This window comes from Actinosynnema sp. NPDC023794 (assembly GCF_040639675.1).
GTDB lineage: Bacteria > Actinomycetota > Actinomycetes > Mycobacteriales > Pseudonocardiaceae > Actinosynnema > Actinosynnema luteola.
Map to the genome: position 1 here is coordinate 111,412 of NZ_JBFAFR010000011.1, position 114,680 is coordinate 226,091.

Here is a 114,680-nt window from a genome sequence, read left to right on the forward strand (position 1 = left end):
GCGACACCACGCGATCGGCCTGCAGATCCCGCTGCCGGACGACGCGGTGCACCGCGTCGTCGTCACCTCACGACTCGACGGCATGTGGGGCACGTGGGGCGACACCATCACCGCGGAGGCGAAGCGGGTGGGCAGGGAAGCGCCCCGGACGCTTCCCGAACGTTCTACTTAACATAATGTAGATTATCGGCGTTCCGGACAGGCTGGTCGGCAGGGGTCGCGGACACCGCGAGCCGCAGGCCGGCCACACCGGCGCGACACGACGTCCACGCGTGACGCCGGTTCGCTCGCCGCCGCGCACGACTGCCGCCGTCCGTCCTCGCCGTCGCTCATGCGGACGACGTGGCCCATGGGCTCACGGGCGGAGTCCCCAGGGCCGGGAAGGTCGAGACAGTCACCGGGGCGCCAATGGAACCCTTGGAACCTGTCACCGTAGAAACGTCACAGTGACGGATCATGGGTGGTGTCAGCGGATGTCGGCCCGACGCGCGTGCCCGGCGCACGTCGGCAGTTGATCACCGAGGCGGGCCGTCGGGGTCCTCGGTGGGAACCCCCGGTCCGCTCACCAGGCTCCCCGGGCACCGGCCTCACGGTCGTGCGCGTCGCGCGCAAATGGGCGTTCCAGGGGTCGGATCGGCCGTCGGCGGAGCGTTCGAGAGGAGCATCCCCCGGTCGGGGCTCGAACCCCTTCCGGACCCGCTTCTGATGGATAATGGGGATTATCCATCAGTCACTGGATCATCCGTCGATCACCGGCAGGAGCTGCGGATCATGCCGTTCCTGCCGGTGACCGGTGACGCCCGGATCGCCACCGGTCCACTGCGCGACCGCCCGACGAGCTTCGCCACCTGGGCCGACGCACCCGTCACGCGCCCCGCCGGCAGCCCGCTCCCCCGGGAAGACGGCGTGGCCCTCCCCTGCCCCGATCCGATCACGACGACCTTCGCGCACGCCGGCGGTACTGCTGCGCGCCGTCCCGGTCCCGGACGGCGATCCCTTTCGCGCGGAGCTCGTCGAGTGCTTCTGCCGCGGCGCCGGCCTTCTTGTCGGCGAGGGCTCGGTGGCGGGTGCGGAGCAGGGTGTGCGTGGCCGGGTCGAGGTCGGGTGTGCCGTCGATCCAGCGGGTGAACTCGGTTTCGTGCGGGTCGGTAGTCCCGCGCCAGGGGTAGCCGAACCGCTCGAACGCCTCGAGCAGTGCTCCGGTCGGGAGGTCGGTGGCCCGGACGCGGGCGAGTTCGCCCGCGTCGTGGTCCAGGACGACGAGGTCTCGGCCGTCGGTGAAGACGGCGTTGGTCCGGTCGCGGGGCACGTGCAGCGCGGTGTAATCGTGGTGGACGGCGATGTGGTCGCGGCGGACGGTGACGACGGGGCTTTCCCGTCGGGCGGTGGCGGCGAGCCAGGTTCCGGTGGCGGCGCCGAGGAGGGTGAGCACGGGGACTGCCCAGGCGGTGGGTAGTTGTGCGGCGAGTCGGAGTGGGGCGGGTGCCGAGCCGGTGAGGTCGAGCAGCCAGTTCGCCAGTGGCGCGGTGGCGAAGGCGGCGGCGCAGCCGAGTCGGAGGAGCCAGAGCCAGGTGGCGGGCATCGTGATGGTGGCGGTGTGGTGGTCGGTGGTTGTCCCCATCAGGTGTCCTCCGGGTCCGGCGGTGGTGGTGTGAGGTAGTGGGTGACGGTGCGGTGGAGTGCGGGGCGGGGGTCGTGTGCGGGGTCGGCGTTGAGGAAGGCGGCGTCGACGATCGTGAGGAGCCAGCGGGCGGTGTGGGCGGGGTCGAGTGCGGGGTCGACGGTTCCGTCCTGGATGCCGCGGGTGATGAGGTGTGTGAGTCCTTCGTGGAGGATGCGGGCGTTGCGGGCGACGATGTCGACGAGTTCGGGGTCGCGGCCTGCTTGGCGGAGCAGTTCGACGAGCAGGCCGGGTGCGCTGGGGTCTTGGGCGTCGGCGGCGAGTTCGGTGACGAGTGCGGTGATGGCGGCGACGGGGTGGGGGGTGTCGGTGTGGCGGGCGACGAGGTCTCGGGATCGGGGTAGGTCGCGTTCGAACACGGACCGGAAGACCGCTTGTTTGTCGGGGAAGTAGTAGAAGACGCTGGCGGGGCTGAGCCCGGCGGCGCGGGCGATCTGGGCGACGGTGGTCTGGTCGAAGCCGTGGGCTGCGAAGAGGCGTGCGGCGGCGAGGGTGATGGCTTGTCGGCGTTGTGCGACCTGTTGGGTGTCGACGGTGCGTGCCACGGCGCGCCCTTTCGTTGACTGATCGATCAGTTGAACTATACCGGGGGCGGTCCCCCGGTTTTGTCGGTGGTGTTTGGTAGGAAGATCGACATGCTGGTGCTTGCCGCTCAGGAGTCGTTCTTCCTCGCTCGTCGGCCGCGGAAGGATTCGCCGCACACGACGGCGGCGTACCGGCGCGACCTGGCGGGTGTCACGGCGTTGTTGTCGGAGGTGACGGGCACTCCCCCGGAGGCGCTGGAGATGTCGGAGCTGACGGCGCGGAACCTGCGTGAGGCGTTCGGGGTGTTCGCGGACTCGCACGCGAAGTCGTCGGTGTTGCGGGCGTGGTCGACGTGGAACCAGTTCCTGACGTTCTGCGTGGCGGAGGAGTTGGTGGCGGGCAACCCGATGGGTGCGGTGGCGCGGCCGAAGACCCCGCCGTTGGTGCCGAAGCCGTTGCGGGGTGAGGACACGCCGGAGCGGTTGTTGGCGGCGGCGGCGGAGGGCGCGCGTCAGGGTCGTGATCCGTGGCCGGAGCGGGACGTGCTGGTGTTGGCGTTGGGGTTGGTGGCGGGGTTGCGGTCGGCGGAGATGCGGACGTTGACGCACGGGTCGGTGGTGGGTCGGCCGGGTGAGCGGCGGCTGCACGTGGCGGGCAAGGGGAATCGGGATCGGTCGGTGCCGATCGAGCCGGCGATGGACCGGATCATCGAGCAGTACGTGGTGTCGTGTCGGCGGCGTTTTCCGCAGGGGCGGTTCGATCGGGGGTCGGCGTTGTTGCGTGATCGGCACGGGGAGCCGATCGGGCGGGGTGGGTTGGAGTACTTGGTGCGGTCGTGCTTCCGGTGGGCGGGGTTGCACGACCGGGTGCCGTCGGGGGCGAACCTGCATGCGTTGCGGCACACGTTCGCGACGCGGTTGGCGGAGGACGGCGCGACGGCGTCGGAGATCATGGCGTTGTTGGGCCACGCGTCGTTGGCGACGTCGCAGAACTACATCGAGGCGACGGCGCGGGAGCGGCGGGCGGCGGTGGCGGGCAACCGGACGTACGCGTCGCTGGCGCGGTTGCCGCACCGGGAGTAGGCGTTTGGGCCTGGTGCGGTCGCGTGGTCGGCTGTCGCGAGTTCTCGGTGGTTGGTCCGTGCGGGTGACTTGGGTGAGTCGATGTTCGCACAGGTGTACGCAGGGGTTATGAGGGCTGTGTGGCGTGGTTCGGTGGCGTTCGGGTTGGTGGTGTTCCCGGTGCGGTTGTTCGGGGCCACGCGGGATCGTGGTGTGCGGTTCCACGAGGTGCACCGGCTGGACGGTGGGCGGGTGCGGCATCGGCGGGTGTGTTCGGTGTGCGGTGAGGGGGTGGAGTTGTCGGAGGTGGCGAAGGGGTTCGTGTTGCCGGACGGTCGGCTGGTGATGGTGGAGGCGGAGGATCTGGCGGGGTTGTCGGCCGGGGTGGAGCCGACGATCGAGGTGGTGCAGTTCGTGGGCGCGGACGAGGTGGATCCGGTGTTGTGGGGTCGGTCGTATTTCGTGGAGCCGGAGCGGGTGGCGGTGGGGTCGTACGTGGTGTTGCGGGATGTGTTGGTGCGGTTGTCTCGGGTGGCGGTGGTGCGGGCGGGTATGAGGGGTCGGGAGGTGTTGGGTGTGGTGCGGCCTCGGGGTGGGGGTTTGGTGTTGCAGACGTTGGTGTGGCCGGAGCGGGTGCGGGAGCCGGATTCCGATTTCTCGGGTGTGGTGTCGGGTGGTGCGGAGTTGGCGGTGGCGGAGTCGTTGGTGGAGTCGATGACGGCGCCGTTCGACGGGTCGGTGTTCTCCGACGGGTACGGGGAGCGGTTGGAGGGGTTGATCGAGGCGAAGGCGGAGGGTGCGGCGGAGGTCCCGGTGGCGCGGGCGCCGGAGGAGGCGGGTGGCGGGGTGGATCTGTTGGGCGCGTTGCGGCGGAGTGTGGAGCGGGTGCGGTCGGGGCGGTCGCGGCGGGAGGGTGGTTGAGGGTTGCGGTGTTTGGTCGCGGAGCCCGCTGATTGTTAGCCCGTTCGAGTGACGCCCTGGTGCGGATCGCGCTGTTCGCGGGTAGTCACGTGGCATGAGGTCCGTGTGGCGTGGGGCGATTTCCTTCGGGTTGGTGACGATCGGTGTCCGGTTGTACACGGCCACGGAGGAGCACGACGTCCGGTTCCATCAGGTGCACCGTGAGGACGGCGGGCGGATCCGGTACAAGCGGGTGTGCCAGGTGTGCGGCGAGGAGGTCGCCTACGCCGACATCGCGAAGGGTTACGAGCTGGACGACGGTCGGGTCGTGGTGATGGAGGCGGAGGACTTCGACAGGTTGCCGGTCAACACCGATCGGGCGATCGAGGTGTTGGAGTTCGTGCCGGTGGAGGAAGTGGATCCGATCTATTTCCAGAAGTCGTACTACCTGGAGCCGGACAAGGCGGCGACGCGCCCTTATGTGTTGTTGCGGACCGCTTTGGAGCGCAGTGGGCAGTTGGCGGTGGTGAAGATCGCGATTCGTCAGCGGGAGACGTTGGCGTTGTTGCGGGCGCGGGACGACCTGTTGGTGATGCACACGATGTTGTGGCCGGACGAGGTGCGGAAGCCGGAGTTCGAGTTCTTGGACGCGGACGTGGAGGTCCGGCCGCAGGAGTTGAAGATGGCGTCGTCGTTGGTGGAGAGCATGGCGGGGTCGTTCGATCCGGGTGATTTCTCGGATGACTACACGGCGGCGCTGGAGAAGGTGATCGAGGCGAAGGCGGAGGGTGCGGAGTTGCCGGAGCGGCCGGAGGTGGAGGAGGCCGGTGAGGTGATCGACCTGATGACGGCGTTGGAGCGGAGCGTGGAGCAGGCGAAGTCGGCGCGGGGTGGGCGGTCGGCGGCGCGGAAGCCGGCGGCGAAGAAGTCCGCGTCGGGGTCGTCCTCGTCGCGGAAGGCGCCGGCGAAGAAGAAGGCGAAGCCCGCCTGAGGGCGTGGCGGCGGGGATGGGTGGGGATCTTTCGGAGTACCGGCGGAAGCGGGATCCGGGGCGGACGCCGGAGCCGGTGCCGGGTGACGACTCGGTGGTGCCCCGTGGTGGTGACGACACGTTCGTGATCCAGGAGCACCACGCGTCGCGGCTGCACTGGGACGTGCGGTTGGAGCGGGGTGGGGTGTTGGTGTCGTGGGCGGTGCCGAAGGGGTTGCCGACGGAGCCGGGGACGATCCGGTTGGCGGTGCGGACCGAGGATCACCCGTTGGAGTACGCGTCGTTCTCGGGTGTGATCCCGAAGGGCGAGTACGGCGCGGGTGAGATGGTGATCTGGGACCGGGGTCGGTACGAGACGGTGAAGTGGTCCGACCGCGAGGTGGACGTGGTGTTGCACGGTTCGCGGGTGGAGGGCGAGTTCGTGTTCTTCCGCCGTGGGTCGGGCGGCGGGGCGGACGGGGCGGGCAAGGACTGGATGGTGCGGCGGCGGCACGGGGCGGCGCGTCCGGATTGGGCGCCGTTGCCGGAGTCGCTGTCGCCCATGTTGGCGACGCCCGCGGCGGAGTTGCCGGGGCCGGCGGCGAAGTGGGCGTTCGAGTTCAAGTGGGACGGGGTGCGGGCGATCGCCCGGGTCGAGGGTGGTCGGGTGCGGTTGACGAGCCGGTTGGGCAACGACGTGACGTCGACGTACCCGGAGTTGCAGGGGTTGGGTGCGCAGCTGGGTGTCACGCAGGTGTTGTTGGACGGCGAGATCGTGGCGTTGGAGGGTGGGCGGCCGAGTTTCGGGGTGTTGCAGCAGCGGATGCACGCCTCGGCGGCGCAGGCGCGGCGGTTGGTGGCGGGGACGCCGGTGACGTTCCTGGTGTTCGACGTGTTGCACCTGGACGGCTCCCCCACGCTGGAGCTGCCGTACGCGCGGCGTCGTGAGCTGTTGGAGGGGTTGGGGTTGGCGGGCGCTCATTGGTTGACGCCGAAGGCGTTCCCGGGTCAGGGGGCGGCGGTGTTGGCGGCGAGCCGGGAGCAGGGGTTGGAGGGGGTGGTGGCGAAGCGGCTGGATTCGCGGTACGTGCCGGGTCGGCGGTCGCCGCAGTGGGTGAAGGTGACGGCGGTGGCGACGCAGGAGGTGGTGGTCGGGGGGTGGCGGCCGGGTGAGGGCAAGCGCAAGGGCGTGGTGGGGTCGTTGCTGCTGGGTATCCCGGACGGGCAGGGCGGGTTGGTGTTCGCGGGGTCGGTGGGCACGGGGTTCGACCAGGCGGAGTTGGAGCGGTTGACGGCGCGGTTGTCGGGGTCGGAGGTGACGGGGTCGCCGTTCACCTCGGAGGTGCCGCGGGAGCGGGCCCGGGGTGCGCGGTGGGTGCGTCCGGAGTTGGTGGGTGAGGTGGCGTACCGGCAGTGGACGGCGGACGGTCGGCTGCGGTTCCCGACGTGGCGGGGGTTGCGGCCGGACCGGGCGCCCGGGGAGGTGCGGCGTGGTGACGGGTGAGGCGTTGGTGCGGGTGGAGGGTCGTCGGTTGAAGCTGACGAACCTGGACAAGGTGCTGTACCCGGAGGTGGGGTTCACCAAGGCGGAGGTGATCGACTACTACACGCGGATCGCGCCGGTGTTGTTGCCGCACGTGGCGGGTCGGCCGATGACGGTGCGGCGGTATCCGAACGGGGTGGACGGGAAGTCGTTCTTCGAGAAGAACGCGCCGTCGCACGCGCCGGAGTGGGTGCGGACGGTGCGGGTGGAGACGCCGGGGTCGTCGCGGGGTGCGGAGTACGCGGACTTCGTCGTGGTGGACGACCTGGCGACGGTGGTGTGGTTGGCGAACCTGGCGGCGTTGGAGTTGCACGTGCCGCAGTGGACGGTGGGTGCGCGGGGTGGGCGGCACTCCCCCGATCTGCTGGTGTTCGACCTGGATCCGGGTGAGCCGGCGACGGTGGTGGAGTGCTGTCGGGTGGCGTGCCGGGTGCGGGAGGTGTTGGAGGGTGACGGGTTGGTCCCGGTGGTGAAGACGTCGGGGTCGAAGGGGTTGCAGGTGTACGCGGCGGTGTCGGTGTCGTCGGCGGAGCGGACGTCGGAGTACGCGAAGGGTGTGGCGCAGCGGTTGGCGCGCGAGTGGCCGGAGGAGGTGGTGTGGCGGATGGCGAAGGCGCAGCGGACGGGGAAGGTGTTGATCGACTGGTCGCAGAACAACCCGGCGAAGACGACGGTGGCGCCGTATTCGCTGCGCGCCCGGCCGCGGCCGTCGGTGTCGACGCCGGTGTCGTGGGACGAGGTGGAGGCGTGCCGGGTGGTGGAGGACCTGGTGTTCCTGGCCGACGAGGTGCGGGAGCGGGTGGACGCGGGGGGTGATCTGTTCGCGGTGGGAGAGCCGTCGTCTCTCCCCCGGTGACGCCCGGCCCGGGGTGGGGGTGGTGTCGGGGTGAGGGAGGATTCGCGGGTGCGGTTCGGGGTGTTGGGTCCGATGGTGGTGCGGCGTGCGGACGGGACGGAGGTCCGGGTCGGTGGGCCGCGGTTGCGGGCGTTGTTGGCGTTGTTGGCGGTGGACGCGGGCCGGGTGGTGGGTGTCGACCGGGTGAGCGAGGCCCTGTACGGGCCGTGTCCGCCGGCGGGGGTGGGCAACGCGATCCAGTCGCAGGTGTCGCGGCTGCGGTCGGTGCTCGACGTGGAGGTGGAGCGGTCGGCGGCCGGGTACCGGCTGGTGGTGGATCCGGGTGAGGTGGACGCGCTGCGGTTCGAGGACCTGGTGGCGCGGGGTTTGCCGGGTGAGGCTCTGGCGTTGTGGCGTGGTCCGGCGTTGCGGGACGTGGGTGACGCGCCGTTCGCGGCGGTGTGCGCGGCGCGGTGGGAGGAGTTGCGGCTGCGTGCGGTGGAGGACCACGAGGGCGCGTCGGTGGGGTTGTTGCGGGAGTTGGTGGCGGCGCACCCGACGCGGGAGCGGTTGGTGGCGCGGTTGGTGCGGGTGCTGCACCGGGAGGGGCGGCAGGCGGAGGCGTTGGGGTTGTTCGAGCGGACGCGCCGGTTGTTGGCCGAGGAGTTGGGCGCGGACCCCTCCCCCGGGCTGCTGGCGGCGCACGGCGAGGTGGTGCGGGGCGAGGGGCCGGTGGCGCGGCGGGTGTTGCCGGCGCAGTTGACGAGTTTCGTGGGCCGTGAGGAGGAGGTGCGGCTGGTCGGGGCGGCGTTGGGGTCGTCGCGGTTGGTGACGTTGACGGGTCCGGGTGGTGCGGGCAAGACGCGGTTGGCGGTGGAGGCGGCGGCCCGGGAGTCGGGTGAGGTGTTCTTCGTGGACCTGGCGCCGTTGGCGGTGGGCGGGGACGTGCCGCGGGCGGTGGTGTCGGCGTTGGGGCTGCGGGAGGACGGGATGCGGCCGGTGACGGCGCCGGTGGCGCGGTTGGTGGCGGCGTTGCGGGACCGGCCGGTGTTGGTGGTGTTGGACAACTGCGAGCACGTGGTGGACGACGCGGCGGCGTTGGCGGCCGGGTTGTTGGCGCGGTGCGCGGGGTTGCGGGTGTTGGCGACGTCGCGGGAGGCGTTGGGGGTGACCGGGGAGGTGGTGCGCCCGGTGCCGCCGTTGGAAGCGGGCGGGGCGGGGTCGGCTGCGGTGCGGTTGTTCGCGGACCGGGCGGTGGCGGTGAACCCGTCGTTCCGGCTGGACCCGGGGACGGCGGAGCTGGTGGTGGGGATCTGCCGGGCGTTGGACGGGTTGCCGTTGGCGATCGAGCTGGCGGCGGCGCGGGTGCGGTCGTTGCCGGTGGCGGAGGTCGCGGCGCGGTTGGGTGACCCGTTCCGGTTGTTGTCGCGGGGTAGTCGGGCGGCGGTGGCGCGGCATCGGACGTTGCACGCGGTGGTGGAGTGGAGTTGGGGGTTGTTGGACGCCGACGAGCGGGTGGTGGCGCGGCGGTTGACGGTGTTCCGGGGCGGGGCGACGTTGGGCGCCGCGGCGGCGGTGTGCGGGGTGGCGGGTGTGGACGAGGTGTTGCCGTCGTTGGCGGACAAGTCGTTGGTGGAGGTGTCCGGGAACCGGTATCGGATGTCGGAGACGATCCGGGCGTTCTGCGCGGCGCGGTTGGCGGAGTCGGGTGAGGAGCAGGGGGTGTTGCGGGCGCACGCGGAGCACTTCGCGGGGGTGGCGGCCGAGGCGGCGCCGCACCTGTACGGGGCGGGGCAGCTGGTGCGGTTGGGGCGGTTGGCGGCGGAGCACGAGAACCTGACGGCGGCGGTGCGGTGGGCGGCGGAGCGTGATCACGGGCTGGCGTTGCGGTTGGCGGCGGACCTGGGGTGGCCGTGGTGGTTGCGGGGGTTGCGCGCGGAGGGCGCGGCGTTGGCGGCGGAGGTGGTGCGGGCGGTGGGTCCGACGCCGCCGGCCGGGTTGGCCGAGGAGTACCTGTTGTGCTTGGTGAACGCGTCGTCGACGGGGGCGGCGGGGTTGCCGGGGTCGCCGTCGCCGCGGGATCCGATGCCGGCGGGGCTCGCCGGTCCGCCGGCGCGGCCGTATCTGACGGTGTTGTGGGGCATGGCGCACGGGGTCCCGAAGCTGGACCTGGCGGAGATGGAGGCGTTGCGGGATCGGCTGTTGGGGTCGGATCCGTGGAGTCGGGCGTTGGGCCGGTTGGGGTCGGGGATGGGGCTGCAGTACTCGGGGCGGCTGCGGGAGGCGTGGGAGGAGCACGCGGCGGCGTTGGCGGGGTTCCGGGTGGTGGGTGAGCGGTGGGGCATGGCGTTGGCGTTGGCGCAGTTGGCCGAGTTGGCGCGGACGGCGGGTCGGCTGGCGGAGGCGATGGGGTTCCTGGACGAGGCGTTGGCGTTGTCGCGGTCGTTCGGGGCGACCGAGCACACGGCGAGCCTGCTGTGCCGCCGGTCGGAGTGGGCGTGTCAGTCCGGTGATCTGGACGGCGCGGCGGCCGACGTGGAGGAGGCGGCGGTGTTGGCGCGGTCGCAGGGCACGGTGGAGACGTTGGCGCAGGCGTGGCTGGGTGCGGCGGAGGTGGCGCGGCGGCGCGGTGATCCGGAGGGTGCGCGGCGGTGGTGCGAGGAGGCGTTGCGGGTGTGTCCGCGGGGCTGGTTCGGGCCGGAGGAGGTGCGGGCGTCGATCCTGGTGGCGGTGGGCCGGGTGGAGTCGGCGTGCGGTGACCGGGGGGCGGCGGTGCGGGCGTGGGCGTCGGCCGCGGCGTCGGCGCGGGAGTGGGGCAACCAGGTGGTGTTGGCGCGGGTGGTGGAGGCGCACGCGGCGTTGGCGGTGGCGGAGGGCGACGGGGTGCGGGCGGCGTTGCTGGCGGGCGCGGCGCGGGGGTTGCGCGGCGAGGTGGCGGTGGTGGATCCGGAGGTGCTCGCGGTGGAGGCGGCGGCGCGGGCGGTGCTGGGTGACGGGGTGTTCGGGGAGGTGTCGGCGCGGGGCGCCGGGTTGGGGTCGGACGAGGTGGCCGCCCTGCTCGACGCGTGACGTCGACTCCACCCGCGCCGGGGTGGTCGGCGGGGTGGGATCGCGAGGCCGGCGCGGGGTGTTGTTCGGCGCGGGCCGTGACGATTGCCGGCGACCGGGAGGGCAGGTCGATCCGGTCCGAGGAGGCGGTCGAGGGCGGCGTGGTGGGTGCGGGTGGTGCCCGTGGTGGGCGGTGAGGCGTGCGGTCGGGGCGCCTTCTCCTAGGCTGGTGGGCATGCCGAGAATCGCCACCGCCGACTCCGTGTCCCGTGACGAGTTGGTCGCGTTCCTGCGGCCACGCCACCGCGCCCTGCTGGTCACCGCGCGCGCCGACGGGCGTCCGCAGGTGTCGCCGGTGACCTGCGGGGTGGATGACGAGGGGCGGGTGGTGGTGTCGACCTATCCGCAGCGGGCGAAGTCGCGCAACGCGCGGCGGGACGACCGGGTGACGGTGTGCGTGCTGTCCGACGACTGGGACGGCCCCTACGTCCAGGTGGACGGGCGCGCGGAGGTGCTGGACCTGCCGGAGGCGTTGGAGCCGCTGGTGGACTACTACCGGTGCGTCGCGGGCGAGCACCCGGACTGGGACGAGTACCGGGCCGCGATGCGCCGGCAGGGCAAGTCCCTGATCCGCGTCACGATCGACCGGTGGGGTCCGATCGCGACCGGCGGGTTCCCGCCCGAACTGGCAGGCTGACCGCTCCACCCGCTCGCCGCTCCCCCGGCGTGCCCCGGGCCACCGCGTGCCCCGGGCCACCGCGTGCCCCGGGCCACCGCGTGCCCCGGGCCACCGCGCGCTCCGGGCCACCGCGCGCTCCGGTCACCGAGCGCTCGCGGGTCGCCGCAGGGGGCGGGCCCGCCACACCACCGCGAGCGCGGGGTCCCCGGTGGGGCCCGGTTCGACCCGCTGCACGGTGAAGCCCTCGCGCTCGTAGAACGCGCCCGCGCGTGCGTTGGCCGCGTAGTGCTCGATCCACAGCCGGTCGGCGTCGGCGGGCAGCCGGCGCGTGATCGCGTCGAGCAGCCGCGGTCCCAGTCCGCGACCGCGGAGGGCGGGGTGGACGTAGAGCTTGTAGACGACGTGGTCGGTTCCCAGGTGGCCGCGCTGCGCGACGCCGACCAGCTGTCCGTCGAGCTCGGCGACGACGAGCAGCCCGTCGGCCGCGGCGGCGCCGAGCCGCGCCTCGTCCCACCACAGGCGGACCTGCCCGGCCGCGGCCTCGGCGCCGATCAGCGGGGTGTAGTGGGCGGGGACGTGCTCCTCGCCGAAGCGGCGGACGGCGGCGACGTCGTCGGGCCCGGCGTCCCGCACGACCGGTTCGGTTCCCGTCACCGCACGCTCCTCGTCATCGCACGCTCCTCCTCGGCGGCCACCGCGGTGGCCGGTCCTAGGCGTGGGCCTGGTGGGCGGCGCACCAGGCGCCGCCCCAGCCGGCCGGGTTCTCCAGCAGGGCGAACACCGCGCCGGCGGGGTCGGCGACGGCCGCGACGACACCGGTGGGGACGTCCCGGGGACCGACGAGGACCGTGCCGCCCATGTCGGTGGCCTCGGCGAGGGCCGCGGCGACGTCGGGGACGGCGAAGTAGCAGGTCCAGCCGCCCTGGCCGGTGAGGCGGCCGGCGACGGCGCGGCGGTCGTCGGTGACGGCGGCGTCGTAGAGGGTGAACTCGCCGTCGGGGTCGCGGACCTGCCAGCCGAGCGCGCCGGCCCAGTGGTCGTCGTCGTCGGCGGCGTCGCCCATGATCTCCACCCAGCACGGTTCGCCGGGGCGTGGCTGCGGAGCCCACGGGCCGTGCAGGACGCGGCCGGAGTCGACGGCGGCGCCGACGCCGAGGTCGCGGGGCCCGGGGCCGGCGAACACGACGCGCCAGGCGGGGTCGCCGGGGTGCACGCGGGCGGCCAGGCGGTCGCCGACCCAGCCGGTGAACGCGCCGTCGGGTTCGGCGATGAGCACCCAGCCGAGCAGGTGGGCGTAGAACTCGGCGATCGGTTCGGGGCGGGTGGTGCTCAGCTCCACGCGGCGGACACCGCGTGCGGGGCTGTCGGGGGTACCGGGCACGGCGGTGGCTTCCCATCGGGGGCGGGGCGGCGGTGATCAGGAACGCGCCCCATCCTCCGCACCGGCCATGCGTGGCGACAATGCGCCGTTCGGCGGCTGCGGCTGGGCCGAGAGGACCTGGTCGAGCGGCTGGGGCCGGCCGAGGTGGAAGCCCTGGCCGCTCTGCACGCCCAGCCGCACGAGGGCGTCGACCTGGGCGGGGCGCTCGACCCACTCGGCGACGGCGGTCAGGCCGAGGCCCTGGGCGATCTGCACGATGCCGGCGACGAGCACGGCGTCGGTGGAGCGTTCGTCGATGCCGCGCACGAACTCGCCGTCGATCTTGATGCCGGTGATGGGCAGGTGCTTGAGGTGGACGAACGAGCCGAAGCCGGAGCCGAAGTCGTCGAGGATGATGCGGCAGCCGAACGCGCGCAGCTGCAGCGACAGGGCGCGGGCGGCGTCGAGGTTGGTCACGGCGGCGGTCTCGGTGATCTCCAGGCCGAGCCGGCCGGGCGCGACGCCCGCGGTGGCGAGCCGGTCGAGCACGAACCCGCCGAAGTCCTCGTCCTCCAGGGTGCGGCCGGAGATGTTGACGTTGAACCGCAGTCGCGGGTCGGGGTGGCCGACGAGGGCGTCGATCGCGGTGGACAGCACCCACCGGTCGATGTCGAGCACGAGGTCGGAGCGTTCGGCCTCGGGCAGGAACTCCGCCGGGCCCAGGTAGGGGTCCCGGCCGTCCTCCAGCCGCAGCAGCAGCTCGTGGCCGAGGGTGGTGCCGGTGGCCAGCTGCACCATGGGCATGGCGTGCAGGGCCAGGCCGCCGCCGTCGAGCGCGGCGCGCAGCCGGTCCAGCACGGAGACGCGTTTCGCGGTGTCGGCGTAGTGGCCGGGCTCGTAGACGGTGACGCGGTTGCGGCCGGCGGCCTTGGACGCGTAGAGGGCGAGGTCGGCGTTGGCGAGGACGAGCTCCCACGTGTCGCCGGGCCCGTACTCGGCCACGCCGGTCGAGACGGTGATGCTGCGGGCGGCGCCGACGAGCGGCAACGCCGCTACGGCATCGCGCAGTCCTTCGGCGACCCGGGCGGCGTCGGCGGGGGTCGCGCCGGGCAGCACGACGGCGAACTCGTCGCCGCCGAGCCGGCCGATCAGCTGCGACGTCGACAGCCGTGACCGCAGCGTCGAGGCCAGCGCTTTCATCAGCCGGTCGCCGACGGCGTGGCCGCGCAGGTCGTTGACGTCCTTGAAGTTGTCCAGGTCCAGCAGCAGCATCGCGCCGGGGCCGCCGCCGGCGAGCTGCCGTTCCAGCTCACGGGTCACCGCGCGCCGGTTCGCCAGCCCGGTGAGCGGGTCCTGCTCGGCCAGCGCGAGCAGTTCGTCGTGCACGCGGCGGGCGCGGGTGATGTCGTGCGCGGTGCCCAACACCCGCAGCGGCGAGCCGTCCTCGTCGGTGACGACCTCGCCGAAGCACTCGAACCACCGCTCGGTGCGGTCCTGCCCCAGCAGCATGCGGTGGGTGTAGGAGAACCCGGCGCCCGACCGCATGGCCTCCTCGAGGGTGGCCTGGATCATCGACAGGTCCTCGGGGTGCACCACGGCGGCGTAGCCGTCGAAGTCCAGCTCCGTGTCCGGGTCGAACCCGAACATCTCCAGCAGCGTGTCCGACCACACCACGCGGTCCTCGGCGATGTGCCACTCCCACGTGCCCATGCGGCCCAGCACCTGCGCGCGGCGCAGCGCGTCGGCCTCGTGGGTGGCCTCCAGCTCCCGGTCGCGCCACGCGGTGACGTCCACCACCCGGTACAGCAGCCGTTCCTCGGCGTCCGCGCCGGTCGCGGCGGGCAGGGTCTGGCAGGTGACCTCCAGCCAGCGGTGCCCCTTGCGGTAGGCGCTGGGGGTGAGCAGCGCCAGCCCGGCCCGGGGCCGTTCGGGCGCGCCGGGCAGCAGCGCCGGCAGCGACCGGCCGACCACGTGGTCGACGGGCACGCCCAGGATCTCCGCCAGCGCGGGGTTCACCCAGGCCAGCGTTCCGTTCGCGTCCGTCACACCGAAACCGACGTCGGCCCGGTCGAGCACCTCCCGGTGCAACGCGCCGTTGCCGTTCACGCGCTCCTCCTCGCCCACCCGCGGGCCATGATGGTCGAGACCACACGCGGGGGGCAAGCCGACGGAATTCAGCGCAACCGCTCCAGCCCACGCGCGGTGTCCACCAGTTCCCCCGCCAACCGCCGCAACTCCGCGCCGTCGGCGCCGTCCGCGGCGGCGGTGGCGACGTCCTCCGCGGCGCACCGCAGCTGGAACAGCCGGTCCTGCAGGTCGGCCAACTCCCCCGCCGACAGCACCACGGCGTCCTCGGGCAGCCCGCCCCGCTGCACGGCGGCGCGGCGTTCGTAGGCGCGCTGCCGGCAGGGCTGCGCGCAGTACCGGCGCGGCCGTCCGATCCGTCCGCTGTCGGGCAGGCGGCGTCCGCACCAGGCGCAGTGCCTGGCTTCCTCACGGCGTGCCGCGACGGGCTCGGTCACCAACTCCATGGCGCGCGACGCTATCCCGCTACCCACCGGTCACCGCCGCGCCACGCCGCCAGGGCAGACTCCGGGTGTGACCGCGAAGCACCCGTACCTGTCCGGACCGCACCCCCGCGCGTTCGCCCACCGGGGCTGGCACCTCGACGAGCTGTCGGGGATGGAGAACTCGCTGGCCGCGTTCCGCCGCGCCCACCAGGAGGGCTACCGGTACCTGGAGACCGACGTGCACGCCACCTCCGACGGCGTGGTGGTGGTCCACCACGACGCGACCCTGGACCGCACCACCGACGCGACCGGGCCCGTGGCCGCGCAGCCGTGGTCGGCGGTGCGGCGGGCCAACGTGGGCGGGCGCGAGCCGGTCACCAGGCTGGAGGACCTGCTGGAGGAGCTGCCGGAGGCGTGGGTGAACATCGACGTCAAGGCCGACTCCGCGGTGGTGCCGGTGCTGGAGGCGCTGCGCCGCACCGACTCGCTGCACCGGGTGTGCCTGGCGTCGTTCTCGGAGAAGCGCCTGGCCCGGCTGCGGCGCCTGGGCGGCCCGGGGTTGCTGACGTCGATGGGGCCGCGGTCGGCGGGCGCGCTGTGGGCGGCCGGGCGGGTGCCGCTGGTGGGGCTGCCGGTGCGGGGCATGGTGGCGCAGGTGCCGGTCAACCAGGGCCGGCTGCTGGTGGTGGACGGCCGGTTCGTGGCCGCAGCGCACCGCCGCGGCCTGGAGGTGCACGTGTGGACCATCGACGACGAGCCGGAGATGCGGCGGCTGCTGGACCTGGGCGTCGACGGGTTGGTCACCGACCGGCCCGACCGGCTGCGCGACGTGCTGGTCGACCGGCGCGCCTGGGCGGGTGGCTGACGCGCCGCGTGGCGGCCGGGCGGACGGTTGGCAACAGCTTGGTGGTGATCACCACGAACGGATGACGGGCGATATACAGTCCGCCCCCATGAGCGTGGCCGACAGCACCGCACCCGCCGTGGACCGCAAGCGGGAACAGCGCGGGTGGATCTGGTACGACTGGGCGAACTCGGTGTTCCCGACCTCGGTCATCACCGTGTTCCTCTCCCGCTACCTGACGGCGGTGGCCTCGGAGGCCGCCCGTGCGGACACCACACGCAACGGCCCGAACGCCTGCGCCGACAGCGCGCTGGAGCGCTGCGACATCTCGCTGTTCGGCCTGTACTTCCCCGCCGGGTCGCTGTTCGGCTACCTGGTGGCGTTCGCGACGGTCGTGCAGGTGGTGGTGCTGCCGGTGATGGGTGCGATCGCCGACCGCACGCAGAACAAGCGTCGGATGCTCGGTGTCCTGGCGTTCACCGGGTCCGTCGCCACCGCCGCCCTGGCCGCGGTGGGCGGCGACGACTGGCACCTGGGCGTGGTGCTGTTCGTGCTGGCCAACATCTGCTACGGCGCGTCGATCGTCGTCTACTACTCGTTCCTGCCCGAGATCGCCTCCCCCGACGAACGCGACGCGGTGTCCTCCCGCGGCTGGGCGTTCGGCTACCTGGGCGGAGGTCTCGCGCTGGTGGTGCAGCTGGGGCTGTTCCTGGGCCACGACGCGGTCGGGGTGAGTGAGAGCGCGGCGGTGCGGATCGGGTTCGTGATCTCGGGCCTGTGGTGGGCCGGGTTCACCCTGATCCCGCTGGCCCGGCTCAAGCGGCACCAGCCGCCGCACGGCGCGGAGTCCGGCGCGTCGGTGATCACCGCCGGGTTCTCCGAGCTGCGCCAGACCGCGCGGCAGGCCCGCATGTTCCCGCTCACCCTGGCGTTCCTGGGCACCTACCTGATCTTCGCCGACGGCATCGCGACGGTCGCCAACGTCTCCGCCCAGTACGGTCGCGAGGAGCTGCGACTGGACGAGACGGTGCTGATCACCACGATCCTGATCGTGCAGTTCGTGGCGTTCTTCGGCGGCATGCTGCACGGCTGGGTGGCCCGCTGGTGGGGCGCCAAGCGCACGATCATGGCCAGCCTGTGCGTGTGGATCGTGGTGGTCGGGGCGGCGTACTTCGTCCAGGTGGGCCAGCAGGTCCAGTTCTACGGGCTCGCGGTGGGCATCGGGCTGGTGCTGGGCGGCACGAACGCGTTGTCGCGGTCGCTGTTCAGCCAGATGATCCCGCCCGGCCGCGAGGCGCAGTACTTCTCGCTCTACGAGGTCGGCGAGCGGGCGTCGTCGCCGCTGGGGATGGCGATGTTCGCGGCAGTCGGGCAGGCGACCGGTTCGTTCCGCCTGGCGATCATCTCGCTGGTCGCGTTCTTCGTCGTCGGTCTCGTGCTGCTGATCTTCGTGCCGGTGCGCAAGGCGATCGCCGCCACCGGCAACCCGGTGCCCGCCAAGGTGTGACCGGCCCGCCCGGGGTCCGTGCGACCCCGGGCGGGTGTCCGCGCGGGTCAGGTGGCGGACACGGGCGTCCGGGCCGACCAGGGCCGGAACGCCGCCGCCACGACCGCGGCGATCAGCCACGCCGCCAGCAGCGTCCACGTCGACAGCCAGGGCGTGAACACCACCGACGCCACGCCCGCCGCCACCGCGACCGGCGCGACCGCCCACCACACCCGCGACGGGGCCGGCGCCTCCCGGTGGAACGCCGCCACCGCCACGACCGCCGTCACCAGCGCGGGCGCGTGCCAGACCGTCGTCGGCCACGCCGGGGCCCCCGACGCCACCGACCACACCACCGGCGCCAGCGACACCACGCCCGACAGCCCCGCCGCGACCCGGCCCGCGGCGCGCCGGCCCGCGACCAGCGCCGCGAACGCCACCAGGGCCGCCACGTCGTACCACCAGCCCTGCACGTCGACGGCGGGACCGAGCCGGGCGATCACCGTCCACGACTGCGCCGAGGACACCAGCTGCCCGAGCAGCCCGGTCAACGCCAGCACCCGCAGCGCGGTGCCCGCCGCGCGCCGCGCGCCCAGCCGCACCCGCACCGCCAGCGCCAGCGTCGCGCCCGCCTCGCCCCAGCCCGGCCAGCCGTGCTCCAGGTCCAGGTCGTCGACGCGGTCGGCCAGGAAGATGCCGACCATCTCCTCCTCCCGCTCGGCCCGGTACCAGGCGGGCAGCACCCGCAGCAGCGCCCGGTACCGCCGTTCCAGGTTCGACTGCCCGGCGTGGGACTTCCCGGCGTCCGATCTCACAGCGCACCCCTCGCCTTCAGCACCGACGACGCGGCGCGCACGTTGGCCGACAACCGGGCCACCTCGGCCGACAACACCCGCACCCCGGCGTCGGTCAGCCGGTAGTAGCGCCGCAGCCGGCCCTGGTGGACCTCCTCGCGGTCCCGCTCGGCCAGGCCTTCGGCGACCAGCCGGTCCAGCACCCCGTACAGCGTGCCGACCCGCAGCCGCATCCGACCCTCCGACAGCCCGTCGACCGCGCGCACGATCGCGTAGCCGTGCAACGGCTCCTCCGCCAACGCGGTGAGCACCAGGAACACCTGCTCCGACATACCTCTCACACCGCACGTTATACCGCTTCGCGATATATCTCGGCAATAAATCTGGATACGGAATATCCAGGATTCGGCTAGGCTGGCGGCCGTGAAGATGACCGAGGGCGTCGAATGGGCCCTGCACTGCTGCCTGGACCTGTCCTGGGCGGGCGACACCCCCGTCCCCGCCGCCCGCCTCGCCGCGCTGCACGGCCTGCCCGCCGCCTACCTCGTCAAGCAGCTGCAGGCCCTCGGCCGCGCCGGCATCGTGCGCTCCACCCCCGGACCGCGCGGCGGCTACCTGCTCGACCGGCCGCCGCACGCCGTGACCCTCATGGACGTCGTCGCGGCCGTCGACGGCGCCGACCCCGCTTTCCGCTGCACGGAGATCCGCGCGGGCGGCCCCCACCCCACCCGCTGCGCCATCGACTCCGCCATGACCCGCGCCGACCTGGCCTGGCGCCGCGAGCTGACCGGCCGCACCCTCGCCGACCTCGACGCCGACGTGCGCCGCGCCGACCCCGACGCCCCGGCCGCCACCCGCGCCCGACTCGCCTGACCCCGAACCACCCGACAGCCCCGACCACCGACCGACGGAAAGAGGACGACCGACCGTGCCGCACACCCTGAGCAACCCCGACGAGCTGCACGACCCCACCGGCTACGGCTACAGCCACGTCGCCGCCACCAGCGGCGACCCGGTGTTCATCGCGGGCCAGTACGGCTCCGACCCCGACGGCCGCGTCGTCTCCGACGACTTCGCCGACCAGGTCGCCCGCTCCTTCGCCAACCTCGGCGTGGCGCTGCGCGCCGCGGGCCTGGACTACCCGCACGTCGCCCGCCTGGGCACCTACGTCGTCGACCACGACGCCGACCGGCTCGCCGTGCTGCTCGAGCACGTCACCCGCATCTGGGGTGACCGGCCGCCCGCGCAGACCCTGCTCGGCGTCGCCGCCCTCGCCCTGCCGGGGATGCTGTTCGAGGTCGACGCCGTCGCCGTGCGCTGACCGCCCGGCGACGGCGCCCCCCGCGCCGCCGCCTACGGGCAGCGCGCCGCCGTCACACCCCAGTACAGCAACGTCGACGTGGACGTGGTGGTGCGCCAGTACCGCCACGTCGTGCCGAACGACGTGCGGCTGCCGACGTGGTCGTAGGAGGTGTTGCCCACCGTGAACGCCGCCGTGCCGCAACGCAGGTCGAACGACGTCAACGTCTGCTCGGGGGTGCGGGTGAGGTCCACCTGGGCGCCCGCGGTGCCGTCGGGGGCGCAGCGCACCGCGTAGGCGCCCTCGTAGACGGTGAACAACCCGCCGTCGGGCCGGTAGGTGACGTGCCAGATCCGGTAGCTGCCGACGCCGGCCATCGCCGAGCCGACGTAGCCGTGGTAGTAGGTGCCGACCGGCTCCAGGTAGCCGTTGCCGTTCTCCGCCCACTTGAGCTGCTCGATGGTGGTGGTCGACGTGCACGCCCCGGCGGGCGCGGCACCGGCGGTGCCCGGTGACAGCACGGCGAGCCCCAGCACCACCGCCAGGGGTGACGCGAGCAACGCGACGATCCTGCGCATGACTCCTCCTCGGACGTCGTCGACCGGCCCGGCGCGGACCGGCGGCCGGTGTCGGGCCGTCCCGCGCCGGGCCGGTCCCCCACCGCACGGAGGAGGTCGCGGCGGCGCCGCTGATACCGCGCACTAGGGTGGCCCGCCGTGGAACCGATCACTCCCTCCCCGGACCCGACCGACGCGCTGTCCTCCGTGCCCGCCGCCGGCGCCGGTCGCGGTCTCCCGCCCACGGGGCGGCTGCGGTTCTTCTTCGGGCCCATGGACTGCGGCAAGTCGACGCTGGCCCTGCAGATCGACCACAACCAGGCCCGGCAGGGCCGCCGCGGGCTGCTGCTCGTGCGGCACGACCGCTCCGGCACGCCCACCATCTCCAGCCGCATGGGCCTGGTCCGCCACGCGCTGGAGGTCCACGAGGGCATGGACCTGTGCGAACTGGTGCGGGAGCACTGGTCGCGCGGCAGCCGGGTCGACTACGTCATCGTCGACGAGGCCCAGTTCCTCTCCGCCGAGCAGGTCGACCAGCTCGCCGAGCTCGCCGACGACGCCCACCTGGAGGTCTACTGCTTCGGCCTGGCCACCGACTTCCGCAGCTGCCTGTTCCCGGGGTCGCAGCGGCTGTTCGAGCTGGCCGACGAGCTCAACGCGATCCAGGTCGAGGTGCTGTGCTGGTGCGGGCGGCCGGGCCGGTTCAACGCCCGCGTCCACGACGGCGACGTGGTGCGCGCCGGGGACACGGTGCTGGTCGCCGACACGGTCGCGGCGGACACCGCGGAGGTCCGCTACCAGGTGCTGTGCCGCACCCACTACCGCACCGGCGACCTCGGGCCGCACACCGTGGACGGCCGTCAGCTCAGCCTCGCCTGACCCCGCCTCACCGGACCCGGCTGGACGCCCACCCCCCGGTCGTCCCACAATGGGCAATTCGAAGTTGCCGATCCCGGGACGACCCATGAGCGACGACACCGCCGACGACCCGACCGACGAGGTGCTGGACAAGGTCGGCGAGCGGCTGCGCCACATCCGCACGAGCCGGGGCGCGACGCTGGCCGACCTGGCGGAGGCGACGGGGTCTCCAAGAGCACCCTGTCGCGCCTGGAGTCGGGGCAGCGGCGGCCGAGCCTGGAGCTGCTGCTGCCGATCGCCCGGGCGCACCGCGTGCCGCTGGACGAGCTGGTGGGCGCGCCGCCGGTCGGCGATCCGCGGATCAGGCCGGTGCCGGTCCGCCGCAACGGCATGACGGTGCTGCCGCTGACGCAGCAGCCGGGCGGCCTGCAGGCGTTCAAGATGATCATCCCGGACCGGGGCGAGCCGGATCCGCGCACGCACACCGGCTACGAGTGGCTCTACGTGCTCTCGGGGCGGCTGCGGCTGATCCTGGCCGATCACGACGTGGTGCTGGGGCCCGGCGAGGCGGCGGAGTTCGACACGCGGCTGCCGCACTGGTTCGGGCCGGCGGGTCCGGAGCCGGTGGAGATCCTGAGCCTGTTCGGCAAGCAGGGCGAGCAGATCCACATGCGCACCCGGCGCAGGACGTGACGCGCGGTGGCGGTCACACTGTGCGCATGAGGGCGGGGCGCACGTCGGCCGGGCGCGGGACGGGACGTCGGGCGTGACGGGCGGGCGCAGTGCCGGGATCCTGCTGCACCGGGTGGTCGACGGCGAGCGGCAGGTGCTGCTGGGCCACATGGGCGGCCCGTTCTGGGCGCGCAAGGACGAGGGGGCGTGGTCGATCCCCAAGGGCGAGCCGGACGGCGACGAGGACCTGGAGGCGACGGCCCGCCGGGAGTTCGCCGAGGAACTGGGGCTGCCGGTGCCCGAGGGCGAGCTCGTGCCGTTGGGCGAGGTGCGGCAGTCCGGCGGCAAGATCGTGACCGCGTGGGCCCTGGAAGGCGATCTGGACCCCGAACGGGTGGTTCCGGGGACGTTCACCCTGGAGTGGCCGCGCGGGTCCGGGACGGTGCGGGAGTTCCCCGAGGTGGACCGGGTGGCCTGGTTTTCTCTCCTCCAGGCGCGGGTAAAGCTGGTGAAGGCCCAACGGGAGCTGCTCGACCGCCTCGCCGAAAAACACTCTTTCGAGTGACACTGAAGTCATCGAACGGATAAAGCGTCCGATTGGACGTTTGGGTGCGGTCCGGACGGGTGATTCATCCTCATGTCCGCCACCGAGCACACTCGTCCGGCCACCCAGCGTGGTGACGTCCCCTGAACTTCAGGAAATAACTTTGCGTAACCGTAACCATGATGGACGTCACTACCGGCGAGTTAAACCCGCCGTAACGTCGCCCTGTGTGGTCGGTCTAAGCTGTCGCAGCCGCACGACTTCTGCCAGGACTGCTCCATCAGTGTGATGGGGTCGCCCGGTAGCTTGATAACGCGTCACGATCCGGCCGCGATTGCATCCCTTAGGAGGAAGCCTTCGTTGACGGGTGAAAGACGTCACTGTGGGCGACGATGACCGTGAAGCCGGGAACGAACGGAGCAGTCCGATCGTTGCACTCGGTGAGCAACAAGCCTGGGCCCCGGCCCTGAGCCGAGCGAAAGGACACCGCCATGGCCGACCGCGTTCTACGGGGTAGCCGGCTCGGAGCAGTCAGCTACGAGACCGACCGCAATCACGACCTCGCCCCGCGCCGGTCGGTGCGGTACGCCTGCCCCAAGGGCCACGACTTCGAGGTCCCGTTCTCCGACGACGCCGAGATCCCGCACACCTGGGAGTGCCGCCTGCACGGCCAGGAGTCGAAGATCATCGACGGCGCCGAGCCGGAGGCGAAGAAGGTCAAGCCGCCGCGCACGCACTGGGACATGCTCCTGGAGCGGCGCACGATCCCGGAGCTCGAGGAGCTGCTGGACGAGCGGCTGGAGGAGCTGAAGGGGCGGCGCACCCGCACCGCCTGACCGCGTCGACGTGCGAGGGGCCCGCCGGAATCCGTTCCGGCGGGCCCCTCGGCGTGCGCGGGTCTAGCGGTTGCTGGGGGTCTTCGCCTTCTTGGGGGCGATGAGGTCCCGCAGCTGGGTGCCGCGGCGGCGCAGGCCCCACTTGGTGACGCGGATGAGCGCTTCGCGGACGATGTCGCCGCTCATCTTGGACACGCCGATCTCACGCTCGGTGAACGTGATGGGCACTTCGACGACCCGGTAGCCGAGTTCGATCGTGCGCCAGCCGAGGTCGATCTGGAAGCAGTAGCCGGCCGAGGCGACGTTGTGCAGGTTGAGGTTGCGCAGCACGTCGGTGCGGTAGGCGCGGAAGCCCGCGGTGATGTCCTTGACCGACGCGCCCAGCGCGAGCCTGGAGTACAGGTTGGCGCCGCGGGAGAGGAACTCGCGCTTCTTGGGCCAGTTGACCACGGTGCCGCCGGGCACGTAGCGGGAGCCGATCACGAGGTCGGCGTCGTGCAGGGCGTCGAGCATGCGGGGCAGGTCCTCGGGGGCGTGGGAGCCGTCGGCGTCCATCTCCACGAGCACCTGGTAGCCGCGTTCCATGCCCCAGCCGAACCCGGCGATGTAGGCCGCGCCGAGTCCGGCCTTCTCCGTGCGGTGCAGCACGTGCACGCGGTCGTCGGCGGCGGCCAGCTCGTCGGCCAGCTGTCCTGTGCCGTCCGGGCTGCCGTCGTCGACCACGAGGGCGTGCACCTGCGGCAGCGCGGTGTGCAGCCGCTGCACGATCTTCCCGATGTTGTCCCGCTCGTTGTAGGTCGGGATCACCACCAGCACCGGCCCGAGCTCGCGGTCAGGCTGCGCCTGCTGGTCCGCCATCCGTGTCCTCCTCGCCGACTCCCGCACCAGGGGTCGGACGCGTCCGTCGTCGTGTCACTGTCAAGGCGATCGCCACGGCCATCAGGCCCAGAGCGGTCATCACCCACTCGGGCCATGCGCCGAGCCGGGTGGCCAGCGTAGCCTCCCCCCGCAGCGGGACCGTGGCCACCAGCGCGTCGGCGGTGAACAGGCCGGTCCGCTGGGTGACGGACCCGTCCGGCTGCACGATGGCGGACACGCCGCTCGTGGCGGAGACGATCACGGATTTGCCGTGTTCGACGGCGCGGACGCGGGACATGGCCAGTTGCTGGTAGGTCATCTCGGTGTAGCCGAAGGTGGCGTTGTTGGTGGGGATGGCGATGAGGTTCGCGCCTTCGGTGATGGAGTCGCGCACCACGCCGTCGAACGCGACCTCGTAGCAGGTGTCGATGGCGACCTTGGCGGGCCCCATGGTGAAGCCCTCGGGGTCGGTGCCGGGTTGGAACGTGCCGGCGCGGTCGACGGTGTCGGTGAAGATCCGGAAGAACTCGCGGTAGGGCATGGTCTCGCCGAAGGGCTGCAGCTGCCGCTTGGTGTAGGTGTCGGTGGGGCCGACGCCGGGTTCGTAGAGCACGACGGTGTTGCGGGGCAGCTTGTCGTCGGGGTCGATGACGACGGCGCCGACGGCGATGGGCGCGCCGATGGCCTCGGTGGCGCGTTGGATCCGGGTGGCGGCGTCGACGTTGCGGAAGGGGTCGATGTCGGAGGAGTTCTCCGGCCAGATGACCAGGTCGGGCTGGTCGGCGCGGCCGGCGCGGATGTCCTCGGCGAGCTGCAGGGTGCGGGCGACGTGGTTGTCGAGCACGGCGCGGCGTTGGGCGTTGAAGTCCAGGCCGGCGCGGGGCACGTTGCCCTGGATGGCGGCGACGGTCGCGGTGCCCTGGTCGGGGTCGGTGTGCACGAGGGCGGTGGCGGCGACGCCGGCGGCGAGGGGCAGCACGAGGGCGGGCACGCCGAGTTTCCAGTTCCGGAGCAGGTGGGCGGCGCCGAGGCCGGTGAGGGCGACGGCGAACCCGATCAGGGGCGCCCCGCCGAGGGAGGCCAGCGGCAGGTACCAGCCTTCGGGTTGGCCGAAGGCGATCTTGCCCCAGGGGAAGCCGCCGAAGGGCACGACGGCGCGCAGGGCCTCGTCGGCGACCCACACCAGCGCCATCCACAGGGGCGCGCCGGGCAGTCGGGACACCGCGGCCATGGCGGCCGTGCCGACGGCGACGAGGACCGCGCACAGCAGGGCCAGCGGGAGCCAGGCGATGAGGCCGACGAACTCGCCGGTCCAGCGCAGCAGGGGCGCCATGAACGCCAGCCCCCACACCAGGCCGAGGCCGAACCCGGCGCGGGCGCGGCGTCCGTGCAGGAGCAGGCCGAGGACGGCGAACCCGACGGGCGCGAGCCACCAGGTCGTGCGTGGGGGGAAGCTGAGGAACACCGCGGCTCCGCCGGCGGCGGCGAGGAGCGTGCGCAGCAGCGTGCCGCGCACGTCCCGGCGGCGGGCGGGGGGCGTGTCGGCGACGGGTTGATCCGGCGTCACGGGGGCTGCGACCACCGGATCAGCCTACGAGCCGCCGGTCACGAACCGGCAGCCCGGTCACCGACCGGCTCCCCCGCCCGCGTCACCCGACGCGGTACCGGCAGGAGACGGGCCGGAGGTCCTTCCCCGCCACCGCCCGCGGCTGCACGACCCGCATCCGGTGCCTTTGACCCCGACGTCCGGGACCCCGACGTCCGGGACGTCGTCGCGTCGGTGGTCGGACGCCGCCACGGCGCCGTGCTCGTGGCCTCGCGCCCGTGTGCCGCGGCTGCCGTCGAGCGCGGACACGGACGGGTGACGGTGGGGGTGGGGTGACGTGTGGGGGCGGCCGGGGTTGCCCGGGGGTTGGGTCGTGGCTGGTGGGGGTAGGAAATCAGGGTTCCCACCGATGTCGGCGGGACCGGGCGCGGGGAGGGTGGAGGCATGACCACGTTGACCAGGCCTCAGGACCGGAAGATCATCGCGGGTGTGTGTGCGGGGCTGGCGGCCCGGTACGGGTGGAGGGCGAGCACCGTGCGGTGGGTGTTCGTGCTGTCCTGCCTGTTGCCGGGGCCGCAGTTCCTGATCTACCTGGTGTTGTGGGTGATGATGCCGAAGCGGCCTTATTGACGGCTGTCGACGAGGGCCTGGATGCCGTCCAGGACGCGGTCCAGGCCGAAGGTGAAGGCGTGGTCGCCGTCGTAGGCGGCGCCGTGGGACTCGCCGGCGGCGGCGCCGACGCGGGCGGCGACGGGGAACCGCGCGGGGTCGAGGACCTGGGCGAGCAGCGGCGCGGCGGTCTGCCACCACTGGTCGTCGGTGAGGCCGGTGCGGTCGCGGGTGCGGTCGGCGTCGACGGTGACCTGGACGGCGGCGCGGACGTGGGCCAGGACGAGGGTGAGGACGGAGTCCATCTCCAGGTCGGTGAGGCCGATGCCGTCGACGGCGCGCAGTTCGTAGTCGTACTTGGCGACGACCTGGGGTCCGAGGACGGCGCGGTTGGCGGGGACCTGGAGCAGCCAGGGGTGGCGCAGGTGCAGGTCGCGGTTGTCGCGGGCGATGCGGGCGAGTCGGCCGCGCCACCCGCCGGGCACGTCGGCGGGGCGGGGTGTCTCGCCGTGCACGGCGTCGACCATGGCGTCGAGGAGTTCGGCTTTGCCGGGGACGTGGGTGTAGAGGGACATGGTGCCGACGCCGAGGGCGTCGGCGACGCGGCGCATGGACAGCGCGGCGAGTCCTTCGGTGTCGGCGAGGTGGACGGCGGCGGCGACGATGCGGTCCACGCCGAGGTCCTTGCGGCCGCGGTGGGCGCCGGTGCGCCACAGCACCGCGAGGGTCCGGGCGGGGTCGCCGGTGGGTTCGGTGGCCACGCGCGTCACCCTACGGGTGGTGGGTGTCGGTGAGGGCGGCGCGGACGATGTCGAGGGCTTCGTCGCCGGTGAGGCCTTGGTCGCGGGCGGTGGCGGCGTAGGCGCGGGCGGCGCGCAGGACGCGTTCGCGGCCGCGTTGGCCGGCGGCGCTGACGACGGTGCCGGCGCGGCCGCGGGTTTCGATGAGGCCGGCTTCCTCGAGTTCGCGGTAGGCGCGGGCGACGGTGTTGACGGCGAGGCCGAGGTCGGCGGCCAGGGCGCGCACGGTGGGCAGGCGGGTGCCGACGGCCAGGTCGCGGTCGGTGATCCGGCGGGCGAACTGGGACCGCACCTGCTCGTAGGGCGGCACGGGCGAGGCCGGGTCGATGCTGATCACGCGTCGATAGTGGCAGAGGTCGGGTCGGGGGCGCGTGCGGGCGTGGGGTGACGTCGGGTCGCCGGTCGGGCACGGGGCGTGGCAGGGTGGTGGTCGTGTCGCGCGGACCGCTGCTGCCGACCGTGGCCTTGGCGTTGGTCACGGGTGTGGTCGTGGCCGTGGCGTTGTTCGCGCCGGGCCGTCACGTCCCGGGCTCCCCGACGCCGCGCTGCGCGACGTTGCAGGTGTTGTTGGACACCGACGAGGAGATGCGGCGGGTGGCGGGCGAGTTGCGCGGTGACCGTCGGGTGCGCGAGGTGCTCGACGAGCGGACGCAGGCGGACAACCACGCCCGGTTGACCGCGCAGTTGCGGGCGTCGGGGCGGGACGACCTGGCGGACGCGGCGCGGGTGGAGGGGACACCGGCGTCGTTGCGGGTGGTGGAGGCGTCCGGGGTGGACGCCGCGGAGTTGGCCGAGGAGTTGCGGCTGGAGCACCGGGTGAACCTGGTGGACGTGTGCGAGGAGCCCGAGGGCGGTCACTGAGAGCGGTCGCCGGGGGTGGTCACCGGGGTTTCCCGGGGGCGACGACGGTGCCGCGGGCGCGGGTGACGACGAGGGGCGGGTCGAGGACGTCGGCGGCCGAGGGGCCGCGGTCGGGGGCGCTGCGGCAGACGACGCGGGCTTCGAAGTCGATCTCGCGGGAGCGGGTGCCGACGCGGACGAGGGTGGCGGTGGCCTCGATGACGTCGCCGGCGTGGACGGGTGCGAGGAACTCGACGGCGGAGTAGGCGGCGAAGAGCCCTTCGTCGCCGTCGGTGCGGATGAGCAGTTCGGTGGCGACGTCGCCGAACAGGCCGAGTCCGTAGGCGCCGTCGACGAGGGCGCCGCCGTAGTGGGCGTGGGAGTGGGGCACGTAGCGGCGGTGGGTGACGGTGAATCCCTCGGTGAGGCTCACGCGTTCTCCTTGCGGGGTGTGGTGGGCGCGGTCCGGGTGGTCGCGGTCCGGGTGGTGGTGGTCTGCGCGGTGGTGGTTCTGCTCCGGATGGCGTGGGTGAGGTAGCTGGCGACCTCACCGGGGGTGGTGCCGCGGCCGAACACGCGGTCCACGCCCAGTTCGGCCGCCATGAGCGGGTCGAAGCGGGGTCCGCCGGCGATGAGCAGCGGTCGCCGCTCCCCCATGGCCTCGCGGAACGCGGCGGACATCTCGCGGGTGTTGAGGATGTGCGCGTCGCGTTGGGTGACGACCTGGGAGACGAGGACGGCGTCGGCTTTCTCGGCGCGGGCGCGGCGGACGAGTTCGGGCACGGAGACCTGCGCGCCGAGGTTCACGACCTTGAGCTCGCGGTAGTACTCCAGGCCTTTCTCGCCGGCGAAGCCCTTGATGTTGAGGATGGCGTCGATGCCGACGGTGTGGGCGTCGGTGCCGATGCAGGCGCCGACGACGACGAGTTTGCGGCGCAGCAGCTTCTTGAGGGTGGTGTTGATCTCGGCGGGTGGCAGCAGCGGGTATTCGCGTTCGACGACGCGCACGTCGTCGAGGTCGACGATGTGGCGGACGGAGCCGTAGACGACGAAGAAGGTGAAGTCGTCGCCGATGGGGTGGGAGTGCACGACCATGGCGGGGTCGATGCCCATCTTGTTGGCCAGTTGCTGGGCGGCGCCGTCGGCGTGGGGGCCGGCGGGGACGGGCAGGGTGAACGAGGTCTGCACCATGCCGTCGCCGGTGGTGTCGCCGTAGGGGCGGACGTGGCGCTTCACGGGTGTGCCTCCAGCAGGTCCGCGGCGGGGTTGAGGTAGTCGTCGGCTTTCTCCACGACGCCGTCGGCGCCCTTGCCGCCGTCGGCGGGGCGTTTCATGAGGCCGAAGGTGCCGTCGGCGATGGCGTCGAGCAGGCCGTCGTCGACGATGCGGGCGAGCAGGTCGACGGCCTCGCCGAGGACGTGGTGGGCGCGTTCGACGATGAGCCCGTCGGGTGCGGGCCGGAAGTCCTCGCGCAGTCCGCCGGCGGCGTCGAGGACGTAGCGGACGTTGCGCAGGGCGAGGTCGCGGTCGGACAGGAACGGGGTGACGACGGCTTCGGTCATCATGCCGACGAGCAGGATGGACTGGCCGGTGAGCAGGCCGGCGAGGGTGAAGAACCCGTCGAGCAGGTAGCCGTGGAACACGTCGCCGGTCATGTGCTTGGTGGGCGGCATCCACTTCAGCGGCGCGTCGGGGAACAGTTCGCGGGCGAGCAGGGCGTGCGCGAGCTCGAGGCGGAACGACTCGGGCACGGCGGGGTCGATCTCGAAGGCGTGGCCGAGGCCGAGGAGGTGGTCGGGCAGGCCGGCTTCGTGGGCGAAGTGCTCGTTGAGCAGTTGGGACACGGTGACGGTGTGGGCGGCGTCGACGGCGTCGGCGGTGGTGAGGTAGTTGTCCTCGCCGGTGTTGATGACGATGCCGGCGCGGGCGTGGACCTGCCGGGAGAAGCGCTGGTCGACGAAGGTGCGGATCGGGTTGATGTCGCGGAACAGGATGCCGTACATGGAGTCGTTGAGCATCATGTCGAGGCGTTGCAGGCCGGCGAGGACGGCGATCTCGGGCATGCACAGCCCGGAGGCGTAGTTGGTGAGCCGCACGTACCGGCCGACTTCGCGGGACACCTCGTCGAGGGCCGCGCGCATGATGCGGAAGTTCTCCTGGGTGGCGTAGGTGCCGGCGAAGCCGTGGTGGGTGGCGCCTTCGGGGACGTAGTCGAGCAGGGACTGGCCGGTGGAGCGGATGACGGCGATGACGTCGGCGCCGGCGCGGGCGGCGTTGCGGGCCTGCACGACGTCCTCGTCGATGTCGCCGGTGGCGACGATGAGGTAGATCCAGGGCCGTCGGGGCGGGTCGCCGAGCCTGGCGACGAGCTTGTCGCGGTGCGCGCGGTTGCGGTCGACGGTGCGCAGGCCTCTGGTGACGGCGGCGGTGGCGGCCTTGCGCGCCCGTTCCCGGTCGCGGCCGGTGGGCAGGGTGTAGCGGACCTGTCCGGCGGCGGTGGCCTCGGCGAGGTCGGTGAGGGTGGCGAGGTCGTGCTCGCGCAGGGCGTGGAAGACGGGCAGGGCGACGCCGTGTTCGAGGCCGCAGTGCTCGCGGACGGTGTCGACGACGCGGTTGACCCAGGGGACGTCGCCGGCGCGGTGGGTGGTGTCGGCGCCGGTGATGCCGGCCAGGCGGAGCGTGGCGCGCTCGACCGCCACCGTGGTGTGGGCCTTGGCGAGGGCCACCACCGGTTCGGCGGCCTTGGCGGCGAGTTCCCTCGCCGTCGCGACCACCTTCGGGTCGAGGTCGAGCAACGCCATCGGGTTCACTCCTGTTCGTCGGGGTGGGTCTGGGCGCGGATCTCCGCCCGTGCGCGCGCCAGTCGCGGGCGCACCAGGGACGGGAGGATGCCGAGGGTCGCCGCGATCTCGGTCACGGACCGGCCTTCGATCTCCTTGAGCACGTAGACCGACCGCAGGTCGGGCCGCAGCCGGGCCAGGGCCCGGGTCTCGGCCTCCGTGGGTTCCCGGGGCGGCCCGCCGCGCACGGTCGGGGGTGGGATCGGCGTGGCGCGCCGGAGTCCGCGGGTCAGTTCGAGGATCTCGTTGAGCACGTCGCGGTCGGAGCGGACCGGCCCGTGGCCGGGTGCGGTGGCGCGGAAGTCGGCCACCGCGGCGGTGAAGTCGTCCCACTCGCGGTCGAGGAACCTGGCGAGGCGTTGCGCGGGCAGGGGCTCGGGCAGTTCGGCGTTGACCGCGTCGAGCAGGGCGAGGACGTCGGTCTTCTCCCCCGCGTCGACGGCCTGGAACTGGCTGAGCGGCCCGGTGACGTCGGTCTTGGCGAGATCCAGCAGCAGGGGGATCACCTTGGCCTGGCCGACGCTCTTGGAGATCGCGCCTGCCTCGAAGTTGATCCACGGCGAGTGCTGGCCGGCCGCGGACAGCACGACGATCCCGAAGCTGGTGCCCTCGAGCGCGCCGCCGAGTTCGGCCATGCTCAGCGAGCCCTTGGCGATGTCCTTGTCCGACATCCACGGCTTGACCGCCTGGATGACCAGGGGCAGCCATTCGCGCAGGAACAGGGCGAACTGCCGTTCGGCGTCACCGGACCAGGAGAGGAAGACCTTCACCTCACGCCTCCCGGTCGTAGACGGTGCGGCCGCGCAGGACGGTGCGCAGGCACGTCGGGGCGGGGCCGTCCAGGGCGGGCAGGGCGGGGACGCGGGAGCGCGGGTCGGTGGACCAGCGCTGCACGCGGCTGTCGGGGGCGGCGACCTCCAGCTCCCCCGCCTCCCACACGGCGTAGGTGGCGGGCGCGCCGGGTTGCAGGGTGCCGGTGACGCCGTCGTCGACGCCGGCGGCGCGCCAGCCGCCGCGGGTGTGGGCGGTGAACGCGGCACGGGCGGAGATGCCGTGGCCGTCGGTGCGGTGGTGCACGGCGGCCTTGATCGCGGCCCAGGGGTCGACGGCGGTGACGGGGGCGTCGGAGCCCAGGGCGAGGATCATGCCGGCGGCGGCGAGGCGGGAGAACGGGTTGAGCGCGGTGCCCCGCTCGACGCCGAGGCGCTGGGCGTACATGCCGTCGGCCCCGCCCCATTCGTGGTCGAACAGGGGTTGCACGGAGGCGACGACGCCCCAGGAGCCCAGGCGCGCGGCCTGCTCGGGGGTGATCATCTCCAGGTGTTCGAGGCGGTGCCTGCGGGCCGCCAGGGCGGGGACGCCGACGGTCGCGGCGGCCGTGGCGAAGCCGTCGACGACGGCGGCGACGGCGGCGTCGCCGATGACGTGGAACCCGCCCTGGAGGCCGGCGCGGGTGCAGGTGATCAGGTGCTCGGCGACGGCGTCGGCGTCGAGGTAGAGGGCGCCGGTGGTGTCGGCGTCGGCGTAGGGCTCGCACAGCGCGGCGGTGCGGGAGCCCAGCGCGCCGTCGACGAACAGGTCGCCGGCCAGGCCGCGCACGGGCAGGTCGATCGGGTCGAGGCCGCCCCAGTAGCCGGCGACGTCGAGCAGGTCGGTGGCGAGCAGGTCGGCGAGGTCGTCGCGGCCGGAGATGTCGGGTCCGGCGCATTCGTGCACCGACGCGATGCCGCGCGACGCGGCGTGCCGCAGGAACGCCTGCTGGGCGGCGCGGCGCCGGTCGACGGGGATGGCGTCCTTCGCGGCGCGGCGCACGTGGTGGTGCGCGGCGCGCGACAGGGGCCCGTCGGAGTGCCAGCCGTCGGCGTCGCGGGCGTCGGGGGCGAGGTCGAGCAGCGCGGTGGACGCCAGGGCGGAGTGCACGTCGATGCGGGACAGGTAGACCCGCGCGCCGCGGGCGGCGTCGTCGAGTTCGACGCGGGTCGGCGGCCGGTTCTCCGGCCAGCGGGTCTCGTCCCAGCCGTGTCCCCAGATCAGCGGGCCCCGCGCCGCGCGCACGGCGTCGAGCAGCTCGGTCAGCGACCGGCAGCCGGTGAGGTCCAGGCCGGTGAGCAGCAGCCCGGCGGAGGTGGCGTGCACGTGGGCGTCGACGAACGCGGGGGCGACGAACGCGCCGTCCAGGTCGACGACGTCGGCGTCGGGGTGCAGGGCGCGGCCCGCGTCGTCCTGCCCCAGCCAGACGACGGTGCCGTCGGTGATCGCCATCGCGGTGGCGTCGGGAGCGGTCGGGGAGTGGATCCGTCCACCCACGAGCAGGCGCGTCGACGGGGGCGTCGACGCCGGGGCGCCGTTCACTGTAGTCACGCCTGCCGAGTCTGCCGGTGCTCGAACAGGACCCGCACGGCAGGTTCGCCGCGCAGCAGGTCCAGGGCGAACGCGGCGTGACCGGGCACGTAGCCGTTGCCGACGAGCATCTCCACGTCGGCGGCGAGCCCTTCGGCGCCCAGCGCGGCGGCGGGGAACGACGTGGCCATGGAGAAGAACACCACGGTGCCGCCGTCGGCGGTGGCCAGGATCGCGCCGTGCTCGCAGCCGGGCACGTCCACGCACACCACGGTCACGTCCACGCGTTCGCCGACCGCCCCGGCCACCGCGACGGGGTCGCGGGCGTCGGCGACGACCACGGTGTCGGCCAGGCCCGCGGCGCGGACCGCGTCGGCCTCACGCGTGGTGGGGACGAGGGCGACGAGCCGGGACGCGCCGGCGCGGCGGGCGGCGGCCAGCGACAGCGACCCCGACTTGCCGCCGCCGCCCAGGACCAGCACCGACGGCGCGTGGCGGCGGCGCACGACCCGGTCGGTCAACGCGGGCGCGCCGCACACGTCCAGCACCGACAGGGCGAGCTGCTCGGGCAGGTCGTCGGGCAGCACGGCGGCGATGGAGCGGCCGAACAGCACCGCGGTGCCCTCGCACGGCGCCTGCTCGTCCGCGCCGTCCCACGCGGCGAGCCCGTCGGTGATGCGCAGCGGCGTGAGGGTAAGCGACACCAGCGTCGCGATCCGGTCGCCCACGTTCAGGCCCAGCGGGGAGGCGGGGCCGACCTCGCGGACGGCGCCCAGCAGCATGCCGCCCGATCCGGTGACGGGGTTCTGCATCTTGCCGCGGGCGGCGATGATGTCCAGCACGGCGCGGCGGACGCCGGCGACGCCGTGCTCCTCGCGCAGCTGCCGGTAGGAGGCGGCGTCGAGGTTGAGCCGGGAGACGTCGACCAGGACCTCGTCGGGCCCGCACACGGGGGTGGCGTCCAGCCGGTGGGCCTGCTGCGGCAGCACCCCGGTGGGTTCGAGGACGCGGTGCAGACCGTACGGCGACGTCATGGAAATCCTCCGGTCGACAGGGCTCTGGACCGGGATATCTTCACGTGAACGGGCGAGATTCCGCAAGGGACACGCTCCGGGGTGGTGGGCCGGGCACGACGGTGCCCGGCCCGGGGGAAACCCTGGGCCGGGCACGCGAGCACCGGTCAGGTCCTGCGGCGGACCCGCAGCACCACCGCCAGCACCCGTGGGCCGCCGCCGCGAACGGGCTCGTCACCAGCGCCGCCGGGTCGCCCTCGCCGATCTGCAGCGTCCGACGCACCTGCTCCTCCGCCATCGGCCCCAGGATCAGCCCGACCACCAGCGGCGCGACCGGGTAGCCGTGCCGGCGCATGAAGAACCCCGCCACGCCGATCACCAGCAGCACCACCAGGTCGTCGACCACGAAGTTCACCGCGTAGGTGCCCAACGCGGCGAACAGCAGGATCCCCGCGTACAGGCAGGGCCGCGGGATCTGCAGCACCTTCACCCAGATCCTCGCCAGCGGCAGGTTCAGCACCAGCAGCATCACGTTGCCGATGTACAGCGACGCGATCAGCGCCCACACCAGCTCCGGGTCGTCGGTGAACAGCAGCGGGCCGGGCTGGATGCCGTAGCTCTGGAACCCGGCCACGATCACCGCCGCCGTCGCCGTGGTCGGCAGGCCCAACGTCAGCAGACGTCCGCGCCGCCCGCCGGGATGGTCCCGATCGGGAACCCGATGGCGGTGCCGCGCAGCCACGGCTTCCACGACCGCCGCCAGAACCCGCCGGTCATCCACTTCCCGCCGACCGGCACCACCTCCACCGGGCCGTGCCGCATCCCGGGCCGCCACGTACAGGGCCTCCCCGACCGCGAACACCCCCACCGCGACCACCACCACGTCGACGCCGTCCGACAGCGTCGCCACACCCAGCGTGAACCGCTGCTGCCCGGTGAGGGTGTCCGTGCCGACCAGCCCGACGAACAGGCCCAGGCCCAACGACGCCAACCCGCGCACCGGCGACGCGCCCAGCAGCGCCGCCACCGTCGTGAACGCCACCACCATCAACGCCACGTAGTCCGCCGGACCCAGCGTGACCGCCACCTCGGCGATCGCCGGCGCCAACGCGGTCAGCAGGACCGTCGCGATCGTGCCCGCGACGAACGACCCGACCGCCGCCGTCACCACCGACGCCTCGCCCGGCGTGTTGAGCAGGATCGACGTGGTCGACCCGCCGTACATGCCGCCGTAGTAGATGCCCGCGAAGATGATCAACGCGGCGGTGGGTTCCAGCGAGTACGTCAACGACAGCAGCAACGCCACAGTCATCGCCGGGCCGATGCCCGGCAGCACGCCCACAGCGGTGCCGAGGTGACGCCCAGCAGGGCGTAGAGCAGGTGCTCGGCGCACCACCGCGACGACCAGCGCCCTCCACCACACCGCGCCCAACGTCCACGCCGCGCCGAAGAACAACACGGCCCCGGCCACCGGCCACCCGGCCACGTCGATCAACGCCAGGTGCGCCACCAGCACCGAGTCCTACCCCGCTACGGCATGGCCAACCGACCCGCCCACGGCTACCGGCTCACCTGACGGAACCACCGACACCCGTACGGACCCAACTCCACCGTCGCCGTCCCGTCCTTCTTCGGCGTCACCGTCCCGTCCACCAACAGATCGGTGAGCACCCCCTCCACCTTCGGCACCCGCACCGCCACCTCCCGATCGGCGAAGTTGTGCACCGCGATCACCGTCCCGCCGTCGATCTCGCACCGGTGCGCGAACACCGCCGGATCCGCCGTGTCGATCGTCGTGAACGACCCCCACGCCAACTCCGGACACTCCCGATACCGCTCCACCAACAACCGGGTCCACCCCAACAACGAATCCGGATCACGACGCTGCCCGTCCACCGCGTCCCACCACATCGGCGTCCGCACCGCCAACCTGCCCTCCAACGAGAGGTCCTCCGTCATCCCGACCTCCTCGCCGTAGAACAACACCGGAGTCCCCGGCAACGAGAACAACAAGCTGTACACCATCTTGATCCGGGCCAGATCACCTCCCAGCATCGACGGCAACCGCCGCCGCAGACCACGCCCGTACAACTGCATGTCCTCCTCCGGACCGAACGCCGCGAACACCTCCTGCCGCTCCGGCTCCGTCAACTTGTCCAACGTCAACTCGTCGTGATTGCGCACGAACGTCGCCCAATGACAATCCCGCGGCGGAGCCGGCCGCTCCTTCAACGCATGCGTCAGAGGACTCGCGTCCCCACGCGCCAACGACAAGTACATCTGCTGCATCCCGATGAAGTCGAAACACATGTGCAACTCGTCGCCCACACCGTCCGACCCGCCGAAGAACGCCATGGCCTCCGCGTACGGCAGGTTCACCTCACCCAACAGGATCGCCTCACCGTTGCGCCGCGACAGGAACGCCCGCAGATCCGCCAGGTAGTCGTGCGGATCCGGCAACGCCTCGATCGGCGCCTCCAACAGGAACGGCACCGCGTCCACCCGGAACCCCGACAACCCCAACTCCATCCAGAACCCCATCACCCGCGCGATCTCGTCCCGCACCGCCGGGTTCGCCACGTTCAGATCAGGCTGGTGCCGGTAGAACCGGTGCAAGTAGTACTGCTTCGCCTTCCGGTCATACGTCCACAGCGACTTCTCCTTGTCCGGGAACACCACCCCCTCCCCCGCGTTCGCCGGCGGCTCGTCCGCCCACACGTACCAGTCGTGGAACGGACTGTCCCGATCACGCGCCGCCTGGAACCACGGATGCCGATCCGACGTGTGGTTCACCACCAGGTCCGCGATCACCCGCATCCCCCGGTCACGCGCCGTGCGCACGAACTCCACGAAATCACCCAACGTCCCCAACCGCGGGTCCACACCGTAGAAATCCGTGATGTCGTACCCGTCATCCCGATCCGGCGTCGGGAAGAACGGCATCAACCACAAGCACGTCACACCCAACCGGTGCAGGTGGTCGATCTTGTCGATCAACCCCCGGAAATCGCCGTACCCGTCACCGTTCGAATCGTGGAACGTCTCCACGTCCAAGCAGTACACGACAGCGTTCTTCCACCACAGATCCGCGGTCCTGGTCAACTTCACGCCCGCACCTCCGGCAGCACGCGCTCACCGAACACATCCAGGAACCGCTCCTGCTCACGCCCCACGTGATGCAGGTAGACCTCCTCGAAACCCAGCTCCACGTACTCACGGATCGTCTTCGCGTGCCACCCCAGATCCGACGACACGTTCACCACCCCGGCCACCTGCTCCACCGACACGTGCTCCGACACCACGTCGAAGTGCTCCGCCGTCTCCAGGTCCCAGCACACCGGCGGCCCGAACACGTTGCTCCGCCACTGCTCGTGCGCGACCGACCGCGCCTCGTCGTCGGTCCCCGCCCAACTCAAGTGCACCTGAACGCGCAACGCCCCCCGACCACCCGCACCCCGGTACGCCCCCACGATCCGCTCCAACCGCTCCGCCGACGCGTTCACCGTGATCAACCCGTCAGCCCACCCCGCACACCACCGCGCGGTCTCCTCGCTCACCGCCGCACCGACCAACAACGGCGGCACATCAGGTCTCGTCCACAACCTCGCCCGATCCACCCTCACCAGACCGTCGTGACTGACCTCCTCACCCGCCAACAACGCGCGGATCACCTCCACGCACTCCAACAACCGCGCGTTCCGCACATCCTTGCGCGGCCAACCCCCACCCGTGATGTGCTCGTTGCTCGCCTCACCACTGCCCAACGCCGCCCAGAACCGACCCGGGTACATCGCACCCAACGTCCCGATCGCCTGCGCCACGACCGCCGGGTGATACCGCTGACCAGGCGCGTTCACCACCCCGAACGGCAACCCCGTCGCCTCCAACGCGGCACCCAACCACGACCACGCGAACCCGCTCTGCCCCTGCCGCGCACTCCACGGCGAGAAGTGGTCCGAACTCATCCCCGCGTCGAACCCCACCTCCTCCGCCCGCCGCACCGCCGACAACAACGCCGACGGGTGGACCTGCTCATGAGACGCGTGCACACCGATGACGGTCATGCCGTCTCACGTACCCAGGCCACCCCCCGACGACACCACGACCCGACCGCTCAGCCCCCGCTCAGCCCCCGCTGAGCATCCGCGCGCCCTTCACCGACCCATCCGTCGCCGTGAAGAAACCACGCACGTGCGTCTGGAACTCCTCCCGATCCAGACGCCCGTCACCATCCACGTCCATCCCCGCGAACGCGATCGCCGCCACCTGCGGATCCGTCACCCCGTTCCCCCGGTAGATCCCCGCGAACTCACTCCCGTCCAGCCGGCCGTCACCGTCACGGTCCGCCACCTCGAAATTCCGACCCGACACCACCAACCACTTCTCCAACAACCCACCCGTCGACAACCGACCCGCCTCGTGCGCGTCCCGGAACTCACCCCGGCTCACCGCGCCATCCGCATCCAGATCCGCGCCGACGATGTAGTCCCACAACCCCCGATACGCCTCCACCAGGCTCCTGACCTCGGACGACTCCACCCCCAACCCGAACTCCCGCCCCACACCCCGAGCCGCCGCCGAGAAGTCCTCCCAGCTGATCTCACCATCACCGTCCACGTCGAACACCGCGAAAGCCCGATCGACGTTGTCCATCCGCAGATCACCCGACATGACCACACCTCTCCCTAGGAACAAACCCGGGGCGAAGCGTAGGAACCGCCCAACCACCCGGCAGCCCGAAACCAGCTGCCACACCCGATCAGGTCAACTCCGGCCGATTCGACGGCGACTCCGGCCGCACATCCACCACATCACCCTCGACCACCGCACCGTCCACCACCACACCACCCGCCATCGGGTGCTGCCCGTACCGCACGTTCAACGTCATCGCCCGCTCCCGCTCCTCCGCACGCCGCGCGATCCGCCTGCTCATCAACCGCCGCGTCGGCGGGAACAACAGGAACAACCCCACCACGTCGCTCACGAACCCCGGCACGATGATCAAGAACGCCGCCGCCGCGATCAGCACACCGTCCGCGAGCTCCTGGTGCGGCGCCCGACGCGTCCGCAACGCCTCCGAGAACGCCGCCACGGTCCGCGCGCCCTCACGACGCAACAACACCGAACCCACCACCCCGCCCAGCACCAGCAGACCCAGGGTCGGCAACAGACCCCACGCCCCGAACGCCGCCACCAGAGCGGTGACCTCCACAGCCAAGCCCACCAGCAGTACCGCGAACACACGCATACCCATCCCAACGCACCAACGCCCCGAAACGCTCCCTGCCGTAATATTTACGGCCAACGGGCCATCTGGCAGCATATCTTCACGCCACTCGACCGACAGGGAGCATGGATGACTGCGCTGGACGAGGTCACCCCCACGCAGCACAGGGCTGACCTCCAGCCCTACACCTACGTGCGCCAAGAGCTGGTCGAACCCGACTGGCGCCGCTTCCCCGGCTGGCGCGACACCACCGACACCCAATGGCGCGACGCCCAGTGGCAACGCGCCAACTGCGTCAAGAACCCCAAGCAGCTGCACACCCTCATGGGCGACCTGCTCACCGACCGGTTCTACGACGACCTGGCCGCTGACCAGCAGCAATCCGCCACCATGTCCATGCTCGTGCCACCCCAGATGCTCAACACCATGGCACCCGACGCCCCACTCGACCCCGAGGCGTTCACCGAAGCCTTCTTCGCCGACCCCATCCGCCGCTACATGATCCCCGTGCGATCCGACCGCGACCCGGACTGGCCCAGCCACCCCCACTCCGCCCGCGACTCCCTCCACGAAGCCGAGATGTGGGTCGTCGAGGGCCTCACCCACCGCTACCCCACCAAAGTCCTCGCCGAACTCGTCTCCACCTGCCCCCAGTACTGCGGCCACTGCACCCGCATGGACCTCGTCGGCAACTCCACCCCCCAGGTCCAGAAGCACAAGCTCGCGCTCAAACCGGTCGACCGCCAAGAACAGATGATCGACTACCTCAAGCGCACACCCGGCGTCCGCGACGTCGTCGTCTCCGGCGGCGACGTCGCCAACGTCCCCTGGCCCCAACTCGAGTCGTTCCTCATGCGACTGCTCGACATCGACACCGTCCGCGACGTCCGACTCGCCACCAAAGCCCTCGCCGGACTACCCCAGCACTGGCTGCAACCCAAAGTCGTCGAAGGCCTCGAACGCGTCGCCCGCACCGCCGGCCGCCGCGGCGTCAACCTCGCCATCCACACCCACGTCAACCACGTGCAGACCGTCACGCCGCTCGTCGCCGAAGCCGCCCGCACCGCCCTCGAAGTCGGCGTCCGCGACGTCCGCAACCAGGGCGTGCTCATGAAGGGCGTCAACGCCACCCCGGAAGACCTGCTCGACCTCTGCTTCGCGCTCCAAGGCGAAGCGAACATCCTGCCGTACTACTTCTACATGTGCGACATGATCCCCAACGCCGAGCACTGGCGCGTCGCTGTCTGGGAAGCGCAGGAACTCCAGCACGCGATCATGGGCTACCTGCCCGGCTACGCCACCCCGCGCATCGTCTGCGACGTCCCCTACGTCGGCAAGCGGTGGGTCCACCAACTCCACGAGTACGACCGCGAACTCGGCATCTCCTACTGGACCAAGAACTACCGCACCGGCATCGAACTCGAAGACCCCGAAGCCCTCGACCGTCGTTACCCCTACTACGACCCGATCTCCACCCTCCCCGAAACCGGCCGCCGCTGGTGGTCCGAGCAGGCGTAGCAACTGCCCCTGCGGCTCATGGCTGCTTTTGGCGGTGGTGTCCACGGGCGTCGGATCGCGTGATGATCAAGTTTAGTCAACACTGAAGTTATCGAGATAACTAAGTACGAGCGACGTGGTGGCGTCCCGTGCCCGCCCACTCGGCACGGGACGCCGTCCGACTACCTCGCCGCTGCGGACGCGCCCCTCGCCACGTGGGCGCGGTCTTCGCCCTGGCGGTCCCGACCAGCGACGCCGCCGGCGCGCTGAGCCCGGACGGTGACCGGGACGTTGGTGCAGCCGGGCACGTCGGCCACGGAGTCGCAGTTGTTCGGCCGGTTGCCGGTCACCACGGTCCCGTTGGCCAACGCGACCTGCGCGTACAAGGTGTGGATGCCGCCGCCGGAGCCCGGCCAGGGTGACGAACCCGCCCCGGCCTCGCCCGCGGCGTTGTCGCTGACCCAGCTGCGGTCGAGGGCGAGGGTTTCGCGGTACACGGCGACCCCTCCCCCGCTGCCGCCGAAACCGGCCCAACCGGCGTAACCGCCGGGCCCCGCGGCGCCGGCGGCACCACCCCGGCCCGCCCGGTTGGCCGTGATCCTGACGCTGGTGACGGAAGGGCTCAACGACTGGCCCTCACGACCGCCGACGTCCACCCCACCACCGGTGCCACCACTGCCGCCGTCTCCTCCCCCACCGCCGTCTACGCCACCGGACCCGCCCACGCCACCGTCGGCGGCGGCGTTCCCCCGGACGATGCCGCCGCTGATCCGCAGCGCGGTGCCGGCGACGGTGTGCACGCCACCACCGAATCCGCCCGAGCCGCCCCGGCCGCCCGCCACCTGGCCGATGCCGTTGCCGCCCCGCCCACCGGGGCCGCTGGCGTTGCCGGTGATCGTGCTGTCGGTGATGGTCAGCGACGCCGAAGTCGTGCTGTAGGAGGAGATGGCGCCGCCCGAACCGCCGAGCCCGCCGCGACCCGCGCGCGCGGTCGTGGCGGTGGCGTCCGCACCGGGAGCACCCGCGCCGGCGACGTTGCCGGTGACCACGCTGTCGCTGATGGTCAGCGGACCCCAGTTCTGGATGGCCCCGCCCGAGTCGCCCTGGTTCCCCTCCCCGTAGGAGTCAGTGCCGACCGCATCCGGGGCGCGGCCACCGGTGAGCGTGACGTGGTCGAGGCTCAGGTCGCCCCAGTTGGAGATGAGCCGGAACTGCGGCGCGTCCGCGGCCCGGGCGATGGTGGCGCCGTTGCCGTGGATCGTGAGCTTCCCGGCGATGGCAGGCAGCCCGTCCTCTCCCCCGGCCACGGCGGGCGCGGTGAGCGTGTAGACGCAGTTCGCGGCCAGGGACAAGGTGTCCGGGACCGTCGACGCGTTGGCCGCGGCGACTGCGGCGACCAGCGCGGACGGATCGCAGGGCACGTCGGTGTCGGCGGCGTTGGCCGGTGGGGCGATCAGGACGAGCGCGCCCAGCGTGGCGACGGGAAGGGGAGAACGTCTCGATAACGGGCGGTTTCGCGGCATGAAGCAGCCTTCCTGGTGCTGGTGGGGTGGTATGAGTCGATCACGTTCCTTATATCGCGAAGCACGTGAGGGTTGCTCCTTATTATCAGTCAACACTGAAGTTATAGAGAGAGGTATGACAGAACTTGCAGCCAGGACCAGCCCGTCGTTGGCCGATGTGTTGATCACCCCTCACACTGGCGCGCATGCACAAGCCGAAGGTGTTCGTCGCGGGGCCGGTGTCGTGGAACCGACTGGTGTCGCTGGACCGGTTGCCGCAGGCCAGGCCCCACACCGTGTTCGCGACCGGCCACCGCGTGGCGGTCGGCGGCACGTCGGCGGGCAAGGCGCTGAACCTCGCCTCGCTCGGTGCGGAGGTCACGCTGCGGACCGTCGTCGGTGACGACGAGGCCGGCCGGTCGGTGCTCGACGTGCTCGACCGGGCCGGGGTCGAGGTGATCGCCGAGGTGGTCGACACCGCCACCGAGCAGCACCTCAACCTGATGGACCCGCGCGGCGGGAGGGTGTCGATCTACCTCGAACTCCCCCGGCTGCGCCAGGCCGAGCACGACGAACGCGCGCTGGCCGCGTTGGCGGCGGCCGACGCGGCGGTGGTCGACCTCGCCGACCACTCCCGTCCCCTGCTGCACGCCGCCCGTGCGACCGGCGTGCCGGTGTGGTGCGACCTGCACGACTACGACGGGGTCGCGGAGTTCCACCGCGACTTCCTCGACGCGGCCGACCACGTCTTCCTCAACGACGACGCCTTCGCCGACCGCGACGCGCTGCTCGTCTTCCTCAAGTCGCTCGACAAGCCCGCGGTCGCCACGCTCGGCCCCGAAGGCGCGGTGGCCGTGGTGGACGGCGCCGTCCACCACGTGCCCGCCGTGCCGATCGAGGAGATCGTCGACACCAACGGCGCCGGCGACGCCTTCTTCTCCGGGTTCCTGGTCGCCCACCTCGCGGGGGCCGACATCGCCGAGGCGATGGCCGCCGGAGCCCGGCAGGCCGTCCTCTGCCTCGGTTCAGCGGGGTTGGCACCCGAACTGTGACCGTCAAGGGCTTGCTGAAAGCCTTTGCAAGGACTTTCCTTCGGGTGCGCGTGTCGCCGCGACAGAAGGGATCCACATGGACGGCGTGACCGCCCGGTTGAGCGACATCGCCGCGCAGGCCGGGGTCAGCGAGGCGACCGTCAGCCGGGTCTTCAACGGCAAGTCCGGGGTGTCGTCGGCCACCCGCCAGGCGGTGGTGGCCGCGATGGACCTGCTCGGCTACGAACGACCGCCCCGGTTGCGGCAGCGCAGCGCCGGCCTCATCGGGCTGATCACGCCCGAGCTGGGCAACCCGATCTTCCCCGCCCTCGCGCAGGTCGTGGAACAGGTGCTGACCAGCGCGGGCTACACGCCGCTGCTGTGCACGCAGACGCCGGGCGGGTCGACCGAGGACCAGCTCACCGAGATGCTGGTGGACCGGGGCGTGGCCGGGATCGTGTTCGTCTCCGGCCTGCACGCCGACTCCACCGCCGACATGGGCCGCTACACCAAGCTCGCCGGCCGCGGCATCCCGTTCGTCATGATCAACGGCTACACGGAGAAGATCTCCGCGCCGTTCATGTCGACCGACGACCGCGCGGCCATGCGGCTGGCGGTGTCGCACCTGGTGGAGCTGGGGCACGAGCGCATCGGCCTGGCCGTCGGGCCGCGCCGGTTCGTGCCCGTGCTGCGCAAGATCGAGGGCTTCGTGCAGCACATGCGCACCGCGCTGCCGTACACCGCCGAGCAGGCCGAGGCGCTGGTGCAGCACTCGCTGTTCACCGTCGAGGGCGGCCAGTCCGCGGCGACGGCGCTGCTGGACAAGGGGTGCACGGCGATCGTGTGCGGCAGCGACCTGATGGCGTTCGGCGCGATCCGGGCGGCCCGGCAACGCGGGTTGAGCGTGCCGCAGGACGTGTCCGTCGTCGGGTTCGACGACTCCCCGCTGATCGTGTTCGCCGACCCACCGCTGACCACGTTGCGCCAGCCCGTCGAGGCGATGGGCCAGGCCGCGGTCAACGCGCTGCTGGAGGAGATCGGCGGCACGCCCGCTCCCCACGCCGAGTTCGTCTTCCTGCCCGAGCTCGTGGTGCGCGGCTCGACGGGCGCGGGGCCGAGGTGACCGCCGGTCGGGCGAGGGCGCTGCGCATGCGGGCGCAACGCCTGACGACCCCCGCCCGCTCGCTGCCCGAACTGCTGCACGACGTGCTCGCGGTGCAGGCGCAGGACACCACGGCGGCAGGTCTCGCCGTGCGGGCCCGCACCACCGGTGTCTCCCCCGCCGACCTGCGCGCCGCGCTGGAGGCAGGCGACGTCGTGCGGACGTGCGCGATGCGCGGCGCGGTGCACCTGCTGCGCCGGGAGGACGTCGGCTGGCTGGTGGCGCTGCTCGGCCCGGTGAACGTGGCCAGGTCCCGGCGTCGGCGGTGGGAGCTCGGCCTGACCGACGAGGTGTGCGCGCGGGCGTTGGGCGCCCTGCGGGAGGTGCTGACCGAACCGCTGACCAGGCCGCAGGTCGTCGCCCGGCTCGCCGACGTCGGCGTGGCGCTCGACCCGGCCACCGCCGCGCCCGCCTACCTGCTGGCCTACGCCGCCAACAGAGGTGTGGTCTGCGCGGGCGAATCGACCTACCGGCTGCTCCCCCGCGCCGATGACGAGCCGCGCGGTGTCGCCGAGCTGGTCCGCCGCTACCTGCGCGCCCACGGCCCCGCGACGGTCGAGGACTTCACCGCGTGGAGCGGCCTGCCGGAGGTCGAGGTGCGCGCCGCGTTCCCGTTCGACGAGCTGGTGGAGGGCGAGCACGGCTGGCAGCTGCCGACGACCGACGCCGCCGACCTCGACGGCACCGTCCGCCTCCTCGGGCCGTTCGACACGTTCCTGCTCGGCTACTCCGACCGCACCCTGTTGCTGGATCCCCTGCACGCGCCCTTGGTGCAGACCGTGGGTCCGCACCTCGTCGTCGACGGCCAGGTGCGCGGCACGTGGCGCCGACGCGACGGCCGGGTCGTGGTGGAGCAGTTCGGCCACATCCCGGTGTCCGAGCTCGACGTCGAGGTGGAGTCCGTCCTGGCCTGGTTCTGAGCGGCTGACCTCAGTAGCAGGTCAGTTCTGTCTCCAGCACGTAGCAGGTACGTGCGTTCTTGGCGCTGCTGGTCCTGAACGGCCGACCGTTGTCAGTGATCGGCAGGACACCGGTCTGGCCCTGTGAAGCCCAGTGCAGTCCGATCACCCATCGCAGTCGCAGCCCTCGGTGCTCGCTTTGACCACGAACGTCTCGGCGTCCCCGAGCGAAACGGTGTAGGGGAACTTGATCGGCTTGCGCTCCCAATCAGGGGTGAACGGGTGCACCTCGTCGAACCTGTCCGCCGTCGGTGCGACCGGGTCCCGGTCAAGGTCCACGGATAGCCAGCGGACCGCTCCCGGATCACCGCACTGCCGCGCGAGTGAAGTGCCTCGGATCGGCTCGCGCCGGGCGACCACCCTCACCTCCAGGTTCGTCAGCACGACCTCCGCGTCCGTCCTGCCCTGGATGGTGACCATCACTTGTCCGGGGCTCGCCGCCGCGCCGTCCTCGTTCACCACGTCCCACTCGGACCAGCCACCGGCCGTCGTGATCTCGTCCGGAACGGGCAGGGCTATCCGGTCCGGCGCCTTCGGCGTGATCCACGGCGCACCGCAGGTCGGAGTGATCTTCCGGACCGCGTGCGTGAACGGGAGGGGACTCGACGGCGGCGGAGACGGCGTGCCGTCCGACACCGCACTACCCGTGACCGATCCGAACAGACGATTCGCGAAGAGACCCCCCGCGCCTGCTATGAGCACGACTGCGGCGACCACCACGACGAGCCGGACCGCCGGAGGGTTCTGGTGCGCGACGTAACTGAAGCTGTGTGCGGCGACGCTGCCTGTTCCCTGCGCATACACGCTCCCACCGCGTGTCGCATCGCCTCCTGGACCGTGGCCGGACCCGCTGACGAGGAGCGCCAAGAACCCGGAGCCGACGGTCAGAACCACCACAGCCGACCACGCGAGGAGGCTGGTTCTCCACTCGGTGGCGAAGTTGACGGCAATCCCCAGGGCTGCCGTGACGCCCGACGCCATGAACGCCTGAACCTGCTGGCGTCGTTGCACCCTCGTCGTCCGCATCGTCGACCTTCCCGGCGCGTCGGCACCGCCTTCGTTGCTGATGTCCTCTGCCGTGAACATCGCGATGCTCAAGCAACACGTGTCCATGGCATCACCCGAAGGAGTGACAGCGGGATCCGGCGGGCGGGCGGTGGAGGGCACGCCTGCCCTTCGGCCGGAAGTGTCACCTCAGGTAAGGATCGTCCGCGCCGACCTTGCCCGGGGCAGGTGTTGCCGGTCGGTTCGGTGGTCGACCACAGGTCGCCGTTGCAGTACGACTTGCCGGTGTTCGGGTCGATGGTCAGGCCGTCGTACTCGAAGCCCTGCACCGGCTGGTCGTAGTACCAGGACCACTGGTTGTCGCGGACGCCGAACACCTTCGCCTGGAACAGGCCCTTCGCGCCCCACCGGGAACTGTGGTTGTAGACGACGTCCTGGTAGATCTTCAGGCCCTTGGCGTGCGCTTCGTCGATCAGGTCCTGGTAGGTCGCGCCGGGCGACTCGAGGCGCGGGTCGACGCGGTGGAAGTCCCAGCCGTGGTAGCCGTGGAAGTCGTAGTCCGAGCGGTTGAGCACGACCGGCGTGATCCAGACCGCGGAGAAGCCGAGGCCCTTGATGTAGTCGAGCTTGTCGACCTGGCCCTGGAAGTCGCCGCGGAAATCGGGTCGTCGTTCGCCGCGTTGCCGGAGCGCACGTGCTGGCTGCCGCCCCGGTTGTTGGCCGTGACGCCGTCGTTGAAGCGGGCGGTCATCACGAAGTAGATCGAGTCCTCGCGCGGGTCGCCGCCCAACGGCGTGCCGCCCGGTGGCGCGGGCGGCACGCCGCCCGTGGTCACCGCGACGGACGCGGTGGAGCCGGACTTGTTGCCCGCCGCGTCGTAGGCCTTGAGCGCGTAGGTGTAGGTCGTGTTCGCGGTGAGCGGGCCGTCGGCGAAGCCCACCGTGCCGGTGTTGCGCACGACCGCGCCCAACGCGCCGCCCGTGCGGGTGATCTCGTACCCCGCGACCGCGACGTTGTCGGTGGACGCCGCCCACGTCAGCGAGACGGTGAGCGCGGACGCGGTGGCCCGCAGGCCGGTGGGCACGCTCGGCGCGACGGCGTCCTGCGGGGCAGGGGGTCCGCAGGGGTCGGTCGCGTTCGGCGTGACCACGCCGTCCTCCACGGTGCTGCGCCCGGTCCGCAATGCGTAGTCGGCGCCGTTTGTTGTTGTCCCACTGGCCGGAGCCGTTGTTGAACGCGGCCTTGAGGCCGGTGGCCTGGTCGAGGTCGATCGAGGCGCGCGCCCAGTCCGGGCACACCTGCTCCATCGGCACACCCGGCACGGCCGTCCACGGGCCGCCGGTCGGCTGGTAGTGGATCCGGGTCGCGGTCCAGTTCCGGGTCTTGGTGGAGTAGTAGACCTCCGCGTGGTTCGTCGGACCGGGATCGGGGTCGGTCCCGCACGGGTCGCCGACGCCGACCACGCCCGCGGCGACGGTGACGTCGCCCGTGCCCAGGCCGTGGTTCTGCCCGTTGTTGTTGTCCCAGGTGCCGGAGCCGCTGTTGAACACCGCGACGAGGCCGGTGGCGTCGCCGAGTGACACGGTCCGGCACACCCGGCCCGCGCACGCCGCCGGTTCCGTGCGTTCGCCCGGCACGGCGGTCCACGGGCCGTTGCGCGGTTGGTAGTGCACGTTGGCGACCGGCCACCCCGAAGGCAGGCGGTAGAAGACCGTAGTGCTGTTCGCCGCCGCGCCGGCGGCCGGCGCCGTCGTCCCGCTCTCGCCGGAACTGCCCGGCGCGGTCCACGCCGCCCCGGTCAGGCCGAGGGCCACGAGTAAGGCGGTCGGTCGTCGCGATCTCGCTCGCATCGCTGCTCCCGTCACGCTTCATTGCGCAAAGTGGGGCAATTGTTTGCAGACCAGCGCCGGCTTCACACGGGCGTAAACGGCTTGACGAGCCTGAACGTGGAGCGATCTCTGCAAGCATTTGCAAGGTGGTTCGCCCACGCGTTGCTTTGTCGATCTCACGGCACGCGCACAGTCCGATGTCGTACGGTGTCCGGATGACCGAGCGGGCAGCGGGAGGCGGTGTGGTGCCGCGGGCGCTGAGTTCGTTCGTCGGCCGCAAGGATCTGCTGGCCGAGCTGCGCCGGCGGATGGGCGTCGCGCCGCTCATCACGCTCACCGGCGTGGGTGGCGGCGGCAAGACCCGGCTGGCGCTGGAACTCGCGGCGCAGGTGCACCGCGCCTACGACGATGGCGTGCGGGTGGTCGAGCTGGCGTCCGCGCGCGGCGGCGACCCGGAGTTGTTGGCACAGGTGGTGTTGAGCGCCGTCGGCGTGCCCGACCAGGCGACCACGACGCCGTTGGAGACGTTGGTCGACTACCTGCGGCCGAGGCAGGTGCTGCTGGTCCTCGACAACTGCGAGCACCTCGTGGAACCGGTGGCGCGGCTGGTGCGCGCGGTGCTCGGCGCCGCGCCCGGCGTGCGGGTCCTGGCCACCAGCCGGGCCCGGCTGCGGGTGCCCGGCGAGGTGCTGGTGATGGTGCCGCCGCTGGACGTGCCCGCCGAGGACGCGCCGCTCGACCTCGGCTACGAGTCCGTGGCGCTGCTGGTGGACCGGGCCGAGGCGAGCGTGCCGGGCTGGCGGGTCACGCCGGAGAACTGGCCGCACGTGGTGCGCGTGCTGCGCCGGGTGTCGGGCATCCCGCTGGCCATCGAGCAGGCCGTGGTGCGGATGCGGTCCATGCCGGTGTCCTTGCTGGCCGACCGGCTCGACGACGTGATGCGCGTGCTCACCGCGAACGACACCACCGCGGTCGAGCACCACCAGACCATGGCCGCGCTCATCGACTGGAGCCACGCGCACTGCACGCCCGACGAACGCCTGCTGTGGGCGCGGTTGTCGGTGTTCGAGGGCGGGTTCAGCCTGACCGCGGCGGAGGACGTGTGCGCGGGCGGCGGACTGGCCGCCGACCAGGTCGCCGACGCGCTGGCCGGGCTGCTGGACAAGTCGATCGCGCTGCCGTCCGCCGACCGCAGCCGCTACCACCTGCTCGAACCGATCCGGCAGCACGGCGCGGCCGAACTGCGGTCCGCCGGCGAGGTCGAGCACGTGCGGCAGCGGCACCAGGACTACTTCCGGCGCGAGGCGGCCCGGCTGGCCGCGTCGTTCGCCGGGCACAACGAGGCCGCGCTGCTCGCGGCGGTCGACGCGGACATGGCCAACCACCGCGTGGTGCTCAACGACCTGATCCGCAACCCCGACACCGCGCACGCCGGTCTGCTGATGAGCGTCGACCTGGCCCGCACCCGCTGGTACACCTACGCCGGTCGATTACCCGAAGAACGGCTGTGGCTGGGACGCGCGCTCGCCGCCACACCGCCGACCGCGGACCCGTTGCGGGCCAGCGCCATCGCCCTCGACGCGTGGATCGCGCTGTGCCTGGGCGTGGAACGGGAACTCGTCGCGCGGCGGGTGGACGAGGCCGACGCCATGGCCCGTGAGGTGGGCGGGCCGGTGCCCGCGGTGACGTTCGTGCGCGGCGCGTACGCCGTGCTGGCGCTGGGCGCGGTCGACGGTGTCGAGTTGTTGCGGCAGGCGCACGAGGAGTTCGGCGCGCTCGGGCCCGCTTTCGCGGTGGACCACCACCTCGCGCACATCATGCTGACCGTGTCGCTGGTGCTGCTCGGTTCCCGTGAGCAGGCCGAGCCCGCGGCGGAGGAGTTCTACGCCGAGTGCGAGCGGCTCGGCGCGCTGTGGGGCATCAGCTGGGCGCACTGGTGCCGCGGCGTGGTGCAGACGCGGTGGGGCGACCCGGTCGGCGCGCTGGACGTGCTGATGGAGGGCCTGCGGGTGCAGCGGGAGATCCGCGACAAGTGGGGTCCGCTGTGGTCGATCGAGGCGTTGGGGTGGGCGCACTCCCGGGCCGGTGACGGCTCCGCCGCCGCTCGGATGCTGGGTCTGGCGCACGGGTTGCACCGGGTGACCGGTGTCCGGGTGGACGGCCTGGTGCCGTTCGCGTGGGTCACCGCGCAGGCCGTGGCCCGGGCCAAGGCGGTGCTCGGCGAGGACGAGTACGCGCGGGCGTACGCGGGCCCGGCGGAGTCGGTGGAGCAGGCGTTGGCAGTCGTGCTCGACGAGGTGCCGACGCCGGAGCCCGACCGCCGTCCGGGAGGCCTGACCCCGGCCGAGTGGAACGTGGCCAAGCTGGTCGGCGACGGGCTGTCGAACCCGGAGGTGGCCACCAGGCTGGTGATCTCGCCGGCGACCGTCCACACGCACCTGACCCGGATCTACCGCAAGCTCGAGATCAGCAGCCGACACCAGCTGATCTCGCTCCTGGCGAGCATGGCCGACTAGGGCCCGCGCGGATGGTGAGCTCGTCGTCGCGGGTGGCCACGAGCAGCCGAATCTCGGGCCGGAAGTGCGCCCTGCCATGCTCGGGGCATGGGGGCCGACCCGGTTGAGGAGTTCGAGCAGCACCGGCTGCGGCTGTTCGGTCTGGCCTACCGGATGCTGGGCTCGGCCGAGGAGGCCGAAGATGTCGTTCAGGACACCTTTCTCCGTTGGCACCGCGCACGGGGTTCGGCCATCGAGTCGGTGCCGGGGTGGCTGGCCAAGGTCGTCACCAACCTGTGTCTGAATCGGCTGACGTCCGCCCGCGCCCGTCGGGAGCAGTACGTCGGCACGTGGCTGCCGGAGCCCGTGCCCACGGCCGACGGCGCGCTCGGTCCGTTGGACACGGTGCAGCGGCGGGACTTCGTCACGCTGGCGTTCCTGGTGCTGCTCGAACGACTCACTCCCGTGGAGCGGGCGGTGTTCGTGCTGCGGGAAGCCTTCGCCTACAGCCACCGGGAGGTGGCCGAGGTCATCGGGCTGTCCGAGTCGAACTGCCGCCAGCTGTACCACCGTGCTCGGCGGAGGCTGTCCGACGCCGGCGGTGCCGGGCGCGTGCCGCGCCGAGTGGGTGGAGGGCGCCGTCCCGACCTGGTGGAGCGTTTCCTCGCCGCGGCGGAGGGCGGCGATGTGGCGGGGTTGGAGCGGCTGCTTGCCGAGGACGTGACCGTGTGGGTGGACGGTGGCGGCCGGGTGGGCGCGGCCCGGCGGCCCATCGCGGGCGTGGCTCGGGTGACGCGCTACTTCGAAGCGGTCCTGGCCAGGACTTCGGGGCAGGTGCAACTGACGAGGACCGAGGTGAACGGCGAGCCGGCGGCGTTCGCATCAGCCGGAACGGACCTGATCGGCGTGATGGTGCTCGAGGTCGTGGCAGACCGCATCGCCCGGATCCTCATCGTCGCCACTCCCGACAAGCTGGCTTTCGCGGCACGGCTGTCACATTCCGCCGGGCTGTCCGGTTCTTAGCGGGTGACCGCGTACGCCGGCGCTGCTCGCCGTGGGCGGTGATCTGACAGCTACGCGTGGCCGATCGGCACAGAAGCCGGTGCCGCGCTCTCGTTGGAGGTGCATCCGTGACCGATCCGGTCCTTGTGACGGGCGCTACCGGCCGGCTGGGCCGCGCGCTCGTGCCACGGCTCCTTTCCGCCGGCCGGGATGTGCGCCTGCTCAGTCGCAGGCCACCGGCCGGTCGGGACGCCCGGTACGGGTGGGTGAACGGCGACCTGCTCAGCGGGGACGGACTCGATGCGGCAGTGACCGGGGTGGGCGCCGTCATCCACTGCGCGACCAGTACCGGCCGCGCGGATGTGGACGGCATGCGCAGGCTCCTCCGGGCCGCCGAGCGCGCCGGAGGCCCGCACCTGATCTACGTGTCCGTCGTCGGCGTCGACCGGGTGGACCTGTCCTACTACCGGGCCAAGCTCGCGTGCGAGCAGTTGCTGGAACGATCGGGCCTGCCCTGGACGATCCAGCGCGCGACCCAGTTCCACGACCTGATCACCTGGATGTGCGCCCGCATGCGATGGCTGCCTGCGGTCGTGGTGCCTGCCCGGGTCGACTTCCAGCCGATCGACGTGCGTGACGTGGCCGATCGCCTCGCCCTCCTCGCGGGCGGAGCACCGGCCGGACGAGCCCCCGACATGGGCGGGCCCGAAATACGCACCGCCGTCGACCTGGCTCGCGCCTACACGCGGACGGCCGGGCACCATCGGCCGGTGGTCCGGATCCCCATCCCCGGCCGCGCCATGCGCGGCTACCGGGAAGGCGGGCACCTGGCTCCCCAGCACGCCGTAGGAAAGATCACTTTCGCGGACTACCTCGCCGAGGCGCTCCCCCGGGGATGGTCGGCATGAGGACGGAAAAACTGCTTCGAGCGGGGATTGCCTTCCTGACCGCGACCCAGTTCGGCGTCGGCTGCTGGGCGCTGTTCCTGCCCCGCTCGTTCTTCGACGTTCCGTGGGTGGGTATGCACATGCCGTACAACGCCCACCTGATGATGGACTACGGCGCCATGAGCCTGGCGACCTCGGTGGTCCTCGGCGTCGCCGTCCTCACCACCGAGCGGCTCGTCGTCCGCACCGCCCTCGTCACCTACCTGATGTTCGCGGTGCCGCACCTGGTGATCCACCTCCGCCTTTCGCACCACCTCGCGCCCGCGGACCGCGCACGCCTGCTGATCGCGCTGACCACGGCAGTCCTGATCCCGCTGGCGCTGCTGTTGCTGAGCACTCGTCCGCAACCGTTCACCCACGGCCAGGAACGATCGACAGGTGGTCGGTGAGTGGTGGGGGCGCGACCGTCGAGGCACCTGCCGAAGGGGTGCGGCCGTGGGTCGCGCAGGTGAGGCAGGCGGCACACTGGCCACTGACCCACTCAGCGGGGATCCGTCCGGGGGAGGTAGACGCCCGCGGCGCGGAGCTTGGTCTCGAAGAGCGCGGCCAGCCGTGCCGCGGCCGGCGTCCGCTCCTGGCCGTGGTGGGCGATCAGCGTGTACCGGGTCGCGGCGTCGGTGCGGGCTTGCAGGCCGGTCACGGTCTTCAGCAGCGCGGGGTCGGCGAGGTAGTGGTCGGCCGCGGCGGTGGCGAGCTCGTCGAGGCGGGGGTCGTCCGGATCCCAGGCCGCGGCCTCGACCGCGCGCCGGGCCAGGGACACGAGGCGGGTGTCTTCGACGGCGTGCTCGAACTGGGAGAGGTAGTCGTCGAAACCTTCCGGGACCAGCGCCCGGGCCAGCACCCAGCCCTCCCTGGTGGCCGCCACCTCCGCCGCGGGGAACCCGAGTTCGCCCATCCGCTCCAGCAGCGCGACCGCGCGGTCGGGCAGCAGCGCCCGGTCGCCGTCGGCGAGCCGGTGCACCGTGTCGCGCCGCGCGGTCAACTCCTCGATCCGCTCGGTGAGCTGCCGCTCCACGTCCGCGAGCGCGGCGGTGAACCGCGCGGCGTCGGCGTCGAGCAGGGGTCCGATCCCGGCCAGCGGCACACCGGCGGCGGCCAGCGTCCGGACCTGCACCAGCCGCAACAGCTCGGCCGAGCCGTACCTGCGGTAGCCGGAGCCGTCGCGTTCCGGCTCCTCGACCAGGCCGAGCGTGTGGTAGTGCCGCACCGTCTTCACCGTGACGCCGACGAACGCCGCCGCCTGCCCGATCGTGACCCCGTTCCTCATCCGCTCAGCCTGCCTGGTGGTCCGCGTCGGCCCGCACGCCGCCGAACACCTCGTCCACGAGCCGTCGCTGGGCGTCCCGGAACGCCGTCGCGATGGACAGCTCGGCGTCGTCGACGCAGTTCAGGGCGGCGGTCAGGGTCTTGCCGCCGTCGGGGGTGCCGCACATCAGCGCCGCGTGGCCGATGGCGGCGCCGTTGTGGCAGATGACGGTGCCGCCATCGGCCGTGGTCAGCACGAACACGCCCAGGCCGTAGTCCATGTCCGGGATGCCCGTCGGGTGCGGCGCGTACATCTCGGCCAGCAGCGCGGCCGGCAGGAGCTCGCCGCCCAGCAGCGCGGAGAAGAACGTGTGGAGGTCCCGGGTGGTCGAGATCATGTCGCCGCCGCTGGAGATCCAGGACGGGTTCTGGCGGGTGACGTCGACGGTCTTGCGCTCGCCCGCGTCCTCGTAGCGGTAGTAAGCGTGGGCGTGCGGCTCGGGGATCTCGGGTGAGGCGTCCGGCACCGCGGTGCCGGACAGCCCCAGCGGGCCCAGGACGTGTCGCCGCAGCTCCTCGGCGACCGGGCGGCCGGTGACGTGCTCGACCAGCAGCCGGGCCAGCACGTAGTTGGTGTTGGAGTAGCTCCACCCCGTGCCCGGTTCGAACCGCGCCGGCTTGGCCGACGCCAGTGCCACCAGGTCACGCGGCCGGTAGGTCGTGAACCGGTTGGCCAGCCACTCCTGGCCCGTGGGGCCGTACGCGATGGGGATGCCCGGCGCGATCGTCCCGTCGGCGTCGACCTCGCCGCTGAAGTTGAACAGCCCGCTGGTGTGCTGCAACAACATCCGCACCGTGATCCGCCCGTCCAGCCCGAACCCCGGCAGGTAGTCCGCCGCCGGGGTGTCCAGCCCGACCGCGCCCTCGGCCACCAACCGCAGCACCAGGGTCGCGATGAAGGTCTTGGTGTTGCTGCCGATCCGGACGTGCCCGTTCGTCGGCGGCGTCGCGGCGCCGCCCAGCTCGGCCGCGCCTGCGCTGGCGACCCACTCGCCCCGCTCGTCGTTCACGCGCAGCGACACGCCGAGGAAGCCGGAATCGACGATCTCCTCGATCGCCTTCCTCAGCTCCGGGCGATCGTGCCCGGCAGTCCGCAGGGTGCTCTTGTCCTGGTCGGAAGGGGTGGTGTGCATGGTGGTCCGCTCCTGTGGTCCCGCTGTTCCCGGTCGGCGTCGTGCCGCTGCGACGAGCCTGCACCCTGACCCGGGGTCAACCTCCGCAATGATCCAGATCACACCGGCGCGGGCCTTGTCCCCCGCGCGAGCTACATGCCGATGTCCACCGCGCGGTGATGATCCGACGACGCCGGCTCCGTAGCGTCCGTCCGGTCCGCGGCCGAGTGGTCGCGGACCGGACGGAGGAGTCTTCATGCGCCTGCTACTGCAACTCTTGGCCGTCGCCGCGGTCGCCCTGGTCGGCAGCCAGGGGGTCGCCGCCGCGCAGGGCAACCCCTGGCTCACGCTGACGATCGGCGTCGCGACCGCCGTGCTCGCCGTGGTCGTCTACGCGTGGGTGGTGCGGCGCACCGAGCTTCGTGCGCCCGTGGAGGTGGGACGCAGCGGCGCCGTTGTCGCGACCGGTCGGGGGCTGCTGATCGGTGTCGCGATGTGCGGGGCCGTCATCGCCAACATCGCGTGGGTCGGCGGCTACTCGGTCGCCGGTCTGGGTTCGGTGACGGGCATGGTGGCGTTGGTCGGTTTCATGGCCGCCGCCGCCGTGACCGAGGAGCTGCTGTTCCGCGGCGTCCTGTTCCGGATCGTCGAGGAACGCGCCGGCACGTGGATCGCGCTGCTGCTGACCGGCGTGGTGTTCGGCCTGGCGCACATCGCCAACCCGAACGCGAGCCTCTGGGGCGCGACCGCCATCGCGATCGAGGCGGGCTTCATGCTCGCCGCCGCCTACGCCGCCACCCGCACCCTGTGGCTGCCGATCGGGCTGCACTTCGGCTGGAACTTCGCCCTCGCGGGCATCTTCGCCGCCGAGGTCTCGGGCAACGACACGGCGGAAGGCCTGCTGGACTCGACGCTCTCGGGTCCGACCCTGCTCACCGGCGGCGACTTCGGTCCCGAGGCGAGCGGGTACGCCGTGGCGTTCGGCGCGCTGCTGACGGTCGCGTTCCTGTGGCTGGCCCGCCGTCGCGGCCACATCGTCCCCCGCCGACGCCGCGCGGACCGCGACCTCGCGCCCGCTACGCTCGCCGGGTGATCGACGTCCGCGCGGTGGGGGACCTGTGGCGGCGGTCCGACGTCGTGGTGCGGGACCTCCCGTTCGCCCTGCTGATCGCCGCCACGGCGTTCCTGCCGGGGCTGAACGACTACGGGACGCAGCTCGGCGCCCTGCCGCACCGCCCGTTCGAGGCCCTGACCGTCGTGGTGATCGCGCTCGAATCCCTCCCGCTGGCCGTGCGCCGGCGGTGGCCGGCCGTCTGCCTCGTCCTGGTGTCGCTCGGCTTCGCGGTCGACCAGCTCCGCGGCTACCACACCGTGGCGGGCACCGCGCTGCCCATCGCGCTGATCAGCGCGGGCGCCCACCTGGCACATCACCGGTGGACCGCCGCCGTGCTGCTGTCCGCGGCGTACGTGCCGCTGGCGGTGGCCATCGAACGGCTCGCGCCGGGTGAGGGGGTGGTCGGGCTCTCGACGTTCTACCTCACGCTGGCCATCGCGTGGGGCATCGGGTCGTGGCTGCGGTTGTCCCGGGCGGCCGAGGCCGAACGCCGCCGCCACGTCGCCGAGACCTCCCGCGTCGCCGAACGCACGCGCATCGCGCGCGAGCTGCACGACGTCGTGACCCACCACGTGACGGCCATGGTCGTGCAGGCCGAGTCCGCGCGCTACCTGATCGCCGCGCCCGAACGCCTCGACCAGGCGCTCGACGCCGTGACCGACACCGGCCGCCGGGCCATCGGCGACCTGCGGCACCTGCTCGACCTGCTGAACCCCGGCCGCGACGCGGACCCGGGCGTGCAACCCGTCGGCGAACTGCGCGCCCTCGTCGAGCAGACCCGGCTGGCCGGCCAACCGGTCGAGTTCAGCCAGGAGGGCAGTCCGCCCGAGACGACCGGCAGCGCCGAGGTCGCGGCCTACCGGGTCGTGCAGGAGGCGCTGACGAACGCGCTCAAGCACGCGCACGGCAGCCGCACCGTGGTCCACGTCCTGCACGGCGAGGAGGAGATCACCGTGGAGGTGACCACCGAAGGCCCCGGCACCCCGTCGCCGGGCGGGAGCGGGCGCGGCCTGACCGGGCTGCGCGAACGGGTCGGCGTGCTCGGCGGCCGGTTCGACGCGGGCAGGCGACCCGGCGGCGGTTTCGTCGTCCAGGCCCGCATCCCCGCGGGCGGGCCGTCGTGACCGCCCCGATCCGGGTCCTGGTCTGCGACGACCAGGCGCTCATCCGCACCGGCTTCGCGACGATCATCGACGCGCAGCCCGACCTCGAGGTGGTCGGCGAGTGCGGTGACGGGCGGACCGCGGTCGACCTCGCCGCCCGCCTGCGCCCGGACGTGGTGGTGATGGACGTGCGGATGCCCGTCCTCGACGGCATCAAGGCCACCCGCCTGCTGGCCGGCGCCGGCGTGGCGGATCCCGTCAAGGTGCTCGTGGTGACGACGTTCAACCTGGACGAGTACGTGTACGAGGCGCTGCGCGCGGGAGCGGGCGGGTTCCTGCTGAAGGACGCGCCGCCCGCCCAGCTGCTGCACGGGATCCGCACCGTCGCCGCCGGCGCGGCGCTGCTGGACCCGGAGGTGACGCGGCAGCTCGTCGGCAGGTACGCCACGCGGATCCGGCCCACCGAAGGCTTCCGCGACGACGTGCCGCTGGCGCCGCGCGAGCTGGAGGTGCTCCGCCTGATCGCCGACGGCCTGTCCAACAGCGAAATCGCCGCCACGCTGGTGATCAGCCACGAGACCGTCAAGACGTACGTGTCGCGCATCCTCACCAAGCTCGACCTGCGCGACCGCGTGCAGGCCGTGGTCTACGCCTACCGCCGGGGCCTGGTGACCTGAGCGGTCACGGCTCCAGCAGCGCGTGCGCCGAGGCGAACGTGTTGGGCACGACCTTGTCACCGCGCTCCAGCTCGGACGGGTCCACCGCCAGCCGGGCCCGCGGCGCCCGTGCCCGCAACGCGGACAGCGCGGCCCGCGCCTCGATCCTCGCCAGGTGGTGGCCCAGGCAGTAGTGCACGCCGTGCCCGAACGTCGCGTGCCCCAGCGCCGCGTTGCCGCCCATCGGCACGCGCGTCGGGTCGAACCGGTCCGCGGTCGGGCCGTGCACCAGCGGGTCGCGGCCGGCCGTGCCGAGGCCGATCATGATCACCGACCCCTCCGGGATCACGCCGCCGGACAGCTCGATGTCGGCCGTGGCGCGGTAGTGCGGCGTGACGCGGACCGGCGGGTCCCAGCGGGCCGCCTCCTCGACCGCGGCGCCGACGGTGTCGTCGTTCACCGCGTCCCACGCGCCCGGCGTGGCGAGCAGCGCGACGGCGGCGTTGCCGATGAGACCGGTCGTGGTCTCGTGCCCCGCGACGACGAGCAGGATCGCCGTGGTCAGCAGCTCCTCCGGCGTCAGCCGCTCGCCGTCGACCTGGGCCTGCACGAGGCCGCTGAGCAACGCGTCGTCCGGCTGGTCCCGCTTGTACTCGATCAGACCGGCCAGGTAGCCGAACATCGCGTCGGAGGCGGGCACGACGAGCTCGGGCCGTTCGGTCATCATCGCCGCGGTCCAGTGGTGCAGCTGCTCGCGGTCCTCGACGGGCACGCCCAGCAGGTCGCAGATCACCGCGAGCGGCAGCGGGAACGCGAGGCCCTCGATCAGGTCGGCGTCCTCGGGCAGGGCCGCGACCAGTTCCCGCGCGGTCTTCTCCACCGCCGGTTGCAGGGCGTTGATGCGGCGGACCGTGAACGCCTGCGACACCAGCGCGCGCAGCCTGCGGTGGTCCGGCGGGTCGGTGTTGAGCATCGACGGGCCGATGATCCGCGACAGGTCGGTCGGCCTGCCCTTGCGCGCCAACTGGTCCTGCATCGCGGCACGCAGCCCGGCGGCGTCCTTGGCCAGCCGGTCGTCGCTCAGCAGCGTGCGGGTCGCCTCCAGGCCCATGGTGGTGACCAGGACTTCCAGGCCGTTGGGCAGCTCCGCCGGGTGCACGGGGCCGCGGCGTGCCAGCGCGTCCTCGTGGGCGTGGTGTTGCCATCCGCGCAGTGGGCCGCCGACGAGGGCCTGTCGGTCCGGGGCGAACTCCGCGGTCAGCTGCACGTCGTCTCCTTGTGGTGCGATCGGGTTCTGCGGCGTCCACTTTCGTGTGAGCGCCACACACCGCGCATCCACCGCTCTCCGTATTCCGGGTGACAGCGTACGGAGATCGGTTGACATGACCGCGCGATCGCGGACACGGAGGTGCATACGGAGGTTTGGCGATGCGGACTCCCGCACGGGTGCGCGACGCTGAGGGGTGTTCGGCACCCCGACGGCCGGACACCCGCCGGGCCGGCCCGCGGTTGGCCGCCGTCCGGCATCCCGGGGGGCCGGGGAGGGGCCGCACCCGAGCGGCCCCTCTTCCCAACGCCGGGCTTCTCGGGCTTTCCGCCCTCCCTCGGCAATCGACATTCAGCCGTCCGCGCTCAGCCGTCCGCGGCGATCCGGTCCAGCACGCGGTGGAACACCCGGTCAAGCACCTCGGCCTCCCCGGCCGACAGCTCGTCGAACAGGTACCGCCGGACGGTCTCCACGTGCCCCGGAGCGGCGGATTCGATCGCGGCGCGTCCGGCGGGCGTGAGCCGCACCATCGAGCCGCGCGCGTCCTCGACGCACTCCTCCCGCGTCACCAGCCCGCGCTTCTCCATCCGCCCGACCTGGTGCGACAGCCTGCTGCGCTCCCAGCCGACCAGCGCGCCGAGCTCGCGTGACCGCACGACGCCGTCCTCGGCCTCCGACAGCGGCACGAGCAGGGCGTAGTCGGCGTTGGACAGCCCCGAGTCGCGCACCAACTGCCGCTCCAACGCGCTGTGCAGCTCGCGGTCGACCGCCAGGTACGCCTGCCACACCCGCGCCTCCCGCTCGTCCAGCCACCGCGGTTCGCCCATGCGCCCCACGCTAGCAACAACATGTTGACGTGTCACCAATGTCCGGGTTAAATTGTTGACGTGTCCACAAAGGGAATGCAGCTCGGCGTCTACAGCTTCGGCGACCGGCACCGGGACCCGATCACGGGTGACCAGGTCTCGGTCGCGGACAAGCTGGCTCAGACGCTGGAGCGGATCAAGCTGGCCGACGAGCTGGGGCTCGGTTTCTACGGGCTGGGTGAGCACCACCTGGCCGACTACTCGATCTCCAACCCCGGCACGGTGCTCGCCGCCGCCGCGAGCCTCACCTCGCGGATCACGTTGAGCAGCGCCGTCACCGTGCTCAGCACCGAGGACCCGGTGCGCGTGTACCAGCAGTTCACGACGCTCGACCAGCTCAGCCGGGGCCGGGCGGAGCTGCTGGCCGGGCGCGGGTCGTTCACCGAGTCGTTCCCGTTGTTCGGCGCGAACCTGGAGGACTACGACGAGCTGTTCGAGGAGAAGCTGGCGCTGCTGCTGAAGCTCGACCGGGAGGACCCGATCACGTGGTCGGGGAAGTTCCGGGCGCCGCTGGCGAACGCGCACGTCCTCCCGAGGCCCTACGGGTCGCGGCTGCGGATCTCGGTGGGCACCGGCGGCAACCCGGAGTCGTCGATCCGGGCCGGGCTGCTGGGGTTGCCGGTGGTGTACGCGGTGATCGGCGGCGAGCCGGAGCGGTTCGCGCCACTGGTCGACCTGTACCGGCGCGCGGGCGAGGCAGGCGAGCAGGAACCCGGACGGCTGAACGTCACCATGAGCGCGATCGGCCTGATCGCACGCCGGTCGCAGGACGCCAAGGACGCGTTCTACCCGTACTGGCTGGAGACGATGAAGTACGGCTCGCGGGCACGCGGCTGGCCCGTGCCGTCGCGGGCGGAGTACGACTCGTGGACGCGGGGCGCGCAGTCGATCTTCGCGGGCAGCCCGGTGGAGGTCGCGGAACGCCTCATCTCCGTGGGCAGGCTCGTGAACGCCGACCGCTACGCGATGCAGATGGACTGGTCCGGCGTGCCGCACGAGCTCGTGATGGACGCGATCGAACTGCTCGGCACCGAGGTGATGCCGTTGGTGCACAAGGAACTCGGGGCGTCCACTGTGGAGTGATCACGCCCGAACCGCTGCCGTTACACGATGTGACACCACCCACTCGTGGTCACGAGCGCGCGACGGAGGAGTGAATCCCGGGTAAAGTCGCAGGTCGGCGTTTTCTTGGAGGACTTCACAGTGCGACTTCGCCCCATCGGTGCCCGTCGGTGACCATCGCCCCCGACACCGCTTTCCCCACGCTGGTCGAGGCGCCCGCGCTGTTCCGCGCCGGCGCCCCCGCTCCCGAGCGCACCCTGGTCGACGTGCTGGCCGACACCGCGCGTCGGCACCCGCACTCCCCCGCGCTGGACGACGGCACGACCTCGTTGACCTACCGGGAACTGCTCGACGAGGTCGACGCGCGGAGCCGGGAGCTGGCGGCGGCCGGCATCGGCGCCGGCGACCGGGTCGGCGTCCGCGTCCCGTCCGGGACCGTCGACCTGTACGTGGCGGTGCTCGCGATCCTCACCGCCGGCGCCGCGTACGTTCCCGTCGACGCCGACGACCCGGACGAGCGCGCCGAACTGGTGTTCACCGAGGCCGAGGTGTGCGCGGTCGTCACCGGGGAGCTGGAGCTGCGCGGCACGCCCATGGGTCTCGTCGGCGCTCCCGGTCCGGACGACGACGCGTGGATCATCTTCACGTCCGGCTCCACGGGCAAGCCCAAGGGCGTCGCGGTCTCGCACCGGGCCGCCGCCGCGTTCGTGGACGCCGAGGCACGCCTGTTCCTCCCGGACGACCCGATCGGCCCGGACGACCGCGTGCTCGCGGGCCTGTCCGTCGCCTTCGACGCCTCGTGCGAGGAGATGTGGCTCGCCTGGCGCCACGGCGCGTGCCTGGTCCCCGCGCCGCGCGCCCTGGTCCGCACGGGCTTCGACCTGGGACCGTGGCTGGTCGAGCGCGAGGTCACGGTCGTGTCCACGGTGCCGACGCTGGCCGCGCTGTGGCCGGTGGACGCGTTGGACGACGTCCGCCTGCTCATCTTCGGCGGCGAGGCGTGCCCGCCGGAGCTGGCCGAGCGGCTCGCCGTCGACGGCCGCGAGGTGTGGAACACCTACGGCCCGACCGAGGCGACCGTCGTGGCGTGCGCGGCCCGGCTGACCGGTGACGGTCCGGTGCGGATCGGGCTGCCGCTGGACGGCTGGGAACTGGCCGTGGTGGACGCCACCGGCACGCCGGTGCCCATGGGCGGCTCCGGCGAGCTGGTCATCGGCGGCGTCGGCCTGGCCCGCTACCTCGACCCGGCCAAGGACGCCGAGAAGTTCGCGCCGCTGCCCGCCCTGGGCTGGGACCGCGCCTACCGCAGCGGCGACCTCGTCCGCGCCGAGCCCGAGGGCCTGCTGTTCCTCGGTCGGGCGGACGAGCAGGTCAAGCTGGGTGGCCGGCGGATCGAGCTCGGCGAGGTGGACGCGGCGCTGCAGGCGCTGCCGAACGTCGCGGGCGCCGCTGCGGCCGTGCGCACCACCAAGGCGGGCAACCAGGTGCTGGTCGGGTACGTGGTCGCGGACGAGAACTTCGACCAGGCCGACGCGCTGGCCCGGTTGCGGACCGCGTTGCCCGCGGCGCTCGTGCCGCTGCTGGCCGCCGTCGACACCCTGCCCACCCGCACGTCCGGCAAGGTCGACCGGGCCGCGTTGCCGTGGCCGCTGCGGGAGCTGGACGTCGCGGCGCCGGCCGGGGACCTCACGGACACCGAGCGGTGGCTGGCCGAGCAGTGGTCGGAGCTGCTGGGCACCCGGGTGGCCGGCCCCGACGCGGACTTCTTCGCCCACGGCGGCGGCAGCCTCGCCGCGGCCCAGCTGGTCTCCACGATCCGGACCCGCTACCCCAGCGGTTCGGTCAACGACGTCTACCAGCACCCCGCGCTGCGCGCGTTGGCCGCGCGGCTGGACGAGCTGAGCGGCCACCGGGGCGTCACGCGCGAGGTCGCGCCGACGCCGCGGCGGACCGGCGTGATCCAGTCGCTGCTCCTGGCGCCGTTGCTGAGCCTGGTCGGCCTGCGGTGGTCGGTGGGGCTCGCCGCGGTCGGCAACGTCGTCGGCTTCACCACGCCGGTGTCGTGGTGGTGGATCGCGGCCGGGTGGCTGGTGTTCGTCAGCCCGCCGGGCAAGGTCGCGATCGCGGCGGGCGGCGCGCGGCTGCTGCTGCGCGGCCTGCGTCCCGGCACGTACCCGCGCGGCGGCGGCGTGCACCTGCGGCTGTGGACCGCCGAACGGCTCGCCGAGTTCAGCGGCGCGACGAACCTCGCCGGGTCCTGGCTCACGCACTACGCCCGCGCGTTGGGCGTGCGGATCGGCCCGGACGTGGACCTGCACTCCGCGCCGCCGGTGACCGGCATGCTCAAGCTCGGCAAGGGCTGCGCGATCGAGCCCGAGGTCGACCTGTCCGGGCACTGGGTGGACGGCGACCGGCTGCACGTCGGCCGCCTCCGGGTCGGCGCGGGCGCGGTGGTCGGCGCCCGCAGCACCCTGTTCCCCGGCGCCCGCGTCGGCAAGCGGGCGGAGGTCGCGCCCGGTTCCGGTGTGATCGGCTCCGTGCCGACGGGTCAGCGCTGGGCGGGCGTCCCGGCGCAGCGCCACGGCAAGGCGGCCCGCCCGGGTCCGCGTCCGCCCCGGTCGTGGTGGTGGCAGCTGGTCTACGCGGTGACGACGTCGGCGTTGGGCCTGCTGCCGGTGGCGGCGGCGGTGCTCCCGGTGCTGCTGATCGCGCGCGAGCCGCTGACGCTCGGTTCGGCGCTGCTCGCGGTGCCGTTGGCGACGGTGGCGTGGCTGGGCTCGTACGCGCTGCTGGTGCTCGTGTCCGTGCGGCTGCTCGGCGTCGGGCTGCGGGCCGGCGCGTACCCGGTGCACAGTCGGATCGCCTGGCAGGCGTGGACCACGGAACGGCTGATGAACATCGCCCGCGTCGTGCTGTTCCCGCTGTACGCGAGCCTGCTCACGCCGGTGTGGCTGCGTGCGCTCGGGATGAGGGTCGGCCGCCGGGTCGAGGCCTCCACCGTGCTCGCGCTGCCGAAGATGACCACGATCGGCGACGGCGCGTTCCTCGCCGACGACACCATGGTCGCCACCTACGAGCTGGGCGGCGGCTGGCTGCGCATCGCCGCCGCACGGGTCGGCAAGCGCGCGTTCCTGGGCAACTCGGGCATGACCGCGCCGGGCCGCTCGGTGCCGAACCGCGGCCTCGTCGGCGTGCTGTCCTCGACGCCGAAGCGCGCCAAGGCGGGCAGCTCGTACCTGGGCATGCCGCCGATGAAGCTGCCGCGCGCGGCGGAGCAGGGCGACCAGAGCCGGACGTTCGACCCGCCGCGACGGCTGGTCGTGGCACGGGCGTTGGTCGAGCTGTGCCGGATCGTGCCGGTGATGTGCCACGTGGCGCTGGTGGTCGGCGTGCTGTTCGCGCTGCGGGAGTTCGGACCGCTGTGGGCGGGGCCGGTGCTGCTCGCGGCGGGTGTGCTGGCGTGCGCGGTGTCGGCGGCGGCGAAGTGGCTGCTGGTGGGCCGGTTCCGGGCGCGTGAGCACCCGTTGTGGAGCGGGTTCGTGTGGCGCAACGAGCTGGCGGACACGTTCGTCGAGGTCCTGGCGGTGCCGTGGCTGGTCGGCCGGGCCGGCGGGTCGCCGGTGATGGCGGTCTGGCTGCGGTCGCTCGGCGCGCGGATCGGGCGCGGCACGTGGGTCGAGTCGTACTGGTTCCCGGAGTCGGACCTGGTCCGGCTGGGCGACGGCGCGACGGTGAACCGGGGGTGCGTGGTGCAGACCCACCTGTTCCATGATCGGATCCTCCGCATGGACCAGGTGGAGCTGGCGGACGGGGCGACCCTCGGCCCGCACGGGATCGTGCTGCCGGGCGCGACGGTCGGCGCGCACGCGACGGTGGGCCCGGCGTCGTTGGTGATGCGCGGCGAGCACGTGCCCGGGGGCACGCGCTGGCTGGGCAACCCGATCTCCGCCTGGCGATGACCGGCCCGTACCTGCCCGACCACGGCGACGGCGGCTACCGGGTCTCGCACTACGACCTGGAGCTGGACTACAAGCCGCACACCGGCCGGCTGGCCGGGCGGGCGACGCTGTCCGCCGTCGCGGCCGGCCCGTGCGCGCGGGTGGTGCTGGACTTCGGCACGCTGACCGTGAACCGCGTGCTGGTGGACGGCCGACCCGCCCGGCACGTGCACGGCGGCGGCAAGCTGCGCGCCCGACCCGCGCGGCCGGTGGACGGACCGTTCACCGTCGAGGTGCGGTACTCGGGCGTGGCCCGCCCGGTCCGCTCCCGGCACTGGGGCGAGCTGGGCTGGGACCAGCTCACCGACGGCGCGCTGGTGGCGAGCCAGCCGATCGGCGCGCCGTCCTGGTTCCCGTGCAACGACCTGGTGCGGGACAAGGCGACCTACCGCGTCTCCGTCACCGCGCCGTCGCCGTACGCGGTGCTGGCGAACGGGGTGCTGGTCGACCGGCGCACGGGTGGCAGCAGCACGACGTGGGTCTACGAGCAGGCCGAGCCGATGGCGACGTACCTCGCGTCGGTGCAGATCGGGCTCTACGAGCGGCTGCCGTTGGCCGAGGGCCAGGACGTGGCCGCGCCCGCACGGCTGCTGCGCGCCGCGCGGCACGACTTCGCCCGCCAGCCGCGGATGATGGCCGTGTTCGAGGAGCTGTTCGGCACCTACCCGTTCCGGACCTACCAGGTCGTGGTGACCGACGACGAGCTGGAAGTGCCGGTCGAGGCGCAGGGCATGTCGGTGTTCGGCGCGAACCACGTGGACGGGCGGCGCGGGCACGAGCGGCTGGTCGCGCACGAGTTGGCGCACCAGTGGTTCGGCAACAGCGTCGGGCTGGCCGACTGGCGCGACATCTGGCTGAACGAGGGTTTCGCCTGCTACGCGGAGTGGCTGTGGTCCGAGCGGTCCGGCGGCCCCACCGCGGGCGCGCACGCCGCCCGTGCGCACGCCCGCCTGGCCCGGCTGCCGCAGGACCTCCGCATCGGCGACCCCGGCGTGGCGAACCTGTTCGACGACCGGGTCTACCAGCGGGGCGCGCTCACCGTGCACGGCCTGCGGACCCGGCTGGGTGACGCGGCGTTCTTCGGCGCCCTCCGCGAGTGGACCGCGACCCGCCGGCACAGCACCGCGACGACGAGCGACTTCGTGGCACTGGCCCAACGCCACTGCCCCGAGCCGCTGACGGCGTACTTCCGCACCTGGCTCGCCGAGCCGCGGCTGCCGCTGATGTGACGCAGGACACACAGCATCGGCAGCTCGGTGGCCTCATCCCTGGCATGGCCGAAGCTGCGACGGGGTCGATCGGCGACACCGGCGACGGCGAAGCCACGTACCGCACCTCGACGACCGAAGCCGTGATCGCGGAGGTCACCGACGCGCGGGTGGCGAGCGTGACCGCGGTCAGCCCGAGGTCACGACCCACCCCGTGGCGGCGAGGAACTCATGCACCGGCGCTGAACCGTGATTCGATCAACGGCCGAGCGGGTAGGTGTCCGTTATGCCCGGTCGAGTAGCGGTGTTCGCGCCGTCCCCAGAGTTGACGGTCACGGTGGAAGAGCTGGACGGCACGCCCGACATCCACATCCACGCCGGAGGGCAGGGGGTGTGGATGTCCCGCATGATCGAGTCCCTCGGCGCCGAGGTGGTGCTGTGCTCGGCGTTGGGCGGCGAGACCGGGCAGGTGCTGCGGCACCTGATCGGGGTCGAGCTGAAGGCGCGTGACGTCGCCGCCCGCAACGGCGCTTACGTGCACGACCGGCGTGACGGCGGGCGCGACCAGCTGGTGCGGATGCCCGCCGACGCGCTGTCCCGCCACGAGCTCGACGACCTGTACGAGATGACGCTCATCGAGGCGTTGAACGCGGGCGTCGCCGTCCTGAGCGGCCCCGCCGAGGCCGACACGCCGGTGCCCGACTCCGTCTACGAACGACTCGCCAAGGACCTCCGCGGCAACGGCTGCCGCGTGATCGTGGACCTGTCCGGTGAACGGCTCGCCGCCGCGCTCGCGGGCGGGCCGACGGTGGTCAAGGTCAGCCACGAGGAGCTGGTGTCCGACGGGCTCGCCGAGTCCGACTCGCTGCCCGACCTGGTCGAGGGCTGCCGCCGGGTCGCGGAGTCCGGCGCGAGCGCGGTCGTGGTGTCCCGGGCCGCCGAGGAGACGCTGGCGTGGCTCGACGGCACGCACTACCTCGTGGAGACGCCCGAGCTCAGCCCGGTCGACACGCGCGGCGGCGGCGACTCGATGACCGCCGGGCTGGCCGCGGGCCTGGCCCTCGGCCGGTCCGTGGAGGAGTCGCTGAAGCTGGGCGCCGCGGCGGGCGCGGTGAACGTGACCAGGCACGGGCTCGGCACCGGCAGCGGTGACGTGGTGCGCGGACTGGTCGACCGGGTGCGGCTGCGGCCGTGGGAGGACGCATGAGGGTGCTCATCACCAACGACGACGGCATCGACTCGCCGGGGCTCGCCGCCCTGGCGCGCGGCGCGGTGGCGCACGGCTGGACGACCGTGATCGCCGCGCCCGCGCGGGAGTCCAGCGGCACGAGCGCGGGCCTGACCGCGGCCGAGGACGACCGGCACGTCCAGGTCGAGCGGCGTGAGCTGCCCGGGCTGCCGGACGTGCCCGGCTACGCGGTCGCCGCGCACCCCGCCTTCATCGCGCTGGTCGCGTCCCAGGGCGCCTTCGGCGACCCGCCCGACGTCGTCCTGTCCGGCGTGAACCGCGGCGCGAACGTCGGCCGCGCGGTGCTGCACTCCGGCACCGTCGGCGCGGCGCTGACCGCCGCCATCAACGGCGCGCGCGCCATGGCGGTGTCGCTCGACGTGGGGCTGGACCCGGACGTCACGCACCACTGGGAGACCGCCGTCGCGGTGGCTTCGACGCTGTTCGACCGGGTCGCGGCCCTGCCGGTGGGCGCGGTGCTCAACCTGAACGTGCCCAACCGGGCCGAGGTGGGCGAGCCGGAACGGGCCGCGCTCGCCGAGTTCGGGACGGTGCGCACCCGGATCAAGGACAGCGACGACGGCACGATCGGCCTGGCCGCCGTCCTGGTCGAGGACGACCTGGAGCCCGGCACCGACGCGGCGCTGCTGGCCGGGGGACGGCCGACCGTCACCCCGCTGCGCTCGGTCGCCGAGGACCCGGACGTCGAGGTGTCGTCCTAGTCGTCCTCCACGCCCTCCGCCGCGGACTGCTCGGACTGCTCGCCGTCCGACCGGCCCAACGCGTCCTCCGCGCCGTTGACCAGGTCGGGACCGCCCCACTGGCGCCCCTCGGACTGGCCCAGTCTGTGCTTGCCCATGGTGTGACCTCCCTCGATCCCCGGATTGATACCCCCTGACCGCGGGATTCACACCCGGAAATGCCGGTGGCCTACCCCGAGTGAGGTAGGCCACGGCAACGGAATGTGATCCGCCGACGGTCGTCAGCCGGCGTAGTGCACGTCGGGCCACGGCGGGGTGACCATGCCGTTCCCGATGTGGAAGCTCGGGTGCGGCGGCTGGTTGTAGGCCGTGTTCTGCCACGCGATGGCGACGCGGTACATGGTGTCGTGCATCAGCGTCGGGATGCGGCGGTCCGTCTGGTTCGGCGTGGCGTAGATCCGCAACGCGCGGTTGTCGCTGGTGCGCCAGACGACCTCCTCGCGCCAGTCGCCGAACAGGTCGGCGCTCAGCGCGGGCGTGGCCTTGGTGCCGTTGTTGGAGGCCACACCGGAACCGGTGAGCAGGCGGGTGTCGCCGCCGGTGCCGTACTTGTCGATGCGGGTCTGGTCGAGCAGCTCGCGCGACGGGTCGCCGTCCCACCAGATCAGGAAGTTCGCCGAGGACGGCTTGCGGCCCACGTTCGCGCCGCTCGGGCTGCGCAGGCTGCCGTCGGCGTTGGACCAGGACTCCGCGCCGGGGCTGCCGGCGTGGATGTCGGCCGACACGCCCCGGCCGTTGTCGCTGCCCGAGGCCGTGGTCCACCGCCGTGCGCCGGTGCGGGCGTCGGCGAACCAGGAACCGGGCTGGTTGGTGCTCTCGGAGACCTTGAAGTACTCCAGACCGGGCCGGGACGGGTCGAGGTCGCCCAGGTGGCCGGCGTCGCCGTGCCCGAGACCCGTGGTCCAGAGGCCGCGGCCGTTGTCGTCGATGGTGGCCGCGCCGTAGACGATCTCGTCCCGGCCGTCCTGGTCGACGTCGCCGATGGTCAGCGAGTGGTTGCCCTGCCCCGCGTAACCGGAGTTCCCCGAGGCGTTCGAGTCGAACGTCCACCGCTTGGTGAGCGTGCCGTCGCGGAAGTCCCACGCCGCGATCACCGCACGCGTGTAGTAGCCGCGGGCCATGATCAACGACGGTCGCGCGCCGTCCAGGTACGCCGTGCCGGCCAGGAAACGGTCCACCCGGTTGCCGTAGTTGTCACCCCAGGAGGAGACGTTGCCGCGCGGCGGGTCGTAGTTCACCGTCGACATCGCCGCGCCGGTCTGGCCGTTGAACATGGTCAGGAACTCCGGCCCGGTCAGGATGTAGCCGCCGGAGTTGCGGTGGTCGGCGCTCGCGTTGCCGATCACCGTGCCGCGGCCGTCCCGCGTGCCGTCCGCGGTCTTCATCGCGACCTCGGCCTTGCCGTCGCCGTCGTAGTCGTACACCTGGAACTGGGTGTAGTGCGCGCCCGCCCGGATGTTGCGGCCCAGGTCGATCCGCCACAGGCGGGTGCCGTCGAGCCGGTAGGAGTCGATGAAGACGTTGCCGGTCACGCCCGACTGCGAGTTGTCCTTGGCGTTGTCCGGATCCCACTTCAGCACGAACTCGTAGTCGCCGTCACCGTCCAGGTCGCCGACGCTCGCGTCGTTCGCGACGTACCCGCTGCCCGGCGACTGGATCGGCACGTCCCGGTAACCGGAGCCGAACGCCAGCGACGCCGGGGACGCCGGCTGTTCGGCTCCGTCCACCACGGCGCGCACGGTGTAGGAGGCGTCCGCCGCGGCGCCGTTGTCCAGGTAGTTCGTCGAGCCGGTGATGGGCGAGGCGTTGACCTTGGTCGCGCCCCGGTACACGTTGAACGCCACGTTCTGCGGGTCACCGCCCAGCAGTCGCCAGCTGACCAGGTTGCCGCTGCCCGACCGCACGCTGATCGCGCCGCGGTCCAGCCGCTCGACCTGCTTGCGGCCGGTCGGGTCGGACGGTCCCGGCCCTGGGGTCGTCGTAGTGGTCGTCGTCGTCGTGGTGGTGGTGCTTGTGGTGGTCGACGTGGTGGTCGTCGTCGTGGGATCGACGCCGCCCGTGCACGTGGTGCCGTTGAGCGTGAACGTCGTCGGCACGCCGACCACGTCGCCGGTCACCGAGCCGTTGAAGCCGAACGACGCCGTGCCGCCGGTCGGGATCGACCGGTTCCAGTCGACGTTGGTCGCCGTCACGCTCGCGCCGGAGGCGGCGAACGTCGCGTTCCAGCCCTGGCCGAAGCGCTCGGAGCCGGGGAACGACCAGGCCAGCGTCCACCCGTCGACCGGGTCGCCCAGGTTCTTGATCGTGACGTTCGCGGAGAACCCGCCCTGCCACCTGTTCTGCACCACGTAGTCGACCCCGCAGCCGGGGGCCGCCGAAGCCACACCGGCGACCAGCAGGCCTCCGGTCAGTGCGCCGATCGCCGTGACGGCGGCGATCGCCCGCACCCTGAACGAGTTGGTGAGCACCGTTGCTCCTTCGTCGCAGATTCTGGGAGCGCTCCCAGGTGTGAGCCGGGTAACGCCCTCGCCCGGCACATGACAGCACTGCCACCGAGCCGCCGTCAAGTGATGAAACGATTCACGGCCACTTGTCCCACTTGGTCCGAGCGGGCCGGCTCACCTGCTCAGAGGTGCTCTGAAAAGGTTCAAAGACCATCGCTCACCTGGCGCTGCGGCGGCTCCGCCGCACCCCGCGACTCGACTCGCGCGCCACCAGTTCCGGGGCGTCCCGGACACCGCGAGCGACGTCGGTGAGGACGCGGATGACCGGCGCGCCTCCTCGGCGGACAGCAGGTGGCGAAGGGGCGGGCTTCATCGGCCGGCACGGCGCCCGGACCGGCGTTCACGCACCCCAGCCCGCCTGCTCCCGCCGACCCGCTCGGCCACGATCCGCTCGCCGCAGCCGGACCGGGCGCAGGCCGCCATCAGGTCCAGTCCCGTGTCCTCCCGCACCGACGCCACCAGCGGCCGGACGTCGGTGTTGCAGGCGTCCATCAGCACGGCGTTCGCGCCGAGCAAGTCACCGGTCCGCCGCGCCCCGGCCGGCGCCTCCCGGTCGACCAGCAGGGCCTGCTCAGTCGAGGTGGAAGACCTCGGTCAAGGGCCTCATGGCCTCGTCGGGCTGCCTGCCGTCCAGCGCGGTGAAGAACTCGGCCATCTCGGCCTGCCACCGGTCGTTCACCTCGCGGTCGCGCATCCCCTGCTGGGCGGCGTCCCAGTCCGGGGTCTCCAGGTAGCCCACGAGCAGGCCGTCGTCGGCCAGGAAGAGGCTGTAGTTGCCCCAGCCGGTCTCCCGCAACGCCTCCCGCATCTCCGGCCACACCTCGCGGTGCCGCTCCCGGTACTCCTCCATCCGCTCCGGGCGCACCCTGAGCAGGAAGCAGACACGTCGCACGCCGACCTCCGAGACTGATTCGTTTCACGACTACGCTGTTGTTGCGCCGCAAGGCTTGTCAGCGGTCTGGACTACTCCGCTCACGGCGGGCGCACGCCGTCGTAGAACGCCACCCGCACGGTGATCTCCCGTTCCTGCCCCGGTTCGAGCACCACCGGCTCGTCCCAGGCGAGCGCCGAGCCGATGCCCTGGTACCGGCCGACCCGCACGAACCACGGGTCGGCCGGACCGGACACCACGGCCGTCCACGCCGGTTCGTCCGGGTTCCGCACGGGATCGCCGACCACGACCGCCAGCCACGGGGCGGGCCGGCCGTTGACCTCCGCCTCACCCACGCCGTCGGGGCTGCAGACCCGCACGGACCTCGGGTCTAGGTCAGGCAGCCGCCAGAACCAGCCGCCGTAGCCCGCGCCCTCCCGGCCCTTGCTGCCCGGGCTGTGCAGCACCACGTGGTCCGCCGCGGTGAGCACGCTCGTCCACTCCAGCTCCCAGCCACCGGCGACCATGCGGCGGCGGACGTGGCGGCGCTCGCGCAGCAGGACCGCGCCCACCGAGTCGCACCAGGCCAGCTCGTCGGGCCCGGCCTCCTCGACCCGGCCGAGCTCGCCCGGCACGTACCCCTGACCGGGCACGTAGTTGCGCCCGCCCCACAGGTTGACCCCGTTGACGTCGGGCAGCGCGAGGCCGATGCCCCGGTGCCACGGGTGGTCGTCCGGGTGCTCGCCGGTGACCACGACCCCGCCCAGCGTGCGCACCGGGTGCAACGCCGGCCGCGGCACGACCATCGGCAGCCGCACGCCGTCCCAGCCGTGCCGGGCCACCCCGCCCAGCGGCGACCACGGCACCTCCAGCTCGGCGAACGTGCGCAGGTGCTCGGCGGCCTTGGCCACCACGTGGTCCACGCCGTCGACGTCCACCCGCTTGCCGTTGCGGCGCAACCACGCGGGGTCGATCGGCACGGGGTCCGGCGCGGTGCGGACGGCCTCCAGCACGCGCATGAACGCGCCGGTCCGGGCCAGCGGCGCGTGCAGCGGCACGGCCGGGTCCGCCAGGTGGTCCAGCAGGTTCCGCAGCGGCGAGTCGTGCCGGTGGCGCTCCTCGATGCCGTCGATCACCAGCCGGTGCTCGGTGTAGTGCAACTCGGCGCGCTTCCGGCTGCCGTGCACGACGAGCACCGGTTCCCGGACCACCTCGGCGCACAGCGTCGCCGCGACCACGACGACCGTGCCGTTGCGGGTGCGCAGCCGCAGGCACGAGGTGTCGTCGGCCTCGATGTCACGGGCGCGCAGCAGCTCCAGCTCGATGTCGTGCACGTCGTCCACGCCCGTGCTGCCGTCCAGCTCCAACGCGGTCGCGATGCCGTGCGCGAACGGGTTGGTCAGCGCGCCGTCCACCACCGGCACGCCGTCGAGCGCTCGTCTGCCCGCCCACGGCGCACGGGTGTAATAGGTGTCGTCACGCGACCACGTGCCGCGCACGCCGATGCCCCGGATCTCACCCAACGCGCCGGACCGCATCAACCAGGCCAGCCGGTGCACCGCGTGCGAACCGAGGCTCTGGAACCCGACCTGGACCAGCCTCCCCTCCGACCGGTCGACCAGGTCCTGCCAGTCGGCCAGCGTGGGCGTGGGCGGTTTCTCCAGCACGAGGTGCGCGCCGGCGGCCAGCACCTGCCGCGCCAACGGCACGTGCGTGTGCATGGGGGTGGACACGATGCCGATGTCCGCGTCACGCATCAGCTTCGCCAGGTCGGCGTGCACCGGCCGGGCGCCGACGAGCCGTCGCGCCTCGCCGTCGAGCGGGTCCACCTCGCACACGCCGGTGAGCCGCACCAGCCCTCCGGCCTCCAGCGCGGCGACCTCGCGCAGGTACAGCCGCCCGTAGCCGGCCGCACCGGCGAGCACCACCCGCGGCGTCACCGGAGATCGCGGTGGTGATCGGGGCCGGCCGCGGCACGATCACGCCGACCGGGCCGGAACGTGGTCACCGTGCCCGGCGCCTGCGCACCGGCGGCCTCGAAGCGCGTGGGGCCGGGGATCGGCATCCGAATGGTCGCGCCGGTCGGCGACCACAGCCCGACCGGCGGGCCTCCCCCGCCGCGGCGAGACAACCGTCCCATGACCCTCATTCTTCGATTGAATCGGTTCAACCACGCTAGGTGAGCCCTACCATGGCGTCAAGACTGATTCTTGAGCGCTGCAACGGCGGCGACACCAGGTCTTGCCATTCCTGTTGAAACGGTTCATCGTGTGGCGTCGTCACGCACCTCGCGCAACGTCGCGCCCTTTGGGAGGCCGCAGATGACCCGCGTCAGACCCCTGCCCGCCGTGCTGGCGGCCCTAGCGCTCGTCCTGAGCACGTCCGCCGTCTCGTCCACCGCCTCCGCCACGCCCGACGGCCCGCGGCTCGAACGCCTCGACCGGGGCCTGGTCGCCGCGCGCACCGCCGACGGGGTGTTCCTGAGCTGGCGGCTGTTGCGCCACGAGGTCACCGGCCACACCGGCACCGGCCTGGCCGGTCCGGCGTTCGCGGTCTACCGGGACGGCCGCCGCATCGCCACCGTCACCGACAGCACCAACTACCTCGACGCCGAGGGCGGCTCGGAGTACCGGGTGGCGCCGGTGGTCCGCGGTCGACCGGGCGAGGCGAGCAAGCCCGTCTCGCCGTGGGAAGGCGGGTCCCACGACCTGCCGCTGCGCAAGCCCGCCGACGGCGTGACGCCGGCCGGCGAGGCGTACACGTACTCGGCCAACGACGTCAGCGTCGGCGACGTGGACGGCGACGGCAGCTACGAGTACGTGGTGAAGTGGGACCCGTCCAACCAGAAGGACGTCTCGCAGGTCGGCTACACCGGGTCGACCTACATCGACACCTACCGCTTCGACGGCACGTTGCTGCACCGCGTGGACCTGGGCGTGAACATCCGCTCCGGTGCGCACTACACGCAGTTCCTGGTCTACGACTTCGACGGCGACGGCCGTTCGGAGATGATGCTGAAGACCGCGCCGGGGTCGAAGGTGACGACGTACGACCGGCGCGGGAACGCGGTGTCGGAGCGGCACGTGACGATGCCGCGCGAGGACGTGCGCGCGGGTTACTCGCACAGCGACGACTACCGGCTCAGCCCCGCGGGCTACTACGAGCACGTGGTCGAGATGTTCAAGGGCTGGCACGCGCACCCCGAAGTGGTGGCCGGGCGGTGGCCCGCGACCTTGGAGCAGGCGTTCGGCATCCCGGTCCGGCACACCTACCCGTTGTCCGACGTGGACGCGCGGTCGCTGGCCGACCACTTCATCGACGTGTACGCGCCGGGCCGCAGCACCCGCAACAACCTCCGGGCGTTCGCCGGGTTCGTCGTCGACGGCCCGGAGTACCTGACCGTGTTGGACGGCAAGTCCGGTCGCGAGTTGGAGACGGTGCGGTACGAGCCGGGTCGGCACGACGACGGGCTCAAGTGGGGCGACTACGCGTACTCCCGGATCGAGCCGGGCAACCGGGTGGACCGGTTCCTCGCCGGGGTGGCGTACCTGGACGGCAAGCGCCCGTCGGCGGTGTTCGCGCGCGGCTACTACACCCGCACGACGCTGGCGGCGTACCGGTGGAACGGCCGCAAGCTCGTCAAGGACTGGTTCGTGGACAGCGGCTGGGTGCCGATGACCAACCCGTTCAACTTCCCGGCGCACGGCAAGGACGGCACGTCGCCGACGCACGGCGCCCTCACCACGCAGGGCGCGCACTCGTTGAGCGCGGCGGACGTGGACGGCGACGGCAAGCAGGAGATCGTCTACGGGGCGTCCACCCTCGACCACGACGGCAAGGTGCTCTACCACTCGGCGGACGTGATGCCGCCGGGCAGCGCGAACCCCGGCGCGGTGGCGCGGCTCGGGCACGGCGACGCGCTGCACGTGACCGACATCGACCCGGCCCGGCCGGGGATGGAGATCTACATGGTGCACGAGGGCGGGACCTCGGCGCCGTACGGCTACGCGCTGCGTGACGCGGCCACGGGCGAGGTGATCTACGGCGGGTACACCGGCCGGGACACCGGGCGCGGCATGGTCGGCGACGTGCTGCCGGACGAACCCGGGCTCGAGACGTGGGCGTCGCTGCCGGGCGGCACCGACGCGGCGGGGCTGTGGTCGGCGGACGGGCGTCCGCTGTCGACCGCGATCCCGGGCACGAACGCGAGCATCCGCTGGGCGGCCGACCTGACCACGCAGATCGTGGACGGCGCGCAGGACGTGACGCCGACGATCAAGGACTGGCGGCGCGGCACCCTGCTGACCGCGGAGGGCACGCGGACCAACAACGGGACGAAGGGCAACCCGGCGCTGGTGGCGGACGTGCTCGGCGACTGGCGCGAGGAGTTGGTGGTGCGCACGGCGGACAGCTCGGCCCTGCGGATCTACGTGAGCACGGAGGTCACCGGCCACAAGCTCTACACGCTGATGCACGACCCGCAGTACCGGGTGGACGTGGCCAGGCAGCAGACGGCCTACAACCAGCCCGCCTACACCGGCTTCTACCTGGCCTCCGACGTCGATTGGGCGAAGGTGCCGCGTCCGGGTCGGTGAGGTCGTTAGGGTCGTCGGGTGATCACGATCGCCGTCGCCCAGCCGCGTTGCACCCCTTACGACGTGACCGCCAACGTGGCGGCCCACGCGGAGGCGGTGCGCGCGGCTGGGGCGCGGGTGGTGGTGTTCCCGGAGCTGTCGTTGACGGGGTACCACCTCGACGCGCCGGTGGTGCCGTTCGACCTGGTGGAGCCGTTGGTGCGGGCGTGCGCCGAGACGGGGACCGTGGCGTTCGCGGGCGCGCCGGTCGGCGGGTCGTTCGGCGGGGCGGGTGGCACGTGGGCCGGTGGGCCCGTCGGCGGGCCGAACATCGGTGTGCTGGAGGTGTCCGCCACCGGCGTTCGGGTGGCGTACCGGAAGATGTGGCTCGGTGGTCGGGAGTCGGTGCGCTTCCGTCCCGGTGACGCGCCCGCGGTCGTCGAGGTGGACGGGGTCCGGCTCGGGCTGGCCGTGTGCAAGGACACCGGCGTGCGTCGGCACGCGGCGGACACGGTGGCGTTGGGCGTGGACGTGTACGTGGCCGGAGTGTTGGAACACGCATGGGATTCGCGCGTGGTGGCGGAACGGGCGCGGCGGGTCGCGGTCGAGCACGACGTGTGGGTGGCGATCGCGAGTTTCGCGGGCTCGACGGGTGAGGGGTACGAGTCGGCCGCGGGTCGTTCCGCGGTGTGGGACCCGTCCGGTGGGATGATCGTGACCGCCGGCACCGGGGTGGACGCCGTGGTGCGGGCGGTGATCCCGGGCCGCGCCACGGATGGAGGGCAATGACCGATGCCGACCTACCCGGCTTCTTCCACGACGCCGAACGCACGTCGCGGCGTGGGCAGCGGCTGACGCTGACGTGGAGCCGGACCCGGCTGATCAGCGCGGTCGTGGCGGCCGTCGGCGGGGCGCTGGAGTGGGAGCGCCAGACCGCCGTCCACCCGTGGGGGCTCCTGGCGCTGGTGGCGTTCTCGGTGGCGTTGGTGGTGGAGATCCTGCTGTGGACGCAGCAGCCGGAGCGTGATTGGTACGCCGGGCGCGCGGTCGCCGAGTCGATCAAGACGCTGGCCTGGCGGTACGCCGCGGCCGGTGCGCCGTTCTCGACCGACGTGGCGCGGCCGAAGGCGTTGTTCCAGGAACGGGTGGGCGAGGTGGTCGCGCAGAGCGAGCAGCGGCTGCCGCTGGACAGCGACGACCCGTCGGCCACGGCCGCGATGACGGCGTTGCGGGAGGCGCCGTTCGAGCGGCGGCGGACGACCTACCTGGAGAACCGGCTCCAGGAGCAGAAGCGGTGGTACACGGCCAAGGCGCGGGCCGACCGCCGGCGGGCGATGCAGTGGCGGATCGCGCTGATCGTCGGCGAGGTGCTCGCCATCGTGCTCGCGGGTGGGCGTGCGTTCGACGTGTGGGACGTGGACGCCTCCGGCATCCTCGCCGCCGCCGTCGCCAGTGGCGCGGCGTGGCTCGCGACGCGGCGGCACTCGTCCCAGGCGACCGGCTACTCGCTGGCGGCGCGCGAGCTGGTGCTGGTGCGGGCGAAGTTGCTGGACGCGGACGAGGCGTCGTGGGCCGAGGCGGTGGCGGAGGCCGAGGAGACGATCAGCCGGGAGCACCAGCTGTGGTTGGCGTCGCGACCGGTGGAGAGCTGAGCGCGGCGGAGATCGGACGCCTGCTGGGTCAGCGGGAGAGCAGGCCGGCGGTGTCGCCGTGTTCGCCACGTACGCGGCGGTGCTGATGGCCAGCGGGTGGTCGGTCGGTGCGTACGGGGGTTCGAGCGGTGGGGTGCACGGGTCGTAGGGCGTGTCGGTCAGGCGGCAGCTGTCCAGCCAGGCGGTGGCCTCCGGCACGCGGATCGGGTAGGGGTGGTCGCCGGCGGGTCGCCCGGCCGTGGCGGCGCTTTTCACCTACCGCACCCGGTTGAGTCCCACCACGCGCGTACCCCTCCGGGCGGAGGCGCCCGCCACGTCGTGCGGGCGCCCCCGCGTGTGCGCGATCTTCTCCGTCACCCAACCGATGTTTCCGCATCAATGCGGCCTCATCGTGGTGTCCATCGCACCGACGCCCGCACAACGACGTGTGCGGCCTCACCGGAAGGTGCACCCCGATGATCCACTCAGTACCCGCCGAACACGCGGACGAGGCAGGCGCCCGGGCCGAGACCATGGCCAGGTTCCTGCGCGACGTACCCGTCCCCTTCACCCGCGTGCTGTCCCTGTGGGTGGGCTACCGCCTGCGCCGCGATCCCCGGCAACCCGACACCCGGCACCACCTCACCCCCCGACAGGCCCACCTGCTCGGGTTACCACCGCACGCGGTGGTGACCAGGCGCGAGGGCTACCTGGTGCCCCACCTCGGCGACCACGGCCCGCGCCTCGCCGCGATCACCGCGCTGGTGCACCAACGCGGCCTCGAACTCGACGAGCCCGGCCGCGACGAACTCGCCCGCGGCTACACCCCGCTCGGCGCGCTGGTCACCGGCGCCCACCGGGCCACCCACTACGCCACCACCACCCGCGCGCCCGACGACCCCGACTTCGCCGACCCGTTGCCCGACGGCCCCGACGACGTGCCCGCCCTGTGGTGCCAGGCCACCCTGCTCAGCGCGGGCAGACCCGTGGCCCTGGTGCGGGAGACCGTCTACCGGGTGGCGTTCACCGGCCGCCGCCCACCGGACCTGACCACCCACTTGACCCCGGCGCCGCCCCGACTGGTGTCCTGATGCGCGCCCGGACCGCCGCGCTCGCCGCGACGACCGTGGCGGCGGGTTCCAGCGGGTACGTGGTCGCGGCGGTCGTGACGGAGGTCGCCGCCGACCACGGCGTCACCACCGCCGCGGCGGGCCAGACGATCACCGCGTTCGCCCTGGCCTACGCGGTCGGCTCGCCCGTGCTGGCGATGCTCACCGCGCGGTTCGAACGGCGGGCCCTGCTGGTGACCGCGCTGCTGGTCGCCGCGCTGGGCAACGTCGGCGCGGCGCTGGCGCCGACGTTGGACCTGCTGCTGGCGGCCCGCGTGCTCACCGCGTGCGGCGCGGCGCTGGCCACCCCGGCGGCCACCGCGGTGGCCGCCCAGCTGAACCCCGGCCACCAGGCCAAGGCGATGGCGGTGGTGACGGCGGGCCTGACCGCGGCCACGCTGCTGGGCGTGCCCGCCGGGCGGTTCGTCGCCGACCGGCACGGCTACCGGGCGGCGTTCGTGCTGGTGGCGGTGTTGTGCGTGGTCGCGGCCCTGGTGGTGCGGTCGGCCGTGCCGCCGGTGCGCCCGGGACCGGCGGTCGGGTTCCGGCAACGGCTCGCGCCGCTGGCCGACCCGCCCGTGCAACGGCTGCTTGCCGTGTCGCTGCTGGCCTGCCTGGCCACGTTCAGCGTCTACGGCTACCTGGGCCCGATCACCGGCCACCCGCCGGACGGCGGTCACCTGCTCGCCTACGGCGTCGGCGGTGTGCTGGGCAACGCGATCGGCGGCGTCGCGGCGGACCGCCACGGGCCGCGCACACCGCTGCTCGTGGCGCTGGCCGGCTGCGCGGCGGTGCTCGTGGTGCTGCCGACGATGTTGGCCGGACTGACGGCGTTCGTCGTGATGGCCGCGTGGGGCGCGCTGTTCTGGGCGTTCAACCCGCCCCTGTTCGCGGCCCTGGTGGCGGTGGACCCGGACCGGGCGAACCTCCTGCTCGCCCTGAACGCGTCCGCCATCTACACCGGCATCGCGGGCGCGGGTGTGCTCGGCGGGGCGGTAGCCGCACCGGTCGTGCCCCTCGTGGGCGCCGCCGTCGCCGTCGCGGCCGTCGTGATCGCCGCCACGAACCGCGAAAGGAGGCTGGTGACGCGCTGATCGACGCGATCCGGGTTAGGTTTGCCCGCATGGCCGGAAAGGTGCCTTCGGTGGAGCTGGAGGTCGGGGACCGCGTCGTGCGGATCTCGAACCCGGATCGCGTCTACTTCCCCGCGCGCGGGGAGACCAAGCTCGACCTCGCCAACTACTACCTGTCGGTCGGCGACGGCATCGTGCGCGCGCTGCGCGAGCGGCCGTGCATGATGCACCGCTTCCCGTCCGGGGTGGCCGGCGAGAAGGTGCACCAGAAGCGGCTGCCCGGCGGCGCGCCGCCGTGGGTCCGGACCGTGCGGGTGCACTTCCCCCGGTACAACCGGCACGCCGACGAGCTGTGCGTGACCGGCGTGGCGGACGTGGTGTGGGCGGTGCAGATGTCGACGGTCGAGTTCCACCCGTGGAACTCGCGCAGCGCCGACACGGAGAAGCCGGACGAGTGGCGCATCGACCTCGACCCGATGCCGGACTGCCCGTTCGACCGGGTGCGGCGGGTCGCGCACGTGGCGCACGAGGTGCTGGACGACCTGGGCGCGGTGGGCTGGCCCAAGACCTCGGGCGGGTCCGGGCTGCACATCTACGTGCGGATCAAGCCGGAGTGGGGTTTCGCCGACGTGCGCCGGGCGGCGCTGGCGTTCGCCCGCGAGGTGGAGCGGCGCGCGCCCGACGACGTGACCACGGCCTGGTGGCGACGCGACCGCGACCCGCGCAGCCTGTTCGTCGACTACAACCAGAACGCCCGCGACCACACCATCGCCAGCGCGTACTCGGTGCGCGGCGTGCCGGAGGCGACCGTGTCCACGCCCGTGCGGTGGGACGAGATCGACTCGCTGGACCCGCGTGACTTCACCATCGCCACGGTGCCCGCCCGGTTCGCGGAGCTGGGCGACCTGCACGCCGGGATCGACGACGCGGTGTTCTCGCTGGAGCCGTTGCTGGAGTGGGCCGACCGCGACGGGCTCGACGACGTGCCGGAGTGAGCGTCGCGGTCGGGTGAGCGTCACCGCAGGACGCGGGGCCGCCGGCGACCCAGCGCGATGCCGTTCTCCACGTGGTGCAGCGCCTCGCGTTCGGTCCAGCCCTCGATGCCGTTGTGCCCCGCGGCGGCGGCCAGCAGCACCGCCATCGCGGTGGCCTCGTCCAACCAGCCCGCGCCGACCAGCTCGCCGAGCCGGCACGCCGCGGTGAAGACGATGTGCGCGCGTGCGCCGGGGCGGGCTTCGCGCACGCGTTCCGCCTCGCCCTCCACCACGGCGGCGCGGTAGGCGTCGACCCGGCGCGGCGAGGACCGTTGGGTCGGGATCGGGAGGTCGTCGCGCGGCGGCGGGGTCAGCACGGCGACCAGCCACCCGGGCGCGGGCGCGACCGGGGCGTCACGCACCACCCGGTACCGGTCGTGGCCGAGCAGGGAGCCGGCGGCGACCACGTAACCGCCGACGCCCCGCGTGTCGACGTGCGGCGCGATCCGGCCGGCGGTGTTGCCCAGCGGCACGTCCGGCGCCTGGAAGTAGCGGTGCTCTCCCCCGCTGGGTGTGGCCACCGTGTAGGTGTCGCGGGGGTCCTCGTCGCCGTGCTGCCAGGCGCAGCGGGCGAACGCCTCGCGGCCGTGCGGCACGTCGAGGTCCACCACCAGCAACCCGGCCGGGCCGCACGAGATGCCGACGTTGTAGGCCCGGTGCGACCACCAGTGCCGGATCCGGTCGCGGTCCAGGGTCGCCTCGTCGTCCCAGCCGCGCAGCGCGGGCGTCTTCCCGTGCGGGCGCAGCGGCATCACGGGCCAGCCTCGCGCGGCGGCGGCCAACGCCGCCCGGTACCTGGTCATGCTCGTTCCCCCTAGTGTCGGGCAACGGGGGAAGCGCCGCCGATCTCCAGTCTGCCGTGGTCAGCGCGGCCGGTACAGGGCCACCAGGACGCCGTGCACGGCTTCGTCGCCTCCCGCGTCCTCGGTCTGGTCCACCAGTCGTCGCAACGTCTCGCCCAGTTCACGCGCTCCGCTCTCGGTGAGCCGGAGGTGGCGCAACACCAGCACCGGTTCACCGGGCGCCCGCCGCAGCTCCTCGGCAACCGCGCCGAACAGCGCCTCGGTGTGCTCCGCCGCCGGACCCGGCACCGAGATGCGGCGGGACGTGCGCTGGTAGTACTGCTCCGTGCCGCCGCGCACCCGCCGCGTCTCGGCGACCCGCACCAGCCCGGCCTCGCGCAGCACCTTCAGGTGGTGGCCGACGTTGCCCTTCTGGGCGCCGAGCGACACGGCGAGCTGGCTGGTCGTCGCGGGTGCGCGGCCGAGCGCGAACAGCAGGCGTTGCCGCAGCGGGTGCGCCAACGCCTTGTACTGCTCGGGCGAACCGATCTCCAGGACCTCGTCCACCCGCCAAGTGTCTGTATCTCTTGACGCTTTCGCAACGCCGCTGGTCTACTCCCCCGACATGGACACCGCAGCGATCATCGGCCGGACCCGCGAGCTCCTGGTCGGGCACTACGTCTTCCCCGACGTCGCCGGGCAGCTGGACGCCCTGCTCGCCGCACGCCTGGCCGCCGGCGCGTACGGGGTGGCGACCCCGGCGGAGCTTGCCGCCGTGGTGACCGCGGACCTCCAGTCGCTGAACAGCGACCGGCACCTCCGGCTGAAGTTCCACGCCGACGAGGTGCCCGACGGCGACGACGCGGCGGTGATGCGGCAGGTGGCCCGCGAGTTCGACCTGTCCCTGGGCGGCGTGCCGCGACTGCGGCGGTTGGCGGGCGGGGTGGTGCACCTGGTGCTGGCGCCGTCGCTGTTCCCGCTCGAGTGGGCCGCCGAGGGCATCACGGCCGCGTTCACGCTGGCGTCGCGCGGCGAGGCGTTGGTCGTCGACCTGCGCGACAACACCGGCGGCGCCCCGGAGACGGTGGCGTTCGCGTGCAGCTACCTCCTGGACGAGGCAACGCACCTCAACACCATGCACGGCCGGGGCGGCGAGGTGTTCCGGCAGTTCTGGAGCCAGGCCCACGTGCCGGGCAGGCGGTTCGGCGGCGAGAAACCGGTGTACGTGCTGACCAGCGGGAAGACGTTCTCCGGTGCCGAGGAGCTGGCGTACGACCTGCAGCAGCTCGGCCGCGCCACCGTCATCGGCGAGCGCACGGGCGGCGGCGCGCACCCGCGCGGGGGCTACACCGTGCACCCGCACCTGGAGGTGACCGTCCCGACCGCGCGGGCGGTCAACCCGGTGTCGGGCACGAACTGGGAGCTGGTCGGCGTGGAGCCGGACATCGCCGTCCCGGCGGCGGACGCCCTGGACCGCGCGCACCGCGAGGCGTTGACCGAACTCGACCGCCGGGGCGGCGACTCACCGGTCCTCGCGGAGGTGCGTGCCGCCCTGGCCGGGTGAGGTCGCCGACCGGCTCCGGGTCGGGTTCGCCGGACGGGCTGAGGTGTACCGGCGAACCGGCCGGGTCGGCCGGGAGCAGAAGGGAACCGACCACGCCCGGTCCCGGGAGCCACGCCTACGACGTGCGCGCCGCACGCGCCTGCGTGGCGAGTACGACGACCGGGCGTGCCGGATCAAGGTGTTGCGGCGGCGTACTCCGACACGACAACGGCCGGCTGAAGGACTTCGACGTCTCGACGACCCGCGACCAGGCGGTGAACGTGCACTTCCCCAGCAGTGACGGCACAGCGCGCTAGCCCGCCGGCGCATCAGCCGAACACCCCGATGGTGGCCCGGCAGCTGCCGTGGCAGAAGCCGCCGACGCGGAAGTACCGCCCGGTCGACCACGCCGTCGCCGTGCCCGGCACCGCAGTGATGCCGCGCATCGAGCTGTGCGCCAGGCTCTCCGGGGACTCCGTGCTCCAGTTCCCGGCCAGGTGGCGGCCGAGGAACGGCATCGACGCGGCGCCCCACCTTGGTCTCGCCGGCCACCCACAGACCGCCGCGCCCGTCGTGGGCCGCCGCGTCGATCCTGGTCCCGGCGGCGGTGAGCGGCATCGCCACCTCGGCCCACGCGCTGCCGGTCCAGCGCAACGTCAGGGGGCGGCCGTCCGCGCGGCCAACGGCCCTCACCTCGGCGCCCACCGCGACCACGTCGGTCAGCTCGACCTGGTACGCGCCGAAGGTCGGCACCGGCACCACGCCCTTGGCCTCGGCGTACGTGCCCGCCGACGGCAGGGCGAACCGCTCCAGCGCGGTGCCGTTCCAACGGTGCGCGACCGGGTACCGGGTCAGGCCGGAGCCTTCACGCCCCTCCGCCCAGCCGGTGCTGTCGGACACGAACGCGACGTCGGAGAACCGGGCCTGCGAGCCGTCCGGCACGACGCCCACGGCCTTCATCCACACCCCGCCGCGCTGCGCCGGCAGCAGTGGCCGGGTCGCGCCGGAGACCCAGTCCTGGCCCGCGGCGAGCACCCCACCGCCGCCGGCGTGCAGGCCGAACAACGCGGAGTAGCCCGTCAGCGCCGACAGGTCCTCCTCGTCCCGCCACCGCCGTCGCGGTCGTCGAAAGCACGCCGAACGCGATCGCCATCGCGGTCGCCTTCCAGTTCCCGCCCACCATCACCTCCATGTGATCATGTCGTGATCGAGTGTGGGTGAGCGGATCCCCCGACCGGAAGGGCCGGGCGGTGACGGTAAGGAGGCGGTAAGGAGGCGGTAAGGAGGCGGTAAGCCGCTCGGGTAACCCCCGCGTGCGGGACGGCGTTCATCCCATCGGGTAGTGATAATGACCTCCTGGTCCCATAACATGGTTCTAGGGGGCCGCTATGAATCGCAATGAGGTCATGGAAGACGGTGACCTCGTCGAAAGATTCGCGCGCCGACTCCGGTTGTTCGATTCCAACGCCGATGGCATCGTGCGCCGGCGCGACGTGGCGGCGGTCGCCGAACGACTGATCCGGGCATTCCGCGTCGACACCCAGTCGATCGGCGCCGAACGGATCCGCAGCGCGTACGAGATGCTCTCGCTGGCGTTGCTCGCGGACTTCGGCGACCTGGCCCGGGACGAGGTCTCGATGCCGGGGTTCACCGCGGCGCTGGCCGCCGACCCGGCCCGGATGGCAGGCCTCGGCCGCCGGATCGCCCGCACCGACGCCTCCGCCGTGCGCGAGTGCCTCGCACCGGTCGGAGCGGTCGTGAAGGCCGAGCACATCGCCGAGGTGATCGTGGTGCTCGGCGCGCACCCGGGCCACCAGCCGGTGATCCAGCGGGCGCTGGAACGCGACGGCGCGCTGATCCGGCTGGCTGCCACGATCCGCCCGTTCTCCGATCACTTCACCGGTTCCGGCCACCCCGGGCTCTACGGCCGGCCATAAGGTCGCGGACATGGCGGAATCGGATGACCAGTACGACGCGCTCGGCGAGCTCTACGAGCGCACCAAGCACATCCCGACCGGGTTGGCCGAACGCGCCACGCTCCTGGCCGCGTTGCCCGACCTGCGCGGGAAATCGGTGCTCGACGTCGCCTGCGGCACCGGCTTCTACCCGCGCGAGTTCCGCCGCCTCGGCGCGGACCCGGTGGTCGGCGTCGACTCGGCGAACGAGATGGTCGCCCACGCCCGCGAGGCGGAGAGCCGCGCGCCGCTCGGCATCACCTACCACCGGCACGACGCCGCCACGTTGCCCGTGCTGGGCGTCTTCGACGTGGTGACCGCGATCTGGCTGCTCGGGTACGCCGAGAACGAGGCCGCGCTCGACCGGATGATCGGCAACCTGCGCGCGAACCTCGCACCCGGCGGAACGCTCGCCGTGCTGGTGCCCAACCCCGACCCGGACTGGGACGTGCTCGCCGACTACGCCCGCTACGGCTACGAGGTGATCCGCACCGGCCCGCCCGGCGCGCGGCAGCCGGTGGTGGTGCGCGTGTTCGGCGACCCGCCGTTCGACTTCGACTCGTTCTACTGGCTCGGCGGGGTGCTCAAGGCCGCGCTGACCCGCGCCGGACTGCACGACGTCACCCGGCACGCCACCGTCGTGCCCGAGGACGGGCGCGGTGAGGAGTTCTGGGGTCCGCTGCGCCGCAGCCCGAGCTTCGCGGTCTTCACCGGTCGCGCCTGATCCGGGTCCCGCTGTCGGACCCGGATGGCAGGATTTCCCCCGTGACCGTTCCCGCCGTGCTGCGCACGCTGGCCCGCCTCAGCGCGTCCGAACAGCCCCAGCGGGTGCAGCTCGACCTGACCAAGACGGCCGGGCTGGTGTGGATGGGCGCGGACCAGTCCGCGTGGCGCACGCTCGCCGAGGGAGGGCAGCTGCCGAGCTGGACGCCGGTGCCCTGGACCGCGCGGCCGGACCAGCACGCGACCGTCGACCGGTTGGCGTCGTTCGACGCGTTGCACCAGGAAGACCGACTGCTGCGGCTGGGGTGGGCGTTCCTGTGCGGACCGACGACGGTGAACGGGCAGCGCAGGCGAGTGTGCCTGCCGTTGGTGTCGCGGCCGGTCCGGCTGCACCCGGCGGGGTGGCGCACCTACGTGTTCCAGGTCGCCGGCGACGTGGGGATGTTCCCGTTGCTGGACGACTGGTCGAAGGCGGCGGAGTTGGAGACGCGGCTGGCCAGGGACACCGAGTGGATCAAGGCGACGCTGGCCGCGAGCGGGTTCGACGACGTCCCGGTGCTCGGGCCGAAGCACGACCCGCGCGGGCTGATCGGCGGTGACGAGTTGGTCGTGGTGGCCGGGGCCGGGCTGCACGCGGGCGAGCCGGTGGTCAGCACCGAGCGCGGCTCCGCGCTCTACACGTGGGCGCGCCGCGCCGGCGTGGAGCAGACCGCGCTGGCCGGGCTGTACTCGTCGGCCGAAGACGCCGCGGTCGACCACGACGACGTGGTGCACGGCCCGTTGCCGTTGAGCCCGAGCCAGCGGGCGGCGGTGGTGGCGGCCCGCACCGCGCCGGTGACCGTGATCGGCGGGCCGCCGGGCAGCGGCAAGACGCACACGCTGGCCGCGATCGCGCTGGACGCGGTGGCGTCGGGCCGTTCGGTGCTGCTGGCCAGCCGGACCCGCAACGCCGCCGACGTGCTCGGCGAGGCGTTGCGGCGCGCGGGCGGGCCGGTGCCGGTGCTGTTCGGCGACTCCGAGCTCCGGCAGGAGATGGCGCGCGACCTGAGTGCCGGGCTGGCCGCCACCACCGTGAAGGGCGAGCTGGAGCAGCTGGACCGGAGCCGGAAGACCGCGGTCGCGGCGGTCGCGCGGATCGAGCGCGCGGTGCGCGAGGCGTTGCGGGACGAGGAGCTGGTCGAGGCGGCGGTGCGGTTCGAGGCGCTGATGCCGGCGCACCGGATCGTGACGCCGCGCGCGTTCGACGAGGGCGTGGACTTCGAGCGGCTGCACGGGCTGCTGCGTCCGCGCCACGGGCTGTTCGGCGGGTGGCGGACGCGGTGGGCGGTCCGGTCGGCGCGGCGGCTGACGGGCGCGGCGGACGACGTGGAGGTGGCGGACCTGGAAGCGGCGGTGCGGGCCGCGGAGCAGTCGGCCGCGCAGGTCCGGGTCGCTGCGAACGGCGGCACGTCGCTGGAGGCGCTGCGCGGGCTGCTGGCCGAGGAGGACGCGCGCGGGCACACCGCGATCGCCGCGTGGCTGGCCACCCTGGCGGTGAGCCGCCGCGGCGCGGGGCCGCGGCGCGCGGTGGCGGCGTTGGCGACGGCGTTGCGGTCGGGCCGGGCGGCGCGGCGGCGGGCGTTGGCGGACGTCTCGACCTCGGACCTGGTCCAAGCCCTGCCGTTGTGGGTGGGGACGTTGGCCGACGTGGAGGACATCCTGCCCGCCGTGCCGGGCGCGTTCGACCTGGTCGTGATCGACGAGGCGAGCCACGTGGACCAGCCGCTGGCGGCGCCCGCGCTGCTGCGCGGCAGACGGGTGGTGATCGGCGGCGACCCGCGTCAGCTGCGGCACGTGTCGTTCGTCGGCGAGCAGGCCGTGCGCGAGGCGTTGACCGCGGAGCGCACGGAGTCGTTGGCGGACCGGCTGGACGTGCCGAAGGTGAGCCTGTTCGACGCGGGCGCGGCGGCGGCCGGTGTGCACTGGCTGACCGAGCACCACCGCTGCGCGCCGCACCTGATCGGGTTCGCCGCGACCCGGTTCTACGAGGGCCGGATCGCGCTGCTCACCACGCACCCGTCGATCGCGGACGTGGACTGCATCGACGTCGAGCACGTCGACGGCGTCCGCGACGACAAGGGCGTGAACGAGGTCGAGGTGGACGCGGTGCTCGCGCACCTGCGCCGCCGGATCGCCGCCGGCGTCCGCTCGATCGGGGTCGTCACGCCGTTCCGGGCGCAGGCGGACGCGTTGGAACAGGCCCTGCTCGACCGGCTCAGCCTGGACGAGATCACCACGGGCGGGGTGCGGGTCGGCACCGTGCACGGTGTGCAGGGCTCGGAGTTCGACGAGGTCGTGGTCAGCCTGGCGTTGACCGGCTCCGACCGGCCGGCGGCCTGGCGGTTCGCCAACGACCGCAACCTGCTGGCCGTGCTCACCACGCGGGCACGACGGCTCGTGCACGTCGTCACGTCGGCCGCCGAGCCGGTCGGGCTCATCGGCGAGTACCTGCGGCACGCCGAGGTCCCGCCGACCGAGACCGAGGGCGCCGTGCCGTCCGACGAGTGGACCGCGCGGTTGGCCGCGGAGCTGGCCGGGCTCGGTCTGGCGGCGCGCACCGGCTACCCGGTCGGCCAGTGGCGGGTCGACCTGGTGGTGGGCGAACGCGGGTCGGCCGTGGCCCTGGACACCCGGCCGCACCCGGACGGCGCCGCGGCGCACCTGGCCCGCTGGCGTGCCCTGCGCGGCGCGAGCTGGCGGGTGCACGACGCGTTCCCCAGCCGCTTCGGCGGCGACCCGGCGCGGGCGGCGGTGGAGTTGGCGCAGGAACTCGCGCCGCTGCCGACTACGCCCGCTCGCGCAGCCAGTTCAACGCCGACGGAGCGGACGTGACGATCGAGACGTGGCCGTCGTCCGGCGACAGCCTCAGTTCGGCTCCGGCGCACCGGCGTGCCAGCCACTCGGCGTGCGAGCTGGGCACCACGCGGTCACGCCGACCGTGCAGCAGGAGCACCGGCGCGGTCACGTCGGCGGGGTCGAACCCCCACGGGTTGACGTAGGCGAGGTCGTCGTCGATCCACGCGTCCGGCCGCCCCGCCCGCACGGCCGGGCCCACGACGTCGTCGAACCACGACCACTCACCGGCGAGGGCGGCGAAGTCCGCCTCGGTGAACTCGGGGTCGTACCCGACGCCTGAGGCCTCGAACCGCTCCTTCACCGCACGTCCGGCCTCGGCCGCGCGCAGGGACGCCACGCCGGACGCCGCCATGCCCCCGAACCAGTCGAGCCCGTCCGCGCGGAAGGGCGCGAGCCCGGCCAGGCTGACCACGCCGAGCACCCGTTGCGGCAGCAGCGCGCCGCACGCCAGGGCGTGCGGCCCACCGCCGGAGTACCCGACCACCGCGAACCGGTCGATGCCCAACGCGTCGGCGACGGCGGCGGTGCAGGTCGCGGCGGACGCGATGTCCCGGCCGGGGTTCGGCGTCGAGCCGCCGTAGCCGGGGCGGTCGTAGGACACCCAGCGGAGGCCGAGCCGTTCGGCGGCGGGGAAGAGCGGCGCGGGAGGCGCGCCGATGTTCGGTGTGCCGTGGTGCCAGATGACGGCCAGCTCGCCTGTGCCGGTGTCGTACGCGTGCAGCGTGCGGCCGTCGTCCAGGTCGATGTCGATCTCCGTCAGCACGGGCGGAGCCTAACAGCGGTGAAGATCGCACCTCGTGTTCGACGAGCGGTGGACGGTGGTCCCGGCGCGGCCGGTCGCCACCAGGTGGGCCACCCGTCGGGCGGAGAAACTCGTGCTGGGCGTCGTGCACAACGTGACGTCGGCGACGCGGCTGTTCGACGTGCTGCCGCTGATCGCCACCGACCCGAGGGTCCAGGTGCTGTTCGCCTGCACCGGGTCGTCCGCGTTCACGCCGGGCACGGCCGAGCACCTGGCCGACCTCGGCGTGCTGACGATCGACTGGGCGCAGGCCGAGCGGACGCGGTTCGACCTGGCCATCGCGTCGAGCTACGGCGGCCCGCTGGAACGGCTGCGCGCACCGCTCGCGGTATTGCCCCACGGAATGGGATACAACAAGTACTTGGAAATCGGGAACCGGAAACCGGTTTTCGGGTTGTCTCCCGAATGGCTGACCCACCGCGGTCGGTTGATCCCGTCGAGCGTGATCCTCTCGCACACCGAACAGCTGGACCGGTTGCGGTCGAGCTGCCCGCAGGCCGTGCCGGCGGCGGTCGTCGCGGGCGATCCGTGCTTCGACCGGATGTTGGCCAGCGGCCCGCTGCGTGAGACGTACCGGGCGGCGCTGGGTGTCGGGCGCGGTCAACGACTGGTGGTCGTGTCCTCGACGTGGGGCCCCGGCAGCCTGTACGACCAGGCGGCGGACGTGGTGCGCCGGCTGCGGCTGGAGCTCCCCCTGGACGAGTACCGGATCGCGCTGGCGCTGCACCCGAACACCTGGTTCGGCCACTCGCCGTGGCAGATCAGGATGTGGCTGCAGGAGTGCGAACGGGCCGGGGTCGTGGTGCTGCCGCCGGAAGAGGGTTGGCGTGCCGCGCTCGTCGCGGCGGACGTGGTGGTCGGCGACCACGGTTCGGTCACGTTCTACGGCGCGGCCCTCGGCCGGCCGGTGCTGCTCGCCGCCGCCGCGCCGGACGCCGTCGACCCCGCGTCGGCCGTGGGTCGCTTCATCGCCGAAGCGCCCCTCCTGGACCTCGACCGACCGCTGCGCGTCCAACTCGACTCGACCGGGGTGAGCGACGAACTCGCCGCCATCGCCGCCCTGGTCAGCTCGGCACCGGGACAGGCAGCGACGTTGCTGCGCACCGAGTTCTACCGCCGGCTGCACCTCACCGAGCCGCTCGACGAGCCGGAGGTTCGCACGATTCCCGTCGCACGCGTGCACACGCCACCGGTCGTGCACCAGTGGGTGGCCGTCGAACTCGACGCGCCCGACCGGGTCCGCGTGGCCCGCTTCGCCGTCGACCTGCGTCGTGCTTCACCACCGCACAGCCACCTGGTGGTGGGTGTCGGCACCCCGAACGCCGCGATGCTGGAGAGCGCGGAGGTCGTGGTCCAGGACCACGCCGGGGACGCGGAGCGGTGGATCGCGGCGATGTTCGACGCGTTGCCGGGCCTCGGGTCGGCGTCCATGCCCGACCACTCCGGGCGGTGGCTCGTCGGCACGCGCGACGGCGCGCTCCTCGCCTTCACCGGTCCCGCCCGTGCCGGCCGGGTGTGGGCGTCGGTCGTGCACGCCTGGCACCTCGCCGCCACCGCGGCCCCCGCACGCGTCACCGTGACGCTGGCCGGCGAGGAGCACACCGCCGAGGTGCGTCAGCTCCGGGCGGCCAGCCGCTGAGCGGTGGCGGCCATGGCCGTGACGAACCCGTGCTCGGCGTACAACGCGATCGCCTGCTCGTAGTAGGCCTTCGCGGCGTCACCGCTCTCCAGGTCACCGAGCGCGTCGAGCACCTGGGCGTGGTCGAACGGCCAGTCCTGCTCGGCCGTGATCGCCCCGGCCTGCGCCAAGAGCTCCCGTGCCCGTTCGGTCGACCCCGACTCGCCGAGCTTGCGCCCCTGCCACAGCATGATCTTGGCGACGTTGCGCGGCTCCGGCGCGGCCAACCCGCGGAACCCCGTCAACGCCCGGTCCAGCAGCACGACGGCCGCCTCCGGCGGTTCGGCCTTGGCCAGGTGGAACCGCGCGAGCGCGAGCCGACGCGGGTCGCCGACCGACTCGGCCAGCTCCAGGTTCCGCCGCAGCACCGCCCGCGCCTCGTCCGACTCCCCGCGAGCCAGTCGGGCCAACCCGGCGCACTCCAGCGCGGTCGCCTCGGCTTCGACGTCACCGATCCGCCGGGCGAGGTCGACCGCCGACGAGCACCGGGTGAGCGCCGCGTCGGTGTCGCCGAGGTGCAGGTGGGCGAACCCCATCTGGGTCAGCAACACCGCCCGCGCCACGTCGCCGGCCAGGTGCTCCGCCGCGCGCACCCCGAGTTCGTTCGTGGCGAGCAGGTCGTCGTAGTACTTGCCGGGCTCGTACAACGCCCACAGCACCAGGCCCAGCACCACGACCGCGTCGAGCGCACCGTCCTCGTAGGACGCGGTCGTCACCGCGCGCAGGTTCGCCCGCTCGCGTTCCAGCCACCCGCGCGGGTCGGACTCGGCGGTGTGCCCCGCCGACGGCCGGACGTCGGGGAACAGCTTGCGCCGCCACACCCGCTGCCCCATCACGGCGGCTTCGGCGGTGACCGCGCCGGCGACGTACCAGTCGGCCAACCGCCGCCGGACGGCGTCTCGCTCGGCCCGGTCGACCACCTCGCCGATCCGCGCCGCGTGCCCGCGCAGGAGGTTGTGCACCACCAGCCGACCGGCGACCGGGTCCTCCGCCACCCTCAGCGACACCAGCTCGCGCGCCGCGCCGCGGGCCTTCGCCTCGCCGACGCCCATGCCCGCCGCCAGGGCCGCGACCGACACGTCGCCGGTGCCCGGGTGCGCGCCCAACACCCGGTAGGCGTTCTGGGCGAGCGGGCTCAGACGGGCGTAGGTGGCGTCGAACAGCGAGCCGAGCGTCGGCTCGTCGCCGACCGCCGCGGACGCGAGGCCGGCTTCCCGGTCGGCCAGCTCCTCGAGCAGCTCGGCGATCGACGACGTCGGCTGCTCCGCGAGCATCCCGCCGATCAGGCACAACGCCACGGGCAGGCCCGAGCACAGCTCCAGCGCCGCGTGCAGCGCGTCCGCGTCGTCGTGCACCCGGTCACCGGCGAACTGGCGCAGCAGCTCCACCGCCATGTCCGGTTCGAGCGGGTCGATGTCGATCACCGTGGCCCGTTGCCGCGCCAGCACCCCGAACGCGCCGTGACCGGTGACGAGGACGACCGAGCCGCCGGGGCCGGGCAGCAGGGACCGGACCTGCGCGGGCGAGACCACGTCGTCGAGGAACACGGCCAGCGACAGCCCGTGCGTGGCCGAACGGAACATCGCCGCCCGCGACGCCAGGTCCGCGGGCAGGTTCTCGCGCCGCACACCGAGCGACACCAGGAACTCGCCCAGCACCTCGCGCGGCGCGACCTGCTGATCGCTCCACGCGCCGAGCGTCGCGTACAGCTGGCCGTCGGGGAACCTGTCGCGGACGTCGTGCAGCCAGGCCGTGGCCACGGTCGACTTGCCGCTGCCGCGCGGCCCGAGCACGACCTTGATCACCGGCTCGTCCAACGGCGGCCGGTCGGCGATGCCCCGCTCCAGCTCGGCCAGCACGCGCACCTGGTTGACCAGGTCGACGGGCGGCGGCAGCTGGTGCGGCACCTTCGTGGGAGGCCAGGGGACGCCGTGGAAGTGCACCCCGCCGTTGACCTCGCCGGCCTGCACCACCGCGTGGGCCGACCCGCCGAACTCGTTGCGCGCCGTCCGCTCCTCGCCGACCACCCGTGACCTCCCGCCTCGAGGCAAGATCGTCGGGCCAGCCTAGCGAACTGCGGACGCCGGACGTGGCCGGTTCGCTACCCGACGTCACCACGTCGGGAAAGTGAGGGAGAACGTGGTTTGGCCCGTCCGACGAACGGTTACCTCGAGCGTGCGCCTTGAGCAGACAGGGTGCCGGAGGAGCGTGCGATGAACATGGTGGACCTGCCTGACGACGGGCTCGACCTGGAATTGGGCGGCGTCCAAACACCCGACGGCATCGCCCGTTGGGTGCGACAGGTCGCTTATGAGGTGGATGGGGACCGCGTCGCCGACCTCGCGTCGATCGCCACCGAACTGGTGGGCAACGCGCGGCGGCACGCGAAGGGACCGTGGCGGATGCGGTTGCAGCGGGTCGACGAACGGCAGGTCGTGCGGGTCGAGGTGGAGGACCGCAGTCCCAGCCTGTTGCCGGTGCTCGGCAGACCGGACGACCCGACCGCGGGCGTCGGGTTGCTGCTGGTCAACCGGCTGTCCGTGCGCTGGGGGTTCGACCACCACGAGGACCGGAAGGTGGTGTGGGCGGAAGTGCCCACCGGGTGACGGTCGGGTGGTGCGGGGTCCGCGGCGCGTGCGGACCCCGCACCACCGGTCAGCGGCCCACCTCCTCCAAGACCCAGGAGGAGACCGCCGCGTAGTAGTCCCGCGCGTTGGGCGCGAGGTTGATCGAGTGGCCGTAGCCGGGCAGCGCGTACGCCCGCAGCGGGCCGCGGAAGTACGGCGCCTCGGCCGCGTGCAGCGTCTCCGACGTGGAGCAGTCCGTGGCGAGCGGGCCGCACACCGCCGCGTCGCGCGAGCCGACCGCGGTCATCACCGGCACGTCGATCAGCAGGCTGTACGGCAGCAGCACGGCCACCCCGAGCCCGTCGGCGGCCTCGGTCGGCGAGAACACGTCCTTCGTGGCCTCCTCCAGTTCCATCACGTCCGGCACGAACTCGCCCGGCGCGTGGAAGCCGGCGTACCTGGTGCCGGGCGCGGTGGTCAGGTAGCCGAGCGGGTGGAGCAGACCGAACTTCTGGTCGAGGTTGGCCGGGCGGAAGTTCGCGAACGCCGCCGCCACGCCGGCCGGGTTCACCCGGTGCGTCATGCCGGTCAGCAGCACGCCGTCCACGTCGCGGTAGGTGCCCGCCTCCACCACGGCGATCGCCGCGCCGAGCGAGTGACCGCCGATGACGACCCGGCTGAACCGCGGCCCGTACGCGCCGGCCCGCAGGCCCCGCACGACCTGGTGCACGGCGTCGGCCTGCGCGAACGCGGTCAGCGTCACGGCGAGGGGCCGCGAGCTGCGGCCCGTGCCGAGCCGGTCGACGGCGAAGGTGGCGATCCCGGCCGCGTTCTGCGCGGCGCGGAACGAGTGCCTGCCGTCCGGGAAGTCCCAGTAGGAGCTGTTGTAGGTGGAGCCGGGGATGAGCAGCTGGACCGTGGCGGCGCCGGTGACCGGCGTGCACAGCGTGCCGTGCACGACCTCGCGGTGGCCGAGGACGGTCACCGGCGCGTCGACGTCACGGCAGGTGGCGGCGGTCGAGGCGGACGCGGACGTCAGCGACGACGCCACCATGAGCGTCACCAGGCAGGCGGCGAGTGTGTACCGCAAGAAGGACGACCTCCATCAGGGAGCGGAACGGCGGTGGTGTGCGGTCATCGGCAGCCGGTTCGGGTACAGCAGGCCGGTCACCTTGGGTCGCACGGGTTCGCCCGGCACGGGCACGAGCCGCCGGCGGGCGGCGAGGGTGGCCGCGACGATCGCGATCTCGAGGGGCGCGAACGCGTGGCCGGGGCAGCGGTGCAGGCCGCCGGCGAACGGCACGTAGGCGCCCTTGGGCAGGGCGGCGCGTTCGGGCAGCCACCGGTTAGGGTCGAACCGCGCCGGGTCGTCGTAGTAGCGGGGATCGTGGTGCAGCGCGTGCGGGCTGAAGCCGACCTCCGTGCCCGCCGGCACCCGCACGTCGCCCAAGGAGACCGACGTGTTGGCGCGCCGCAGCATGAGCCACAACGGGTAGCGGCGCAGTTCCGCCTCGTCGCGGACCTGCTGCCGGTCCATCGCCGCGCCGGAGCTCACGTCGCGGGCGTTCAGCAGCACGGAGAGCAGGTCGTCCCGGTCGCCGCGGGCGGAGTCGACCACGTCGTCCACGACGCGGTGCACGTGCGCGACGGCCCGGTCGAAGCGGCGGTTCGCGGGGATCGGCAGCTTCTCCAGCGCGGCGGGCGACAGGGCCCGGATCACGCCGAGCCGGATCAGCGCCGGCGTGTGCGCCCGGATCTCCGCGCTCACCGACGGGCCGAAGTCGGTGGAGAACAGCGTGCGGCCGACGGCGGTGATCGCGAGGTCCTGCATGACCCGGTCCAGTTCCAGCACCTGTCCATCCCGCCAGGAATTCGCCAACTCGGCGGCCAGTGCGGTCATCGTCTCCGAATAGCGGGTGAGCGGGCCGCGGTGGAACGCGGGTTGGATCATCCGCCGTTGCCGGCGGCGGAATTCGCCGTCGGTGCTGACGAGGCCGTTCCCGAACGCGCGCCGCAGTTTGTCGACGAAGATGCCCTTGTCGAACTTGTCCGTGTCGCCGGTGAGCACCTGGTGCGCCAATTCGGCGGTGATGACGACGTGCAGCGGGAGTTTGCCCAGGTAGACCTGCACGACCGGACCGTGGTTCCGCGATTGGGAGGTGAAGGCGAGCCGTTGTCGCGGCATGGCGGCGGTGTGCCCGAGCAGGGGTAATCGGCCGGGAACCGTGGGCACCTCGGTTTTTCCGGTGTTACCGGCATTCGCACTGGCGGTCATCGGCGTGCACTCTATGCGCCGTTCGGAGCCGGGCGGGATCGCGCATTGGAGTCAAGTTGTCGAATCCGCTGGTGTCGGCACGGCCCAGGCTGTTGGATGTCGTGGTCCGCCCGTCCCCCGACCGATTCGCGAAAGCCCGGAGCGCGCCATGAGCGACCTGGACTGGGTGCCCGAGGGCATCGACACCACCGTGCCGAGCGTCGCCAGGACCTACGACTACCTGCTCGGCGGCGCGCACAACCTCGAGGTGGACCGCGCCATGGGCGAGAAGATGCTGGAGGTCCTGCCCGGCGCGCGCGACCTGGTGCGGCTGAACCGGTCGTTCCTGCGCCGTGCGGTCACCCACCTGGCCGAACACGGCGTGCGGCAGTTCCTCGACATCGGCTCGGGCATACCCACCGTGGGCAACGTGCACGAGATCGCGCAGGAGGTGGCGCCGGACTGCCGGGTGGTCTACGTCGACAAGGACCCGGTCGCGATCGCGCACAGCCGCCTGCTGCTGGCCGACGACCCGAACACCGCGGCCGTGCAGGCGGACCTGCGCGAGCCTGAGGACGTGCTGGGCCGGCCCGAGGTGACCGGCCTGCTCGACTTCGACGAGCCCGTCGCGCTGCTCCTGCTGCTGGTGGTGCACTTCGTCCGGCCGGAGGAGGAGCCGGGCAAGCTGCTCGCCCGGTACCGCGACCGGCTCGCGCCGGGCAGCTACATGGTGATCTCGCACGCCACCGCCGACGACCGCGCGGAGACGATGCGGCGTGCCGCGGCCACCGTGCGGGAGAGCAGGTCGAAGGACAACCTGGTGTACCGCACGCACGCCGAGGTGACGGAGTTGTTCGACGGCTACGAGCTGGTCGAACCGGGCGTGGTCGGGCACGCGCTGTGGCGGCCCGGCGGCGCGGGCGACATCGCCGACCGGGCCGAGGACAACAACCAGGTCTGGGCGGGCGTCGGGCGCAAGCCGGACCCGGGGCCGGGTCGTGAGCCGGTGGCCGGGGACCGCTGATGACCGCTGCGCTCCCCCAGGACGCGGACGGGCTGCGGGCCCGGACGAAGCTCGCCAAGAAGTGGGCCTACCTGCTCAGCTCCCGCACGTTCGTCCCGCTCACCGTCGTCGAGCTGGAACGGCAGCTGCTCGGGCTGGTCGAACGGCTGTGCGCGGGCGTGGCGACCGAGTCGCTGGCGCAGCGCGCCGGCCGCGAGGTCGGCGACGCGCTGGTCGACCTGAACTGCACCACCGCCGAGGCGCTCCGGGTCTCGGTGGAGATCGTGAGCAAGGGCCTGCTCGGCATGCCCGCCCTCGCGCCGCCGGACAAGCTGCGCGAACGCGTGGTCGACGTGATCGCCTCGCTCTCGGCCGGTTTCGTCGACAAGACCCGCGCCACCGTGCTGACCCAGCAGGAGCAGCTCGGCCGCTCGCTGTACAAGGCGATGCGCGAGGCGCAGGTGGAGCTCCAGCACAGCGAGGCCAGGTTCGAGCTGCTGGAGCACCACCTGTCCACCGGCATCGCGACCGCCGACCCGGACGGCAGGCTGGTGCGGTCCAACGGCGCGCTGGCCCGGATCGTGGACCGCCCGCCCGCTGAGCTGGCCGGGTTGTCGCTGTTCGAGCTGGCGCACCCGGACGAGCGGACGGCGTTGCGCGCCGACTTCGAGGAGCTGGCCGACGGCGGCACGGCGTCGTTCACCCAGCCGCGCCAACTGCTGCGCGGCGACGGCGAGCCGGCCTGGGTGATGCTCACGCTGTCGCCGCTGCACCGGCTCGAAGGCAGCGCCCAGGTGATCGTGCTGGCCGAGGACGCCACCGACGTCAACCTGCTCCAGGGCCAGCTCAACCACCAGGCGCTGCACGACGTGCTGACGAGGTTGCCGAACCGCCAGTACTTCACCAGCAGGCTGGAGCAGGCGCTGCGCACGGCCGATCCCGGCACGGGTGTCAGCGTGTTCCACCTCGACCTCGACGGCTTCTCCCGGATCACCGGTGGCCTCGGCCGCGAGGTCGGCGACCACGTGCTCAAGGTCGTCGCCGGCCGGCTGGGCGCGGTCGTGGCCGAGGAGAACGCGATGGTGGCCCGGTTCGGGCACGACGAGTTCGCGATCCTGATCGAGAACACCCCGACCACGCCCGACGTGGTGACCACGATCCGCCGGATCAACGACCTGCTGTCCGCGCCGTTCCACTCCGACGGCAAGCGGGTGGCGGTGTCGGCCACGATCGGCGTGGTGCACCGGCCGCCGCGCGACTCGGCGCCGTCGGACCTGCTCGACTCGGCCGACCTGACGTTGCGGCGGGCCAAGGGCAGCGGGCGCAGGCAGTGGGAGCTGTCCGACCCGGGGCAGGACGGTCGGGACCGGCGCGCGTTCAGCCTGGCCGCGACCATGCCCGGCGCGTGGGAGAACGGCGAGATCAGGGTGCTGTACCGGCCGGTCGTGCGGCTGGCGGACGGGCAGGTGGAGTCGGCCGAGGCGGTGCTGCGGTGGGACCACCCGACGTTGGGCGCGCTGCCGCACGAGCAGTGCCTCACCCTGGCCGAGGACACCGGACTGATCGTGCCGCTGGGCGCGTGGGCGCTGCGGGCCGCGTGCGAGCAGGCCCGGTCGTGGCGGCGGGACCAGGCCCGCGACCTGCCGGTGCGGTGGGCGTTGACCCCGAGCCAGGCGGCCGACCCGGAGCTGCACGGCGTGGTGCGCGAGGCGATTTCCGACACCGGGTTGCCCACGTCGTCGCTGCGGCTCGGCGCGCCGGGTCAGGCGTTGTCCGGCGAACGCGGCGACGCGGCCGACACCCTGAAGTACCTGGCCGAGGACGGGGTGGGCGTGGAGGTGGAGGACTTCACCGCCGCGCCGGACGACTTGGCGCGGCTGCTCGACGGCGTGCCGGTGCGGGCGGTGCGGATGGCGCAGTCGCCCGCCGCGCGGCCTGGTTCGGCGGTGGCGCGGGCGTTGGCCGGTGTGCTGGAGGTGGTGCGTGACGTCGGCGTCGGGGTGACCGCCGCCGACGTCACGACACCGGAACAAGCCCGGTGGTGGCGGGAGGTGGGTGCGGACACCGCGTCCGGTCCCCTGTTCGCTCCCGCCGGTCCACCGGACGTGATCACCCGATAGCGCAAGTCAACGCAGGCGCTGTCGGGGAGCCGCCGGCGAGGTACCCGAACGTGACGCTCTCCCCCGGCTTGATCGCCGAGTTCCACGGGACGTTCCTGGCCGTCGCGGTCGTGCCGTCGGTGGTGATGATCGCGCCCCAGGCGTGCCGGACGTGCCCGTTCGGGAACGGCCAGCTCACCCGCCAGCCCGCGGACGGCGAGTTCTCCTGGTGCCGCACGGTGATCTCGACGTGGTGCCCGGTGCCCCACTGCGCCACCACGCGCATGGTCGCGGTGCAGTCGCCCTGGGTCGTCTTGAAGTCCGGCAGCTCGTCGAGGGTGATCACGTTCGCGTGGCCGTACACGCGTTGCACGAAGTCCCGGGGGTTGACCACACCGTCCTGGATGAACGAGCCGCTCCAGGTCACGAACCAGGACCAGCGGGCCTCGTAGGCGCGGACCAGGTCGGGGTCCGGGATGGAGCCGACCTCGCCCAGGGCGACCAGCTTGCGGTCGTCACCGAGGTCGACCAGCTTCTCGTACGGGCCGATCACCGGACCGTGGTCGCCCTGCGGCGGGTACGAGTCCATGCTGACCACGTCGACCACGTCGGCGCCGGGGTACCAGTCGGGCGAGACGGAGTTCCACACCCAGATCAGGTTGTGCAGGCCGTGGTGCCCCACCAGCCGCTGGTGCAGCAGGCGGTAGAGCTCCTTGGCCGGGCCGGGTCCCTTGGCGCCCCACCAGAACCAGCCGCCCTCGGCCTCGTGCAGCGGTCGCCACAGCACCGGCACCTTGGCGTCGGCCAGGCGCTTGAGCTGCACGGCGATCGCGTCCATGTCGCGGATCAGCAGCTGGTAGTCGGTGGAGGTCGGGTCGGCGAGCGCGGCGGCGAGGTCGAACGTGGTCGCGTCGGTGTAGAAGCCGCGCCACCACTCCTTGCCCGGCTGGTCGATCAGGCCGGACGGCGCGTTCCAGTGCCAGGCCATGGTGACGATCCCGCCGCGCTGGTCGTAGACGAGGGCGTGGTCGACGTCCCGGCCGACGGTGCCGCGCTCGACCCGGCTCGGCGAGTAGTCCATCAGGTCGTAGCCGCCGATGGCCGGCGCCTCGCCGATGTTCTGCTCGACCCAGTCGATGCTCGCCTGGTCCTGCTGCCCGGAGAGGATGTTCTCGCCGTAGTTGTCGGCCAGGTAGCGCATGAGGCCCTTGGCCTCGGCGGTCGCGGCCGGGTCGGTCAACGCGCCCGTGACCTGGTGCGGGCCGCGCGGCGCGCTGGGCATCACCTTGATCGCGTCGATCAGGTACCAGCCCCAGTTGTTGGTGATGGTGACCGTGTTGTCGCCCTCGCGCAGCAGCACCTTGCCCGCCGCGATCGACGTGAACGTCGGGTGCTCGGGGAACTGGACGTCGCCGAGGCCGCTGCCGTTGAGCGAGAGCGACGCCGTCTTCGCGCCGTACGGGGTGGCGTACAGGATCGTGAGGTCGTGCAGGCCGCCGGGGCTGTCCGGGATCGTGATGGTGACGTTGTCCGTGCCGGTGTCGAAGCCCGCCACGTAGCCGCGGCCGGAGAACCCGGCCACGCTCGACTCGACCACGGTGCCGTTGAGCTCGCCGTCCTCGGCTTCGTGGACGCCGGGCGCGGGAGGCGCGCTGGGGGTCACCTTGATCGCGTCGATCAGGTACCAGCCCCACCCGGTGGTGAAGGTGACCGCGTTGTCGCCCTGGGCCAGCAGCAGCTTCGCGCCGGTGGCCTCGGTGAAGCCGGCGTTCTCGGCCAGCGCCACCGAGCCGACGGACGTGCCGTTGAGGGAGACGGCCGTCTGCTTCGGGCCGTAGGGCGCGGCGTAGCGGACGGTGAGGTCGTGCAGGCCGCCGGGGCTGTCCGGGATCGTGATGGTCGCGTGGTCGGCGGCCTCGTCGAACCCGGCGACGTAACCGGCGCCGGAGAAGCCCTCGACGGACGTCTCGATCACGACGCCGGACAGGGCGCCGCCCTCCGCCTCGATCCACTCGCCCGGCGCCGCGGCCGCGGCCGGTGGGGCGAGGGTCAGGGCTATCAGCGAGACGAGCAGTAACAACCTCACGTCGTTGGTCCCTTCACCGCCGTTGGCAGGGGCACGAGCCGCGCTGTGACCTGGGAGCGCTCCCAGAAGCATAGGGCGGCCGTCGGCGAGGAGAAAGCCTCGCGCGACTTGTGTAAGGACCAGACACAAGTGTGGTCAGAATCAGCGAAAGTCCTGGACTAGACCACTGACGGCCCTACCGTGGCGAGCCCTGCAACCGTGCGACGACGACGTCGGACACCGCGTGGTCGTCCTCGCCCTCCTGGAGCATGGATCATGAGATGGACAGCCCGACGGACGCGCAACCCCGCCCTCGGCCTGTTGGCCGCGGCCCTGCTGATCAGCGGCTCGGGCCTGTCGGCGACGGCCGATCCGCACAGCGACGCCGTGCCGCCCCAAGAACCCGGCGTGACGTTGCGGGTCTTCGACGTCCAAGTGCCGCTGGACCGGCTCTGCACGCTCAAGCCCGCCCAGACGCCCAACGTCGACAAGCTCATGCCCACCATCGACTGGACGTCGACCACCGACTTCGGGTTCGCCGACCGGTTCGTCGCCCAGGTCACCGGCAACCTCACCATCACGCAGGCGGGCAGCTACGCGTTCCGGCTGCTCAGCGACGACGGGTCGCGGTTGGCCGTCGACGGCGCCGTGGTGGTCGACCACGACGGGCTGCACGGGCCGGATCCCAAGGACGGCTCGGTCACGCTGTCGACCGGCTACCACTCGCTGCTGATCGACCACTTCGAGCGCGACGGCGGGCAGCAGCTGACGTTGCAGTGGAGGCCGCCGGGCGCCACCGGCTTCACGGTCGTGCCGAACTCGGCGCTCAGCACGGACGCGGACGTCGTGCGGGTCACCGCACCCGGCCGCAAGGACTGCGCGACGGGCTCCGACTCGCCCGGCGACGGGCTGCCGCTCGACTCCGTTCACCCGGACTACGCGCTGACCACCCTGCGCCCCACCGGGTTCCAGCCGCGGGTCAGCGCGATGGACTGGTTCCCCGACGGCCGCCTGGCCGTCGCCACCTGGGACGGCAAGAGCACCGACACGGGCGAGGTCTGGGTGCTCGGCAACGTCACCGGCGCCACCTCGCCCGACCGGGTCACCACCAAGCGGATCGCGACGAACCTGCGTGAGCCGATGGGCCTGAAGGTGCTCGACGGCAAGATCTACGTGTCGCAGAAGCACCAGCTGACCGAGCTGACCGACACCAACGGCGACGACGTGGTCGACCAGTCGCGCGCGGTGGCGTCGTGGCCCTACGGCGGCAACTTCCACGAGTTCGCGTTCGGCCTGCTGTACCAGAACGGGGCGTTCTACCTCAGCCTCTCCGTCGCGATCAACGAGGGCGGCGCCACGACCAACCCGCAGCCCGCGGCGAACCGCGGCACGACGGTGAAGGTGGACCGCGCCACCGGGCAGGTCAGCTACATCGCGGGCGGCCTGCGCACGCCCAACGGGATCGGCTGGGGTCCGGAGGGCGGCATCTTCGTCAACGACAACCAGGGCGGCTACCTGCCCGCGTCGAAGATGGTGCACATCAAGCAGGACCGGTTCTTCAACCACTACACCAATCCGACGGGCCCGTTCGACGCGAAGCCGGTCACCGCGCCCGTGCTGTGGTTGCCGCAGAACGAGATCGCCAACTCCCCCAGCACCCCCGTCCAGCTCACCCAGGGCGCCTACGCCGGGCAGATGGTCTTCGGCGATGTCACCTACGGCGGGTTGCAACGCGCGTTCCTGGAGAAGGTCAACGGCGAGTACCAGGGCGCGGTGTTCCGGATGACCCAGGGGCTGGAGGCCGGCGTGAACCGGATCAGCCTCGGCCCGGACGGCGCGATCTACGTCGGCGGTATCGGGGACGGCGGCAACTGGGGTCAGGACGGCAAGTTGCTGTACGGGCTGCAGAAGCTCACGCCCAACGGCGGCCGGACGTTCGACGTGCTGGCGATGCGCGCGATAGCGGGAGGGTTCGAGATCGAGTACACCCAGCCGTTGTCGGCGGAGACGGCGGCGGGGCTCGCCGGGCGGTACCGGGCCACGCAGTGGCGGTACGCGGCGGCGCCGACGTACGGCGGGCCGAAGGTGGACCAGGAGACCCTCTCGGTCGCCTCGGCCGCGGTGTCCGCGGACGGCCGCAAGGTCACGTTGAAGCTCAACGGCCTCAAGGCCGGCCGGGTGGTGCACCTGCGCTCGCCGCGACCGTTCTCGTCGAACACCGGCGTTCCGCTGTGGAACACGGAGGCCTGGTACACGCTCAACAACCTGGTCGGCGCCCCGCCGTCGGCCACCCGGTCGTTCGAGGCCGAGAGCGCGGCCCTGTCCGGCGGCGCGGGGGTCAACACCGACCACACCGGCTACTCGGGCGCCGGTTTCGTCGACGGGTACGGCGCTCAGGGTGCGACCACGCGGTTCGCGGTGAACGCGGCGGCGGCAGGCTCGCACAACGTGGGGCTGCGCTACAGCAACGGGCCAAACCCGTCGTCCGGGACCAAGACGGTGAGCGTGTACGTCAACGGCGCGAAGGTCAGGCAGGTGGCGTTGGCCGACACCGGGACCTGGGACACGTGGGCGACGCACACCGAGGCGTTGACGCTGCGGGCGGGCGCGAACACCATCGCGTACCGGGTGGACAGCGGGGACGTCGGACACGTGAACCTCGACTACCTGACGGTCACTCCGGCTCAGCGCGTCGTCCTCTACGGCGGTGGCGGCACGGAGAACTGGCGCAACGCCGACGGCAGCGCGCCCTCGTGGCCGGTGGCGGGCGGGTCGGTGGAGGCGCTCGGCGGCGACATCCGCAGCAGGCAGGTGTTCGGGGACTTCAAGTTGCACCTGGAGTTCTGGTTGCCGAACCTGCCGTCCGACGTGACCGGGCAGCAGCGGGCGAACAGCGGGGTCTACCTGCAGGACCGGTACGAGTTGCAGATCCTGGACAGCTTCGGGAAGCAGCCGCTGGGGGCCGATGAGGCGGGGAGCGTCTACTTGAAGAGGGCGGCGTCGGTCAATGCGGGGACCGCGCCGCGGACGTGGCAGACGTACGACGTCACGTTCCGGGCGGCCCGGTTCGACAGCGCGGGGGTGAAGATCGCGAACGCGCGGGTCACGGTGGTGTGGAACGGGGTCACGGTTCATCAGGACTTCGTGGTCGACGGGCCGACCGGTGGTGGTGCGGCGGAAGGGCCGACGGCGGGGCCGTTCCGGCTGCAGGACCACGGCGATCCCGGTGAGAACGTCCGGTTCCGGAATATCTGGGTCGAGCCGCTTGGGTGAGGCCGGGCTGGTGGGGTGACGCGCGCCGCGCCGGGTCGCTCGTCGGTGAGCGGCCCGGTGCGGTGGTGGTGCGGCCGGTTCTCAGGCCCTGGTCCGAGTGAGGCCGCACAGTTCGTTGGCGACGGCCCACAGGTCCTCCTCGCGCTGCTCGTCGTAGGACTCCGACGACGACGGGATCACCTCGCCCTTGCTGATGTACGAACCGCTCTCGCCGGGGCGGGGTCCCGTCATCGTCTCCGCGAGCAGTCGGCCCGCCTTGTCCGCTGTGGTCGCGATCGGCAGGGTCACCAGGGCTTTGCCGATCGCGCGGAACGCGGCCCGGCCGAGGCGGCCCGCGTCGCGCGACAGTTCGGTGTCCGGCACCAGGCCGGGGTTGTAGGAGTAGACGTCCACGCCATCCGGCAGTCGGCGCTGGAGCGCGTGGACGAGGTAGATCACGCCCAGCTTGCTGGTGGCGTACGCACGCCTGCCCTCCCGGCCGGAGTCCCTGCCCGGCTTGACCAGCTCGCGCGGGTCGTCCCAGCGCGGCGACGGGATCAGGCCCATGGTGTTGAGGTCGGCGTCGTGCACGTCGCTGCCGACCACGATGATCCGCGCCGGGTTGGTGAAGCGCGGCATGAGCAGGTTCAGCAGCAGGTGGTAGGCCAGCACGTTCACGCCGAAGGTCATCTCGAAGCCGTCGGCGGTGAGCTTGCGGGTGGTCGCCATCTGCAGGCCCGCGTTGCCCAGGAACCCGTCCAGCGGCCCTTCGACCTCGGCGGCCACGCGGCGGATGTCGGCGAACGACGCCAGGTCGCCGACCACCTCGGAGACGTTGCGGTTGCCGGTGACCGCGGCCAGCTCGGCGGCCAGGCCGGGCTTGCGGTTGACCACGAGCAGGTGCCGGTCCGGGTGGTGGCGGAGCAGGTGTTCGGCGGCTTCGCGGCCGAGCCCACGACTCGCGCCGGTCATCAAGGTGGTGCCCATGGTCGCTCCTGGTACGTAGTTCGAACTGGTACTCAGTACCGTACCGGACTTCGTACCGGGCCGCTATGCTGAGGCCATGCCGGAACGGATGCCGCTGCGCGAGCGCAAGCAACAGCGCGCGCGGGAACAGATCGTGGAGGCGGCGTTCGAGCTGTTCGCCGAGCGGGGGTTCGCCGCCGTGACGGTCACCGACATCGCCGAACGGGCCGAGGTGGGCCGCACCACGTTCTTCCGCTACTTCGGCGACAAGCAGGAGGTCGTCTTCTCCGACGAGCAGGCGATCGTCGAGGCGCTGAGCGAACGGCACCGGGCGTTGCCGCCGGTCACCGACTTGGCCGGCGCGGTGGTGCAGTTGCGCGCGGTGGCTACGGAGCTGTGCCGGGAGCTGACCGCGGATGGTGAGCACTACCGCGTGCACGAACGGCTGCTGCGCGAGAACCCGGAGCTGCGGGACCGCGCGGCGCGGAAGTTCGCCAGGTTGTTCGAGATCATCCGAGCCAACCTGCTCGAGCGCGGTGCGTCAGCGGAGGTGGCCGTGCTCGCGCCGCAGCTGGCGTTGGCCTGCTTCGCGGCTGGGAACGCGTTGGCGGACGGCGATCCGGAGGTGCTGCCGGGTGCGGTGGATGCGGCGTTTGCGCGGTTGGGCGAGTTGGGCGGGTCGAGGTAACGCGGCGGGGCGGGGCGGTTCGCACAGGTGAGCGAATTTCAGGGCCGGACATCGCCTGAACGCACGCCCGTTGTCGGTCCGATGGGCTAAGTTTCACCCTGCCATGCGACTCATCGGACGTGACCACCCAGCCGGGGTGCTGAGCGCGGAGGTCGACCGTGCGGTAGGCAGCCACGGTGGGTTGGTGCTGGTTGCGGGCGAGGCCGGGATCGGTAAGACCACGCTGGTGACCGGCGCGGCGGAGCAGGCGCGGCGGGCGGGGGCGCTGGTGCTCGGTGGGTCGTGTTGGGACTCCGACAGCGCGCCCGGTTACTGGCCGTGGGTGCAGGTGATCCGGGCGTTGCGGCGGGCGGCGGCCGAGGAGTCGGAGTCGGTGGACTGGGGTCCGCTGGCGGTGTTGCTCGGTGAGGCGCCGTCGGAGCACCGGCCGGAGAGCTTCCCGCTGTACGACGCGGTGACCTCGGCGTTGGTGGCGGTGTCGCAGCACCGGCCGGTGGTGGTCGTGTTGGAGGACCTGCACTGGGCGGACTCGGCGTCGTTGAAGTTGTTGGAGTTCGCGGCGCAGCACACGTGGTTCGAACGGCTGCTGCTGATCGGCACTTATCGCGACAACGAGGTGGACGCCGAGGACCACCCGCTGCAGCCGTTGATGACGCCGTTGCTCAGCCGGGCCACGACGGTCGCGTTGACCGGGCTGTCGCCGGCCGAGGTCGGTGAGTTGATGGCGCGCACGGCGGGGCGTGAGCCGGAGGCCGACTTGGTCGCCGAAGTGCACTTGCGCACGGGCGGCAATCCGTTCTTCGTCGAGCAGACCGCGCGGTTGTGGCACGGTGGTGGGTCGGTGACGTCGATTGCGCCCGGTGTGCGCGATGCGTTGCGGCGGCGGTTGTCCTTGTTGCCCGAGCAGGTCGGCGACCTGTTGACGACGGCGGCGGTGCTCGGGCACGAGTTCCACCGCAAGGTGCTGGCCGCCACGGCCTCGCTGCCGGTGCCGGCGGTGGACCGGTTGCTCGACCAGGCCGCGCAGGCGCGGCTGGTGCACGGGTTGGGTGGCGGCCTGTTCTCGTTCGCGCACGACCTGGTGCGCGAGGCGCTGTACGGTTCGCTGTCCGATGTGGACGCACGGCACGCGGCAGTGGTGCGGGCGTTGGACGGCGACCTCTCCGACCAGGTGTTCCCGGCCGACCTGGCCAGACACGCGCACCTGGCCGGCGATCGGTTGGCGGCCGACCGGGCGGTGGACCTGATCGTGGCGGCGGCGCGGGACGCGAGCCGTCGGATGGCGGTCGAGGAGGCCGCCGGGCACTACCGGCGTGCGCTGGAGCGGGCCGAGGGGGCCAGGCGGCGGATCGCGGTGGCGTTGGAGCTCGGCAACGAGCTGTACCACTGCGCCGAGCCCGCGGAGGCGCGGAAGGTCTTCGACGAGGCCGCGGCGTTGGCGCGGGAGCTGGACGACGCGGAGCCGTTCGCCCGGATCGCGCTGGCGGTCTACCGGTTCGCCGAGGACGAGGGCCAGGCCGCCGCCGTGGTCCGGGAGGCGTACTGCCGGCTCATCGGGCCGGCGCCCGACGTGTCGACGGAGGTGTTGGCGCGGGAGATGAGCCTGCACGCCGCCGAGGCGGCCCGGGGTGGCGGGGACGACGACGCGTTGGCCTCAGGTCTGTGGGCGGTGCACGACACCACCGTGGGCATCGGCCACGCCGAGCAGCGGCTGGCGTTGATCGACGAGCTGATCACCGTGTCGCGGCGCAGCGGCGACCACACCGTCGAGCACTTCGCCACCTCGTTCCGGTGGGTGGCGCTGGTGGAGCTGGGCGATCCGCGGTACGTCGAGCAGGTGCACGCGTTCGTCGCGCTGTCGGAGCGGCTGGGCATGAGCCGGTTCAACTTCTCGGCCGCGATCGACCAGTCGATCATCGCCACGATGCAGGGCCGGTTCGCCGAGGCGGAGGCGTTGCTGGCCGCGGCGATCGAGCTGGGCGCGAGCAACCACACCGGGTTCCGGATGATGTACCTGCACCTGCGGTGGGCGCTGCTGGTGTCGCAGGGGAAGTTCGCCGAGCTGGACGAGTTGGCGCCCGAGATCCTCGCGAGCAACTACCCGTACCCGGGTCTGCCGGCCGGCATCGCCGCCCTCGAACGCGGTGACGTGGCGACCGCGCGCGTCCACGGCGAGCAGCCCGTCCAGGACGACCGGTCCCAGTCGTCGTTCGAGCCGCTGTGGCTGCGGTTCCGGGCCCAGTTCGCCCACGCGACGGGTGACCGGGAGCTGGCGGCGCGGGTGCGCGGGGAGTTGGCGCCGCACCGGGGCAAGTGGCTGGTGTCGCTGTACGGGTGCGACATCAGCGGGCCGGTGGACCTGTGGCTGGGTCTGGTGGACCTGGCGCTCGGCCGGTGTGACGACGCGGTGGAGGAGTTGACCGCGGCGCTGCGGTCGGCCGAGCGGATGCGGGCCCGGCCGTGGGTGTCGCGGGCGCGGCGTCACCTGGCGGAGGCGTTGCGGGCGCAGGGCGCGCCGTCGGAGCTGAGTGCGGCGGGGTCGCTGCCGACGCCCGAGCGGACCGTCCGCGAGTTCCGGCGTGAGGGTGAGGTGTGGGCGTTGTCGTACGACGGGGTCACCGTGCGGGTGCCGGACTCCAAGGGGCTGCGCGATCTGCACGTGCTGCTGAGCAGCCCCGGCGAGCCGGTGGCCGCGGTCGCGTTGCTCGCGCCGGAGGCGGTGGCGTCGGCGCGGTTGGGCGGCGACCCGGTGCTGGACGACGAGGCGAAGGCCCGCTACCGGCGTCGGCTGGCGCAACTGGACGACGAGATCGACCGCGCGTTCGACGACGACCGCGCCGCCGCCCTGGACCGCGAACGCGCCGCCCTGCTGGAGGAACTGCGTGCCGCCGCCGGTCTGGCCGGCCGCACCCGCAGGCTCGGCGACGAAGCCGAACGGGCCCGCAAGGCCGTGACCGCCCGCATCCGCGACACGCTGCGCAAACTGGACGAACGCCACCCCGGTCTCGCGGCCCACCTGCGGGAGACCGTCTCGACCGGGGCGACGTGCGTCTACTCGGGACACGAGAGCTTCCGGCTCTAGCGTCGGGAGCCGTCAGGTCACTTCCGGTTGTACAGGCGCATGGTCAAGGTGCCGAACACGGCGGTGAACACGACGCCGTAGCCGAGCGTCCACATCATCGCGTCGCCGTCGAACTCGCCCGCCATCAGCGAGCGCACGGCCTCGACGAGCGTGCTGATCGGGTTGACGTTGACGAACGCCTGCAACCAGCCCGGCATCGTCGCCGGGTTGACGTAGACCGGGGACAGGAACGTCAGCGGGAACAGGAAGAGCATGCTCACGCCCATCACGGACTTCTCGCTGCGCATCAGCAGGCCGAACATCGTCCACACCCACGAGAACGCGAACGAGAACGCCACCAGCACCGCCACGCCGAGCAGGACGCCGACGAACCCGCCGCCGGGCCGGAAGCCCAGGATCAGGCCGACCACCATGATCACGGCGGATGCCAGCACGTACCGCAGCAGGTCGCCCAGGATGTAGCCGACCATCGGCGCGGGCCGCCAGATCGGCAGCGTCCGGAACCGGTCGAACACGCCCTTCTCGATGTCGGTGTTCACCGCGACGCCCGTGTACATGGTGATCATCACGACGCTGGTGACCGTGACACCGGGCAGCAGGTACTGGATGTACTCCCCCGGCGACCCGGCCAGCGCGCCGCCGAACAGGTAGGTGAACATCAGGATCATCATGATCGGGAACGCGGTGACGTCGAACAGCTGCTCGGGCACGTGCTTGATCTTGAGCACGGCGCGCCAGCCGAACGTGAGCGACGCCGACAGCGCGCTCGGTCGACGTGGCTGCACGGTCTCGAGCAGCACCGCCGCCAGGTCCTCCGCCTTGGGTGCGGGCAGGAGCTCGGCTTCCTTGGTGACGGTCACGCCGCCGCCTCCTTCTTGTCGGTGAGGGCCAGGAAGACCTCGTCCAGGCTGGGCTGGCCGAGGGAGAACGTGTCGACGGTGATGCCCTCGCGGGCGAGTTGGGCCAACGCCTCGGCGGCCTGCTCGGTGGCCCGGCCGGACAGCCGCGCGGTCAGCGCGACCGGGTCGGCGTCCAGCTGCACGTCGGCCTCCAACGCGCGGGCCAGCACCTGTCGCGCCCGTTCGCGCTGGTCCGCGTCACGCAGCCGCAGGTGCACCGCGCCGACGCCGACGGACGCCTTCAGCTCGCCCTTCGTGCCCTCGGCGATCACCTTGCCGTGGTCGATCACCGCGATGCGGGACGCGAGCTGGTCGGCCTCGTCCAGGTACTGCGTGGTCAGCAGCACGGTGGTGCCGTGCGCGACGACCGCGCGGACGATGTCCCACACCTGGTTGCGGCTGCGCGGGTCGAGGCCGGTGGTCGGCTCGTCCAGGAACAGCAGCTTCGGTGTGTTGAGGATGCTGGCCGCGATGTCCAGGCGGCGGCGCATGCCGCCCGAGTAGTGCTTGACCTGCTTGGACGCCGCGTCGGTCAGCCCGAACGCCTCCAGCAGCTGCCCGGCCCGGGCGCGGGCGTGCGGGCGGGTGTGGCCGAGCAGCCTGCCCAGCAGGACCAGGTTCTCGGTGCCGGTCAGGTCCTCGTCGACGGAGGCGTACTGCCCGGTGAGGCTGACGAGTCGGCGGACCGCGTCCGGATCGGCGCGCACGTCGTGACCGAACACCCGCGCCTCCCCTTCGTCGGGTCGTAGCAGGGTGGCCAGCAGGCGGACCGTCGTGGTCTTGCCCGCACCGTTCGGGCCGAGCAGGCCGTACACCGTCCCGGCGGGCACGGTCAGGTCGACGCCGTCCACCGCGCGGGTGTCGCCGAAGACCTTGACCAGGCCCGACGTTTCGATGGCGTTCATGGGGTTCCCCTTCTCGGTGAGTCACAGCTAGGAGATGTAGGGGCGTCGGGTGCGGGCATCCTTGAGGGCCGACGCCCACCAGGTGAGCTGGTCGAACATCGCTTCCGCGGCACGGCGGCGGTGCTCGGTGTCGAGCGGTTCGTCGGCGAGCAGGTTCACGCTGACGCCCGTTCGCACTGTCATGACGTGCAACTCGGTGAAAACTGTTCGGAGCTGTTCCACGGCGTGGAAGCCCTCGGAGCGGTAGCCGTAGGAGACGAACCCGGCGGGCTTGGCGTGCCACTCGTCGTAGGCGTAGTCGATGGCCTGCTTGAGGGAGGCCGGGAAGCTGCGGTTGTACTCGGGGGTGACGACGACGAACCCGTCCGCGTCGGCCACCTGCCCGGTGAACCGCCGGACCTCCGGCGTCGGCCGGCCCGGGTAGCACGGCGGGAAGTCGTAGTCGGCCAGGTCGAGCACGACCGGCTCGACGTCGTCGCGCTGCGCCGCGACGTCGGCGACCCACCGGCCGATGCCCTCGCCGACGCGTCCCTCGCGGGTGCTGCCGATGATCACGGCGATCCGCAGCGGCTCCATGCGCCACCTCCTCTCACCCAGTAGGCGCGAGACGGCCCGCTAGACCGGATCTAGCACCCGCGTGCCCTGCGTCCGGAACGCGAGAGTCCTACGTCCGGAACGGGTGAGTTGAACGTTCGGAACGCGAAAACTCCACGTCCCCGAGCGGGAACGTGGAGTCCGTGGTTGGGCTTCGCTAGATGCGGCAGGTGTCCAGGGAGCTGACCAGGATGGCGCGGGCGCCCACGCGCCACAGCTCGTCCATGATGAACGGCGCGTCGTCGCGCGGCACGAGGGACCGGACGGCGACCCAGCCCTCGCGGGCCAGCGGCGAGACGGTGGGCGACTCGATGCCGGGCACCAGCTTGAAGGCCTCCTCCTGCGCCTCCACCGGGCAGTCGAAGTCGAGGATCACGTAACGGCGGGCGATCAGCACGCCCTGCAGCCTGCGGTGCAGGATCTCGACCGCGCGCACGGCGTCGGGGGCGTCGGCGACGGTGTCGCCCTGGATCAGCACGGCCTCGGACTTGAGGATCGGCGAGCCGAACGTCTCCAGGCCCGAGGTCTTCAGCGTGATGCCGGTTTCCACCACGTCGGCGATCGCGTCGGCCACACCGAGCTCCACGGCGGTCTCCACCGCGCCGTCGAGCCGCACGAGGTGCGCCTTGATGCCGAGGTCGGCCAGGTGGTGCTCGACCAGGTTCGGGTAGCTGGTCGCGATCCGCCTGCCCTCCAGGCCTGCGGCGTCGTGGATGCCGCCCGGCTTGGACGCGAAGTAGAACGACGCCCGTCCGAAGCCCAGCGGCAGGATTTCCTTCGCCGACACGGTGGAATCGAGCAGCAGATCACGACCGGTGATGCCGACGTCCAAAGACCCCTCGCCCACGTACACCGCGATGTCGCGGGGACGCAGGAAAAAGAACTGCACATCATTTGCCGGGTCCGCCACGATCAGCTCACGGCCGGACCTGTTCACCCGGTAACCCGCTTCGGCCAGCATTTGCGCCGCGGGAGCACTCAACGAGCCCTTGTTGGGCAGGGCGAAGCGAAGAGGAGCCATGGCGCGAAGTCTCCCACACGGGGTCGCGCACCCCCGTCTCGGGTCTGCCCAGGTGTCCCACGGTGTGGAAACCACGCGGTGTCGTGCCGGCGTCACCCGTCCGTGCTTCCCACTACGTGAACACCGACCCTCGGGACATTGCCCCGGCGCACCAGTTCAACCCATTGAATGACGACTGTCGAATGAGTCAGAAAAACCGGGCCGCACGCGTTCGCACGGTCAATAGCCAGCCCGCACCGAAAGACACCGCGATCGCGACCGCGGCCACCAGGAATGCTTTCACCTCGGCCGGGAACGGCAACGGCCGGGCGGCCACCGCGAGCACGATGAGCACCGGCCCCTGGATGAAGAACGCGGCGAACGCGCCCCGCGCGAGCGCCGCCACCAACGGGCCGTCGCGGGTCAGCCGCCGTTGCGCCCAGCCGAGCAGCCACACCGACCCGCCGACCACGAGCACCGCCTCCACCACGGCGAACAGCAGCGCCTGCCACCGCCAGCCGCCGAGGAACGGGCCCGCCTGCCCGGCGAGGTCGGACACGCCGAGGGCGACCGCGGTCACCGGCACGGACACGATGGCCAGCGCCGCGACCACCCGGCTGCCGCGCCACATCCGGTCCGGCACCCGCTGGGCCAGGCCCGACCGCGCGCCCACGATGCCCACCCCGAACATGGCGATCAGCTGCGGCCACCACCAGACGTGCAGGTCGCCGATCTGGCCGCTGCGCGCCGGGAACCACAGCCGCACCGCGAACGTGCTCACCACGACGCCGGCGGTGACCGCGACTAGGTGGCCGCCGGTCAGCACGACCGGCGTCACGCGCGGCCTGCCGAACAGCGCGTAGGCGACGGAGAACACCAAGAGGATCTCGACGAACCACAGCGAGCCCGAGTCCAGCAGCGGGTCGCGGTGGGTGAACACCCACCACGGACTGACGTCGTGCCCGGCGGCGCGGTAGGCCACCCACAGCGTCAGCGGCCACACCAGCAGCGCCGACAGCGCGAACGGGACGCCGAGGCGGACGAGTCGGTCCCGGACGAACCGGCGGGTGCCCTTCCGGGCCACCGACTCGGGGGTGAACAGGCCGGACAGCAGGTAGAAGGTGCCCATCAGGAACAGCCCGGACGGTCCGAGGACGGCGGCGAGCACGGCCTCGACGTGGGGCTCGAAGGTGACCTCGTTGACCTCGTCGTACGGCCACCCGCCCACCGCCGAGTACCCGAGGAGCGCGTGCCCGCCGATCACCCAGGCGACGAGCAGCACCTTCAGGTTGTCCACCGCGGCCAGCCGGGACCGCTGCCCCACCTCTGCGGTCATCCTCCCAAGGTAACTGCTCCGGGCGGCGGCAGGCCGGGTGAATTCGGCGGGTCCGGGGGTCGCGGCCGGCCCGCGTTCGACCGCCACGTGGCCTTCGTGACGACGGAGAACCCCAGCGACTCGTCCCTGCTCGGTCGCGCTGGGGGTCATCGGCAGCGCCGGGAACCCGTTGACCACCGCGCTCAGCAACGCCCGGCCGACGCCGCGCGAGCGCTGCTCGGGCAGGGTCGTCACGCAGTACACGCCGACCGCGTCGTCCGCCTCGGCGGTCAGGCACGCCCCGGCCACGACGCCGTCACGCCGCACCGCGTGCAGCCGGAAGCCCTCGCGGTCCTTCAGCGCGAGGGGCCGCGCGTTGCCGGTGGGGGAAGCCCGGCAGCGGGAAGCCCTCGACCACGACCTGCTCGGCGACGTCGTCCGGGTCGGGATCCGGTCGCACCGCGAGCACCCGCAGCAGGGTCGGACCGCTCATCGCGAGGAACGCGTCGCCGCTGATCAGGACGTGCCCGCGGGTGCGGGCGAGGGCGGTCGTCAGGACGGCGGCGTGGCGCACCGCGAGTCGCAGCGAGGCGGACACGGGCCGGACCCTGTTCGGCGCCTCGGGTCCCTTC

At 72.6% G+C, this 114,680-nt stretch carries 101 protein-coding genes and 4 pseudogenes (1 of these 105 running past the window's edge); 52 read left to right on the forward strand and 53 right to left on the reverse strand.

Going from position 1 to position 114,680, the window contains the following annotated elements; genetic code table 11:
• Positions 1-172: the 3' end of a glycosyltransferase family 2 protein gene (locus AB0H12_RS23255; protein WP_499625150.1), read on the forward strand. It extends 1,040 nt beyond the left edge of the window; 172 of the gene's 1,212 nt are visible here — the last part of the coding sequence; its start codon lies beyond the left edge, outside the window; the stop codon is at positions 170-172.
• 759 nt (positions 173-931) lie between these two features.
• On the opposite strand, the gene AB0H12_RS23260 is transcribed toward AB0H12_RS23255, so the two are convergent.
• Positions 932-1,621, reverse strand: coding sequence for a YqeB family protein (locus tag AB0H12_RS23260; protein WP_499625152.1), 690 nt, complete (start codon positions 1,619-1,621; stop codon positions 932-934).
• The gene (locus AB0H12_RS23265; RefSeq protein ID WP_499625154.1) at positions 1,621-2,226 is read right to left on the reverse strand and encodes a TetR/AcrR family transcriptional regulator; all 606 of its coding nucleotides are present in this window, start codon (positions 2,224-2,226) and stop codon (positions 1,621-1,623) included. The genes AB0H12_RS23260 and AB0H12_RS23265 overlap by 1 nt, the downstream gene beginning before the upstream one ends.
• Before the next feature lie 90 nt (positions 2,227-2,316).
• On the opposite strand from AB0H12_RS23265, the gene AB0H12_RS23270 reads away from it, so the two are divergent.
• The 7 genes from AB0H12_RS23270 (at position 2,317) to AB0H12_RS23300 (ending at position 11,260) form a co-directional block, all read left to right on the forward strand.
• A complete protein-coding gene (locus tag AB0H12_RS23270; RefSeq protein WP_499625155.1) occupies positions 2,317-3,288 on the forward strand; it encodes a tyrosine-type recombinase/integrase in 972 nt (323 codons plus the stop codon).
• A gap of 108 nt (positions 3,289-3,396) precedes the next feature.
• Complete coding sequence (ku, locus tag AB0H12_RS23275; RefSeq protein WP_499625157.1) at positions 3,397-4,188, forward strand: non-homologous end joining protein Ku; 792 nt, start codon at positions 3,397-3,399, stop codon at positions 4,186-4,188.
• Positions 4,189-4,282: 94 nt separating this feature from the next.
• The gene (gene ku, locus AB0H12_RS23280; RefSeq protein ID WP_499625158.1) at positions 4,283-5,158 is read left to right on the forward strand and encodes a non-homologous end joining protein Ku; all 876 of its coding nucleotides are present in this window, start codon (positions 4,283-4,285) and stop codon (positions 5,156-5,158) included.
• Between the two features lie 16 nt (positions 5,159-5,174).
• Positions 5,175-6,641: a non-homologous end-joining DNA ligase gene (gene ligD / locus AB0H12_RS23285; protein WP_499625159.1), complete on the forward strand. Its 1,467-nt coding sequence runs from the start codon at positions 5,175-5,177 to the stop codon at positions 6,639-6,641.
• The gene (gene ligD / locus AB0H12_RS23290) at positions 6,631-7,536 is read left to right on the forward strand and encodes a non-homologous end-joining DNA ligase (protein WP_499625357.1); all 906 of its coding nucleotides are present in this window, start codon (positions 6,631-6,633) and stop codon (positions 7,534-7,536) included. The genes ligD (AB0H12_RS23285) and ligD (AB0H12_RS23290) overlap by 11 nt, the downstream gene beginning before the upstream one ends.
• A gap of 30 nt (positions 7,537-7,566) precedes the next feature.
• Positions 7,567-10,584: an ATP-binding protein gene (locus AB0H12_RS23295; RefSeq protein ID WP_499625161.1), complete on the forward strand. Its 3,018-nt coding sequence runs from the start codon at positions 7,567-7,569 to the stop codon at positions 10,582-10,584.
• A gap of 214 nt (positions 10,585-10,798) precedes the next feature.
• Positions 10,799-11,260: a PPOX class F420-dependent oxidoreductase gene (locus AB0H12_RS23300; protein ID WP_499625163.1), complete on the forward strand. Its 462-nt coding sequence runs from the start codon at positions 10,799-10,801 to the stop codon at positions 11,258-11,260.
• Positions 11,261-11,383: 123 nt separating this feature from the next.
• On the opposite strand, the gene AB0H12_RS23305 is transcribed toward AB0H12_RS23300, so the two are convergent.
• From AB0H12_RS23305 to AB0H12_RS23320, 4 genes are all read right to left on the reverse strand, one after another.
• The gene (locus AB0H12_RS23305; protein WP_499625165.1) at positions 11,384-11,896 is read right to left on the reverse strand and encodes a GNAT family N-acetyltransferase; all 513 of its coding nucleotides are present in this window, start codon (positions 11,894-11,896) and stop codon (positions 11,384-11,386) included.
• A gap of 55 nt (positions 11,897-11,951) precedes the next feature.
• Positions 11,952-12,581: a VOC family protein gene (locus AB0H12_RS23310; RefSeq protein ID WP_499625167.1), complete on the reverse strand. Its 630-nt coding sequence runs from the start codon at positions 12,579-12,581 to the stop codon at positions 11,952-11,954.
• A gap of 78 nt (positions 12,582-12,659) precedes the next feature.
• On the reverse strand, positions 12,660-14,708 hold the full coding sequence (locus AB0H12_RS23315) for a putative bifunctional diguanylate cyclase/phosphodiesterase (protein WP_499625169.1): 2,049 nt from the start codon (positions 14,706-14,708) through the stop codon (positions 12,660-12,662).
• 68 nt (positions 14,709-14,776) lie between these two features.
• The gene (locus AB0H12_RS23320) at positions 14,777-15,133 is read right to left on the reverse strand and encodes a hypothetical protein (protein ID WP_053722362.1); all 357 of its coding nucleotides are present in this window, start codon (positions 15,131-15,133) and stop codon (positions 14,777-14,779) included.
• A gap of 67 nt (positions 15,134-15,200) precedes the next feature.
• On the opposite strand from AB0H12_RS23320, the gene AB0H12_RS23325 reads away from it, so the two are divergent.
• Together AB0H12_RS23325 and AB0H12_RS23330 are read left to right on the forward strand one after the other, a co-directional pair.
• Positions 15,201-15,977 carry a glycerophosphodiester phosphodiesterase family protein gene (locus tag AB0H12_RS23325; RefSeq protein WP_499625171.1) on the forward strand — a complete coding sequence of 259 codons (777 nt, stop codon included), beginning with the start codon at positions 15,201-15,203 and terminating at the stop codon, positions 15,975-15,977.
• An 88-nt stretch (positions 15,978-16,065) separates the two neighbouring features.
• Positions 16,066-17,463: an MFS transporter gene (locus AB0H12_RS23330; protein WP_499625173.1), complete on the forward strand. Its 1,398-nt coding sequence runs from the start codon at positions 16,066-16,068 to the stop codon at positions 17,461-17,463.
• 47 nt (positions 17,464-17,510) lie between these two features.
• On the opposite strand, the gene AB0H12_RS23335 is transcribed toward AB0H12_RS23330, so the two are convergent.
• Both AB0H12_RS23335 and AB0H12_RS23340 read right to left on the reverse strand, forming a co-directional pair.
• Complete coding sequence (locus AB0H12_RS23335; protein WP_499625175.1) at positions 17,511-18,257, reverse strand: hypothetical protein; 747 nt, start codon at positions 18,255-18,257, stop codon at positions 17,511-17,513.
• Complete coding sequence (locus AB0H12_RS23340) at positions 18,254-18,568, reverse strand: PadR family transcriptional regulator (RefSeq protein WP_184929076.1); 315 nt, start codon at positions 18,566-18,568, stop codon at positions 18,254-18,256. Before AB0H12_RS23340 ends, AB0H12_RS23335 begins: the two co-directional genes overlap by 4 nt.
• A gap of 91 nt (positions 18,569-18,659) precedes the next feature.
• On the opposite strand from AB0H12_RS23340, the gene AB0H12_RS23345 reads away from it, so the two are divergent.
• Together AB0H12_RS23345 and AB0H12_RS23350 are read left to right on the forward strand one after the other, a co-directional pair.
• Complete coding sequence (locus AB0H12_RS23345) at positions 18,660-19,109, forward strand: RrF2 family transcriptional regulator (RefSeq protein ID WP_499625177.1); 450 nt, start codon at positions 18,660-18,662, stop codon at positions 19,107-19,109.
• A 55-nt stretch (positions 19,110-19,164) separates the two neighbouring features.
• Entirely contained in the window at positions 19,165-19,557 is a 393-nt protein-coding gene (locus AB0H12_RS23350) for a RidA family protein (protein WP_499625179.1), read from the forward strand.
• A gap of 32 nt (positions 19,558-19,589) precedes the next feature.
• Here AB0H12_RS23350 and AB0H12_RS23355 read toward each other — a convergent pair whose 3' ends face one another.
• Positions 19,590-20,114, reverse strand: a complete 525-nt coding sequence (locus AB0H12_RS23355; protein WP_499625181.1) for a hypothetical protein — start codon at positions 20,112-20,114, stop codon at positions 19,590-19,592.
• Positions 20,115-20,252: 138 nt separating this feature from the next.
• On the opposite strand from AB0H12_RS23355, the gene AB0H12_RS23360 reads away from it, so the two are divergent.
• From AB0H12_RS23360 to AB0H12_RS23375, 4 genes and pseudogenes are all read left to right on the forward strand, one after another.
• Positions 20,253-20,972 carry a thymidine kinase gene (locus tag AB0H12_RS23360; protein ID WP_499625183.1) on the forward strand — a complete coding sequence of 240 codons (720 nt, stop codon included), beginning with the start codon at positions 20,253-20,255 and terminating at the stop codon, positions 20,970-20,972.
• An 85-nt stretch (positions 20,973-21,057) separates the two neighbouring features.
• Positions 21,058-21,644, forward strand: a pseudogene (locus AB0H12_RS23365) (helix-turn-helix domain-containing protein).
• A 73-nt stretch (positions 21,645-21,717) separates the two neighbouring features.
• On the forward strand, positions 21,718-22,188 hold the full coding sequence (locus AB0H12_RS23370) for an NUDIX hydrolase (protein WP_499625184.1): 471 nt from the start codon (positions 21,718-21,720) through the stop codon (positions 22,186-22,188).
• Between the two features lie 470 nt (positions 22,189-22,658).
• Positions 22,659-23,003 (forward strand): RNA polymerase-binding protein RbpA, encoded by a 345-nt coding sequence (locus AB0H12_RS23375; RefSeq protein WP_053722354.1) that lies wholly within the window; start codon positions 22,659-22,661, stop codon positions 23,001-23,003.
• Between the two features lie 63 nt (positions 23,004-23,066).
• Here the strand turns inward: AB0H12_RS23375 and AB0H12_RS23380 are convergent, their stop codons facing one another.
• Together AB0H12_RS23380 and lnt are read right to left on the reverse strand one after the other, a co-directional pair.
• Positions 23,067-23,861 (reverse strand): polyprenol monophosphomannose synthase, encoded by a 795-nt coding sequence (locus AB0H12_RS23380; RefSeq protein WP_230567971.1) that lies wholly within the window; start codon positions 23,859-23,861, stop codon positions 23,067-23,069.
• The gene (gene lnt / locus AB0H12_RS23385; RefSeq protein ID WP_499625186.1) at positions 23,836-25,443 is read right to left on the reverse strand and encodes an apolipoprotein N-acyltransferase; all 1,608 of its coding nucleotides are present in this window, start codon (positions 25,441-25,443) and stop codon (positions 23,836-23,838) included. Before lnt ends, AB0H12_RS23380 begins: the two co-directional genes overlap by 26 nt.
• Before the next feature lie 408 nt (positions 25,444-25,851).
• Between lnt and AB0H12_RS23390 the strand changes: the two genes are divergently transcribed.
• Positions 25,852-26,037, forward strand: coding sequence for a PspC domain-containing protein (locus AB0H12_RS23390; protein ID WP_230567974.1), 186 nt, complete (start codon positions 25,852-25,854; stop codon positions 26,035-26,037).
• On the opposite strand, the gene AB0H12_RS23395 is transcribed toward AB0H12_RS23390, so the two are convergent.
• Together AB0H12_RS23395 and AB0H12_RS23400 are read right to left on the reverse strand one after the other, a co-directional pair.
• A complete protein-coding gene (locus AB0H12_RS23395; protein WP_499625188.1) occupies positions 26,031-26,777 on the reverse strand; it encodes a TetR/AcrR family transcriptional regulator in 747 nt (248 codons plus the stop codon). The genes AB0H12_RS23390 and AB0H12_RS23395 overlap by 7 nt on opposite strands.
• 10 nt (positions 26,778-26,787) lie before the next feature.
• On the reverse strand, positions 26,788-27,153 hold the full coding sequence (locus AB0H12_RS23400; RefSeq protein ID WP_499625190.1) for a GntR family transcriptional regulator: 366 nt from the start codon (positions 27,151-27,153) through the stop codon (positions 26,788-26,790).
• A gap of 95 nt (positions 27,154-27,248) precedes the next feature.
• Between AB0H12_RS23400 and AB0H12_RS23405 the strand changes: the two genes are divergently transcribed.
• Complete coding sequence (locus AB0H12_RS23405; RefSeq protein ID WP_499625192.1) at positions 27,249-27,677, forward strand: hypothetical protein; 429 nt, start codon at positions 27,249-27,251, stop codon at positions 27,675-27,677.
• Between the two features lie 19 nt (positions 27,678-27,696).
• Here AB0H12_RS23405 and kal read toward each other — a convergent pair whose 3' ends face one another.
• The 11 genes and pseudogenes from kal to AB0H12_RS23460 form a co-directional block, all read right to left on the reverse strand.
• Positions 27,697-28,089: a 3-aminobutyryl-CoA ammonia lyase gene (gene kal, locus AB0H12_RS23410; protein WP_499625193.1), complete on the reverse strand. Its 393-nt coding sequence runs from the start codon at positions 28,087-28,089 to the stop codon at positions 27,697-27,699.
• A complete protein-coding gene (gene kamE / locus AB0H12_RS23415; RefSeq protein WP_499625195.1) occupies positions 28,086-28,892 on the reverse strand; it encodes a lysine 5,6-aminomutase subunit beta in 807 nt (268 codons plus the stop codon). Before kamE ends, kal begins: the two co-directional genes overlap by 4 nt.
• Positions 28,889-30,457, reverse strand: coding sequence for a lysine 5,6-aminomutase subunit alpha (kamD, locus tag AB0H12_RS23420; protein WP_499625197.1), 1,569 nt, complete (start codon positions 30,455-30,457; stop codon positions 28,889-28,891). The genes kamE and kamD overlap by 4 nt, the downstream gene beginning before the upstream one ends.
• Positions 30,458-30,462: 5 nt before the next feature.
• Positions 30,463-31,266, reverse strand: coding sequence for a TIR domain-containing protein (locus AB0H12_RS23425; RefSeq protein ID WP_499625199.1), 804 nt, complete (start codon positions 31,264-31,266; stop codon positions 30,463-30,465).
• A gap of 1 nt (position 31,267) precedes the next feature.
• Entirely contained in the window at positions 31,268-32,857 is a 1,590-nt protein-coding gene (locus AB0H12_RS23430; RefSeq protein WP_499625201.1) for an amidohydrolase, read from the reverse strand.
• On the reverse strand, positions 32,854-33,870 hold the full coding sequence (kdd, locus tag AB0H12_RS23435) for an L-erythro-3,5-diaminohexanoate dehydrogenase (RefSeq protein ID WP_499625203.1): 1,017 nt from the start codon (positions 33,868-33,870) through the stop codon (positions 32,854-32,856). The genes AB0H12_RS23430 and kdd overlap by 4 nt, the downstream gene beginning before the upstream one ends.
• A 40-nt stretch (positions 33,871-33,910) precedes the next feature.
• Positions 33,911-35,229: pseudogene (locus AB0H12_RS23440) on the reverse strand (tripartite tricarboxylate transporter permease).
• Positions 35,230-35,409: 180 nt separating this feature from the next.
• The gene (locus AB0H12_RS23445) at positions 35,410-36,957 is read right to left on the reverse strand and encodes an alpha-amylase family protein (protein ID WP_499625205.1); all 1,548 of its coding nucleotides are present in this window, start codon (positions 36,955-36,957) and stop codon (positions 35,410-35,412) included.
• Complete coding sequence (locus AB0H12_RS23450; RefSeq protein WP_499625208.1) at positions 36,954-37,913, reverse strand: TIGR03885 family FMN-dependent LLM class oxidoreductase; 960 nt, start codon at positions 37,911-37,913, stop codon at positions 36,954-36,956. Before AB0H12_RS23450 ends, AB0H12_RS23445 begins: the two co-directional genes overlap by 4 nt.
• Before the next feature lie 61 nt (positions 37,914-37,974).
• Positions 37,975-38,520, reverse strand: a complete 546-nt coding sequence (locus AB0H12_RS23455) for an EF-hand domain-containing protein (RefSeq protein ID WP_499625210.1) — start codon at positions 38,518-38,520, stop codon at positions 37,975-37,977.
• Between the two features lie 88 nt (positions 38,521-38,608).
• The gene (locus tag AB0H12_RS23460; protein WP_499625212.1) at positions 38,609-39,103 is read right to left on the reverse strand and encodes an FxsA family protein; all 495 of its coding nucleotides are present in this window, start codon (positions 39,101-39,103) and stop codon (positions 38,609-38,611) included.
• 102 nt (positions 39,104-39,205) lie between these two features.
• Between AB0H12_RS23460 and AB0H12_RS23465 the strand changes: the two genes are divergently transcribed.
• Complete coding sequence (locus AB0H12_RS23465; RefSeq protein ID WP_499625213.1) at positions 39,206-40,594, forward strand: KamA family radical SAM protein; 1,389 nt, start codon at positions 39,206-39,208, stop codon at positions 40,592-40,594.
• 161 nt (positions 40,595-40,755) lie between these two features.
• On the opposite strand, the gene AB0H12_RS23470 is transcribed toward AB0H12_RS23465, so the two are convergent.
• Positions 40,756-42,096, reverse strand: a complete 1,341-nt coding sequence (locus tag AB0H12_RS23470; RefSeq protein WP_499625215.1) for a hypothetical protein — start codon at positions 42,094-42,096, stop codon at positions 40,756-40,758.
• Positions 42,097-42,281: 185 nt separating this feature from the next.
• Here AB0H12_RS23470 and AB0H12_RS23475 point away from each other — a divergent pair, with 185 nt between their 5' ends.
• The 3 genes from AB0H12_RS23475 (at position 42,282) to AB0H12_RS23485 (ending at position 45,188) form a co-directional block, all read left to right on the forward strand.
• Positions 42,282-43,127 (forward strand): carbohydrate kinase family protein, encoded by an 846-nt coding sequence (locus tag AB0H12_RS23475; protein WP_499625217.1) that lies wholly within the window; start codon positions 42,282-42,284, stop codon positions 43,125-43,127.
• Positions 43,128-43,203: 76 nt separating this feature from the next.
• The gene (locus AB0H12_RS23480) at positions 43,204-44,229 is read left to right on the forward strand and encodes a LacI family DNA-binding transcriptional regulator (protein ID WP_499625219.1); all 1,026 of its coding nucleotides are present in this window, start codon (positions 43,204-43,206) and stop codon (positions 44,227-44,229) included.
• Positions 44,226-45,188: a winged helix DNA-binding domain-containing protein gene (locus tag AB0H12_RS23485; RefSeq protein ID WP_499625221.1), complete on the forward strand. Its 963-nt coding sequence runs from the start codon at positions 44,226-44,228 to the stop codon at positions 45,186-45,188. The genes AB0H12_RS23480 and AB0H12_RS23485 overlap by 4 nt, the downstream gene beginning before the upstream one ends.
• Positions 45,189-45,332: 144 nt before the next feature.
• Here AB0H12_RS23485 and AB0H12_RS23490 read toward each other — a convergent pair whose 3' ends face one another.
• From AB0H12_RS23490 to AB0H12_RS23500, 3 genes and pseudogenes are all read right to left on the reverse strand, one after another.
• Positions 45,333-46,325 carry a hypothetical protein gene (locus tag AB0H12_RS23490; RefSeq protein WP_499625223.1) on the reverse strand — a complete coding sequence of 331 codons (993 nt, stop codon included), beginning with the start codon at positions 46,323-46,325 and terminating at the stop codon, positions 45,333-45,335.
• Entirely contained in the window at positions 46,322-47,266 is a 945-nt protein-coding gene (locus AB0H12_RS23495) for an alpha-amylase family glycosyl hydrolase (RefSeq protein ID WP_499625359.1), read from the reverse strand. Before AB0H12_RS23495 ends, AB0H12_RS23490 begins: the two co-directional genes overlap by 4 nt.
• Before the next feature lie 174 nt (positions 47,267-47,440).
• Positions 47,441-48,082 (reverse strand): annotated as a pseudogene (locus tag AB0H12_RS23500) (carbohydrate binding domain-containing protein); the annotation flags it as partial.
• A 194-nt stretch (positions 48,083-48,276) separates the two neighbouring features.
• Here AB0H12_RS23500 and AB0H12_RS23505 point away from each other — a divergent pair.
• The 4 genes from AB0H12_RS23505 (at position 48,277) to AB0H12_RS23520 (ending at position 52,894) form a co-directional block, all read left to right on the forward strand.
• The gene (locus AB0H12_RS23505; protein WP_499625225.1) at positions 48,277-50,577 is read left to right on the forward strand and encodes a helix-turn-helix transcriptional regulator; all 2,301 of its coding nucleotides are present in this window, start codon (positions 48,277-48,279) and stop codon (positions 50,575-50,577) included.
• An 87-nt stretch (positions 50,578-50,664) separates the two neighbouring features.
• Positions 50,665-51,579 carry an RNA polymerase sigma-70 factor gene (locus AB0H12_RS23510; RefSeq protein ID WP_499625227.1) on the forward strand — a complete coding sequence of 305 codons (915 nt, stop codon included), beginning with the start codon at positions 50,665-50,667 and terminating at the stop codon, positions 51,577-51,579.
• A 107-nt stretch (positions 51,580-51,686) separates the two neighbouring features.
• On the forward strand, positions 51,687-52,466 hold the full coding sequence (locus tag AB0H12_RS23515; RefSeq protein ID WP_499625229.1) for an SDR family oxidoreductase: 780 nt from the start codon (positions 51,687-51,689) through the stop codon (positions 52,464-52,466).
• Complete coding sequence (locus AB0H12_RS23520; protein WP_499625231.1) at positions 52,463-52,894, forward strand: hypothetical protein; 432 nt, start codon at positions 52,463-52,465, stop codon at positions 52,892-52,894. The genes AB0H12_RS23515 and AB0H12_RS23520 overlap by 4 nt, the downstream gene beginning before the upstream one ends.
• A 92-nt stretch (positions 52,895-52,986) precedes the next feature.
• Here the strand turns inward: AB0H12_RS23520 and AB0H12_RS23525 are convergent, their stop codons facing one another.
• Positions 52,987-53,772: a MerR family transcriptional regulator gene (locus AB0H12_RS23525; RefSeq protein ID WP_499625233.1), complete on the reverse strand. Its 786-nt coding sequence runs from the start codon at positions 53,770-53,772 to the stop codon at positions 52,987-52,989.
• Positions 53,773-53,776: 4 nt separating this feature from the next.
• On the reverse strand, positions 53,777-54,943 hold the full coding sequence (locus AB0H12_RS23530; protein WP_499625235.1) for a serine hydrolase domain-containing protein: 1,167 nt from the start codon (positions 54,941-54,943) through the stop codon (positions 53,777-53,779).
• Between the two features lie 235 nt (positions 54,944-55,178).
• On the opposite strand from AB0H12_RS23530, the gene AB0H12_RS23535 reads away from it, so the two are divergent.
• The 3 genes from AB0H12_RS23535 to AB0H12_RS23545 are packed head-to-tail and all read left to right on the forward strand — an operon-like array spanning position 55,179 to position 57,816.
• Positions 55,179-56,015 carry a CPBP family intramembrane glutamic endopeptidase gene (locus AB0H12_RS23535; RefSeq protein ID WP_499625237.1) on the forward strand — a complete coding sequence of 279 codons (837 nt, stop codon included), beginning with the start codon at positions 55,179-55,181 and terminating at the stop codon, positions 56,013-56,015.
• A complete protein-coding gene (locus tag AB0H12_RS23540) occupies positions 56,012-57,160 on the forward strand; it encodes a sensor histidine kinase (protein ID WP_499625239.1) in 1,149 nt (382 codons plus the stop codon). The genes AB0H12_RS23535 and AB0H12_RS23540 overlap by 4 nt, the downstream gene beginning before the upstream one ends.
• Positions 57,157-57,816 carry a response regulator gene (locus AB0H12_RS23545; RefSeq protein ID WP_499625241.1) on the forward strand — a complete coding sequence of 220 codons (660 nt, stop codon included), beginning with the start codon at positions 57,157-57,159 and terminating at the stop codon, positions 57,814-57,816. Before AB0H12_RS23540 ends, AB0H12_RS23545 begins: the two co-directional genes overlap by 4 nt.
• 4 nt (positions 57,817-57,820) lie before the next feature.
• Here the strand turns inward: AB0H12_RS23545 and AB0H12_RS23550 are convergent, their stop codons facing one another.
• Together AB0H12_RS23550 and AB0H12_RS23555 are read right to left on the reverse strand one after the other, a co-directional pair.
• The gene (locus tag AB0H12_RS23550) at positions 57,821-59,062 is read right to left on the reverse strand and encodes a cytochrome P450 (protein ID WP_499625243.1); all 1,242 of its coding nucleotides are present in this window, start codon (positions 59,060-59,062) and stop codon (positions 57,821-57,823) included.
• Between the two features lie 365 nt (positions 59,063-59,427).
• On the reverse strand, positions 59,428-59,889 hold the full coding sequence (locus AB0H12_RS23555; RefSeq protein ID WP_499625245.1) for a MarR family winged helix-turn-helix transcriptional regulator: 462 nt from the start codon (positions 59,887-59,889) through the stop codon (positions 59,428-59,430).
• 75 nt (positions 59,890-59,964) lie between these two features.
• Here AB0H12_RS23555 and AB0H12_RS23560 point away from each other — a divergent pair, with 75 nt between their 5' ends.
• The 5 genes from AB0H12_RS23560 (at position 59,965) to surE (ending at position 68,146) form a co-directional block, all read left to right on the forward strand.
• Positions 59,965-61,011: an LLM class flavin-dependent oxidoreductase gene (locus AB0H12_RS23560; protein ID WP_499625360.1), complete on the forward strand. Its 1,047-nt coding sequence runs from the start codon at positions 59,965-59,967 to the stop codon at positions 61,009-61,011.
• Positions 61,012-61,160: 149 nt separating this feature from the next.
• Positions 61,161-64,949 carry a Pls/PosA family non-ribosomal peptide synthetase gene (locus AB0H12_RS23565; RefSeq protein WP_499625247.1) on the forward strand — a complete coding sequence of 1,263 codons (3,789 nt, stop codon included), beginning with the start codon at positions 61,161-61,163 and terminating at the stop codon, positions 64,947-64,949.
• Positions 64,946-66,217: a M1 family metallopeptidase gene (locus AB0H12_RS23570; protein WP_499625248.1), complete on the forward strand. Its 1,272-nt coding sequence runs from the start codon at positions 64,946-64,948 to the stop codon at positions 66,215-66,217. Before AB0H12_RS23565 ends, AB0H12_RS23570 begins: the two co-directional genes overlap by 4 nt.
• Before the next feature lie 265 nt (positions 66,218-66,482).
• Positions 66,483-67,403, forward strand: coding sequence for a PfkB family carbohydrate kinase (locus AB0H12_RS23575; protein WP_499625250.1), 921 nt, complete (start codon positions 66,483-66,485; stop codon positions 67,401-67,403).
• Positions 67,400-68,146: a 5'/3'-nucleotidase SurE gene (surE, locus tag AB0H12_RS23580; RefSeq protein ID WP_499625252.1), complete on the forward strand. Its 747-nt coding sequence runs from the start codon at positions 67,400-67,402 to the stop codon at positions 68,144-68,146. The genes AB0H12_RS23575 and surE overlap by 4 nt, the downstream gene beginning before the upstream one ends.
• On the opposite strand, the gene AB0H12_RS23585 is transcribed toward surE, so the two are convergent.
• The 6 genes and pseudogenes from AB0H12_RS23585 to AB0H12_RS23610 all read right to left on the reverse strand — a co-directional run bounded on the left by AB0H12_RS23585 (position 68,143) and on the right by AB0H12_RS23610 (position 73,700).
• Positions 68,143-68,283, reverse strand: a complete 141-nt coding sequence (locus tag AB0H12_RS23585) for a hypothetical protein (protein ID WP_230568010.1) — start codon at positions 68,281-68,283, stop codon at positions 68,143-68,145. The two genes, surE and AB0H12_RS23585, sit on opposite strands and share 4 nt — an antisense overlap.
• A 123-nt stretch (positions 68,284-68,406) precedes the next feature.
• A complete protein-coding gene (locus AB0H12_RS23590; protein ID WP_499625253.1) occupies positions 68,407-70,653 on the reverse strand; it encodes a rhamnogalacturonan lyase family protein in 2,247 nt (748 codons plus the stop codon).
• A gap of 376 nt (positions 70,654-71,029) precedes the next feature.
• Positions 71,030-71,268 (reverse strand): annotated as a pseudogene (locus tag AB0H12_RS23595) (L-rhamnose isomerase); the annotation flags it as partial.
• Positions 71,261-71,581: an L-rhamnose mutarotase gene (locus tag AB0H12_RS23600; protein ID WP_499625255.1), complete on the reverse strand. Its 321-nt coding sequence runs from the start codon at positions 71,579-71,581 to the stop codon at positions 71,261-71,263. The pseudogene AB0H12_RS23595 and the gene AB0H12_RS23600, both read right to left, overlap by 8 nt.
• An 80-nt stretch (positions 71,582-71,661) precedes the next feature.
• Complete coding sequence (locus AB0H12_RS23605; protein ID WP_499625257.1) at positions 71,662-73,500, reverse strand: DUF6807 family protein; 1,839 nt, start codon at positions 73,498-73,500, stop codon at positions 71,662-71,664.
• Positions 73,497-73,700: a hypothetical protein gene (locus AB0H12_RS23610; protein WP_499625259.1), complete on the reverse strand. Its 204-nt coding sequence runs from the start codon at positions 73,698-73,700 to the stop codon at positions 73,497-73,499. Before AB0H12_RS23610 ends, AB0H12_RS23605 begins: the two co-directional genes overlap by 4 nt.
• 181 nt (positions 73,701-73,881) lie before the next feature.
• On the opposite strand from AB0H12_RS23610, the gene AB0H12_RS23615 reads away from it, so the two are divergent.
• The 6 genes from AB0H12_RS23615 to ligD (AB0H12_RS23640) all read left to right on the forward strand — a co-directional run bounded on the left by AB0H12_RS23615 (position 73,882) and on the right by ligD (AB0H12_RS23640) (position 80,942).
• Positions 73,882-76,155: a rhamnogalacturonan lyase gene (locus tag AB0H12_RS23615; RefSeq protein WP_499625261.1), complete on the forward strand. Its 2,274-nt coding sequence runs from the start codon at positions 73,882-73,884 to the stop codon at positions 76,153-76,155.
• Between the two features lie 18 nt (positions 76,156-76,173).
• Complete coding sequence (locus AB0H12_RS23620) at positions 76,174-76,923, forward strand: carbon-nitrogen hydrolase family protein (protein ID WP_499625263.1); 750 nt, start codon at positions 76,174-76,176, stop codon at positions 76,921-76,923.
• Complete coding sequence (locus tag AB0H12_RS23625; protein ID WP_499625264.1) at positions 76,920-77,786, forward strand: DUF4231 domain-containing protein; 867 nt, start codon at positions 76,920-76,922, stop codon at positions 77,784-77,786. Before AB0H12_RS23620 ends, AB0H12_RS23625 begins: the two co-directional genes overlap by 4 nt.
• 455 nt (positions 77,787-78,241) lie before the next feature.
• Entirely contained in the window at positions 78,242-78,856 is a 615-nt protein-coding gene (locus AB0H12_RS23630; RefSeq protein WP_499625266.1) for a hypothetical protein, read from the forward strand.
• Positions 78,856-79,968, forward strand: a complete 1,113-nt coding sequence (locus AB0H12_RS23635; protein WP_499625268.1) for an MFS transporter — start codon at positions 78,856-78,858, stop codon at positions 79,966-79,968. Before AB0H12_RS23630 ends, AB0H12_RS23635 begins: the two co-directional genes overlap by 1 nt.
• Before the next feature lie 29 nt (positions 79,969-79,997).
• Complete coding sequence (gene ligD / locus AB0H12_RS23640) at positions 79,998-80,942, forward strand: non-homologous end-joining DNA ligase (protein ID WP_499625269.1); 945 nt, start codon at positions 79,998-80,000, stop codon at positions 80,940-80,942.
• 20 nt (positions 80,943-80,962) lie between these two features.
• Here the strand turns inward: ligD (AB0H12_RS23640) and AB0H12_RS23645 are convergent, their stop codons facing one another.
• Both AB0H12_RS23645 and AB0H12_RS23650 read right to left on the reverse strand, forming a co-directional pair.
• Positions 80,963-81,784 (reverse strand): bifunctional DNA primase/polymerase, encoded by an 822-nt coding sequence (locus AB0H12_RS23645; protein WP_499625271.1) that lies wholly within the window; start codon positions 81,782-81,784, stop codon positions 80,963-80,965.
• A 60-nt stretch (positions 81,785-81,844) separates the two neighbouring features.
• On the reverse strand, positions 81,845-82,330 hold the full coding sequence (locus AB0H12_RS23650; protein WP_499625273.1) for an ArsR/SmtB family transcription factor: 486 nt from the start codon (positions 82,328-82,330) through the stop codon (positions 81,845-81,847).
• A 58-nt stretch (positions 82,331-82,388) separates the two neighbouring features.
• Here AB0H12_RS23650 and AB0H12_RS23655 point away from each other — a divergent pair, with 58 nt between their 5' ends.
• A complete protein-coding gene (locus AB0H12_RS23655; RefSeq protein WP_499625275.1) occupies positions 82,389-83,327 on the forward strand; it encodes a S41 family peptidase in 939 nt (312 codons plus the stop codon).
• Between the two features lie 308 nt (positions 83,328-83,635).
• Here AB0H12_RS23655 and AB0H12_RS23660 read toward each other — a convergent pair whose 3' ends face one another.
• Complete coding sequence (locus AB0H12_RS23660; RefSeq protein WP_499625277.1) at positions 83,636-83,824, reverse strand: hypothetical protein; 189 nt, start codon at positions 83,822-83,824, stop codon at positions 83,636-83,638.
• An 89-nt stretch (positions 83,825-83,913) separates the two neighbouring features.
• Here AB0H12_RS23660 and AB0H12_RS23665 point away from each other — a divergent pair, with 89 nt between their 5' ends.
• The 4 genes from AB0H12_RS23665 to AB0H12_RS23680 all read left to right on the forward strand — a co-directional run bounded on the left by AB0H12_RS23665 (position 83,914) and on the right by AB0H12_RS23680 (position 88,855).
• Positions 83,914-84,381, forward strand: a complete 468-nt coding sequence (locus tag AB0H12_RS23665) for a hypothetical protein (RefSeq protein WP_499625279.1) — start codon at positions 83,914-83,916, stop codon at positions 84,379-84,381.
• Between the two features lie 403 nt (positions 84,382-84,784).
• Complete coding sequence (locus tag AB0H12_RS23670) at positions 84,785-85,243, forward strand: hypothetical protein (protein WP_499625281.1); 459 nt, start codon at positions 84,785-84,787, stop codon at positions 85,241-85,243.
• Positions 85,244-85,253: 10 nt separating this feature from the next.
• Positions 85,254-85,985 (forward strand): class I SAM-dependent methyltransferase, encoded by a 732-nt coding sequence (locus AB0H12_RS23675; RefSeq protein ID WP_499625283.1) that lies wholly within the window; start codon positions 85,254-85,256, stop codon positions 85,983-85,985.
• Positions 85,986-86,026: 41 nt separating this feature from the next.
• A complete protein-coding gene (locus tag AB0H12_RS23680) occupies positions 86,027-88,855 on the forward strand; it encodes a DEAD/DEAH box helicase (protein ID WP_499625285.1) in 2,829 nt (942 codons plus the stop codon).
• Here AB0H12_RS23680 and AB0H12_RS23685 read toward each other — a convergent pair.
• Positions 88,809-89,642 carry an alpha/beta fold hydrolase gene (locus AB0H12_RS23685; RefSeq protein WP_499625287.1) on the reverse strand — a complete coding sequence of 278 codons (834 nt, stop codon included), beginning with the start codon at positions 89,640-89,642 and terminating at the stop codon, positions 88,809-88,811. The two genes, AB0H12_RS23680 and AB0H12_RS23685, sit on opposite strands and share 47 nt — an antisense overlap.
• Positions 89,643-89,676: 34 nt before the next feature.
• Between AB0H12_RS23685 and AB0H12_RS23690 the strand changes: the two genes are divergently transcribed.
• Positions 89,677-91,320 carry a hypothetical protein gene (locus AB0H12_RS23690; RefSeq protein ID WP_499625288.1) on the forward strand — a complete coding sequence of 548 codons (1,644 nt, stop codon included), beginning with the start codon at positions 89,677-89,679 and terminating at the stop codon, positions 91,318-91,320.
• On the opposite strand, the gene AB0H12_RS23695 is transcribed toward AB0H12_RS23690, so the two are convergent.
• The gene (locus AB0H12_RS23695; RefSeq protein WP_499625290.1) at positions 91,296-93,386 is read right to left on the reverse strand and encodes a tetratricopeptide repeat protein; all 2,091 of its coding nucleotides are present in this window, start codon (positions 93,384-93,386) and stop codon (positions 91,296-91,298) included. The two genes, AB0H12_RS23690 and AB0H12_RS23695, sit on opposite strands and share 25 nt — an antisense overlap.
• 186 nt (positions 93,387-93,572) lie before the next feature.
• Between AB0H12_RS23695 and AB0H12_RS23700 the strand changes: the two genes are divergently transcribed.
• Positions 93,573-93,965, forward strand: a complete 393-nt coding sequence (locus tag AB0H12_RS23700) for an ATP-binding protein (RefSeq protein ID WP_499625292.1) — start codon at positions 93,573-93,575, stop codon at positions 93,963-93,965.
• A gap of 49 nt (positions 93,966-94,014) precedes the next feature.
• Here AB0H12_RS23700 and AB0H12_RS23705 read toward each other — a convergent pair whose 3' ends face one another.
• Both AB0H12_RS23705 and AB0H12_RS23710 read right to left on the reverse strand, forming a co-directional pair.
• Positions 94,015-95,016 carry an alpha/beta fold hydrolase gene (locus AB0H12_RS23705; protein WP_499625293.1) on the reverse strand — a complete coding sequence of 334 codons (1,002 nt, stop codon included), beginning with the start codon at positions 95,014-95,016 and terminating at the stop codon, positions 94,015-94,017.
• 15 nt (positions 95,017-95,031) lie between these two features.
• Entirely contained in the window at positions 95,032-96,201 is a 1,170-nt protein-coding gene (locus tag AB0H12_RS23710) for a cytochrome P450 (protein WP_499625295.1), read from the reverse strand.
• A gap of 148 nt (positions 96,202-96,349) precedes the next feature.
• Between AB0H12_RS23710 and AB0H12_RS23715 the strand changes: the two genes are divergently transcribed.
• Together AB0H12_RS23715 and AB0H12_RS23720 are read left to right on the forward strand one after the other, a co-directional pair.
• Entirely contained in the window at positions 96,350-97,204 is an 855-nt protein-coding gene (locus tag AB0H12_RS23715) for an SAM-dependent methyltransferase (RefSeq protein WP_499625297.1), read from the forward strand.
• Positions 97,204-99,303, forward strand: a complete 2,100-nt coding sequence (locus AB0H12_RS23720; RefSeq protein WP_499625298.1) for a putative bifunctional diguanylate cyclase/phosphodiesterase — start codon at positions 97,204-97,206, stop codon at positions 99,301-99,303. Before AB0H12_RS23715 ends, AB0H12_RS23720 begins: the two co-directional genes overlap by 1 nt.
• Here the strand turns inward: AB0H12_RS23720 and AB0H12_RS23725 are convergent.
• Positions 99,293-101,368, reverse strand: coding sequence for a glycosyl hydrolase (locus AB0H12_RS23725; protein ID WP_499625300.1), 2,076 nt, complete (start codon positions 101,366-101,368; stop codon positions 99,293-99,295). The genes AB0H12_RS23720 and AB0H12_RS23725 overlap by 11 nt on opposite strands.
• 255 nt (positions 101,369-101,623) lie before the next feature.
• Between AB0H12_RS23725 and AB0H12_RS23730 the strand changes: the two genes are divergently transcribed.
• The gene (locus AB0H12_RS23730) at positions 101,624-104,620 is read left to right on the forward strand and encodes a 3-keto-alpha-glucoside-1,2-lyase-like domain-containing protein (protein ID WP_499625301.1); all 2,997 of its coding nucleotides are present in this window, start codon (positions 101,624-101,626) and stop codon (positions 104,618-104,620) included.
• An 81-nt stretch (positions 104,621-104,701) separates the two neighbouring features.
• Here AB0H12_RS23730 and AB0H12_RS23735 read toward each other — a convergent pair whose 3' ends face one another.
• The gene (locus AB0H12_RS23735) at positions 104,702-105,586 is read right to left on the reverse strand and encodes an SDR family NAD(P)-dependent oxidoreductase (protein ID WP_499625303.1); all 885 of its coding nucleotides are present in this window, start codon (positions 105,584-105,586) and stop codon (positions 104,702-104,704) included.
• Positions 105,587-105,662: 76 nt separating this feature from the next.
• Here AB0H12_RS23735 and AB0H12_RS23740 point away from each other — a divergent pair, with 76 nt between their 5' ends.
• A complete protein-coding gene (locus tag AB0H12_RS23740) occupies positions 105,663-106,253 on the forward strand; it encodes a TetR/AcrR family transcriptional regulator (protein ID WP_499625304.1) in 591 nt (196 codons plus the stop codon).
• Positions 106,254-106,356: 103 nt separating this feature from the next.
• On the forward strand, positions 106,357-109,335 hold the full coding sequence (locus AB0H12_RS23745) for an ATP-binding protein (protein WP_499625306.1): 2,979 nt from the start codon (positions 106,357-106,359) through the stop codon (positions 109,333-109,335).
• A gap of 17 nt (positions 109,336-109,352) precedes the next feature.
• Here the strand turns inward: AB0H12_RS23745 and AB0H12_RS23750 are convergent, their stop codons facing one another.
• The 6 genes from AB0H12_RS23750 to AB0H12_RS23775 form a co-directional block, all read right to left on the reverse strand.
• The gene (locus tag AB0H12_RS23750; RefSeq protein ID WP_499625308.1) at positions 109,353-110,195 is read right to left on the reverse strand and encodes an ABC transporter permease; all 843 of its coding nucleotides are present in this window, start codon (positions 110,193-110,195) and stop codon (positions 109,353-109,355) included.
• The gene (locus AB0H12_RS23755) at positions 110,192-111,139 is read right to left on the reverse strand and encodes an ATP-binding cassette domain-containing protein (RefSeq protein ID WP_499625310.1); all 948 of its coding nucleotides are present in this window, start codon (positions 111,137-111,139) and stop codon (positions 110,192-110,194) included. The genes AB0H12_RS23750 and AB0H12_RS23755 overlap by 4 nt, the downstream gene beginning before the upstream one ends.
• Positions 111,140-111,166: 27 nt before the next feature.
• Positions 111,167-111,715: an NADPH-dependent FMN reductase gene (locus AB0H12_RS23760; protein ID WP_499625312.1), complete on the reverse strand. Its 549-nt coding sequence runs from the start codon at positions 111,713-111,715 to the stop codon at positions 111,167-111,169.
• Positions 111,716-111,890: 175 nt separating this feature from the next.
• A complete protein-coding gene (gene hisG / locus AB0H12_RS23765) occupies positions 111,891-112,754 on the reverse strand; it encodes an ATP phosphoribosyltransferase (protein ID WP_499625314.1) in 864 nt (287 codons plus the stop codon).
• A gap of 187 nt (positions 112,755-112,941) precedes the next feature.
• A complete protein-coding gene (locus tag AB0H12_RS23770; protein ID WP_499625316.1) occupies positions 112,942-114,375 on the reverse strand; it encodes an acyltransferase family protein in 1,434 nt (477 codons plus the stop codon).
• Positions 114,365-114,646 carry a hypothetical protein gene (locus AB0H12_RS23775; RefSeq protein WP_499625318.1) on the reverse strand — a complete coding sequence of 94 codons (282 nt, stop codon included), beginning with the start codon at positions 114,644-114,646 and terminating at the stop codon, positions 114,365-114,367. Before AB0H12_RS23775 ends, AB0H12_RS23770 begins: the two co-directional genes overlap by 11 nt.
• Between the last annotated feature and the right edge of the window lie 34 nt (positions 114,647-114,680).

Coding starts and splice junctions, on each gene's coding strand:
- AB0H12_RS23615 (WP_499625261.1), top strand. CDS start 73,882: ATGACCCGCGTCAGACCCCTGCCCGCCGTGCTGGCGGCCCTAGCGCTC.
- AB0H12_RS23475 (WP_499625217.1), top strand. CDS start 42,282: ATGCACAAGCCGAAGGTGTTCGTCGCGGGGCCGGTGTCGTGGAACCGA.
- ku (WP_499625158.1), top strand. CDS start 4,283: ATGAGGTCCGTGTGGCGTGGGGCGATTTCCTTCGGGTTGGTGACGATC.
- hisG (WP_499625314.1), bottom strand. CDS start 112,754: ATGGCTCCTCTTCGCTTCGCCCTGCCCAACAAGGGCTCGTTGAGTGCT.
- AB0H12_RS23740 (WP_499625304.1), top strand. CDS start 105,663: ATGCCGGAACGGATGCCGCTGCGCGAGCGCAAGCAACAGCGCGCGCGG.
- AB0H12_RS23510 (WP_499625227.1), top strand. CDS start 50,665: ATGGGGGCCGACCCGGTTGAGGAGTTCGAGCAGCACCGGCTGCGGCTG.
- AB0H12_RS23720 (WP_499625298.1), top strand. CDS start 97,204: ATGACCGCTGCGCTCCCCCAGGACGCGGACGGGCTGCGGGCCCGGACG.
- AB0H12_RS23455 (WP_499625210.1), bottom strand. CDS start 38,520: ATGTCGGGTGATCTGCGGATGGACAACGTCGATCGGGCTTTCGCGGTG.
- AB0H12_RS23355 (WP_499625181.1), bottom strand. CDS start 20,114: ATGCGCAGGATCGTCGCGTTGCTCGCGTCACCCCTGGCGGTGGTGCTG.
- AB0H12_RS23570 (WP_499625248.1), top strand. CDS start 64,946: ATGACCGGCCCGTACCTGCCCGACCACGGCGACGGCGGCTACCGGGTC.
- AB0H12_RS23730 (WP_499625301.1), top strand. CDS start 101,624: ATGAGATGGACAGCCCGACGGACGCGCAACCCCGCCCTCGGCCTGTTG.
- AB0H12_RS23450 (WP_499625208.1), bottom strand. CDS start 37,913: ATGACCGTCATCGGTGTGCACGCGTCTCATGAGCAGGTCCACCCGTCG.
- AB0H12_RS23470 (WP_499625215.1), bottom strand. CDS start 42,096: ATGCCGCGAAACCGCCCGTTATCGAGACGTTCTCCCCTTCCCGTCGCC.
- AB0H12_RS23530 (WP_499625235.1), bottom strand. CDS start 54,943: ATGCACACCACCCCTTCCGACCAGGACAAGAGCACCCTGCGGACTGCC.
- AB0H12_RS23760 (WP_499625312.1), bottom strand. CDS start 111,715: ATGGAGCCGCTGCGGATCGCCGTGATCATCGGCAGCACCCGCGAGGGA.
- AB0H12_RS23575 (WP_499625250.1), top strand. CDS start 66,483: ATGCCCGGTCGAGTAGCGGTGTTCGCGCCGTCCCCAGAGTTGACGGTC.
- AB0H12_RS23340 (WP_184929076.1), bottom strand. CDS start 18,568: ATGTCGGAGCAGGTGTTCCTGGTGCTCACCGCGTTGGCGGAGGAGCCG.
- AB0H12_RS23635 (WP_499625268.1), top strand. CDS start 78,856: ATGCGCGCCCGGACCGCCGCGCTCGCCGCGACGACCGTGGCGGCGGGT.
- AB0H12_RS23655 (WP_499625275.1), top strand. CDS start 82,389: ATGGACACCGCAGCGATCATCGGCCGGACCCGCGAGCTCCTGGTCGGG.
- AB0H12_RS23320 (WP_053722362.1), bottom strand. CDS start 15,133: ATGGAGTTGGTGACCGAGCCCGTCGCGGCACGCCGTGAGGAAGCCAGG.
- AB0H12_RS23520 (WP_499625231.1), top strand. CDS start 52,463: ATGAGGACGGAAAAACTGCTTCGAGCGGGGATTGCCTTCCTGACCGCG.
- kamD (WP_499625197.1), bottom strand. CDS start 30,457: ATGGCGTTGCTCGACCTCGACCCGAAGGTGGTCGCGACGGCGAGGGAA.
- AB0H12_RS23330 (WP_499625173.1), top strand. CDS start 16,066: ATGAGCGTGGCCGACAGCACCGCACCCGCCGTGGACCGCAAGCGGGAA.
- AB0H12_RS23375 (WP_053722354.1), top strand. CDS start 22,659: ATGGCCGACCGCGTTCTACGGGGTAGCCGGCTCGGAGCAGTCAGCTAC.
- kdd (WP_499625203.1), bottom strand. CDS start 33,870: ATGACGTCGCCGTACGGTCTGCACCGCGTCCTCGAACCCACCGGGGTG.
- AB0H12_RS23380 (WP_230567971.1), bottom strand. CDS start 23,861: ATGGCGGACCAGCAGGCGCAGCCTGACCGCGAGCTCGGGCCGGTGCTG.
- AB0H12_RS23585 (WP_230568010.1), bottom strand. CDS start 68,283: ATGGGCAAGCACAGACTGGGCCAGTCCGAGGGGCGCCAGTGGGGCGGT.
- AB0H12_RS23755 (WP_499625310.1), bottom strand. CDS start 111,139: ATGAACGCCATCGAAACGTCGGGCCTGGTCAAGGTCTTCGGCGACACC.
- AB0H12_RS23460 (WP_499625212.1), bottom strand. CDS start 39,103: ATGGGTATGCGTGTGTTCGCGGTACTGCTGGTGGGCTTGGCTGTGGAG.
- AB0H12_RS23465 (WP_499625213.1), top strand. CDS start 39,206: ATGACTGCGCTGGACGAGGTCACCCCCACGCAGCACAGGGCTGACCTC.
- AB0H12_RS23675 (WP_499625283.1), top strand. CDS start 85,254: ATGGCGGAATCGGATGACCAGTACGACGCGCTCGGCGAGCTCTACGAG.
- AB0H12_RS23715 (WP_499625297.1), top strand. CDS start 96,350: ATGAGCGACCTGGACTGGGTGCCCGAGGGCATCGACACCACCGTGCCG.
- AB0H12_RS23270 (WP_499625155.1), top strand. CDS start 2,317: ATGCTGGTGCTTGCCGCTCAGGAGTCGTTCTTCCTCGCTCGTCGGCCG.
- AB0H12_RS23660 (WP_499625277.1), bottom strand. CDS start 83,824: ATGCCGTTCCTCGGCCGCCACCTGGCCGGGAACTGGAGCACGGAGTCC.
- ligD (WP_499625159.1), top strand. CDS start 5,175: ATGGGTGGGGATCTTTCGGAGTACCGGCGGAAGCGGGATCCGGGGCGG.
- AB0H12_RS23745 (WP_499625306.1), top strand. CDS start 106,357: ATGCGACTCATCGGACGTGACCACCCAGCCGGGGTGCTGAGCGCGGAG.
- AB0H12_RS23735 (WP_499625303.1), bottom strand. CDS start 105,586: ATGGGCACCACCTTGATGACCGGCGCGAGTCGTGGGCTCGGCCGCGAA.
- AB0H12_RS23390 (WP_230567974.1), top strand. CDS start 25,852: ATGACCACGTTGACCAGGCCTCAGGACCGGAAGATCATCGCGGGTGTG.
- surE (WP_499625252.1), top strand. CDS start 67,400: ATGAGGGTGCTCATCACCAACGACGACGGCATCGACTCGCCGGGGCTC.
- AB0H12_RS23480 (WP_499625219.1), top strand. CDS start 43,204: ATGGACGGCGTGACCGCCCGGTTGAGCGACATCGCCGCGCAGGCCGGG.
- AB0H12_RS23260 (WP_499625152.1), bottom strand. CDS start 1,621: ATGGGGACAACCACCGACCACCACACCGCCACCATCACGATGCCCGCC.
- AB0H12_RS23555 (WP_499625245.1), bottom strand. CDS start 59,889: ATGGGCGAACCGCGGTGGCTGGACGAGCGGGAGGCGCGGGTGTGGCAG.
- AB0H12_RS23630 (WP_499625266.1), top strand. CDS start 78,242: ATGATCCACTCAGTACCCGCCGAACACGCGGACGAGGCAGGCGCCCGG.
- ku (WP_499625157.1), top strand. CDS start 3,397: ATGAGGGCTGTGTGGCGTGGTTCGGTGGCGTTCGGGTTGGTGGTGTTC.
- AB0H12_RS23560 (WP_499625360.1), top strand. CDS start 59,965: ATGCAGCTCGGCGTCTACAGCTTCGGCGACCGGCACCGGGACCCGATC.
- AB0H12_RS23645 (WP_499625271.1), bottom strand. CDS start 81,784: ATGACCAGGTACCGGGCGGCGTTGGCCGCCGCCGCGCGAGGCTGGCCC.
- AB0H12_RS23625 (WP_499625264.1), top strand. CDS start 76,920: ATGACCGATGCCGACCTACCCGGCTTCTTCCACGACGCCGAACGCACG.
- AB0H12_RS23300 (WP_499625163.1), top strand. CDS start 10,799: ATGCCGAGAATCGCCACCGCCGACTCCGTGTCCCGTGACGAGTTGGTC.
- ligD (WP_499625269.1), top strand. CDS start 79,998: ATGGCCGGAAAGGTGCCTTCGGTGGAGCTGGAGGTCGGGGACCGCGTC.
- AB0H12_RS23505 (WP_499625225.1), top strand. CDS start 48,277: ATGACCGAGCGGGCAGCGGGAGGCGGTGTGGTGCCGCGGGCGCTGAGT.
- AB0H12_RS23710 (WP_499625295.1), bottom strand. CDS start 96,201: ATGACCGCCAGTGCGAATGCCGGTAACACCGGAAAAACCGAGGTGCCC.
- AB0H12_RS23700 (WP_499625292.1), top strand. CDS start 93,573: ATGAACATGGTGGACCTGCCTGACGACGGGCTCGACCTGGAATTGGGC.
- AB0H12_RS23610 (WP_499625259.1), bottom strand. CDS start 73,700: ATGGGACGGTTGTCTCGCCGCGGCGGGGGAGGCCCGCCGGTCGGGCTG.
- AB0H12_RS23525 (WP_499625233.1), bottom strand. CDS start 53,772: ATGAGGAACGGGGTCACGATCGGGCAGGCGGCGGCGTTCGTCGGCGTC.
- AB0H12_RS23535 (WP_499625237.1), top strand. CDS start 55,179: ATGCGCCTGCTACTGCAACTCTTGGCCGTCGCCGCGGTCGCCCTGGTC.